Here is a 115,343-nt window from a genome sequence, read left to right as displayed (position 1 = left end):
GAAACCCCGCCCTGGGATTGACCGTTTGCGCCAGCCCGATGCCCCATAACGGCGGGGTGCGCCACTCACGACCATCGGCCTTGAACTCGCTGCGCTTGTCCGCCAGGGCATCGCCCATGTCGTGGAGCAACAGGTCGCTATAAGGCCATATTATCTGATCCGCTAACGCCGGGCGGTCGGCATCCGCTGCGGTACGATGACGGGGCGTATGGCAACTGGCGCAGCCCAGCGCGTTGAACCGTTCAGCCCCTCGCTGAACCGCCGGGTCATCCATATGGCGGCGCATGGGCACTGCCAGACTGGAGGCGTAGAAGGTCACGAAGTCGGCCACGTCGTCGCTGACTTCGGGGTTACCGCCGTTAGGGAAGTTATCGCAGCCCTGGCTTGGCATGCAGTCGGTTTGCGGTACCAGGCTGGACGTCAGCCCCATATCGCCGGCAAAGGCGTGCATGCCTTGCTGCTCGATGCTGGGCTCGCCGGCTTTCCAACCGAAACGCCCGACCACCGTGGTCCCTCGACGCACGTCCCACACCCGGTTGGCACGACCGGAAATGCCGTCGCCATCGGCGTCGTCAGGGTCGGCGGCCGCCAGCAGATCAGCGTCGGGAATCGCCGCCAGCAACCCCAGGCCAATCATCGGCGGTGCCAGCCGCGGCGAGGTCTGCAAATCCCCGGGCAGCTCGCCGTAGGCGGGCTCGGCAATCGAGTAGACCGGTTCCTGCAGGGTAACGCTGGTGCCATCGGCAAACGTCACTTCCCGAGGGCGATAGTCGATCAGCATTTTGGCCTCTGGCTGCGCGCCTGATATCGCCGCCGTTTGTAGCTGTAGGCCGTAGTTGGGTACGGGGAGCGCGCCGCGCTGTTCCAGAACCGCCGGCTCCGCTTGCTGAGGAGGCAGCGAGAGGCGCAGAAACAGCGCGATAGGGTTTTCGTCGCCGGTCGGCGGGTGGCCGCGTCCATCTTTTATGTGACAGCCCTGGCAGCTATTGGTATTGAATAGCGGCCCCAGGCCATCGCGGGCCTCAGTGCTGGCGGGGGCCGCCACCCAGGGGTTACGGAAGAAGCTATTGCCGACGCTGAAATCCAGCCGTTTGGTCATGGACATGTTGCCCAGCGGCAACGAGTAGGCGTTGTGGTCGAACTGCTCCACCGACCCATCACCGCCGCTCATGGGCGTGGTCTGAAGGGGATAATCCTGGTCAGGTGATTCGGCTGCCTGCGCGGACATGGTCATCAGCACCAGCAGAAGACCGGATAGCGAACACCGGCTTGGCGAGACACGGAATAAGCGGCACATGGGAATACCTTGAGACGGATGTCGCGTGACACGAAGCGCAAAAGCCGCACGGTGACGAAGCCACCGGCGGCTCATGGGCATCAACAGGTTGAATTAAAACTGATGGCCAGCGTCATCCGGCTGCAGGGACGTCACGCCCAGTTCGCCGGCGGCCTGCTCGATGGAGCCCGTTTGCGCCACCAGGGTGAGAATCGCGTCGTTGATCAATTCGCTGCCCTGCTCATTGCCGGGGGCGATCATCATATCGAAGGCCATTGGCGAGCTTTCCGCTTCCGCCGCCTGTTTGATCGCATCAAGGCGCGCCATCGTGGCGTCGAGCTGCTGACGAAGCTCACCGGCCAACTCGCTGTCTTCCTGCGCCAGCAGGTCTTCGAGGGACGGCCCCTCGACCACGCTGCCGTCAAGGCGCTGATAGGTGCCGGTGTAGATATTCTGAATACCCTGACCGTTGTAGTAGTGGGAATTATGGGTATTGTCGCTGAAGCAGTCGTGCTCATCCTCGAACGAGTTGGCTTCCAGCGCCACCTTCAAGCGCTCGCCGGCCAGCTCGCCCAGCGACAGCGAGCCCATGCCGAACAGCATGCGCCGCAGGCCTTCCTGATCGCTTTCCGCCAGCAGTTCCTGGCGATAGTTGTCCTCGCTGTCCGGCGCCCACTGGGCGACCATCCACTCAAGATCGTCGACGAGCAGATCGGATACCGCGTCCAGATAGTCCCGGCGGCGGTCGCAGTGACCGTGGGTGCAGTCGTCGCCGGTTTGATAATCGCTCACCGGGCGCTCGCCGTTGCCTGCTTCAAAGCCGTGCAGATCCTGACCCCAGAGCAGAAACTCGATGGCGTGGTAGCCGCTGGCGACGTTGGCTTCCGAACCGCCAATTTCATTCAGGTCGGCGAGTAATTCCGGGGTGATCTCGCTAACGTCCAGGCTTTCGCCCCCCACATTGATTTGCTCGTTGGCAATGATATTGGCGGTGGCACCTTCGTTACCCAGTTCGTGCTGGTAGTCATCGCCTTCGACGTAATCGATCATGCCCTCATCGAGAGGCCAGGCATTCAACTGTCCTTCCCAGTCGTCCACGATGGCATTGCCGAAGCGAAACACTTCACTCTGCTGATAGGGAATACGCGCTTGCAGCCAGGCTTGCTTGGCGGCCTTCAGGTTTTCGTCGGTAGGGTTGGCCAGCAATTCGTCGATACGCTCGTTCAACACCTCGGCGGCGTTGAGCGCATCGGCGTAATTGGCATGCGCCAGGTCGGCATAGTGAGTCACCACCGCATCGGCGCTGACGGTATCGTCAGCGGTGGTGTCGGCAAAAACTGAGGCAAAAGGCAGTAGCGCGCTAAGCGCAACGATGCCTGCAAGAGGGCGACGGAGCATGGTGGCGGGCATGACGGTATCCTTTTAGGTTAAGGCACTACAGAAACGGCTAAAGTAAAATGCTAGGTTGTTATTGAGCCTCAATGTGAAATGTAATCCATTGGCTCATGGGATTCAATCCCATTTGCAGACCTATAACGCGTATTGCTGAATATAATCCCGCTTGTTTGCCTTACGTCATTTTCTTCAGCCCTGGGAACACCACTATGCTCGATTACAAACTGCTCCATGCCCTGGCGACCGTGGTGGAATGTGGCGGTTTTGAACGCGCAGGGGACGTACTGGGGCTCTCGCAGTCGGCCGTGTCACAACGATTGAAAGCCTTGGAAGTGCGTTTAGGACAGCCCGTGTTGATCCGCCACCCCCACCTGGCGCCGACCCCCGCCGGCCAGCGGCTGTTAACGCATTACCAGCAGGTCCAGCTGTTAGAACGCGACCTGCGTGGCTCATTGCCCACGCTGGATGATCCCGCTCCTCGCCTTCGTATTGCGATTAACGCGGATAGCGTCGTGACCTGGTGGGCCGAGGCGATTGCCGACATCTGTCAGACCGAAGGGCTTTTGCTGGATCTTGTTATCGAAGACCAGGACGTCGGCCTGAAGCGCTTGCGCGATGGCGATGTCGCGGCCTGCCTTTGCGCAACACCGCAGCCGATTGCCGGGGCACGCAGCCTGGCGCTGGGCGAGATGCATTACCACCCGCTTGCCTCCCCCGCCTATGCGGCGCGGCACTTCCCTGATGGACCCAGCGATGAGGCTTTTCAAGAGGCCCCGGCCATCGTCTTCGGCCCACATGATCAGTTGCAGCACCAATTTCTCGCCCAGTGCGGCTACCATGGCCGATTTCCCTACCACCTATGCCCTTCGTCGGAGGGGTTTATTCGTTTGGCAGCGGCAGGCATTGGCTACGGCATGATGCCCGAGCTACAAACCCATGCTCTGATCGAAAGCGGCCAGCTGGTCAGCATTGCGCCAGGTCAAACACTTAGCGTCCCACTCCATTGGCACTACTGGCGGCATAGCGGCAACCTGGTGCAGCGTCTCACCGACCGACTTTCGCAAGTTGCGTTGACCTAGATCATCCATTTTTCCTATGCCACCACAAAACCGTTCTACAATGGCGTTAGCCCATTCGAGTTCGGCAGTCCCACGGTGAAAGGCTGAATTATCGTTGACGCAATCCATGTCATCAAAACGACGTAACGGCCAGAGTATCTTAAGCTTCCTTTGTACTTGTATGTACAGCATCGTACTGACGCCATACATAGAGGTTTGGCGATAACGAAGACAATACCCCGGCATCGGTAACAGCTTAAAGGGACATCAGCGCGGGGAGCAGAAGAACATAACCAAAGCGACCTCTTATGTATTCATGTTTTTTGCACCGCAAGGTTTGCGTGGGCTTGCTGCTGCTGATCTGGATAACCTGCTGGCAACCAGCTGTCGCTTCGCTGGTCACCTCTCCTGATCAGTCTCGCTATTCACTTACCGACCACACCCAGTTCTGGCAGAGCAATGAGTCTCTTACGCTTAAGGAGCTGCTTGAACGCAACCCATCATTCACCCAGGCTCAGCACAAAAGCGACTTGAATTTTGGCTATACACCCGACGAGGTGTGGCTGCGCACCCAGGTCGAGAACCCCACGGAACATTCCCAGCGTTGGATCGTTGAGTTTGAATATCCCTTTCTGGATCGCGTCATGCTGCATGTAATGCATGAGCGTTATAATGAACAAAAAATAAGCGGCAGCGCCGTTCCCATAGAGCAACGAGAACTTGCCCATCGCCAGGCTGTATTTCCGCTCAATCTGGCGCCAGGCGAAACGGTCACTCTATATGCCAGGGTCAACGCGGCGGGCAGCAAGATGCTGAACTACAACCTTCTTTCTGAGCAGGCGTTCTACCAGCAGAATGATCGGCACAATTTCTGGCTCGCGACCTATTTCGGCATACTTTTGGGCCTTGGTCTTTATAACCTATTGTTATTTTTTGGTCTCAAAGAGCGCGTCTTTTTATATTACTCGCTATTTACGTTGGGGTTTACCGTCGCGATTTTAACCTTCAACGGCATCGGCACCCTGATGTTCTGGAGCTTCCTGGGCGAAAACACGTCACGGTTGGTCGCGATCGGCTTCATCTTTGCCTCTACCATGGGTACGTTTTTTGCCCAAAGTTTTCTTGAAACGAAAAAATTCACGCCCCGCTGGCATCGCCTGTTGAGCTATTTCCGCGTCTACTGCTTGCTCGCCCTCGTGGCAACTATGCTGCTACCTATTCAGCCAGCCCTGCGACTGATGGACGTGACCGGGTTCATGGCCGCACTGACGATCCTGATATGCGGTATTTACTGCGTCACGCAACGCGTGCCCAGCGCGCGGATATTTGTCTTGGCCTGGTCATTGTTTCTGGTTGGCGCCTGTGTGTTTGCACTGCGCAATTTAGGCATTTTGCCGGCCAATTTTATTACCTTGCACGGCATTCAGATTGGCTCCGCGATGGAAATGCTCTTGTTATCGTTTGCGCTGGCCGCGCGCTTCAACAAGCTGAAGCGACAAAAAGAACGCGCTCAGAACGAAATGCTGACGACGCTGAAACGCCAGGAAGCGGTTCTGGAACAAAAGGTTGCCGATCGCACAAAAGCGCTTGAGTACCTAGCCACCCGCGACATGCTGACCGGGCTACTGAACCGTAAAGGCCTCACTGACTGCGCCGAAAAGGCCCTCCAGCGCAGTCAGCATATCGGGCAACCAGTGGCGCTATTCATGCTCGACCTGGACCGTTTCAAGCCCGTTAACGATCAATATGGGCATGAAGCCGGCGATTTTGTACTTCAGCAAGTCGCCAAGCGTATCGAACACCTGGCCCGCACGCACGACCACTGTGCACGCTTCGGGGGAGACGAATTCATTTTATTGATTGAGGGCATTGACGATGCCACCGTCCTCAACGATATTCGCCAACGCCTCAATGCCGCCATACGCAAGCCCATCAAGCTCCCTTGTGGTGAGCTGGTCAGCATTGACGTCAGCATCGGCATGAGCGTCAGCCAAGGTGATCACTATTGCCTGAAGAAACTTATCTACGAAGCCGATGGAAAAATGTACGACGTTAAAGCCAGCCGAGCCGACAGCGATATACGCTACTACTCAGCAAAGCCGTAAGACGAATAGCTTAGTCAAACAGGCTCATACGCTTCATAACGTTGTCACGCTTGATACGCCAGTGATAAAGCGCGCCCAATACATGCAGGGTTACCAGCACCACAATGGCCCAGCCGAGCCAACCATGCCAGGTAAAGAGCCGCTCGGAAAGCGCCGGATGCTCGCCAATGAGTCCTGGCAGGTGCCAATGAAAGAACTCGACTGGGAACCCCCCGCTGGCGGTGGCCGCCCAACCCAATAGCGGCATCACGACCAAGGCCGCATAGAGCAAATGATGCACGCTGGTACTGACGACACGCTCGAAGCCATTCAAGGGTGGGTCGTGGTCGGGTACCACGAACGCGATCCGGGTGATGATGCGTAGCGTCATCAGCAGCAGTATGGTCACGCCCAGCGTTTTATGGCTGGTATACAGCAGGTTGGTAACCCCCGTGCCGATCAACTCTACCGTCCGCTCAAAGCCCAAAAAACCCAGCGTCAAACCGCTCGCCAGCGAGAGTAGTGCCGCCCCCGCCACCAGCCAGTGGAGCACCCGGTGAGGGTAAATATAGTGGTCTAACTCATGCATGCTGTGCTCCTCTGCAACCGCCCAGAATTCGCTTATGTGTGCTTAGTTTAGCGAGTTCTGGGCAACTTCGCTGCTAAAGCCAACGGTCACCGTCAACGCTTGCTGTCATGGTGCCCAGGCATCAACCGGTGCGGCCAACTGCTCGCGGATCAGCTCGCCCAGTCGGCGGGCTGGTTCTGACGGGCGATGCGGTGCGCGGTGGAGTGCCAGTTCGATCATCGGTAGCGATGGCAGGCCACTGGCTTCGTCAAGTGGCCTTAAAAGCGGCGTCAGCATGCTCCGCGTTACCACTACCACAGCCAACCCGGCCGTCACGATCGGTGCCAGCCCTGCCATGGATTGGCTGGTATAGGCGACGCGCCAGTCACGCCCGGCGTTTTTCAGCGCCTGTTCGGCTATCTCACGAAACACATCCGCGCCGGGTGAATACAACGCTAACGGCAGCGGGTCGGTTAACGATGGCTGCTGGTTAACGCCTACCGCCCATATTAAAGGCTCGCGCCGAATGATCTCGCCGCCTGGTGAGTTACGCTGCCGGGTCACCAGCGCCAGATCCAGCTCGGCACGTTTTACGCGTTCCACCAGGTCACCGCTGGTACCACACCTGACCTGAAGCCCCACGCCTGGGTATAACTGGTGAAAGTAGGCGAACACGGAAGGCAATAGGGAGGCGTAATCTTCCGGGATGCCCAGGGTCAGTTCGCCGCCCACCTGACGCGCCTGCATGTCACTCCAGGCCTCGTCATTGAGTATCAACAGGCGGCGGGCGTGGTTAAGCAACCGCTCCCCATCCGGGGTAAAGCGGAGTTTGCGCCCTTCGCGCTCGTGAAGGGTCAGCGCCAGTTGGGTTTCCAGACGCTGAAGCTGCATGCTGACGGTCGACTGGGTATAGGCCAGGCGTTTTGCAGCCGCCGTCACGCTGCCGGTGTCGGCGATTGCCACGAGCGTGCGTAGTAACGTCAGGTCCAGCGTTGGCGCCCTCATACATCATATTCCTTGATAAAAACGATCAAAAAAGATCGATATTGTGATGTGTTGCCGATGAGTATGCTGTGCAGGTCACCTCAAGGCAAGGTCAGGAGATCGCTATGCATCATGTCAATCCACTCGTTGTGTTTCCACGTAGCTACAGTGTTGGGGCGGCGCTGGTGGCCGTGATGCTTTGGAGTGCCGCCCCCCTTCTGGCTGATTACGCCCGGGCCACGCCGCCTCTCCAGCTCACGGCACTGACGCTGTTAGCAGGCGCATTAGCAACGCTACCGCTCAGTCGACGGGTTAACGTCGCCACTTGCGGCCACGCTTGGCAGCTAAGCATTTGGCTGGGCATTCCGTTGCTGATCATTGGCGCCGTCAGCACGTATTTCATCGGCATGCGGCTGGCCCCCGCAGCTGAGGCGGCATTGATCACCTATACCTGGCCGGTACTGTTCGTGCTGCTCAGCCAGTGGAGCCGGTTTGGCCGTCTGCGGATGGGCGGACTGGTCGGTGCGCTGATCGCCTTTTCCGGTGCCGCCCTGCTGCTGATCCCTCAGGCATCCGGCGGCGGTGGCGACAATGCACTCACCGGTTACGCGCTGGCGCTTTTAGCGGCCTGCTGCTGGGCACTTTATTCCTGGCTTAGCCAGGTGGCACCGGTACCGCTAACACCGCTGCTGCCGCGTTTATTGCTGATTGCCTGTGTTATAGCGGCGGGCGCGAGTGCGATTCTAGAAGGGCAGATCGCATTACCCAGCAACGAAGCGGTGCTGACCGGCATGGCGCTGGGCCTTGGGCCTTACGGCATCGCCATGGTGGCATGGGATAAAGCGTTGCGCTGGGGGCATACCAGCCTGGTCGGCAGCCTCGCCTATGGCGTGCCCATTTTAGCGGCGCTGCTGTTGGTATTAGCGGGAATGAGCACGCTGGACTGGCGCCTGCCGGTCGCAGGCGCCCTGGTGGTCGTGGGCTGTCTGAAAGCTGGCCGTTAATGTCAGGCATCTGGATTGCCAGGCGCCATGGTTAACGCCTTGAACTTAAAAGCCGCCTGGAGGGGCGGCTTTTAAGCTATTAATACTGTCGACATCCCGCTTACAGCTGAGGCTCTCCCTCGCTTGGCTCGGCGCGAGTAGCAAGCTCAAATAAACCACTGGCGGTATGGCTATAGCCCCGGGCGGTGACCGTGTAGGTACCCGGTAGCAGTTGTTCGGTGATTCGCGAATCCGTGCCGCCTGCGCCGTCATCATCGCTTAACGAAACGCCGTTGCCCTCAAGCTCAAGGTACGTATCGAAATCACTTGAACGCATGTCAAGCGTGACGCTGGATGTCTCGTCGAGTGTCAGCTCATAGGTCAACGACTCACCGCTGTACCAGCCATTGAGTGACTCACCCGGCGTCAACTCACCTGCATTACGCAGTTGGGTGTCGCTGGGCAACTCACGGGGCGTCAGCGCCAGCGTAAAGACACCTTCGCCGTCACCGTAGGCTGAACGCGCTGTCACCTGGTATTCGCCGGGCGCAAGAAAATCGGCGATACGCGCATTCAGGTTACCTGCGCTGTCGTCGTCTTCGCGGTAGTAGCCATTGGGCCCTTCCAGCACCAGATAGGTGTCGAATTCATCGGAGCGCATGTCAATGTCGTACATGCCCGCCTCTTCGACCGTGAACGTATAGTCACGCTCATCGCTCTGAAGCCAGCTATCTAGAGGCGTATCCAACGCCAGGGTATCCGTGTCGCTGAGTTCAAGACGACGGCTTTCAAGGGTAAAAGGTCCATAGCTTTGAGCGTCAGCCCCACTGACCACCAGCATGTAGTCACCGCTTTGATCGATGCGCTGGCGCAATACCTCGGCGCTATCCAACAGTTGTAGCTGGTCATCATAGAGAGCCACTACGCCCTGAAGGGCGCCTTCCAGCGATACCTCAACCAAATCGTCTTCGTCCAGCGCGATGACATAGCGCTCGAAACGGCTGCCATCATTGCCGTTGAGCGCACTTTCAGAGGTCACCTCCCCTCTCAAGCGCTCCCCCAGGGTAGCGCGCTCAAGACCTGCCAAACGACTCGATTCAGCAGTGTCCTGGCCGTTTTGGGAATCAGGTGTTAGCTCGGACGGTATATTGAGCGTAATGGCCTGTGCCGCCAAAAAGCCGATAACACCGCCGCCAACGGCGACAAGCAGATAACCAAGCGGAGAAGATTTAGCCATGAGCAATCCTTGATCTTGTGGCAGATAGATATAGTCGAGTTGAAAACGGCATTATAAACGCATAATGGCCGCCATTGGGTTGACAGCCTCATCTGGTTTCGCTTTTTTTCAGCCTCGATGTTTACAACAGCCTTGGATAAGCCGCTGAATTAAAAGGCGCCAAATATCACAGACAAGAGAGACCAATATGAGGCCATAAGCGCCGATCGTCTAAAAGCTTGCCCAGGGTACGGTCCAGCGTTACTATCGAGTAGCCAAATTGGCACCTCATCGATGGATGCGAAACCCGCGACACGACACACTGAGGTACTCCTATGGGAGCTATCAAACATACGTTATTGAATTTTTGCTTTGCCATAGCCGTATTCACCACGGCAGTGAATAGCGCTCTGGCACACGGTACACCCGCCGATACTCAGCGCGGCGTTGCGTCCTTCTACAGCGACCGCTTTCAAGGAGCAACCACTGCCAGTGGTGATGCCTTTGATCAACAGGCACTGACCGCCGCGCACCCAAGCCTTCCCTTTGGAAGCAAGGTGCTGGTAAAGCGCCCGGATACCGGACAAGAAGTCGAAGTCCTGATCAATGACCGCGGTCCTTACGTGCAAGGGCGTATCATTGACCTGTCCAAAAGCGCAGCGCGTGAACTGGGCATGCTGAAGCGTGGCGTTGCACCGGTTATGGTGACGCTGCTGAACTAGCAACACCTAACCACGACCTACTGCATTCGCATCAACGGGCGCTCAAGCGCCCGTTGTTTTTTTGTGCGTCCTTTGCCAGGATTCGCGACGAAACTATCAAGCACGCTAACGGTCTCTGGATAACACGGAACGTTATTCAAAACACCACTGTCACGAACACCGCTGTTAAAAACATCGTCGCTGGAGGCAACATGCAGTCTCGCTTTTTTACGCTAAGCCGTTATCCGGAAGGCCGCCCCGAACGCGAACTTTTTCAACTGGAAACCCAAACGCTCCCGGATCTCGCTCCCGGCGACGTCCGCATACGCAACCATTGGCTTTCAGTAGATCCCTATATGCGTGGCCGCATGACCGGCCTGCACACCTATGTCCCCCCGTTTGAGCTGGGCAAGCCCATGGAAGGCGGCGCTGTTGGCGAAGTCATTGCCTCGCGCGACGAGCGCCTTAAAGAAGGCGACCTGGTCGGCCATATGGGCGGCTGGCGCGATATTGCACAGATTTCCTCTGAGGGTGTTCAAGTGCTGCCGGATTTTGGGGTGGCCGAACAGGCCTACCTGGGCGTGCTGGGAATGCCGGGCATGACCGCCTGGACTGGACTCAACCGGATAGCCAACTGCCAGCCTGGCGATAACGTCCTGGTTAGTGCCGCCAGCGGGGCCGTCGGTTCACTGGCGGTCCAGTTGGCGAAAGCAAAAGGCTGCCATGTGGTAGGTATCGCGGGCGCGGCCAACAAACTGGCCTGGCTGGAATCACTGCATATCGAACCCGTAAGCTACCGCGACCGAAACGCCCAAGAGCTTGGCGATGCCATCCAGTTGGCAAGCCCCAAAGGTATTGATGTGGTGTTTGAAAACGTCGGTGGCACCTGCCTGGAAGCGGCTCTAAGCCAGTTAAACGAGGGCGCACGGATTGCGGTATGCGGCATGATTGACAGCTACAACGCCAAAACACCGGTCCCTGGCCCCAGCAATCTCGCCCAGCTTGTGGTACGCAAAGCGAGAATGCAGGGCTTCATCGTGGCGGATCATTGGCAACATTACCCGGACTTCCTCAAGGAAGTCGCTCCTCAGGTCGTCGCCGGTAAGCTCGACTATAAAGAAACCGTCAAAGAAGGGCTGGAAAACACCCCCGATGCTTTTCTGGCGCTGTTTGATGGCGGCAATACCGGCAAGATGCTGGTCAAGTTGAATTGATGCCGCACTGAACGCCTCTCACTGTTGTGTATTTAAGCCGCGCCTGGTCTTCCAGCGCGGCTTTTTCTTTTACGTGACCCTTCATATCATTGAGAAACACATAAAATCGTTAGACCATTGATGTATTGACTCTTAAAATAGTTAGCGCGTTAAGCATATGGCGCCTGATGATGGTTCGAGAGGATCGCCAAGCGATCCAGAGTTCATAAAAGGGGAACTTCATGGAAGACCGCAAGCGGGCAAAATGGCCCGCTGTTTTACTTGGCCTACTGCTTATCATCGCGGGCCTCGCCCTGGCGATTGGCGGAGGGAAGTTACTTAGCCTGGGGGGCAGCGCGTATTATCTGGTAGCGGGCGTTGCCATTATCACCAGCGGGGTATTGCTCGCCCTACGCAAGGGAGCTGCTTTGTGGCTCTACGCGCTGGTTTTATTCGCCACCCTGGGATGGGCGCTGTGGGAAGTCGGCCTGGACTGGTGGCAGCTTGTTCCCCGGGTGGCCATCCCCTGTTTGATCGGCATTGTATTGCTGCTGCCGTGGTGGCGAAAATCCCTCGACTCGCGGGGCGGCAGCGTGGCGCTTGGCCTGGCCGTCATCGCTTCGATTGGTGTCGCCCTGGCCAGTCAGCTTGACGACCCGGCCACCGTTGAAGGCACCCTCGATACCCAGCGCAGCGACCACCAGGAGACCGTCAACCCGGCTCAGGTGGCCGGTGACGACTGGCCCGCCTATGGCGGCACCAACGCGGGCACGCACTACTCCAGCCTTGATCAGATCACGCCGGACAACATCGGCGAACTGGAAGAAGTCTGGCGCATTCAGACCGGCGACGAGGCAGGCCCCAACGCGCCGCCGGAAATCACCAACCAGAACACACCGCTCAAGGTCAACGACAGCCTGTATATCTGCACCTCGCACAGCCGCGCGATGTCGCTGGACCCGGAAACCGGCGAGACCCACTGGTCCTTCGATCCGGAAATCAGCACCATGGGCGCAGAGAACTTCTCCGGCTGGGCGCATATGACCTGCCGCGGCCTCGCCTATTACGATGCCGGTCGCTATGCCGATAGCGACGACACCCGCGAGACTGACACCAATAAGACGGATGGCACCCGCCAGACGCCTGAACTCTTCGATCGCGATACCTTTGATATTGACCTGGCGTTTCTACTCTTCATGAACCCAGGCAGCGACGCCGGGGATGACGTCACGCCCCGTATGCCAAGTGCCGCTGACGTGATGTGCCCGCGCAGGCTCTACCTGCCTACCGCTGATGCCCGCCTGATTGCGCTAAATGCGGATACCGGCGAGCGCTGCGCAGCGTTTGGCGATGACGGCGAAATCGACCTGACACGTAATATCGGCGACTTTGATCCCGGCGGCTACTATTCCACTTCGCCCCCCACGGTAACCGAGAACCTGATTATCCTTGGCGGCCACGTCACCGATAACAGCTCCACCGATGAGCCCTCCGGCGTCATTCGCGCCTTTGACGTGCACACCGGCGAGCTTGTCTGGAACTGGGACAGCGGCAACCCTCACGATACCGAGCCGCTGGGCGATGGTGAAACCTACACCCGCAACTCGCCCAATGTCTGGGCACCGATCAGCGTCGATGAAGACCTGGGCATGGTCTATCTGCCCATGGGCAATGCCACGCCCGACCAGTACGGTGCCAATCGCAGCGTCAACGACGAGACCTACAGCGCAGGGCTGGTAGCCCTCGACCTTGCATCAGGTCAGGTCGAATGGGTCTACCAGTTTGTCCACCACGACCTCTGGGATATGGACACCCCCGCCCAGCCGGTGCTGATTGATCTCGCCACCGATGATGGTACCCAGCCAGCCGTCATTCAGCCGACCAAGCAGGGCAGCCTTTACGTGTTGAACCGCGAAACCGGCGAGCCGATTGTGCCCATTGAGGAAGTCCCGGCCCCACTGGGCGCCGTTGAAGGTGACTGGACCGCCGAGACGCAGCCGCGTTCTGACCTTAACCTGCTGCCACCGCCGCTCACTGAAAGCGACATGTGGGGTGCCACACCGTTTGACCAGATGATGTGTCGCATTCAGTTCAACGCCTTGCGCTACGAAGGCCAGTACACGCCGCCGTCGCTTGAAGGCAGCATTGTCTATCCGGGCAACGTCGGTGTGATGAACTGGGGTGGTGTCGCGGTCGATCCCGAACGCCAGGCGCTGTTCACCGGCGCCAAGTACCTGGCCTTTGTCTCGACGCTGGTTCCCCGTGAAGAGGTCGAAGACGGCCAGGGCTCGGCCAGCGAACAGGGGCTGCAAGTCAATGCCGGCGCGCCCTACGCCGTCAAGCTGGGGCCGCTACTGTCGGTGCTCGGCCTGCCCTGCCAAGCGCCCTCCTGGGGTGATGTGGCGGGTATCAACCTGCAGGAAGCCGAGGTAGCCTGGAAGCATCGTAATGGCACTACTCGAGACAGCATGCCCTTCGACCTGCCGATTGGCTTTGAGGTAGGCGTGCCAGCCCTTGGCGGCCCGCTGACCACCGGTGGCGGGGTGTCGTTCCTGAGCGGCACGCTGGATCAGTACCTGCGCGGTTACGATATCACCACAGGTGAAGAGCTGTTCAAGGCTCGTCTACCGGCAGGTGGCCAGGCAACCCCCATGACCTACACCGGGGAAGACGGCCGCCAGTACGTGGTGGTAACGGCAGGTGGCCATGGCACCTTTGGTACCCAAATGGGTGACTACGTGATTGGTTACGCGCTACCAGAGTAATATCGCGCATCCACCAACGAAAACGGGCGGCCTCGATGACCGAGGACCGCCCGTTTTTTTGCCTCAATGGCTGACGCTTTAAAAGCTGACTTCTACCCCACCGTAAACACTGCGCCCTGGCGCGGGCTCGTAATAGCGGCCGAACCCTGCATTTAAACGCACGTTGGCGTAGTGCTCTTCGTCAAGCAGGTTGCGTACGCCGACATAAGCGCTGAGTCGGGTATCGTCCCCCAGGCGCCAGCCATTGCCCGCACGCAGGTTCAACAGCCAGTAGTCATCCACCTCTGTCTCGTTGGCGTTATCGGCCACCATGTCGCCTGTATACTGGGTTTCCAGCGTGGCAAAGCGATCATCGCGCCCCTCCCAGGTTAGCTGGTTGACCCAGGTCTGCTCCGGCAAACCGGGGATCCGATTGCCCCCAAAGCGCTCGGCGGGAGTAGAGAAGCGGTCAAACTCGTAGCGTGCCAGCGTCAAGGCGCTATCCAGCCGCCATTGGTCGGCAAATTGCCAGCCCAGCGCCAGTTCAATACCATCGCGGTCGGTATCACCGGCGTTTTGGTAGAAAGTGCGATCCCCTTCGTCATAAGGCACCAATTCATCGCGTACGCGCACCGAAAACAGCGTCAGGTCATAATCCAGCGCCAACGGCCCCACATAGCCACGAGCGCCTACTTCCCGATTCCAGGCTTTTTGTGGCGACACCGATGGATTAAAGCCGCCGCCCGCCGGGTTGGCAAACTCCGAAAACGTTGGTGTTTCAAAGGCGGTGCCGGTATTCACGTAAACCTGATGCTGGGGGCGGTAGCGATAGCTTAGCCCCGCCGAGCCACTCCACTCATCAAAGCGGCGGTCGCCGCTCTGGTCACCGTCGTCCTGATAACGATCGTCTACCTCTAATTCAACGCGGTCAAAGCGCGCGCCGAGGGAAAGGGTCAGTTGCTCGGTCAGCGCCAGGTCGCCCTGAGCGAAAACGCCGGTCGAGGTGGCCGTCTGGGTTTCTTCGGCCAACTGCTCACCGACGACGCCCTGGGGATTCACGTCGTTGCGGAAGCGCTCGTCATCCTGCCGGGCTACCTCGGCGCCTGCGATATAACTCAGCGGCAGATTCCCCAAGGTCACCTCGTGGTGGTACTCGGCGCTCGCCCCCAGGTAATCCCGCTGATAGCCGATGCGGCTATCGCCGACGTACGGCAGCTGCTGCTCAAAATCCCGCTGGGAGATAAATCCTTTAAGGTATAACTCGCCAGGGCCAGCGGCCAGGTCCTCGTACTGTAGTCCCAGCAGTTGCTGATCCACGTTTTGCCCTGCATCCAAGGCCAGCGAATTCGGCGCGGCCTGATCACGACCTTGCGCCACTTCGTCTGCGTTCAACGCACCGGGATCCTCTGAACGCGGGTTATCCAATAAATTGACGATGGCGGTTAACGCCCGCTCACTGCCCAGCTCCCGACGAAGCTTGGCATTCAACAGGTACTTTTCCGTCGAGCTTTGCTCGCGATAGCCATCAACATTGAGCGCCGAGACGCTAACGTGGTGCGACCAATCGCCTTGGCTCCCCCCGGTTTGCAGGGACGTTTTACGGTAGCCATCGCTGCCTGCCTCGGCGCGCACACTCGTACCGGGGTTATCGCGGCCATCGGCGGTGGTCACATCGATCACCCCACCTGCCGCGTTGCCATAGAGCACCGACGACGGGCCGCGAATCACTTCGATGCGCTCGGCGCTGTCCAGGTCAATCGCATCGAGCTGGGCCTGGCCGTCCGGCAGCGTATAAGGGATACCATCGACCATGACCGTGATGCCGCGCACGCCAAACGGCGCGCGGGCGCCAAAGCCACGAATCGAGATGCGTTGACCCTGGGCGAAATTATCGCGGTTTTGCAGGAATACACCGGGCACCCGCACCAGCGACTCATCCAGCCGAACGCGTTGCTGGCCTCGGGCAATGGCGTCCGATTCAAGCGTTGAGACGGCCGCGGGGGTTGCATAAAGCTCGCGGGCCAACCGTGGCGCAGTGACCTCAATCGTTGCCATTTCTGTGTCATTGGGCTGTGCCCAGACTGAAGGGGTTAGCAAGCAGCTGGCCAAGCAAACCGAGGTGGTGGTGAGTCTTTTCACAGGGATCCCTCCCGGGACATCAAAAGAGTGTGTATAACAATGCTGCATGACTGGATGGAACGATTTCTGATGGCACGCGTCATAACCGGCCGTTGGACTCGCTAGAAATGCTGGTGATGTCTACAGTTGAAAAAGCTCTCGTTACATTTCCGTAACCGCACTTGTGTAAAAGTGCTTGATAGAGCTATTACCTTGAAAGCAAAGGAGGCTTCATGGCGTTTACCGCGACTGACCCGATCAAGATGATATTTGCCGTCATTTTACCGCCACTCGGCGTATTCTTTGAGGTGGGATTTAAAGGACATTTCTGGCTTAACATCATTTTAACGCTGTTTGGTTTCGTGCCCGGCATCATCCATGCGTTTTATGTGATATTGAAGCACTAGCTTTTCCCAGGTAACTCAAAACCGCCTGAGCATGCGCTCAGGCGGTTTTTTATGCCTAGCGAACAGTGTCATGTCGCCGCAGATGCAAGGCGTGTACTTTTTCATCCCACCCATCGACCGGCCCTTCCACTGGAAGGCCTGGCACCACCTGTTGAATAGGCAGGGTTGCCACCGGTGGCGGTGCCACGCCTAGCTCGGCTAACCAAGCACCCAACTGCGCCGAAGAGCTGGCGTAGACGATACGCCCGAGTCCAACCCAGCCGTGAGCGGCCGCGCACATCGGGCAATGCTCGCCGGAGGTAAACACCGTGGCCTGTGCTCGCGCTTCTGGCGTCATGTGCTGGGCCGCCCAACGTGCCAGCGCAAACTCAGGGTGCTGGGTAGCATCGCCGCCGGCAATCCGGTTGCGATCTTCAGCCAGCACCTCGCCATCGCCTCCGACCAGCACACTGCCAAAGGGCTCATCCCCCGCTTTCAGGGCCTCTTCGGCAAGCGCCACGGCGCGTGCCAGGTAGCGCTGCTCTCGCTCGTCCAACATGGGCTCTCCTCATCTAGCGTGGTTTTCCAATCTATCCCTTTGCCGCCGCTACGGTCGCTTCGTCAGCGGGTGCTTCACTTAACGACTCGCCTTCGCTACGCGCAATAACAGAGGTGCCCACCAGATCGCCCGTGACGTTGAGCGCCGTACACCCCATGCCGACCAACGCATCGATAGCGGTCAAAAGCGCAACGGTTTCAATCGGCAGGCCAACCTGGGCGAAGACGGTGGCAATCATGATGATGCCAGCCCCCGGCACCCCGGCCGTGCCAATCGACACCAAAGTGCCTATCAGCACAATCTGCACCATGCTGACAAAGTCCAGCGGCGCGCCGATCACATTGGCGGCAAAGACCGCCGAGATGGCGATACGAATCGCCGCGCCATCCATATTCAAGGTAGCCCCCAACGGCAGGCTGAAACCATAAATACTTTTGGGGATTCCCAAGCGACTGGCGGCATTGACCGTGATGGGCAAGGTACCGGAACTACTTTGGGTGGCAAACGCTGTGAGCATCGGTGTGCGCGCTTCGCGGAAGAAACTACGCAGCTTTACCCCGAACAGCCGCATGATGCCGCAGTAAATCAACAGATGCGCCGCCAGCGCGATGTACAGCACAACGACCATATCGCCCAATGACAGCAGCGTCTCCAGGCCTTGGCGGCTCACCGTTTCGGCGACAATCGCAAATACACCGATGGGGACGTAATGCAATACGCCCGCCATCACTTTCAGTGTGACCTCGTTCAGCGATTCAATGACTCCATAAAGCCGCTCGCCCATGGCTTGCTGGCGCGCTGACTGGCGCATTTTCAGCAGTGCAATGCCGAATACCAGGGCAGTAAAAATAATCCCCAGCATATTGAGCTCGGAAAAGGCACCAATAATATTGTTCGGCACGATATTGAGCAGCGTATCGACAACGCCCGGATTGTCCGGCACCGAGAAACTGGCGTCGTCATCCAGCGTCATGCCGCTGCCTGGGCTGAACAGCGTCGCGACGGTTAACCCCACCATAATCGCCAGGGCCGAAGACGCCAGATAATAGCCGAGCACCTTGCCACCGATGCGGCCCGCGCTGCCCTCCCGGGATTGGTTAACGCCCACCATCAGGGTAAACAGCACAATGGGCACAATCAGAAATGTCAGTAGCCGCAGGAGCAGATCGCCCAGTGGCGCCAACCAGGAAGCCACTGTTTCACCACCGACAAGCCCGACTACAACGCCCAGCACCAGCGCGATGGTGACGCGTAAAATCAACGACGCCTGAAAATAGGCTTTCCATATGCGTTTCATTGGGTGTCCTTTACAGGATTGAATATGCTCGCAATGCTAACATTATAAGCACGCTCATTATTATATCAGTGTGGCATAGCGATATTTGCCCTGAATACGTCGGTAACAAGGAGCACCAATGAACACGATCAATCCGAGCAAGCTGCACCATAGCAAATGGACGGCGGTTCACCCACGCAACAAAGAAAAGCACTTCATGGTTACCCAACTGATCCGGGATGAGGATGAGAACGTGGTGGACGTTGTCGTCGAGGCTATCTATTCCCACCGGGAAACGCTCATGCCGTGGCAGCACTTGAAAGATGACAGCGTGTGGAAAATGGGCTGGCAATAACCGATGAGCGCCATGGGGTTTAGAAAAATAAAACCTGAAAGGTTTTGACACCCCAAACGATCCATGGCACTGTGTCGTCAGTGGTTAGCAAGCAGCATGGTTTCAGAAGTGTACGATCTATTTCGGCAGCCTGACATTGTATTCCTTGTTTCACCCGCTACTTAAATCTGGGTAATACCAGGAACTTAATTAAGGCGCAATTGCGCGAAAGGATCTACATCATGGCAACTGGCACAGTTAAATGGTTTAACGACACTAAAGGCTTCGGTTTCATCGCTCCTTCTGACGGCGGCGACGACCTTTTTGCTCACTTCTCTGAGATTCAAGCCGACGGCTTCAAATCTCTGCAAGAAGGCGCTAGCGTCTCTTTTGACGTTACCCAAGGCAAGAAAGGCCTACAAGCTTCAAACATCAAGCAAACTTCCTAACATCCGTTAGCAGTTTGCTCGAACCTTCCAAGGTTCGAACCACAAGGCCCGCTTAAGCGGGCCTTGTTGCGTTTGGCATCGATGAAAATTGCCTTTAAATACGCTCCCACCGCACCAGGCGCACGTCAACCGTCAAGGTCATCTCCCCTAGGGCCGCCGCTTTCTCACGACCTTCAGTAGTCGCACGGTAAAAATGCGGCGTCATCACCAGCAAATCGGCAATGGCTCCTGCATCGTCAAGCGCAAGAGTGTAGCGCACCGTCTCTGAACCCAGTGACGCAAACCCCGCTGGCGGCTCATCATCACTTGCCCGTTCCGGTTTTAACGTCGGGTAGATAATATCGCGTAATTCACGCAGATGATCCGGCCCCGCCTCCACCTGTATCAGCAGGCCGCCTGGTTTGAGTACCCGCGCGAACTCGTCAACGACCGGAAAACCAAACATGCAAAGCACACAATCGAGCGCCCCACTCTGAACCGGCAGGTTGGCATTGCTGCCCACCACCCAGCGGCTTTGCGGTTGCTGTCTATTATCCTGCTTGGCCGCCGCCTGCACGGCCCATTTGGAAATATCCAGCCCCATTAACGCCAACGACGCCTGGTTCGTCGCCGCCTTGGCAAGCTCCCGAAGGTAGTAGCCCTCACCGCAGCCGGCATCCAGGCAGCTGAAAAACGTATTGCGGGGTAACCTCTGTTCTGCGTGGTCGAATACCGCCCGGGTCACCGCCTCGGCAATCGGCTGATAGTGACCGGCCTCCAGAAACCGACGCCGCGCGGCCACCATCGCCTTGCTATCCCCAGGATCGCTGGAGCGCTTTTGCTGAACCGGCAACAGGTTCACATGGCCTTGCTTGGCAATGTCGAAGCTATGTCCCGCCGAACAGCGCCATGCACGATCCGACGGTGTTAGCGGCTTACCGTCTAACGGGCAGGCCAGCGCCTGAAAAGGAGAAGTGTTCATGCCAATAATGCCTATAGAAAAAACGAACCAGGCGCCGCATGGTACCGTATCGCTTCAAGAAAGATAGCGGACCGTGAACCAGAAAACATCAATTGATAACGATTTGTATTAGACTCTGCATCATGCCATCATTCATGGCTTGCTCTCCCCGTACGGACTCCTTGAAAACCGCGGCCATCAGGAAGCTGGAATGACGCGCCATCGATCAAACCACTGCATGCCACTATGGCTGCTAGGCATGCTATTGCTCAGCGTTAATATCTGCGCCGCACAGGGCATTCAGGACGTCCAACTAGCCGTTGATGATACTGGTCCTTCTGCGCCACAACGCATTGTCACGCTTTACCAAGGCGCGACTGACAGCGCCGTGGCGCTCGGCATCACGCCGGTCGGTGTTGTCGAGTCCTGGCTGGAAAAACCCATGTACCGCTACCTGCGCGATGCCCTTTCCGGTGTCGAATACGTGGGCCTGGAAACCCAGCCCAATCTGGAGAAGATTGCCTGGCTTGATCCGGATCTTATCGTCGCTACCCGTTTTCGTCATGAGCGGGTGCTTCCGATACTCGAGAAAACGGCACCCACGGTCGTGGCTGGCCCGGTGTTCGATTTCAAAGCAAGCCTTTCACTGATCGCTGAGGCGACCGGCCGGGAAAACCGTGCCCGCCGCTTACTCAGAGAATGGGATCAGCGTGTGGCGGATTTTCGCCACGCAATGCGTCTTTCGGGCTTAGCCTGGCCTCAAAAAGCCGCCGTGGCACGTTTCAAGAGTGACCACCTGCGCCTTTATTCGTCGGGCTTTGCTGGCTCGATTTTAAGCGAGCTGGGGGTTCAACAGCCTGACGCGCTCACGGCCCAGGGCTGGGGAATGAAGCTGACCAGCGAGGAAAACATTCCCGTCATCAACGCCGACGTCATTTTTGTGATACTGGAGCCCGACGACCCGGCCATCATGGAGAACTACCGCCACTGGAGGTCACATCCCTTATGGCAGCGACTGGACGCGGTACAAAACGACCGTGTTTTTGAAGTCGATACGGTGAACTGGATCATGGGCGGCGGCATTCTGGCCGCCAATGCGATGCTGGATGACCTCTATACCCATTACGCCCTCACGCCTTCATCATCTCAATCATCGCTCTCATGCCGGGCACGTCCGACGGGCAACATGGAGCACGCTCAATGCTGAGCGGGCAAGCTGCCAAAGGCGCGGGGCTATGCACGGGCGGCATACTCATGCTGACCGCCTTTATCGCCAGCCTCATGTCGGGCCCTACCGATATACCGCCAGCCGCCTTGTTGACCTCTCTGAGTGACTACGACCCAACCCAGGTGGCCCACATCGTTCTACGCACCGAACGCTTGCCCCGGGCGGTGATTGCCGCCCTGGTGGGGGCTAGCTTGGCCATTGCCGGGGCACTGATGCAGACCCTGACACGCAATCCACTGGCCTCCCCCGGCATTCTGGGGATTAACGCCGGGGCGATGTTTTTTGTCGTCATCACCGTCTCGTTACTGCCGCTGCATACGCCTGCGAGCTATGTTTGGGCAGCCTTATTAGGCGCACTGGTCGCTGCCGGATTGGTGGTCATCCTCAGCCGCGGCCGTCAGGGGGAACTTCCCCCGCTACGCGTATTGCTTGCCGGTGTAGCCGTCACCGCCATGTTTGTGTCGTTCAGCCAAGGGCTATTGATACTCGACCAGCAAAGCTTCGAAAGCGTCTTGTATTGGTTGGCCGGTTCCGTTGCGGGTCGGGAGCTTTCACTGGTGGCGCCCCTGCTCCCGCTATTCGGTCTTGCCCTGCTGTTGTGTGGTTTTCTGGTAAGGCACGCCAACGCCCTCATGCTGGGAGACGACATGGTCGCGGGGCTCGGGATGCGCGCAGGTACCATCAAGCTGTTACTTGGCCTGGTAGTGATTATGCTGGCGGGAAGCTCGGTGGCACTGGCGGGCATGATCGGCTTTGTAGGGTTGATCGTGCCGCACATGGCGCGCGGCCTGTTTGGCGTCGACCACCGTTGGCTACTGCCAGCCTGCGCACTACTGGGGGCGAGTCTGCTGCTGTTGGCCGATATCGCATCGCGCGTTTTGATACCGCCTCAGGAGATTCCCGTCGGCGTGATGACGGCGCTGATTGGCACGCCCTTCTTTATCTATCTGGCGCGGCGACAGCAGGCCCAATGATGACCTCTTCCAGTGTTTTGAAACAGCAATACAACCTGACGAGTGATGTGCTGCCGACGCGTTTTTGGGCCATCACCGGGCTGCTTGCGCTGCTTCTAGTCGTCAATATGGGGGTATCGCTCAGCCTCGGCAGTTTCCCCACACCGTTTGCAAACGTACTGCACGCACTCGTTTCACCGCAAAAAAGCGATATTAGGTTTATTATCTGGGAGCTGCGTTTGCCACGTATCGTGCTGGCCGTTTTGGTGGGTGCTGCCCTGGCGATTGCTGGCGCGATTCTGCAGGGCATTGTGCGCAACCCGCTCGCCTCGCCTGATGTTATTGGGATAACGAGCGGTGCCTCACTGGCAGCGGTCGTGTTTCTGAGCCTGTTAAGCGCCCATCTAGATAGCCAATGGCTTCCGCTCGCTGCCTTGAGCGGCGCGTTTTTTGCCGCGTTGCTGGTATTCTTTCTGGCCTGGAAAGGCGGCGTTAGCCCTTCGCGGATGGTGCTGGTGGGCATCGGGCTTTCCGCCGCCATGGGCGCGGCAACGACGCTGTTGATCGTGATCAGCGATGACGCGGCCGCCATGGTGGCCTACGTATGGCTCACCGGTAGCCTTTATGCCACCCAGTGGCCGGATGTAGCGGGCATGCTGCCCTGGTTGCTGGTTGCAGTTCCGCTATGCCTTGGCTACGCACGGCAGCTCGATACCATGGCGCTGGGTGATTTAGTCGCCCAAGGACTCGGGATAAACCTGCTCAGAAGCCGCCTGGTACTGATGGCCTGCAGCGTGGCGCTGGCAGGGGCTGCCGTTGCCTTTGCGGGTGGCTTGAGCTTTGTTGGCTTGATGGCCCCACATATAGCCGCCAAGTTGGTGGGCCGTCACTTTGTCAGGTTGGTACCGGCATCCGGCTTGATCGGGGCATTGATCGTGCTCAACGCCGACCTGCTAGGACGGGTGGCCTTTTTACCCCGTGACCTGCCAGCAGGCATTTTCGTTTCCGGTATTGGTGCGCCCTTTTTCGTTTACTTGCTGTATAGAACTCGCCAACGCCGTTATTAAGAAAACCATTCGTGAATAAAAAAACGGCACCCATGGGGTGCCGCCAATCAGCTTGCTAGTTAAGAACACATTTCAGTTCAGAAATCCAACTGGTAGCCCAAGGTGAAGGTGCGCCCACGGCCGGTGAAGTAATACTCGTCGCTGACACGTGCCGACTGGGAGTAATAGGTGAGATAGTCTTCGTCGGTAACATTTTCAACGCCGACGGACATACGTCCCGCAGGCAGTCGATACGTCAGCGAGGCATCCACTAACCCATAGCCGTCAAAATCAAGTTTCGGGTCATCGACGCTTCGATCGAAGTAATAACGGCTCTGCAAGCGGGTCGACACCTTATCGTTCCAGGTAGCGCTCCAGCCCAGCTTGAGCGTATCCGGTGCGATATTGATGCCGGTCAGTTCGGTCTCCACACGGCCATCACCGTCCTGATCCGACTCACCTTCGGCGTGGGTGTAGGAAAGCGACAGGTCATGATTGTCCGTTACCTGCATATCGCCAGTAATCTCGACACCCTGGATCTCGGTCTTCTCGCGGTTGCCTACCCAGGTGCCGTTTTCCTCCGTAAGACGCTGGCCAAAGTCCGCGTTCGACTGGTAGTAACTGACCTCCAAACCGTAGCGATCCCAGTCGAATCGTGCGCCCACCTCGCGGTTATCGGTCACGATAGGCTGAAGCTGGATCAGATCATCGACGTTCTGCCCCGGCGTGCTGATGCCGCGAAGCACCCTGCCCACATCGGGCATACCAAACCCTTCGGAGTAGTTGGCGTAAAGCTGCGCCCAGTCGGTGGCCTGATAAACCAGGCCGGCGTTAAACAGCGTTTCGTCAAAGCTGGGCTTACCGCCCTCAACGGTCACGTTATCCTGGGTGACATTGTCGCGGTCGATACTTTGATAGGTATCCACCTCAAGATCGGCATGCTCGTGGCGAACCCCCGCGTGCAGGGTGAGCGGCTTGGCCAGCTCAAACTCGCCCTGGAGGAAAGGCGCAATATTATCGAATTGACTTTCCGGCACGTAGGTACGCCCGGTTTCCACCAGCATCTGACGCGTCTCATCGCGAAGAATATCCAACCCCGCGGTCAGTCCAAGCCGATCCCCCAGCAAGCCATCGCGGTTGACGGTGAACTTGGCACCTACCTTGTCGGATTCATTGCGCGTTTGGTCATACTGGGTATCACCGGCGCTATCCAGGTAAGGGAAGTAAGGGGTGGTGGCAAAGCGGGCGCGGAAGCGCTGATGATAAATCTGTGCATCGACCTCGTTGCCAAACCAGTCCGCGTGGGCGTAGGAAAGCCGCGCCGTGGTGACCTCATTGAAGCCAGGCTCACCATCACGCGTGCCCTTGCGCGCCGTGGTGGGAATGCCCGCATCGCGATCACCCGGTACCGGCACGTAATCGTTGCTTTCTTCCAAATCAAAATGGTTGAGCGACAGCTCAAGGTTCTGGTTGTCGTCTATCCAGTACCCCAGTTTGCCGAATAGATCGTAGCTTTCAGAGTTCTGCAGCTCACCGGGATAGGCGATACCGACAATGTCGTCGTTGCCATCGTAAAAGACACCACGCTCCTGGCGGGTGGCAGCAGCGACGAAATCCCAGTCACCCTGTTGGCCGCTTATGCGGTAGTCCAGCTTATGACCAAAGCCGTCAGACTCGAAGTCGTCATCAGTGGTGAGGCTAACGCCCGCATGCTGATTTATTCCTCCACCTTCGGCGCGCCGGGTGACAAAGTTAATCAGCCCGCCAGTGGCACCCAGGCCGTGTTCCGCGCTGGCACCGTGAATCACCTCAATGCGCTCGACCATCGACAAGTCAATGGTGTAACTATCACGCGAGCTGTCGCGCAACGGGTTGGACTGCGGCACACCGTCGACCAGAAAAGCCGCATCCCGGCCACGAAATGTCTCACCCGCATTTGATAGTTTCTGGCGGCTGGGGGAGTAAGACGGAATCAGGTTGCTAAGCACCTGGCCAGGGTCACTGCTGATGGCCATCTGCTGCTCAATCTGTTCCCGGCTAATCACCGTGACTTTTTGCGGCGTTTGGCCCGCCTCGCTCTTGCTCCGGGTTGCGGTGACAACCATGGTTTGGCTTTCACCGGTAGCACTGCTCGTTTCGCCGTTGGAGGAATCCTGCTGCGCGTAAACATTGCTGGCAGCCAGTAAACCGATCAACGAAACGGTAGGCCAAAGCACGTGATGCTTGTTGACGTACATCTTCTTTTTATCCCCTTTTTGCATTGAAGAACCCTTGCTAATACAACTCATAATTAAATGAGAATAGTTATATTATGCATATAAGAAAGCATGAGGTCTACCAAACAGCCATAAGCAGTTAGGCTGCTTGCAACGGTGTTAGCCAGCGCTTTTGACTATCAACCCGGTCAAGAGGGCAGCCAAAAAGGAGTAATCGCTAACTTACAATGTTGAAAATGAGAATGTTTTGCCTTACGGTGCAGGCTGTTTTGATAACCCGTGAATGCCCATGCCAATCGCATCAGCCCCGCATGCTCGATTAACAGGCGAAACCCTTTACGCTGGCTATGACACCAAACGCGTACTCAATGGCGTGGACATCGCCGTGGCAGAAGGAAAACTGACCGCCCTGCTAGGACCCAACGGAAGCGGTAAATCAACCCTGCTGAAGACACTCGCCCGAACGCTGACACCCAGTGCCGGGCAAGTTTATCTGGATGGAAAAGACATTCATCGCCGCAAGACCCGCGACGTAGCAAGGCAACTGGGCATCCTTCCTCAAGGCCCTGTTGCCCCGGAAGGGCTGAGCGTGAGGCAACTGGTTGCCATGGGGCGTTTTCCGCATCAAGGCCTATGGCAAAAAGACGCCCAGCAGGATGCCCGCGCGGTTAACGAAGCCATGGCGTATACCCACGTAACGGAATTTGCCGAGCGTAACGTTGATGCGCTTTCCGGCGGCCAACGCCAGCGTTGCTGGATCGCCATGGTACTGGCGCAACAGACCGACCTCTTGCTACTTGATGAGCCCACCACCTTTCTCGACCTGAAAGTACAGGTTGACCTGTTGGAGCTACTGTCACGTCTGGCCCATGAAAAAGGCCGCACCCTGCTACTGGTCCTCCACGACCTGAACCTGGCAGCGGCCTACGCCGACCACCTGGTGATGATGCGAGACGGCCAGATCGTCACCAGCGGCGCGCCTGACGAGGTCTTTACCGCCGCTAACCTCAAGCGTGTTTTTGATCTGGACGCCCAGGTGATCCAGGACCCGGAAACTGGCCGCCCGGTTTGCGTACCCCGCCCAGCAGCGCATAAAAAACCCGGCGGTTAAGCCGGGTTTCTAGCAGCACGTCTGAGATTACCAATTGTACTTCAAGCTGCCGATCACGCTGCGGGATTCGCCGTAGTAGCACCAGAAGTCAGATTCGCAACTCGCCACATATTCTTCATCGGTGAGGTTGTTGACGTTGAGCTGAGCCGTCCAGCTTTCATTGATGTCATAGCTTGCCATGGCATCACCCACCGTATAACTAGGCACATCGATAGTAGCCCCCCCTGCGCTTTCGCCCGCATAGCGAATGCCAGCTCCTACCTTCAAGCCATCCACAGCAGTGCCTTCAAAGTCATAGTCCAACCACGTAGATGCCATGTGGCGTGGAATCAAGGCTGAACGGTTGTCATCTGCGTCGCGCGCATCTGTATAGGTATAGGCCGCCGTCAACTTAAGCGCTTCGGTAAGATACCCAACCCCCTCAAGTTCGAAACCGGTAGAAGTTCTCTTGCCTTCCTGGGTTTGATACCCCGCAGGGGTGGTAGCAAATGAATTCGACTCCTCTATGTCGAATAATGCTGCTGTCACGTAACCATCCCAGTCAAGCGGTGCATATTTGACACCCAACTCCCACTGTTCACCTTTGATTTCCTCAAAGACAGCGCCTGTTAGGTCAGTTTGCGCTTCCGGTTGGAACGACTCGCTGTAGCTTAGATAGGGATTCAGACCATTTTCACCCAGGTACATAACGCCACCAGAAAAGGACGTTGCGGTCTGGGTTTCATCTACTATTGTGTTCTCGCGCTCGGACTCATTTCTGACATCAGCACTATCGTAACGAACACCACCCAATAAAACCCAGCGGTCATCAATACGTAGTTGATTTTGAACGTACAAACCTAGTTGATCCTTGTCGATCTGACGCCCTGTCAACTGATCGCTGGAGATTGGAGCAATATCGCCCCTGGGATTGAAAATATCGACAACATCATAGCCAAAGCTATCAAACTCTTTGCCATCAAGGCTTAGGTCTTGGTAGTCCACCCCGAACAGTAAGGTATTTTCAGTACGATCTGTGTACCACTCGCCCAACATACGGTTATCAATCGTAAAACTGTCAATCTCTCCATCACGCTGCAAATGCCCCCGAGAAGCTGTTTGCCCGTCACCTGTTCCTCCCAGCACATAGGTACTGCGAAGATCCAAATCAAGGTGACTGTAACGAGCATTCTGCTCAAATTTCCAGGTGTCATCGAGTTGATGTTTGAATTCATAACCGATGGCGGCTTGTGTACGTTCGTCTTTGTCGTAGTCTGGCGCGCCATAGTTAGCTTGTGGATCCACCTTTCCAAATGGGGTGTCGTTTACCGTGCCATAGGGAAGTTTGAAGGGGTTGACCGGTACGCCATCATCTTTCTGGAAACTGGACAGCACCGTCAGCTGCGTATCTTCGGATAGATCCCACTCAAGGCTCGGCGCAAAATAGTAACGCTCGTTGTCGGTGCCATTTAAGTCACCATCACGCTCCTTATAAAGCCCCACGAAGCGGTAGCGTACATCACCACTCTCTGTCACCGGTCCTGATGTATCAATGCCCAACTGACGATGATCGCGGTTGCCAGCCTGGATCTCGAACTCACCACGAGGTTCATCGGTTGGACGCTTGCTAACGGCATTGATCATCCCACCTGAGGGCGCTTCACCATAGAGAATCGAAGTCGGCCCCTTAAAGACATCCACACTCTCCAGACCATAAGTTTCTGGTAACCACTGGTAGTAACCGGTGCGATAGAGACGAAGTCCATCCAGATAGGTTGCTTGGTCGAAGCCCCGGATCTTGAACCAGTTCGTGTTGTTGTCCGACCCATAGTGACCAGACAGCACACCAGACCGATAGCGGAAGGTTTCATCCAACTGTTGAACGTTACGGGTTTCCAGTTCTTCACGATCAACGCTAGATACAGGCCGAGGCGTTTCAACCAGCGGCGTATCCACCTTCAACGCCGTGGCAGTAACCACCGTGGTGCCAGTATCCACTGACTCTTCCTGAGCCAGGGCAGCAAGCGGCGCAAAACTCAGCACGCTGCCGAGCGATAGGGTAAGAGAACGTCGCATAGCAACAGCAAGCGGACGTCGCGTGAAAGGGGTAGTGTTCTGGAACATGAAGAGGGCCTTGGGATGTGGAGGAAGCGTATAATTATAGTAAAGCGAATGATACGAATTTTTATTACGCTTCACAATGTCGATCAGCCCACACCGCTGTTCATGTTTTCAACGTTTCATTGAATCGTGTTTAGAACGGAAAAGTTTAAGTTTTAACGGCAGCGGCTAGCTACGCCGAGGCGACAAGGGGCATAACCTTGGATTAGCCTGCTCAGGGTCGAGCAACAAGCGGAAGTGGGTAGCCGATAACGGCCTGCTGAGCCAGAACCCCTGGGCACCATTGCACCCCTGCAAGGCGAGGTAGTTGCGCTGCGCCAGGGTCTCGACACCCTTGGCGTTGACGCGCAGAGATAGATCCTTCAGAAACCCGATCAGCGCCTTGGTGAAAACGTTACTTTGCGGGTTGTAGCACATGCCGCTGGCAAAACAGGGCGCGAGGTTGACGGTGTCGATGGGAAAATGCTGCAGCTGATTCAAGCTGGCCCGCCCGTTTCCGAAGTCATCGATAGCGATGCGTATTCCCATACGGCTCAGCTCGCGCAGCGTCGAAATTGAGGCGTCAGTGTGAAGCTGTATCAGGTCTTCCTCACTTATCTCCAGCTCCAGAAAATGAGCCTCCAGCCCCGTTCTGGCCAATATCTCCGCCACCCTTGCAGGCAGTGATGTGTCGCGCAGCTGCATCGCCGACATGTTCACCGCGATGGGCACGATATCGCCCCCTTCACGCCGCCACGCCTGCAACCGGCGGCAAGCCTCTCCCAGCACCCAGTAACCGATGGGCACCATTAAACCACGGGCTTCCGCCACGGGCAGAAACGCTGAAGGCTGCATGAGGCCCAGCGTCGGGTTGCGCCACCGTACCAACGCTTCAGCACTCACCATATAGCCGGTGGCAAGATCAATCCGGGGCTGAAAATCGAGAAACAGCGCATCCGCTTCGAGCGCCAGATGCAGTTGAGACTCCAGGTTATTGTTTTGTATCTTCACAGCGTTCATATCGGCATTGAACAACTGGTACTTGTTGCGCCCACTTTTCTTGGCGTGATACATGGCCGTATCGGCATTATTGAGCAGAGTGAACTCATCACTGCCGTGGTCAGGGTAGATACTGACACCGATACTGGCGGTCACGTGCAGTTCATGCTGGTTTATCGCGTGCGCCTCAGCGAGCGTTGCGAGGATTTTCTCCGCAATCCTCACCGCATCCTGGGGCTTGTCGATCTCGCTCAAGAGCACCACGAATTCATCGCCGCCCTGACGGCATATCGTGTCCGTGCTTCGAACACAATGTGTAAGACGCCCCGCCACCGACTGCAACAGACAGTCACCGATGGCGTGCCCAAGTGAGTCATTGATGGCCTTGAACGCATCAAGATCCATAAACAACAGCGCGGCCTGATGCTGGTGGCGTTTTGCCAGGCCGATAGCGCGCGTCAGGCGTTCATTAAAGAGCGCACGATTGGGTAATTCCGTGAGGGCATCATGCTGAGCCTGATAAGCCAGCCTGGACGAATGAGCAGGCGAATGGCAGGCATCGTGAAAGACGATGACCGCGCCTTGAAGTAGGCCCGCATGGTCATGGATCGGTGCCGCTGAATCTTCAATCAGCAACTGGCTGCCATCCTTGCGGACCAACACACAATTTATGGCCAGACCGACGGTGCGATTCTCTTCCATGGCCCGCCTCGCCGGGTTAGCGGCAGGCTCCAGGGTCTGACCGTCGATGAGCATCAGTACCTGATCCAGAGGCTTGCCGGAAGCATCTTCGCTTGACCAGCCCGTCAGCGCTTCCGCGACGCGATTCAGATAGGTAACCTGCGATGCCAGATCCGTGGTGATCACCGCATCGCCGATCGAATTCAAGGTTACCTGGGCCCATTCCCTTGCCGCCTGCAAAGCGGTTTCAGCCTCGCGCAAGCGTGCGTCCATGTGCTGCTTCTTTTCCGCGACACGCTCTCCCCCCCGCTTTCGGGCGAGACGACGTTTAACGCGCTGCATCGTCGTGCCTTTTTCCTGCATAACCGAACGCAGTTAAGGCAACAGCGCCTTTCGTGACCGTTTCAAAGATGACATAAACATCCATGAGACACGCTCCTTTTCCCCATCCCCTTACGCCTCGACCCCAAAACCGGTACGTTGGCTTGGGTAATATCAGCGTTTTATTTCGACCATAAAGCAGTCAAGCGATACGCTTCTGTGCGCTACCGAACACAGCAAACGCTATTTTCAATGTGGCAATCAGGACGGGCTAAGCATGGGAGCAAAACCAGGGGGAGGTAACGACTGCCAGGCCGTTGTGATAATGAAGCGTTGAGGGGTGGCGCTGCGTTCCCTGCAGCGCAAAGTGTGACATCCTGTCCAGGCAACTCCGTTGCCACACTCATACGAACACTAGACGGTAAGCCCGCCGCCGACTGTGCGTTAGCACACATGCAAGGCGACTATTTTTCGTATTATCCATAAGGCCGATGACTGTACGGATGGCTTTTTTAATCAGGTCGACCACGCCTATGTGCGCTAGCGTACAGAGCTTGCCTTGCGGCGTTCTATACTAGAAACGTCTACCGCCACGCCTTGGAATACCCGATACAAGCGCCTGACAACATAAGTCAACTGTGAGCATTGCGCTCAGACATTGTGCGTCACACAGGGACAAGGATCGATTTTCAATGCTAGAACCGACAGTTTTACAGCAAAACGCGCTGCTTGGCCTGCTACCGGAAGAAGAGCTTGAAAGGCTGTTACCCTCTTTCGAAAAGGTGACGCTGACCCTGGGCCAGTCGCTAAGCGAATCCGGCCAGCAGATGAGCCATGTCTACTTTCCCATTGATGCCATCGTCTCGCTGCTGTGCGTGATGGAGGATGGCGCCTCGACAGAGATTGCCGTGGTGGGAAACGAAGGTGTCGTCGGCGTATCGCTGTTCATGGGCGGCGAAACCACCCCCAGCCGCGCGATCGTCCAGAGTGCAGGCACGGCCTATCGCCTCAAGGGTCAACTGCTCAAGAACGAATTCTACCGCGCCGGCCCCATGCAGCGATTGCTGTTGCGCTATACCCAAGCCTTGCTGACGCAAATGGCACAGACAGCGGTATGCAACCGCCACCACAGCGTCGACCAGCAGCTATGTCGCTGGCTGCTGCTCAGCCTCGACCGCCTCCCGGGCGACAAACTGATCATGACCCAGGAATTGATTGCCAACATGTTGGGCGTGCGCCGGGAAGGGGTCACCGAGTCGGCGGGTAAACTGCAAAAAGCTGGCTTGATCTCCTACAACCGTGGGCATATCACCGTGACCGACCGGCCCGGGCTCGAAGCCCGCGTCTGCGAATGCTACGCGGTCGTCAAGCGCGAGTACGACCGCCTGCTCAAGCACCCCGAGGTGGTGTGAATAACCTCCCCGCCACCGCCGTCTTAACCAACGCTATTAGGACGGCGTTATGTACGGTAGCGTGCCGACGCGTGATTTACCGGATGTTAATATTCAGGCGTACCGTCAGATAATCTGATGACGGCGTCTCGATCTGCAGCCGACATCGAAATGATAGGTTCCTCATTGTGCCGTTTGCCAGGTTTTGTAACCGGAGAGGCACATGACGTCTGTTTTGCACACTCCAGCTGTCAATCAACTGCTTGCGGGGCTCCCGGACGTCGAGCGAAAGGCCTTTATGGCCGACTGCGAGACCGTCAAGCTCACCTTTGGCGACGTGCTGCTGCAGCCCACCGAGGCCATTACCCACGTCTATTTCCCGATCGACAGCTTCATTTCATTGATTGTGGTGATCGATAACGACAGTCGGCTGGAAGTGGCCATGGCGGGCTGCGAAGGCATGTTAGGAAGCTCCCTGGTGCTGGGCATCCCCGAGGCACCGTTGCTCGCCCTGGTACAAGGCGCGGGCTCGGCGCTCCGCATGAGCGCCTCCAACTTCCAACGCCAGCTATTCGACAGCCCGGTCTTGCATCAGCGGCTGAAGCATTACCTTTACGTCGTCATGAAGCAGCTGGCCCAATCCACCGCCTGCATTCATTTTCATCAGATAGAGGCCCGCCTCGCACGCTGGCTGCTGATGACGCAGGATCGCGCGGGCTCCGATCAACTGAGACTGACCCATGAGTTTCTCGCCATGATGCTCGGCGTTAGACGCGCGGGTATCACCACCGCGGCGATCGCCCTGCAGAAGCGCGGACTGATAGGGTATCACCGCGGCGAAATCAAGGTGCTTGACCGGCCAGGCCTGATCGCCGCCGCCTGCGAGTGCTATACCGGCGACCGAGCGCTGTATGCCACAATGCTGACGTCGGCGTCAGATTGAAAACCTACTTTTAAACCAGGAACTAACACATCACGAACTCGGCTGCGTACCTCTGGCACTCCTCCCTGACAATAACTTAAGAATCAATAGCGCAAACTGCCTACCGGTTTCCTCATCTTCCAGTAGCGGCATGGTGAGCTTTTCATGGTCGTTCATGGCATCCATGACGGCATCCGTCACACGTTTTGGAAACAACCCGTGCATGACTTGGTGGTCATCGTGATGGTTTATCTGGGCCATGACAGCGTCATCACGTTCGATGCGATCCGCAATGCCGTTGGCAAAGTGCAGCTTGTCTTCATCGCTAATATCAGCGCCATACAGGTCGTTGAGCCGTTTGATAATCTCATTGAGCTGCTGGGTTTCCGGATCGTGAGGCTTGCCGGATCCAACCTCTGTAATAGGCTTCAGGCCATAGTCGCCTTCTTTTTCGCCTAGATTCAGCTGCTGTTCGGCGCGTTTGGTTAACCGGTAGCTATCCAGCGATAGCTCACTTACGTCGAGAGGGTCACCTTCCAACAACCGATCGATGCGAAGCAGCGGATGGAGATGCTTGGCAAACACACAGAGCTGCTCAAGCTCCGCGTCATCAAAGGAAATGATTTGACTGAGAAACTCATAAGTCCGCACGAAGCTTTGCAGGTTCTTGCGGAAGAGGTCGAGCTCGTCACGGGTTTTGCCTGCATCCTCCAACTCCTGATCGGCACGCTTGCCTCCTGTTTCATCGCCCTTCTGCTCGGCCTGGCGGCGCTCCTCTTTCCATATTTCCTGCTGTTCGAGGATCACTTCATAGCGCCTTTTAAAGCGTTCTTGAGCAGGTTTGCAGTGATAACTCAGGCGTGACGAGGGTGCTTTGGGGTCGAAAAAGGCGGTAGCGAACGCCTCCACCTCAGGCCAGTGGTAAATGCCAATGGCGTCCAAGCTGCGCTTGATGTCATACACCACCTGAGGATCTGAGACATCGGCCAGCGTTGCCTTGCGGTAATAGGGAGCAAAGGCCTCGAGTATATCCTTCGGCTCGTTGAAAAAGTCGAGAATAAATGTCTGCTTGCCGGGGAAGAGCCGGTTGAGGCGTGAGAGCGTTTGCACGCAATCCACGCCCTGTAGCTTTTTATCTACATACATCGCACACAGCTTGGGCTGATCAAAACCGGTCTGGTACTTGTTGGCGGCAATCATCACATTGAAATCGTCGGTGTCGAAAGCATCCGACAAATCTCGCCCTCGCAAACCTGGGTTGAGAAGCTGGCTAGATTCGCTAACCTCTTCAACGATCACTTCATCAGGCAGCACCGTACCCGAAAAGGCGACCAGCGGGTGCACATCGGTATAGCCTTTTGATTCAACGTACTTCCGCATAGCGAGCTGATAGCGCACTGCTTCCTGGCGGCTGGCAGTGACCACCATGGCTTTCGCTTGACCATCCAGCAGATGACGCACATTGGCGCGGTAATGCTCCACAATGACTTCTACACGCTGGGCAATGTTGTAAGGGTGTAGTCGCACCCACTTAGCCAGAGTGCGCGAGGCCTCTTTGGCGTCCACCTCCTGCGCTTCGGCATCCGGGTGTGCGAGCTTCCAGGCGGTACTGTAGGTAACGTAATTGCGCAGCACATCAAGGATGAAACCTTCTTCGATTGCCTGGCGCATGGAATAGAGATGGAAAGGCTCAGGCTTGTTTTCCGCGCTCGGCGGTAAGGCGGGGTCCGGCGCACGACCAAAAAGCTCCAGCGTTTTGGCTTTGGGTGTTGCCGTAAAGGCATAGTAACTAATGCTTTCGCTTGGGCGGCGCGAGGCCACTGCCGCATCCAGCATCATTTCCGCGCTGATGTCTTCATCATCACCCGCCATTTCATCTGCGGCAGCCAGCAGCGCTTTGAGCTTGGTGGCCGAACTACCGGTCTGCGAAGAATGGGCTTCATCTGCTATCACCGCGTAGTGGCCCTCGGCTAGCTGAGGGCGCTTGTCCAGCGCATCAAACAGCGCCGGAAAGGTCTGGATCGTGACAATGATGATGCGCGTATTATTGGCAAGCGCGTCCGCCAACTGCTCTGATTTGCTCTGGTTACCCACATCGCGGGTAATGGGACACACCACTCCATGGGCGTGCTCGAACTGGTAAATGGTGTCTTGGAGCTGACTATCGAGCACCGTGCGGTCGGTCACCACAATGACCGAATTGAAGCGCTTTTGCTGGCCGCTTTCGTCGTACAAATTAGCAAGCTGATGGGCCAGCCAGGCGATAGAGTTGGACTTACCCGACCCTGCGCTGTGCTGAACCAGGTAGCGCTGACCGGGCGCTTCCTGATGAGTTGTGGCTACCAGCTGATTGACGACTTCCCATTGGTGGTAACGCGGAAAAATAAGCGTTTCTTTTGTTTTTCGACGACCGTAAAAATCTTCACTGGTCTTCTTTTCAAGGTGCAGGAAGCGCCCCAAAACCTTGAGCCAGGCATCCGGTGAAAACACGCGCTCCCACAAATAGGTGGTCGCATAGCGGTTCTCGTCTTCCGGCAGTGGGTTACCCGCGCCGCCACCCTCAGTGCCTTGGTTAAAGGGCAGAAAGAAGGTGTCTTTACCCGCCAGCTTAGTAGCCATCGCCACCTCGGCCTGGCTGACGGCAAAATGCACCAGCGCGCCGCGCTTGAACGCTAGCAGCGGCTCGATCTTGCGGGTGATCGGGTCTTTCAGCGGGCGGTCGTTACGATACTGACGCTTGGCGTTTTCTACCGACTGCTTGAACTCGCTTTTCAGCTCCAAGGTGGCTGTAGGGATGCCGTTGACGAACAGCACCAGATCCAAACGTGGGTTATAGCTTTGGCTGCCCTGGCCTTTTTCTTGCGCATGAGGCGAATAAGACACCTCCGGCACCACGCGCAGGCGATTGGCCCTGTAGCGGGCAAGTGCTTCGGGGTTCATGGCGTGGTCAGGTTTGAAGCTGCACAGATCGAACGCCACCCCCGGCACCTTGAAACCATGGCGCAGCACCTCAAGCGTGCCCGCCCGTTCAAGCTCGCGGACCACCTTCTGGACGAAGACTTGCTCGGACGCTTGCGGGTTGGCCTTGCAGAACTTTTCCCAGCGCTCGGGCCAAGCGTCCTGCACATAGCCCAACAGATCTTCAGTGTAGAGGGCTGATGTGCGGTCGTAGCCAGTGGCCGTGCCAACCCGCCAACCATCAGCGGCCATGGCGTCAATGATGTCCTGCTGGAACCGGCCTTCCCTGCTGTCCGCCACGATAAGCACCCCGAAGTTAAATCAATGTGCACAGACTACAACGAAGCCAGACAGAATGGAAAAACGGGTTCTACTACCCTTTCCCCTAAGGCGTTGATTTTTAATTTCATGTTCATCTGACACCTTTTCCTCAGTGACATTATCTGAATTTTGGTTAATATACGCTTGGCTTCGCTTCGGTTAACTTCGGATAACAAGAAACGGCAGTCATCGTAACGCCCTTATGGCAATTGATTGAAATATGACAGCGGGTGGGAACTCGCTTATGGAGTAAAAAAATGGTAGGGAACATGACGTTTAAAGGGATCGGGAAAATGCTATTGGCGTTTGTTGCGCTGGCACTTATCACTGGCTGTGCTGCCAAAGCTCCCTCTTCAGCGAATATACAGAATGAACTTCAGGGCTTTAAGTTACCGCAACAGCCTAGTGCTGATGAAGGCATGGTCTATGTGGTTCGCCCAGAGATGACAGGCACGTTGGTTCGCTTTAATGTTTTCTTGAATGACCAAGAAGACGCTTCAGAAGTCGGCCATACACGCGGCAGTGAGCACATTTACTTTCCCGTAGAGCCGGGTCAACACACCATTTATTCAAAAGCAGAGAACTGGGCATCCGTTGACGTAGACGTATCACCGGGCGAAACGGTCTTTATTCGCCAGCACGCGAAGATGGGACTTATCATGGCGCGCAACTCATTGTCATTGCTGGAAGCGATGGAAGGTGAGTATTTTGTTAAAGAGACCAGCCCCGGCACGATGATCAATCGCTAATCCTCGTGACGACTCGGAGCCCCGCTATATAGCGGGGTTTCTTATTTGGTTTCAGATACCTAGCGCATTAAGCTCATCACGGCTATAAACCCGCCCATAGCGACTAATGAGCCCCTTGGGGCCAAGCATCGTTAAACTAACAATCGGCGTGGCGATTTTAGCAAAGCCATCCTCCATTGCTCGCTCCTGCTGCACCAATGTAAGTACACCAATCCGCTCCGGCGTATAATGCTCGCCTAGTTCCATAAGCAAAAACTGAGTCCAACCGGGAGTGAGACGCACACTTCGGCCGCGACGGTTTTCGTGGGTGATGGCTTTAACCTGGGTTCGCTGGCCACCCTCTTCCAAATCAAAACCGGGGTTTGAGCTACCTGACATCATTGAGGGCTGTTGGCCAAGCGCTTCTAAAAAGCGGAGCCCAATAAACTCACCAATACGGCCAATGATGTTGTCGTTACCGCCAATGCGCTCAGGCACTTCGCGCCCTAATGCCAAAATGGCTTGGCGTGCCTGGAGATAATGGTCAATCGCCTGCTGGATCTCGGCATCGCGGTGCTGCTGGGGCTTATCCATCATCGCCCTCATTCGGCATTGATGCCGCAGCATTGACCTGCTGGTCTTGCCAATCGGCATAGGACTGTCCCGTGGCCTCTACCTTCCAATCAACACGACCGTTAGCGGCACGCCCTGCGACAATGGCGGCGGCCGGGCTGGGACTCGTGAAGCCATAGTCACGCGTGAATATCTTGAACCCGTTACCATCGTCCATCAGCACACCTTCATCACAAAGCTGCTTATAGAGATGCCGATAGTTGTGCTTCAGGTCTATCCACTCACCCCTGGCGATAGAGCCTTCAAGAACGACAAACTCACCTTCAACCTCTTGAGCGAAGGCGACAATATTTTGTCTTTTAACTTCCATCTTCAGCCTAGGGCTTGCTGAAACGCTTTGGTTTAGCTCTGGCTGGGTGGGTACTGGACGCTCAAGGCCAGAACTTGGAGTTATCTTTGTAGTGCTGCGTAAAAAATCCAGACCAAGAACAGGAAGTACCGTGCGAACCTGCTCGATAAAAAAGGCCATATCGGCGCGATCAGATTCCGGAAGTCCCACATATTCATGTGCCGTACCGTTGGCTAGTTTACAACGCCCTACAGCACCCGCTTTCTGTATCAGCAAGCTCTCCAGGTATTTCACATGAGCCTTGGTCAGGTTCTGGTCTTTACTCGTTATAAGACATACCTTCTCCCAAAAATCCTTGCCTCCTTTATCCTCAGGTCGATTGTGCTGTTTAAGCCGTGTAGCAACATCATCACTTTCACCGATATATACCAAAGGGCGTAAATCACCCTCTGGATCAGTACCGACCAAGAAGTATATTCCGGTTCTCCCACACTCGGGGCGCTGAACTAACTCGCTGAGTCTGCTGCGCGGACCTGTCAGCACATGCCCTGTCCAGTTCATAATCTCGGCGGTAAGCAGGCCATTAGGCGTGCCATCCACTAGAAACAGCCGAATGCTGCGTCCCTGTGTCATATCAACTCCGTTAGTGCTAGCCGTTTTCGCCATTTTGCGATTTAGCTATACACACTTATTGGAATACTCAGAATTGATCAATGGCGAGTCTTGGCCTGCTGTTGATCATCGGAGGCTGTGTCGTCATTGTGCGGCGCATCCTCACCAATGAAAACAGGTTTGCCGTTCTCCCAAAACACCGCGTACTGACCAAGGCGACGCTTGCGTTCCAGCGTTTCAGCCACGGCCGTTTGAAGACTATCGAGCATTTCCTGGGTATCGGGTGAAAGTTGGGTCATACCGCCTCCATCTGAGTGACCTCACCAGTCGCCACCGCAGAATCCGCTGGCGGCTGCCAGCCGCGAACATCAATCTTGCCGGTAACAGCGGCGGAAATTAGAGCGGAGCGGCGTTCTTGGAGCAATTTAATGGCCACTTCAGCATCTGTTGATAAACCATCAAGGTGGTTAAGCTGAGTATCAATCTGTTGAGCAATTTCGCTTTGCTCGGTTAACGAAGGTAACGTAGTTGGCGCTTCTGCAAGGTTTGTAAGACTAAGCCCTTCTTTTAATCCGTACTGCTCCACATTGAAATAAGTCTGCCCACCAATTGAAGCTAATGAATAACCTAAGAAACGAGAGCAGAATAATGATGCATGAGGGCGAATCAACCCAAGGTGTTGATTAACATAAGCTCTTTCTTTCACCTCATTAATAACTGCTACTCGGCCTGTATTTGCTCCGGTAATACAAACAACTACGTCATTATTTTGTAAGCGTGTTCTAACCCCTTCCGCCCCTTGTGGCGTAGTGATACGTTTTGCCTTGTCAAAAAGTATATTTAAATGATTATCTAGATCTCCGCTTTGCAAGAATATGTCTTCCCCCTCATCGTTTATAAAGTCTGACCATCCACGGGGCCCTGACGTTAAGAAAGACGAAACGTTCTTGATACGGACTACATCCCAATGCTCAGGCACCTCCCCCAGCCACTCCACCCCGGAGTCTCTCATCGGCACATCGGGGTCGAGTCCTTTGGTGACAGCATGCGAAATTACCGCTTGTCGCTTTTCCTTGAGCAGCTCGATCAGGCGCTGCTGCTCTTCCACCAAGGCGTCGATGCGGGCAGTTTCGTGGTCGAGGAAGTCCTGAATTTCAGCCTGCTCCTTAAAAGGAGGCCAGGCGATGGTGAAATTCCGAACAAACTCATCCGGCACCCGCTTCTGCCCCCCTGCACCGTACATCGATGACTCACCGAGCACTCGAAACGGCTCGGAAGAAACGACTCGATAAAGGTAATTGCTTGTAGTCAACTCAGCCTTGGGCCGCATGACAGTGAGCTCGGTCGTGCCAAAACCAACGTGATTCTTAAGGCCGCGCATGACAGCCCCTTTTCCATTTTCGAAGCAGGGTGTGATCTTTGCTATGGTGACATCTCCCTCCCGAACATAGGTATACCCTGCCAAGACCTCATTTATTGGTCGGGTTTGGTCCAGTGACAGCGACCCATCATCTCCCACGGCCTCCATGGGAATAAAACTGGCGTAGCTCTCGGCTGGCAGAGAGCGCACTTCAGACTTTGAAGGGTTAAGCTCAGCAACGTATCTAAGGCGTTTTACCTTCCAGTGCGCTGGCACTTCCCCCAACCACTCAACGCCGGAGTCCTTGTATTCAGGGTAGGCGGGGTAACTCATGCCGATAGCTCCTGAATCATCTGTTTGATCTTGTCGGTGCAGGCTTTGAGGTCGGCGTCGATTTCTTCCAGCGGGCGCGGGGGCGTGAATTGGTAGAAGTGGCGGTTAAAGGGTATCTCGAAGCCGACAATGCCAATGCGGCCATCCAGTTCGTCGCGCTTGTTTTCATCGATCCAAGCATCGGGAACGTGGGGTTTGACCTCACGCTCGAAGTAATCAAACACTGACTCGTCGTAGGGCACATTTTCATTATCGCGTAGGCCGGTATCGGGCTCCGGATTGCCTTGCTTGTCTAGGCAAATATCGGCGTCTGAGTCGCGCTCGGATAGGGCATTGAGAACTGCCTTCTGCACCGGGGCACCAATCTTCAACCCCTCGGCCTTGAGGGCGTTTTTCAGCGCTTTGGTGAAGACGTCACGGTTGGTATAGCGCTGTTCACCAAGCTGTTTGCAGGCGGCCTTGAGAGCGGCTTGCTCGGCATCATCCAGCTTCAGAATGGCTTTTTCGTCGTCCAGCTTTGCTAGGCGTTCTGCGCTGGCTTCGAAGTTCAGGCGCAGCGGCCGCTCGACGGTAATCCGCCGATAGCCAAAGGCCTCCACCGGGAAAACCTTACTTTCGTCGTTTTCTTCAAAGGCGCCGTAGAGCCGGACTATATCGTCAATGTCCCGATCAGTAATGTACTGCCGTTTGCTGCCCAGCGACTTGCGCATCTTGCTGGCCCGGCCGGTGGTGTTAATCAGTTGCACCTTGCCCTTGCGCTCGGCAGGCTTGTCGTTGGAGAGCAACCACACGTAGGTGGCAATACCGGTGTTGTAGAACATATCGGTGGGCAGGCCGATAATGGATTCCACAAGATCATGCTGCAGCAGGTAGCGGCGAATTTCGGACTCCCCACTGCCCGCGCCGCCGGTAAACAGCGGCGAGCCGTTAAGGATGATGCCTATACGCGAGCCGCCGTCCTGGCGAGTTCGCATCTTGGCCACCAGGTGCATCAAAAACAGCAGCGAGCCATCCGATACGCGTGGTAGTCCGGGCCCAAAACGACCATCGTAGCCGCGATGCTTGTGCTCGTCAGTGACCTGCTTCTGCACCTTCTTCCACTCGACGCCAAACGGCGGATTGGAAAGCATGTAATCAAAGCGCTCGCCCGCTAGCTGGTCGCCTGAGAGCGTGTTGCCCAGCTTTATCTGCTCGACCGCCTGCCCCTTCACAAGCATATCGCCCTTACAAATTGCGTAAGACTCGGGGTTAAGCTCTTGCCCATGCAGCGAGACGGTCACGTTCTGGCTGACCTGCTGAATGTACTCGTCGCTTTCGGAAAGAAAGCCGCCGGTACCCGCCGTTGGGTCATACACGGTGACGATGCTATTGGGCTTGAGCTTGGCTTCCTGGCCGGTGAGCACCAGAGACGTCGTTAAATGGACGATATCGCGGGGCGTAAAGTGCTCCCCGGCGGTTTCGTTGGAGCTTTCAGCAAACTTGCGGATCAGCTCCTCGAAAATTCCGCCCATACCGTGGTTGCTTACCCGCGCCGGGCTTAGGTCTATCGCCGCGAACTGCTGCACCACTTTGAAGAGCAGATCATTGGCGCTGAGCTGCTGAACGAAGCTTTCGAACTCGAAATGCTCGAATATCTCCCGCGCGCTCTGACTGAACGACTGCACATAGCTCATCAGGTCGTCGGCGGTCTGGGTGTCGGAGAGCGTGCCCAGGGATAGCGGCGAGGCATTGAAGAATGGCTGGTCCGCCGCGCGCAACAACAGCTTCTCGCGCACCGCTTCCGGCTTGTTTTGGTGCTGCTCGGCGGCCTGCAACACCTCGGCTTTGGTGGGCGCGAGAACACACTCCAAGCGGCGCAGCAGGGTAAACGGCAAAATGATGCGCCCATACTGCGACTGCTTGAAATCGCCGCGTAGCAGGTCTGCTACGGACCAGATGAAAGCGGCTAATTGAGAGTGACTTTCCGTGTTCAAGGTACTTCCCCACGCTAAGTAAATATTCGTTAATTGGCGAATATCATACACGCCAACCTGTGGCGTAACAGCCAGGAAGCGCGAGCGAAAATCAAGGAAGTAAGATGGGGCTCAAACGAGCGTCAAGGAAATACAGACCAAGGGACTCATAATCCCCCTGCTTTTAGAATAAGCATATAAAATGGTGGGCCCAGTCCGACTTGAACGGACGACCAAGGGATTATGAGTCCCCTGCTCTAACCAACTGAGCTATGGGCCCGAAAGGCGTGCATATCATAGCGAATGTGGTGGGACGAGGCCAGCCCCCGTTGGAGCTATCTTGTCATTTAGGCGGCACTTTTTGACGCTTAGCGGGTCTTGAGGGAAGCCCTTTTAATAAAGGCCCTTGATAAGGAGATACGCTTTGAAAGCATTGATGGCGCTTTTTTCGCTGCTGTTGGCGGTGCCAGCGCATGCGGACTGGCAGTTGGACCCTGACCGCTCGAACGTGCAGGCCTCCATTACCCAACTGAATGGCGATGAACCGCAAACCCATCACCATCAGGTACGCGACCTGCAGGGCGATATTTCCGAGGATGGCACGCTGCGCCTGCCGCTCAAGCTCAGCCAGACGGATATGCTGACGCGGTTTGGCGAACTGCCCACCTGGGCCGAGATGCTGGCCAATACCACCCTGGTCACGCTGGTGGCGCAAATGCCACCGGAACGCTTGGACGCGCTGGACATTGGCGAGTCGCTGGTTGAAACGCTGACATTCCGGTTGCAAAGCGACATGGTCAACCAGGAAGAAGCCGTCCCGCTGCGCTTCACCCGCGAGGGCTTGAATGAAGTACGCGTCACCCACGCCGAACCCATGGTCTTGGATGGCCGCGCACTGATGGCCAACGCGACGCTGCGCAGCGTACTCTCGCTGCTGGGCTATCAGGAGATCGACGAGCACGTGCCGGTCACGCTCGATGCGCGGCTAGTTAACCGTTAAGCGCTTATAGTGTCGGCGTCTCCCATCTCGGCCTCGCCGGTTTGCACCCGCCACTGGGCGGCGTAGTGGCCGTTGGCCGCCAGCAGGCTTTGATGGTTGCCGCGCTCGGCCACACGACCCTTTTCGATCACCACGATTTCATCGGCGTGCACGATGGTGGATAGCCGGTGGGCAATCATGATCACCGTGCGCCCGTGGGCGATGCGTTTCAGCGAGCGCTGAATGGCCGCCTCAGTCTCGTTGTCCACCGCGCTGGTGGCCTCATCCAGCACCAAAATCGGCGGATCCTTGAGCAGCGCCCGGGCCAGCGAGAGCCGCTGACGCTGGCCGCCGGAAAGCCGCACGCCCCGCTCGCCTACCGGCGTGTCCAGCCCCTGGGGCAAGGTTTCGATAAAGCTCCACGCCTCGGCGGTTTTGGCCGCATCGATAATCGCATTGTCATCAGCGTCCGGCTTGCCGTAGGCGATATTGTCGCGAATGCTGCCTTCAAACAGATAAACGTCCTGGCTGACCAGGCCAATCGCCTGGCGCAGTGAGTGCATACTCACGTCCATGACCGGCTGGCCGTCGATCAGCACCCGCCCGCTTTCGGGGTCGTAAAAGCGGAGTAACAGCTTCACCAGCGTTGATTTGCCGGAACCCGTAGCGCCGACCAGCGCCAGGGTATGCCCGGCAGGCGCGTGGAGATCAATCCCGTCAACACCGACTTCGCTTGCCGAGTAATGAAAGCTCACCGATTCGAAGCGCACTTCGCCCTGGACGGGTTGGGCCAGCGGCGTGGCGCTGTCGTCCTTCACGGTAATCGGCTCTTCCAGGAGGTCGAGAATCCGCTTGGTGCTGGCCATGGCGCGTTCGAACAGGTCGATCACCTGGGCGAGGCCGGTCAGCGGCCACAGCAGGCGCTGGGTCAAAAACACCAGCACGCCGTAGGCACCCACGTTGAGCGAGCCGTTCAGCGCCATCATGCCGCCGACGGTAAAGGTGGCCAGAAAGCCTGCCAGAATCGCCATGCGGATGACGGGAATAAACGCGGAACTCACCTGGATCGCCCGGCGGTTGGCATCAACGTAGGCTTCGCTCGCGTCGCGCAGGCGCTCGGCTTCGCGGTCTTCGCTGGTAAAGCTCTTGATGGTGGCAATGCCGCTCAGGTTATTGGAAAGTCGGCTTCCCAGGTCCCCGACCTTTTCGCGCACGTCGCTGTAGAGCGGCCCGGCTTTGCGCTGGAAGTAAAACGCGCCCCAGATGATCAGCGGAATGGGCGTAAACGCCAGCAGCGCGATCAGCGGCGAGAGCACGAAGAACACTGCGCCCACGGCCACCACGGTGACACCCACTTGAATCAGCGCGTTGGCGCCGCCGTCGAGAAACCGCTCCAACTGGTTGACGTCGTCGTTCATGGTGGCGACCAGCTGGCCGGAGCTTTTCGATTCGAAGAAGGCCATATCCAGCCGCTGGGCATGCTCGTAGGCGTCCTGGCGCATATCCGCCTGGAGTCGCTGGGCCAGATTGCGCCAGAGGATCTGGAACAGGTACTCGAATAGCGACTCCCCCGCCCAGATAAAGAACGTCAGCACGGCGAGAATGGTGATCTGCTCTTGGGGCGTCTCAAAGCCTAACCGCGCCACAAAGCTCTGTTCCTGGTTGACCACCACGTCGATCGCCACGCCGATGAGGATCTCGGGGGCGATGTCGAACAGCTTGTTGATGATGGAGCAAACGGTGGCGGCGATAATCCGCCGCCGGTAGCCCTTGGCGTAGCGCAAAAGGCGCATTAGCGCCTGAAAGCTCTGATTCGGGGAACCATTAGCTTGAGATCGAGGCGTGGAAGAAGCCACAAGTATTCCTTACTGAGCGGTTAGGGGTCGAGGTATGCGACCTATCGTAGCATTTTCCAATCATTGTCATGGGGCTGGGGCTTGTAGACAACGCTTGGAAATCGGGCTCAGGAACAGGCGCGGCGCACGTTGGCAAGCAAAGGGCTACCGGTATCGGGGTCGATAATCAGCGTGCAGTCCACCTGGTAAAGCGCACGTACCAGTTCCGGTGTAACGACCTCTGCCGGCGCTCCCTGGGCGACAATCTGCCCGTCATTCAGGGCGATGAGATGATCCGCGTAGCGGCAGGCGCTGGCCAGATCGTGAAGTACCATGACCACCGTACGTCCCTGGCTGGCGAGATGGCGTACCAGTTCGAACACCTCGATCTGATGGCCCAGGTCCAGTGCTGAGGTTGGCTCATCGAGAAGCAACAGCGGTGTTTGCTGGGCGATGGTCATGGCGATCCATGCCCGCTGGCGCTGCCCGCCGGAAAGCGCTTCCAGTGGCCGTTCGGCCAATGCCTCAAGCCCCGCAGCGTGTAAGGCGTGTTCCACCACGCGCTGGTCTTCCGCCGACCACTGGCGCAGCCAGCCCTGGTGCGGTTGGCGACCGAAACGAATCAGTTCACTGACCGTAAGCCCTTCCGGCGCGACGGCCTCCTGCGGCAGCAAGGCGAGCTTTCTGGCCAGTTCGCGGCCGGGCAGGCGCTGAATGTCCTCGCCGCTCAACAACACCGTGCCATTGTCGGGTTTATGCAAACGGGCAAGGCCCGACAGCAGCGTGGACTTGCCGCACCCATTGGGGCCCACAATCGCGGTCACCCGGCCGCTGGGCAGGCTGACGCCTAACGACGCGATAACCCGTCGCGGGCCATAGCTCAGGTCGAGCGCGTTGGTGGTCAGCGTGGGCGATGGTTCAACCTGCGTCATGCGTGGCTCCGTTGCGGGCGCATTAATATCCATAACAGCCAAGGGCCGCCGGTCACCGCGGTGACAATGCCGACGGGAATTTCAATCGGGGCAAGCAGGGTACGCCCGGCGAGATCCGCAAGGACCATCACCAACGCCCCCGCAAGCGTCGACGCCAGTAGGGGCACCTGGCGTGAGCTGGAGAGCGAACGGGCGATTTCCGGGCCGATCAGCCCGACCATGCCGACGGGGCCAGCCACCGCAACTGCCAGCGCGGTCAATACGACCGAGAGCATCAGCACCTGAAAGCGGCGGGCTTTGACATTGACGCCTAGCCCATAGGCGGTGGCGTCCTTGAAGCGCATCAGCGATAGCGGACGCGCGACGACGCAAGCGGCGATCACGCCCGCGCCCAACCCAACGGCAAGCAAGCCAACCGCGTCACCGGGGCGGGCATTCAGCGACCCGACGGTCCAGGGGTAAGCGGCGTTGGCGGTATCGATCGCCACCCGCGCCAGCATAAGTTGCGTCACCGCACCAAACACCGCGCCCACGCCAATCCCCGCGACGATAAACCGATAGCCCTGGGTGCCGCCGCCCGCCACCAGACCAAAGGTCAACGCGGCGGCCGTGGCGGCCCCCGCCAGCGCCATGGCAGGTGGCGCCAGCGAGACACCCATGCCCACCACCGAGGCCACAGCAAACGCGGTCGCACCGTTATCAATACCGACAATCCCCGGCGTGGCGAGCCGGTTGCGCGCCAGGGTTTGCATCAACACACCGGCGAGCGCGAAAGCCGCCCCGGTCAAACAGGCCGCCACCAACCGGGGAAGACGCAGTTCCTGGACGGTAAACACGCTGATCATTTCGCCCCGGCCGAATAGCGCTGGCAGTACGGCGCTAACCGGCAGCGCCATGCTCCCCAGGCTCAAATAAAGCACACCGGCGCACAGCAGGGCGACGCACAACCCCGTGCTGACGACCAGCGCACGTTGCTCAATCAGCACGCTGCAGACGCTCCCCCATGGGGAACGCCATGCAACACGCCAGTAGCCCGACGGCGCGGTCACCGCCTGTGGAAGGCGTTCAGGCACAAAGGTCGATGTGGAAAAGTCACTTGTTTTCGAGTTCATGACAAGCCAACGCCAGAGGTTATAAAGACGGTAGCCGCCTGGCGCGGACCACCGAGACCAGCACCGGCGCGCCGCACAGCGCGGTGAGCACACCAATCGGTAGTTCCGACGGCGCCACCGCCACGCGGGCAATCATATCTGCCGCCAACACCATCAACGGCCCAATCGGCAAGCAAAACCATAGCGTACGGCGAATGTCCGGACCGGCCATCGCCCGGGCGGCAAACGGCACCACCAAGCCGACAAAGGCAATGGGCCCAGCCATTGCCGTGGCGCCCCCTACCAGCAAGGCCACACAGGCCACGACGCACCAACGAATCAGCCCGGGGTGATGGCCCAGCCCTGAGGCCGCCCGCTCGCCCAGCGCCAACGCCGCCAGCGGGCGTGCCATTAACACCACCGCGACGGCGGCGACCAGCATGCTGGGCAGCATTGCGGCGAGGTCGTCCAGGCGTCGCCCGGAGAGGCTGCCGATGACCCAAAAGCGGATTTCATCCGCCGCGCGCTGGTCATACAGCAGCATCAGCGAGGTCAACGAGCTCAACAGCCCCGAAAACGCCGCCCCGGCCAGCACCAGCCGTACAGGATCACTGCCAACCCCACGCACCCGCGTCACGCTGAGCACACACAGACAGCCCACCAAAGCCCCCAACTGGGCAACCGAAATACGCAGCGTTGCGGCGCTGGCCCCCATCACCAATGTCAGCGCAACGGCAAACGCCGCCCCGGCGCTGACGCCCAGCAGGCCGGGTTCGGCCAGCGGATTACGCGACACCGCCTGCAACAGCGCCCCCGCGACACCCAGCGCCATGCCCACGACAATGCCAATCAAGGTGCGCGGCGCCCGCAGTTGCCACACCACAAAGCTCGCGTCGCTATCCTGGCTACCGGCCAGCACCGCCAGCGCACGCAGCGGCCCAATTTCACCGGCGCCAATCAGAAGGCTCACGAGACTCACCGCCACAAGGGCGGTGAGGAGTAACGTCATCTGCGTTCGTTGACGGGCGACGCGAAGCGGCATCACGGCAACAAGGCAGCTTCAATGTCGTCAAGGATCGCCTGGGCCGCCAGTGGGCCGTTGGCGCTCGACCATAGCTGGCCATTCACCGGCACGACCTGGTCGCGCTGTACCACGTCCAGCCGCGTAAAGGCGCTGCTTTGCTTGGCAGCTTCCAACGCTTCCCGTCCGTCTTTATTCAGCGTGGCCAAAAACAGCCAGTCGCCATCTACCCGGGAGAGGTTTTCAAGGCTCAGCACATCGCTGTGCACGCCCCGCTCGCCCACCAGCCCGGCGTCTTCCACCGTCAGGCCCACTTGATCAAGCAGCCCGGCGGCAAACAGGTTTTTCGACATGACCATCGGCCCGCCCGGCATCCAGCGCACCACAAAGGCCGTGCCGCCGACGCCCGCGTTTTCCAGAGCGCTCGCTAATTCCGCGGCGCGCTGGTCAACGGCGCTGATGGCGTCTTCGATGGCGTCCTGGCGATTAAGGGCGTTGCCGTACAGGCGCGCTTCGTCCTTCCAGTTATCCGGAGCAATCGGCTGAGTGGGCGGCACCACGGTGGGGGCAATGCGCGAAAGCAGCTGATACTGCTCTTCAGTGAGCCGAGCGGGCGCCAGGATCAAATCCGGGCGCTGCTCAAGCACGGCCTCAATGTTGATTTCGCGCACCACCCCCATGATGGCGGGTCGCTCATCGCCCAAATGCGCTTCCACATACTCGGCGACGTTATCACCACCGCGGGTGGTCACCGCGCCCAGTGGGGTTACCCCCGCCGCCAGCGAGGCATCCAGCGCGCCTTCGTACAGCGTCACCACACGCTCGGGAGTGCCGGTGACTTCCACATCGCCAAAAGCGGTATCCAGGGTGCGTGCCTGGGCGGCGCCTCCCCATAAGCCACTCAACAGTAGTCCCACAATGCCGACGCGCAGTATGTTAGCTCGCATACGTTATGCCTCGCTGGTTAGAAAGGCATGGATAGTAACGATTATCAAAAGCACTTTCATCAAGATTCAGGCGAATGGTGTGTTCCTTTCCACGCAACGCCCCGCCGCTACTATTTTCAGCCTGGAGATAACCGCCATGGCAGTCATAAGGCAATATCTGCTAGGTTATGGGGCCTTGGTAACGGGAGCATGCGGGTACTGATCAAGGAGTTAGTTCACTGGAACATTTACTTAATGGCTTATCGCCCTTCGTATTGAGTCTGTTGATAGGGACATCCTTCCTGACCTCACTGCTCACCGCCTGCCTGGGCGCCGGCGGCGGTGTCTTGCTGCTGGGCATCATGGCCCAGGTCGTTCCACCCCAGGCCATTATCCCGCTGCATGGCATGGTGCAACTAGGCTCCAACGCCAACCGGGCGGCGATGCTTTGGCGTGATATTGACCGTCAGATGGTTGTCACTTTTTTACCCGGTGCCGCGGTGGGTGCGTTGCTTGGTAGCCTGGTGCTGATTTCCCTGCCCCCTGATCTCCTCTATTTGAGCATTGCCAGCTTTATTGTGTATTTATGCTGGGGCCCGTCACTCCCCAGAATCGTCATGGGCCGGAGAGGAACCCTCTTGATGGCTACCCTCACAACGTTTTTGACGCTCTTTGTCGGGGCGACCGGCCCGTTGATCGGTGCCTATCTCAAGCAGCTCTATCATCAACGCTTCACGATCGTCGCGACGCTGGCGGCGGTCATGAGCTTGCAGCACGTCATTAAAATCGCGGTCTTTCAGCAGGCGGGCTTTTCCCTTGCCCCCTGGCTGCCGCTAGCGGCCGCCATGATCGCAAGCGGTGCCATCGGCACCTGGGCGGGCCTGCGCATTTTGAAGTACATGCCGGAGCGCCATTTTGCCCATATCTTCAATTGGGTTCTGACACTGCTGGCCGTTCGCCTGGCTTGGCAGGCGATGACCGGTTAACCCTCGACGCCATACACAAAAGCAGGGAGCCACTTTATATCGTGGCTCCCCGCTTTGCTTATGGCGTTAGCACTGTGATTATCTCACCAAAGGTTAGAAGGCCACGTTCAACCCCAACCAAACCCGGCGACCGTCTTCGACGTAGCCGTACTCATCGTAGTCGATGTCTTCGTCGAACAGGTTGTAGATCCCGGCGTTCACCTTGGTATTGTCGGTCAGCTGGTAGCCGATCCCCGTGTCCACAAAGGTATAGGACGGGGCCACCGTTGCATCCTGCGACGGCCCGGTGTTGGGCTGGGTCTCCTCACCGCGATAAGTCACCTTCGTCCACTGGCTGAGCTTGCTGGAGACTTGCCAATCAAGCGTGGCCGATACCTGGTGGCTTGGAAGCTGGGTCAGCGGTTCGCCTTTATACTCGCCGCTTTTCTGCTCTGAGTCGGTATAGGTATAACTGCCAGTGAGTTCGAGCACCTCGCTTAGCGGCGCCGCCAGGCTTACTTCGACCCCCTGGGTCACCGCTTCATCGACGTTGACACGGTAAGTCGGGTCGCTGCCAAACTGGTTGGGTTCATCAGCACAGACCCCTTCCGGGCAGGCGATGCGGGTAATTTTATCTTCAAAGTCGTTATGGAACAGCGTCACGCTGCTGCTTAAACCAGCTGCAGATGCATAATGAAGCCCAATTTCTTTATTGAGCGAGGTCTCGGGTTCCAGATCCGGATTGCCGTAGACATCACCACCGCGGCTGACTTGCCCCCAGTCAGGGGTAATTTCACGCAGGTTGGGCGAGCGAAAGCCGGTGGAGACACCGCCTTTCAGGGTCCACTCCGGGGTCATGTTCCACACACTGTAGAGCCGTGGACTCAGGTGGCTGCCGTAGTTTTCATCGTCGTCCATGCGCAAGCCGCCGGTCAGCGCGACATCGTCGGTCAGCATCCACTCGTCTTCGACAAACAGCGCCCACTGACGTTGCTCAATCGTCGTACGGTCGGAAATCTGATTGGTGGTGCCATCGTCAAGCGACTCTTCTTCATAGCTCGCCCCCACCGTCAGCATATGCATGCCCAGCGGCACCACCGCACTGGTTTTCGCTGTGGTGTTGGTGATTTCGATATCTCGCGACGTATTTTCACTACGTTCACGCTGCACAAAGGTTTCACTGGTGCCCCACTCAAAACGCCCGTCATGGGTCAACGCTACGTGCTCATTGGTGTAATCGTTGAAGCTGTCTTCACAGCCACCGCGGCAGCCCTCCGACGGAGCTGAGTTGCCCATCAGTGAGGTGCGATCCTGCTCGGTGATGCCCGCCTCGGCAGTGACGTCATGGTTGTCACTCGCGGCCAGACTCAAACGCGCGGTGACGCTTTGCAGGTTTTTCTCCTCGTAGCCGTTAACGATATTGTCCTCGTCGCGTTGCGAGGTGCGCCCAAACAGTTGCAGGCCCAAACGGTCTTCGATCAGCGGCCCGCTCAGGTGGACGTTAGCCTGGCGGCTATCGCCGGAATCGTTATCTTCCTGTAGCACCGTGTCGAGCTGCACATTGCCGTGCCAGGCATCAGCCACCTTGCGGGTAATCACATTGATGACCCCGCCAATGGCATCGGAACCATACAGCGTCGACATCGGCCCACGAACCACTTCAATGCGCTCGATCGCTTGCAGTGGCGGCAGCCAGTCCTGCTCGAACCCGGCGCTGCCGTTGGGGCGAGACTCGCGTGAGTTCTGTGGACGGCCATCCACCAGGATCAATGTGTATTGCGCTGGCATGCCCCGCATGGTGATATCTTTTCCGTTATCGCCTGCCCCGCCGCCGGTCACGATCACCCCAGGTACATCGCGTAGGGCATCGGTGACGTCTTGATAGTGGCCGTCCTCCAGCTGTTCACGGCTTAACACACTGATAGAAGCTGGCGCATTAACGACCTGCTGTTCAAAACCTGACGCCGTAACGACCATATTCTCCAACGAATCGGCTTCCTGGGCGAGTAGTGGTGGTGTTACCAAACCGGCAATGGCGGTGGTCAGATAGGTTTTGTATAAATGTTTCGACATGCGGGGTCCCCAGTGGCGTGCTATGTAATCAATTAACCAAAAACAAAAACTAATAAGAACCATTAGCATCTGAATTCTTGCACAATTTAGCCCCTCTCGGGTTGGAACAGCATGTTCAAATAACCGCAACACAAATCACAATAATTTTTATTCTCTGTGAATGCTGGCACAATACGTCCGTTTCCCCCCGTTCCTGCGGTGTACCCCATGCATGATTTCGACGAACTAAAAGCCTTTGCAGAGGTAATGGAATCCGGCAGCCTAACGCGCAGCGCTCGCAAGTTGGGGTTGGCCAAATCCACCCTGAGCCGGCGTATCAGCCATCTGGAAGCGCGTCTGGAACAACCGCTGCTGCGTCGCCAGGCCAATCGGCTGCTGCCTACCGAGGCCGGGCTTGTCTTCCATCGCTATTGCCAGGACATGCTGAAACTGGCGGCAAGCAGCCATGAAGCACTGGCAGAGCTGCGTGAAGATATCAGCGGGACGGTCACCCTGGAGGTTCACAGCGCGCTGGCAAGAGGCTGGATGGGTCAGGCCCTGGAAACCTTCATGGCCCGCTACCCTAAAATCGAGCTAACGATGCGTACCCGGGAAGCACCGCCCAGTTCGCTCAATAGCCACTGTGTCCACGTCTGCCTCGGGCCAGTGCCGGAAAATGGCCTCCACCAGGAGCCCCTGGGTCGTCTGACACGAGGCCTCTATGCCAGTCCTTCGTACCTCAGCCAGCAACCATTGCTTGAACACCCTCGCGATCTCGCCGACCACCCCTGGATCGACCTGCTGAGCACGACTCCGGATGGCTTGCTGTTGCATCATGAAAGCCTCGGCAATTACCACTTTTATCCGCCCCGCTCACGTTTGCGGGTGGATATGACAGCACTTCACCTGGATGCCATCGCCCACGGCAAGGGGATCGGCCTGCTGCCTCACTGGCTGGCCGACAAACGCGAGGCCCACCATCCCGGTGAACTGACGCCCTGCCTGCCCAATTGGCAGCCAGCGCCGCTGCCTATCACGCTGCTCTACGCCTATGGCTACCAGCCCAGGCGCGTAAAGGCGCTGCTGGCATTTTTGCGCCAGACACTGCCCCGCCAATGGCAGCACAACGAGGCCGCGGCTTAGGTTTTGCTTTAACGACTTGCCAGTTAGTCCGCTACCTATTCACAATAGTCGGCCATTCATTGCCAAGGACGCGCCATGCTGGCGGAACTATTTGCGGTAATGGCCCCTGTGCTGGCGGGCGCTGGCCTGGGGTTTACCTGGGTACGACTGGGCCACCCCTATCCGGTCGATTTTGTGACCCGACTGGTTTTCAATATCGGGACCCCCTCGCTGGTGCTTGCATCGCTCGCCGGGGCGGAAATAGATGCCAGTACCTTTGGCCGCACCATGCTCTCAACCGCGCTGGTCATCATCTGCATGGCCGGGGCAACGTTTTTTGTCGCCAAATTATTGCGCCGCGACTGGCGTGTATTGTTGTCCCCCATGATGTACCCCAATACCGGCAACATGGGGCTACCGGTAGTGCTTTACGCCTTTGGCAGTGCCGGTTTTGTGTACGGTATTACCGTGATGGTCACGGTGTCCCTGTTTCAATTTACCGTGGGTACCATGCTGGCCAGCCGGGGGAATCCGCTTAAATCACTCGCCAAGACGCCAACGGTCTACGCGATCGCCATTGCCATGGCGCTATTGCTGACGGACTCCGAACTGCCGCTCTGGTTGGCGAACAGCGTGGATTTGATGTCGGGCTTTACCGTGCCGCTGATGCTGATCACCCTTGGCGTGTCACTGGCCAGCATTAAGGTCAAAAACCTACGTTCGGGCCTCGGTTTCAGTCTGGTCCGCATTCCGCTCGCCGCAACGGCAGCCTGGCTGATTGCCGACCTGATGGGGCTTCCCCCATTGGCCCAGGGGATTTTGGTGCTGCAAATGAGCATGCCGGTCGCGGTATTTAACTACCTGTTTGCCCAACGTTCTCAGCGTGAACCCGCCTATGTGGCAAGCCTGGTGTTTTGTTCCACCCTGCTGGCATTGATTTATCTCCCGCTGTTACTCATCTGGCTGATGCCGTGAGCTGAGGACGTCAACAGGGAACCTCTCGGCCCCAAAAGCGTCTCTGCTAAACGCGCCTAATATCTGCCACCTTTTGGGAGAGCCCCAATGCGCCGCTTATCTGCCTATGTATTCCGTCAGCGCTGGTTGACCGCTGTTCTTTTTGGGTTATTCGCCAGTGCCCCTGTCAGCGCCGCCGAAATGATTGAGGAACGCGTTGAGACTGACCAATTGGCTTTTTCGATCGAAAAGGTCGCCGGTGGTCTAGAAAACCCGTGGTCGGTAGCCGTACTCCCGGACGGTCGTTTTCTGGTCAGCGAGCGGTCGGGACAACTTAATGTCATTGATGCCGACGGTGGCGAACCACGTGCCCTCGATGGATTACCCGAGGTAAGCCAGCGCGGCCAGGGTGGCCTGCTGGATATTGCTCTGCATCCACAATTTGGCGATGACGATCACGATTGGATCTACTTCACCTGGAGCGAACCCGCAGAGGGCGGCAGTCGCAGCGCGCTTTCCCGTGTCAAGTGGCAAGGTGATCAGCTCGGTGATGTCGAACATCTGTTTGCTCAAGATCGCGCTTCCTCACCAGGGCGCCATTACGGCTCACGCATTGCCTGGCTGCCGGACGGCACCCTGCTGATGAGCATTGGCGATCGCGGTCAAGAGCCGACCCGTGCCCAGGCTGATGACGATCACGCAGGCTCTACACTGCGCCTGACCGACACCGGCGACGCACCCGACGACAACCCCTTTGTGGGCGATGCGTCCACGCTTGATGAAATTTACACCCAGGGCAACCGCAACATTCAAGGCATGGTGGTCCGACAGGATGGCGAGGCCTGGGCCACGGAACATGGTCCCAGAACCGGCGATGAGCTGAATCGTCTGATGGCGGGTGAAAACTACGGCTGGCCCGAGGTCAGCCGGGGCAATGACTATGCAACCAACGAACCGATCGGCGAAACATCCAAACCCGGTATGGTTGACCCGGTGTACGTATTTGAAGGCCGGTTTGCGCCGTCGGGGCTGGCAGAAGTCACCAGTCGTGCCTTTGGCGATTGGCAAGGCCAGCTATTGGCGGGCGGTCTGAGCAGTGAACAGCTGGTCAGGCTGCATATCGAAGATAATCAAGTCGCTAGCCACGAAATTATTCTTGATGGCGAGATTGGTCGCATCCGCGACGTGCATCAGGGGCCTGACGAGGCTATTTACCTGCTGACAGATGCCGCCAATGGTGGGCTTTATCGCTTACGCCCCGCCGACTAACGGCCAATCACCTATTGACGTTTCATAACCCCGGTTAACGCATGCGTTTACGAAATCTGATCATTCTGACCGTCATCGTCCCGCTATTCATTGTCTTAGTGGTATTCAGCCTGGTGGCGATCAAATCCATGGAAGATAACGTTCGCTCAAAGCTGCAGAATGAAGTCGACATGATCACCCATGCGCTAAGTACAACGCTTGGCTACGCCGTTGCCCGGGAAAGTGACGCGTCGCTTGAGGAAGCCCTGGAGGCCGCTTTCTCTTTTCATCGCATCTACGGGGCCTATGTGTTCGATACCGATGGACGGGAAGTCTACGGCCTGGGGCTCGGCCGCGAGTTGTTTAGCCGCGAGGAGATCCAGCAGGTGATCGCGGACGACGAACTTTACGGTGACTACCGACAGTTTGAAGGCTGGACCTACTACTCGGCCCTCAAGCCGCTGCGCACACCCGATGGTGAGATAAGTGGCGTACTGCAGGTCAACCGTTTAAATACCGGCATCGAAAACTATACCGGGTTTCTCAGCATCGTGGCCGGTCTGGTCTTTGTGTTCGGTGCCGCGGGCATTGTGCTGAGTATCTGGTGGGGTTTTCGTCAGTATATCGAACGGCCCTTGAATCGTTTGCTGATGGTCATGCAGCGCGTCGAGGAAGGTGACCGTAGTCAGCGCGCCAACATTGAAGGGCCAGCGGAATACCGACGGCTGGCGTCAGGGCTTAACGGCATGCTGGATGCCATGGCCGAGAAAGATCACGACATCGAAGATCGACAACAGCGCGAAATCGAGCTCGAAAAACGACTGCGTAAATCGAAGAAACTTGCCGAGTTGGGCGTCCTGGCGGCAGGCGTTGCTCATGAAATCGGCGCACCACTGACCGTGATCAACGGTCAGGCCCAGCGGCTGGCTCGGCGTGACGTCATCGGCGACGACGAGCGTGCCCGGTTGAGCCGTATTCGTGGCGAGGTGGAGCGGATCGTCGAGATTGTCCGTCAGTTGATGGAACTGGGCCGCCAGCATAACGTTGAAAAAGACCAACAGCCCCTCGACGAATTGATGCACAATGCCAGCGCCCTCGTGGAAGACGAACTGGAGCCGCGCGGGGTGCATCTGGAAACCCACCTGCCCCGCCCAACGCCCACATTGCTGGCCAACGGGCAGCAAATTATTCAGGTAATTACCAACCTGTTGCGCAATGCGGCCCAGGCCAAAGGCGTTCGCCACATCCGTGTCCGTGCCGAGCAGCAGCAACACGAACTTCATTTATGGGTTGAGGATGACGGCCCTGGTATCCCCACCTCACACCATCAGCAAGTATTTGATCCTTTCTTTACCACTAAACCCGTTGGCCAGGGCAGTGGGTTAGGCCTTTCGATGGTACACCGAATTATCAATGACCATGGCGGCACAATCGGCGTATTCAACAGCCCCTTAGGCGGCGCCGGTTTTGAAATCACGCTGCCTCTTTACGACACCACACCTGCATGAGGGCCATGTCTGTGAAGCATCCGGAACATTTTTTACCTTTGTTGGTAGTGGAAGATGACAGCGCCATACGCGAGCTGCTGGAAGAAGAGCTACAGGACGCGGGTTACACTACCCACGGCGTTTCCAGCGCCGAGGATGCCCTCGCCCTGCTAAGCCATACGGCCGTATCCCTGATTATTACCGATGTCCGCCTGCCCGGTATGAGCGGCATTCAATTGCTTCAACAGCTACGTCACCAGGGCAGTGAGCTGGGCATTATTGTGATTACGGCCTTTGGAACTATCGATCAGGCCGTTGAAGCGCTCAAGCTCGGGGCCGACGATTTCCTGACCAAGCCGCTGGATCTTGACGCCATACGTGAATCGGTATTTCGCGTGCTGGAACGCCAGCGCCTGGCGGTGTCCCACGCCACTGATACTAGCCATTTTCATGGCATTGTGGGCCAAAGCGACGCGATGCGGGCGCTTTTTAATGATGCCTCACGCTTGGCAAAAAGCGATGCCCCCATCCTACTGCTCGGAGAAAGCGGCACCGGCAAGGAACTTTTGGCCCAGGCGATTCACCAGGAAAGCTGGCGTCACGATGCGCCTTTTGTGGCGGTCAATTGCGCCAGCATTCCCGCTGAACTGATGGAAAGTGAGTTTTTTGGTCACGTTAAAGGGGCCTTTACCGGTGCCAACGAGGCGCGACAGGGCCTGTTTCACAGTGCTCAGGGAGGCAGTCTCTTCCTGGATGAAATCGGTGAAATGCCGATCAATCTCCAGGCAAAACTGCTCCGCGCGCTGCAGGAAAAAACCGTCCGCCCCGTTGGCGGCGAGCGCGAAGAACCGGTCGATGTACGGATCATTGCCGCCACACACCGGCATCTGGAAAAGGAAATCGAGCAGGCCAACTTTCGAAGCGATCTATTCTACCGGTTGGAAACCTTCTCGTTACGCATTCCCCCTCTGCGGGAACGTGGTCCCGACATTGAACATCTGGTATTCACGCTGATCGACAAGCATGCCGATGCGCAGCAAAAACAGATTGAGCAAATCGAACCCAATGCGCTCCATTGCCTGCTCCACTACCCTTACCCAGGTAACGTACGCGAGCTTGAAAATGCGATTATGCGCGCCGTTACGCTCAGTGAAGATGGCACGCTACACCATCAGCATCTGCCTGAACGACTGCGCGAACACATCTCTCAGGATGCAGCCCAGACGACCGCGACGGTTACCGGTGAAGTGCTACCCACACCCAGAATGCCAACGGCAACAGCGGCTCCCTGGCCCAGCCTGGAAGAAGTGGAGAAGCGTTATATCCGAAAGGTATTGGAAGCGACAGGCGGCAACAAACGGCGCACCGCAGAAGTACTGGGCATCGCCCGCCGCACGCTTTACCGTCGCCTGGAAGATAGCGAAGAGTCATGAATAACAACAGACAGCTAAAAAAAACCCCCGCGGGCGCGGGGGCTGAAAGGATGATAAACCGTGAAGACAACCGCAGGGAACAAACAGTTGGACGGTTTACCATCGTAGGGACTTGATAACTAAACTGGTTTACTGACTGCTGCTATCCTCTTCCTCGCTATCCGCGTTTTCTGACTGATCGCCACCGTTACTATCATCGCTGGCCGAGTCATTTGCTGACAGATCGCTTGCATCCTCGCCGTCACCTGGCATGGGATCCGTCCCATCGCCAAAGCCTGGCTCTTCAGTGGCGTCACCTGCCAATGGCTCGCCTTCTTGTGCGGGCTCAGTGCCAGCGGATTCGCCTTCCATTCCCGATTCACCTTGCATGCTTGCTTCGCTTTCCATCGCCGGATCATTTTCCTGCTCAGAAACGAATTGATCATCTTGGGTGGAAGCTCCGTCGGCTGCTTCGCTACTCTGCTGATCCTGGGTTGTTTCCTCTGGCACTGCTGTGCCATCTGCCTCTTCTTCCTGACCGCAGCCTGCCAGTAACACGCCGCTCAAAAGCAAAGCTGTCAGGACACTTGACTGGCCATTAAAACGATAGAATTTCACGCGCTTACTCCATTCCAGCTTGGGACGTTACTGCCTTGTGACGTCGACGTCGGCATTGAGCAACAAGTTCACAGACAGCGATGTTCAATCTGCACCTGTGCCGGCTGCTTACTGCTCATGCGTTTACGTTGCGTTTAATTAAACGTTTACCACTCGTTTAGTTTTTGAATAATGTCTAGATTGATCAGGTTTAGAGAATGAATTACAGATTTTATGCCAAGATTACCCTATAAAAACAAAATATATAAAAATCAATTACTTAATATTTAAAATGATATATTTTTCCAGTCTGATTAATCGCTGAGCGGTGGGTAAAAAATGACACATGAGACACTATGCAGCCGCTCAAGACGAGGCGTTGTGACACACCCAAAGCACTTATGTATAATAATTGGTAATCCTTTAGTACTTCATCCCCTATTTCTACTTATGGGTGAGGGTGTTCGCTGGCCTTATGGGTCATTTTTTGTGCCCAAACAGGCATCAACACCTAGCCCAATTAACAAAAGGCATCGCCGATGGACGAGACACGAAACGTCAAAATTCAGGTGCGAGGCGTAAGCAAGGTCTTTGGTAAAAACCCAAAAAGCGCGCTTAAGCTTCGCGATCAGGGTTTAAAACGCCCTGAAATTCTTGAAAAGACAGGCCAAACACTGGGGCTTTCCGACATCTCTTTCGATGTTTATGAAGGCGAGCTACTGGTCATCATGGGGCTTTCAGGGTCGGGCAAATCCACCCTGATTCGCTGCCTTAACCGGCTCATCGACACCAGCGAAGGGGACATTGTCATCGACGATGAACACATCCCTACGCTGAGCGAGAAAGCGTTGCTTGAGTGCCGTCGTCGGCACTTTTCAATGGTGTTCCAGAATTTCGCCCTCTTTCCCCACAAAACGGTGTTGCAAAACGCTCAGTTTGGCTTGGAAATTCGCGGCATCGCGCCCGCTGAACGCGATCAAAAGGCGCGCGAGTCACTCACCCAGGTAGGCCTGGATGGTTGGGAAGATGCGTATCCCAACCAGCTATCCGGCGGTATGCAGCAGCGGGTTGGTCTTGCCCGGGCCCTGGCAAACGATGCCAGCGTCCTGTTGATGGACGAAGCTTTCTCGGCGTTGGACCCCTTGATTCGTAAGGATATGCAGCAGGAACTCCTGCAGTTGCAGTCCAGAATGCAAAAAACCACCGTCTTCATTACTCACGACCTGGACGAAGCGCTGAATATCGGCGACCGCATCGTGCTGCTGAAGGACGGTGAAGTTGTGCAGATCGGTACTCCTGAAGACATCCTGACCAAGCCGGCCGACGACTATGTGCGCCGCTTTATCGAGGGTGTAGATCGCTCGCGCATCCTGACGGCCGAGAGTGCCATGCGCCCGGTGCGCACGACCGCCCGGGAAAGCGATGGACCTCGCACCGCATTACACCGCATGCGTGAAAACAGCGTCGACTCGATTTACGTGACCGACAGGGACCGTAAACTGCTCGGGCTTCTGGAAGCCGAGGAGGCAAGCCGCGCTATCGAGGCAGGTGCCGATACCATTACCGATTACTTGACCCAGGACTTTCGAAAAGTCACCACTGACGAACCGCTTCATAACCTGTTCGCCATGTTCAACGACAAGAGCTTCCCAATCGCCGTCATAGACGAACAGCAACGGCTGCTCGGCGTCGTGGTGAAAGGGGCAGTACTCGATGAACTCGCTCGGGCAGGAGAATAATCATGGATATTCCAAGCATTCCGTTAGGTTACTGGATTGAAAGCAGCCTGACCTGGCTGACCAGCGAATACTCGCTGATCACACGCGCTATTTCTCGCGTTACGCAAACCGGTATCGGCGGCCTCAATGATGGTCTTATGTGGCTCCCACCATGGGCATTACTGGCCATTATCGCGCTGCTGTGCTGGAAAGCCGCATCACCTCGCCTCGCCATCGGCGCGGCCGCTGGGATGGCCTTGATATGGAACCTTGGCCTCTGGGATCCAATGATCGAAACCTTGACGCTGGTGGTGATTGCCACGCTGGTGGCCGTGGTCATGGCGATTCCGGTTGGCATTGCCGCCGCGCTATCCCAACGCCTGTACCGCGTCATCATGCCAATCCTCGATTTCATGCAGACCATGCCGGCGTTTGTTTACTTGATTCCGGCCATCCCGTTTTTCGGGATCGGTTCAGTCTCGGCCATCTTTGCTACCGTGATTTTCTCGATGCCACCAGCGATTCGCTTCACCACCCTCGGTATTCGCCAGGTGCCAGTGGAGCTGATTGAGGCCGCCGACGCCTACGGGGCAACTCGCAGCCAGAAGCTTTTCAAAGTACAGCTACCGTTGTCACTTCCAACCGTCATGGCGGGTATTAACCAAACGATCATGCTGGCGCTCTCCATGGTGGTCATTGCCGCCATGATCGGTGCGGACGGTTTGGGCAGCGAAGTATGGCGTGCCATCCAACGTCTTCGTCCGGGTGACGGCTTTGAAGCCGGTATTGCGGTTGTTATTCTCGCCATGGTGCTTGATCGCTTGACCCAATCGTTCAGTAAGGCGCGCCGTTAAAAGCGCCTACTGGCCTTTTACGACACCGGCGTTAAGCTGGTAGGACTTGCACAGCATGGGATACATGCCCATGCTGTGAGTGATACGAAGTAACCACGACGTTGTCTGAGGTAGCTAATTACTACCTCTCCATCTAAGGGAGCAAGTGAATGAAAACTCGTATGTTGAATCGCCGTATCCGTCTCGCCTCTTTGGCACTCATCTCAGGCGCTGGCCTTGCCGCTGGTGGCATGGTTCAGGCTCAGGATAAAGGCACTATCAACCTGGCTTATGTCGAGTGGTCGTCTGAAGTCGCGTCAACCAACGTGGTACGCGCTGTACTTGAGCAAGAAGGCTACGACGTCGAGATGACATCTCTCTCGGCGGCTGCCATGTTCCAGGCACTGTCTACCGGGGATGCCGACGCTATTGTGGCTGCCTGGTTGCCTTCGACCCATGAGAACTATATGGAACGCGTTGGCGACAACGTTGAAGACCTCGGTCAAAACCTGAATGGCACCAAGCTGGGCCTGGTGGTTCCTGAGTACACCGATGTCGATTCCATCGCTGAACTGAACGACAACGCCGATGACTTTAACGGCGAGATTATCGGTATTGATCCTGGTGCGGGCCTGATGTCCCTCACCGAAGAGGTTGTGGATACCTATGATCTTGATCTTCAATTGCGCAGCGGCAGCGGCGCCACCATGACCGCCGCACTCTCAAGCGCTATTGAAAACGAGGAAGACATCGTCGTTACAGGCTGGACACCGCACTGGATGTTCGCCCGCTTTGACGTGAAATACCTGGAAGACCCGGAAAACGTCTATGGTGGCGCCGAGCAGATTCACACTGTCGTGCGCGATGGCCTGAAAGACGACATGCCGGAAGCCTATGCCATTCTCGATGCTTTCGAGTGGACACCTGAACAGATGGGCGAGGTCATGCTCATGAACCAGGAAGAAGACAGCAACCCATACGAAAATGCCAAACAGTGGGTTGAAGATAACCAGGACGTAGTAGAGGAATGGATTAACAACTAATCCCCTGCCTGGTAGATAGAAGAGATGAACTGGTGCGTACCTTGCGCACCAGTTCAGTTGTTTACATCTCGTCTAAACCATAGCGATGACCGGCATATATTTGACTAATGTTGATCATTACAAAAGTATAGTGAGGAGATTGACGTGTTTAAGAACATTATGGTGCCCGTGGATCTTGCCCACCTGGAAACGCTGGAGCCCGCTTTAAGCGTTGTCGCGGACATGGCCAAACAGTATGACGCGAAAATTACCTACGTCGGCGTTACGGCCAACACCCCTACCAGCATCGCCCGCACACCCCAAGAGTACGAACAAAAGCTGGACGCCTTCGCTCAGGACCGTCATAAGGTTCATGGGCAGCCCGTCAGCATCAAGGTCTATAGCTCGACCGACCCGGTTGCCAATGTTGACGACTTGTTGGTGAAAGCGATCGATGAAACGGGCGCGGATCTGGTCATGATGGCGACCCATTTGCCACGCCATCTGGATATTGTCATGCCCTCTCATGGCGGCAAGGTAGCCACACACACCGACGCCTCCGTCTTCCTGCTTCGCCCGAGCAAATAAAGCGACGTATTGTTGTAAATAAATAAGGGAGCAACTTTGTGGATAACAAATCGCAAGACCAATCGCCAGATGAGAACGCTCCTTCGGAAGGGATTCCTGCTCCGGAGGGGCCAGCCAACCTGATCGATACCGATTACGTTATCGGCCAGGACAACATCACGACCAAAACGATGGGGGTTAACCTTGACCTGCACGGCAAGGTTTTCACCATTTCTTCCATCGTCGTACTGCTTTTCGTCATACTCACGTTGGCCCTTCAAGACACCATCGCGCCAATTTATGACTCAGTCTTCAGCTTCCTGACAGGCAATCTCGCCTGGTTCTTTATCCTGGCGGCCAACATATTCGTCATCCTGTGTATCGGCCTGATCATTTCCCCATTAGGCAAAATCCGGATTGGCGGTGCCAATGCCAAACCTGATTTTACTTATATGGGCTGGTTCTCGATGCTGTTTGCCGCTGGCATGGGCATTGGTCTGATGTTCTACGGCGTCAATGAGCCATTGACCCACTTTGGCACGTCTTTTGACGGTGGCAGTTGGGCACCGCTGGGCGGTGCCGAAGGCGACGAAGCAGGCGCAGCCGCCTTGGGCATGGCAGCGACGATTTTCCACTGGGGCCTCCACCCGTGGGCGATCTACGCCGTGGTAGCATTGTCCCTTGCGCTGTTTGCGTTCAATAAAGGGCTTCCGCTGTCCATGCGCTCGGTATTTTACCCCCTTCTGGGCGAACGCGTATGGGGCTGGCCGGGTCACCTTATCGATATTCTGGCTGTTTTTGCCACACTGTTTGGCCTAACTACCTCGCTAGGCCTGGGCGCCACGCAGGCCGCTGCCGGTTTGACCTACCTGTTTGGTGCACCTGAATCCGATATCACCATGATTCTGCTGATTATCGGTATCACGATCATCGCGATCGGCTCGATACTGGCCGGTGTAGATAAAGGTGTACAGCTGCTATCCAAGATCAACATCGCCATGGCCGCCGCCTTGCTGTTCTTCGTCATTGCGGTCGGACCGACGCTGCTGATTGCCACAGGCTTCTTTGAAAACCTGCTTAACTACGTGGTGCACCTGCCTGCGCTGTCTAATCCGTTTGGCCGCGAAGATGCCAACTTCAGCCAAGGCTGGACGGCCTTCTACTGGGCATGGTGGATTTCCTGGTCTCCGTACGTCGGCATGTTCATCGCCCGCGTATCGCGGGGCCGTACCGTGCGCGAATTCATGGTATCAGTCCTCCTCGTGCCTTCCATCGTGTCAGTCCTGTGGATGACCACCTTTGGCGGTACGGCGATCAACCAATACCTCAGCCAGGGCATTGACGCCGTTCGCGATGCAGGTATCGATCTGCAGCTGTTCATCATGCTGGAGCAACTGCCGCTGTCGCAGATCACGTCGTTCGTGGCCATTGTGCTGGTCATCGTGTTCTTCGTGACCTCGTCGGATTCAGGCTCGCTGGTGATTGACTCAATTACCGCTGGCGGCAAGGTCGATGCTCCCAAACCGCAACGCGTGTTCTGGGCGATTATCGAAGGCGCCCTCGCCATTGCGCTGTTACTGGGTGGTGGCCTGACCGCGCTGCAGACCATGGCCGTCTCGACCGGCTTCCCGTTCACGATCATCCTGCTGGTGGCCTGCTATGCCATTATCAAAGGGTTGATGAGCGAGCCAAAAGCCGTCTAAAAGATCCTTGCATCAAACTTGAACGGGCAGCCTTGGGCTGCCCGTTTTTTTATGCTCAGAAAGATGTTGGTGACGCTTGGGGCATCAAGTCCAGAGCGCTCTCAAGGGTGTACTGGGCTCATAGTGCGTTGCAATCTGTGCCTGCAACAGCTCCGCTGTCGCCATGGCATCAATCAGCGCATGATGGCCTTGGTAACTCGGCAACCCGTAGCGACGGCGGCTGGCATCAAGACGAATAGAGACCGGCGGGCGCCCTAGCCAACGACGAAAGCGCGCCCATAGCTTCTGGCGGTGAAGCCGCGCTTCAAGCGACATCGTATCAATCATCGGAAACATGACGCCCTCACCTCGCCGTGACTTGATCGCCGCATCCAAAAAGGGGCGTTCAATATGGCGAAAGTGCACCACCACGATCCGCCCTGCCAAGGCTTCCAGCAGGGGATCGATAATCGCATCCAGATCCGGGGCATTGGCTATCTCGGAGTGGGTGATGTGGTGGAAGGTAATTGAGGCTTCATTAAGCGGGCGCGGCGGTTTCACCACCCAGTAGCGACGCTCGGCAAGCTTGATGCGCCCTAACGTAAACGGCACCAGCCCGATACTCACAATGGCATGGCGACGCTCATCTAGCCCCGTGGTTTCCATATCCAGCGCGACCATCGGCACCTCGGCAATGGGCATATCGAGGCTTGGGGGTGGCGTCTCGAAAAAACGCCGAATGGCCGGATCCTGCGCCAGCGGCGCACGCTTTTGCATGTACAGTGCCCAGTCTGCCTGGGTGATTTTCCGGCGCGGGCGAATCAACGTCATGTTAGCGACCCGCCCGGTTTGATGGCACGGGATAGCGGAACTTCAGAAATTTTTGCGCATTGCTGAGCACCTGGAAGGCATCTTTCAAGTTGTGCCGTTCACTATCGGCCACGTTCTCCGGCTCGATATTATTGTCGGGTACGCGCTCTTCCTGCAGATCGATCACTTGATGGCGAATGCGCGACATGCACATGAACTCAAAGGCATAGCTCAACTTGTCGCTCATGCCGGTGGCCAGGAGTTGCGTATTGGCAATGTCGTCCAGCCGTTGGAAAGTGTTCTGGGCTTTTGAGCCGCAGGCCAATGCATGTACGCGAATCAGATCGACCATCGGTGCTGTTCCACGGCGCTTCAAGTTGATGGAGTTATTATGCTTGCCGTCTTTTTCCATCACAAAGGTCCGGAAAAAACCCAGCGGTGGCGTTCGATTCAGGGCGTTGCGCGCCATGGCGGCTAAGAAGAGCGGTGACTGCGGGGCCTTTTCAGCAATCAGATCCTGGAGCGCTTCTACAAAAACATCCTCGCCGTAGAGGCTATCAAGATCGAAAAAGATCGAGCTGTGCAACAGCCTTTCCGGGGTCGGGTTATTGATCCAGTCGGTAAAGTAGCTTTTCCAGACACTCAACGGCTGGCGCCACTGTGAATTGGTCGCCATCACGTCGCCCTTGCAGTAGGTATAACCACAGGCATCCAGGCCCTCACTCACAAAATCCGCCAGCGCCTTGAAATAGTCGTCGTGCTCTTCGGGAACAAAGTCATCCGACAGAATCAGCGCATTATCCTGGTCGGTGACAATACTCTGCTCATTGCGTGCCATCGACCCGTTGACCATGAAACAGTAGGCCACCGGCGGCGGTCCCAGTTTTTCTTCGGCAAGCTCCAACAGACGGCGCGAAAAACTGCGTCCTATGGTCGAGAGTGCACTGCCCACCATGTGGGAGTTGGCTCCCTCCTGCACCATCCGGACAAAGGAGGCACTCACGTCAGGTGCCAGACGCGCCAGTCCCTCAATGCTCGACTGGTGAAAAATATTGCTCACCAGGTAAAGTCCGCTGTGGGTTTCATAGCGAATGATATCGGAGAGGTGCACCACCCCCATGGGTCGCTGACGATAAAGCACCGGCAGGTGATGAACGTTGTTACGCAGCATGGTAAGCATCGCTTCGTAGATAGAAACGTCCGACTGAACCGTGATAAGCCGTGAAGAGACCACCTCCCCTACCGCCGTTTGAGGCGAAAGCCCTTCAGCCACGACCCGGGTGCGAAAGTCGCTATCGGTCAAGATACCGCACACCTGCCACGTTTGCCCTTCGCTATCGTTGAAGCTGTAACGCGGGTTGGTACTGCCTTCTTTGAGCACCAGAACGGCTGAGGCTTGTGCATGGCTGACCTGTTGAGCCGCTTGCTGCACTGTGGTCGATGCTTCCACCATAACCGGGTAACGCGCCACCAGCTTGCGAATCCGCGTGACCATCATGTCGTTGGATTTCTTTTGCTGCTCTGCGGCGGTTTCCAGTCGCGGACGTTCCACTTCAACAAAGTCAGCGAAGTCCTCGTCTTCTTCGCACAACTGCTGAAATACAGTTTTGGGGATAAAGTAAAGCAGCGTGTCTTCAATAGCTTTGGCAGGAAAGCGCACCTTTTGGTTACGCAATAAGCTGAAGTGACCAAAGATATCGCCTTCCCCCAGCCGGTTATAGAGATCACCCTGCCTTCGATACACCTCGACTGCACCGCTACGGATATAGCACAGGTCGGACATCGTCTCGTTCAGCGCCAGAATATCGCTGCCAGTCTTGAAGTAACTGACTTCGACGCTACTGGCGATTTCATCCAGCAAGCTGTCCGAAAGCCTATCGAAAGGGGGGTGCTGCCCCATATGCTGACGTATTTCTAGTAGTTCGACATCCATGCTCTCTCCCCAGACCGTATAACCGGACTTCAACGTGACCTCGTATCCACGTTGATACGGGCATTTATACAAGTGTGGCGCGAAGCAAAAGATGCGTAAACCCTAACCATGAAAAAGCCCGGCGCTTTCGCGCCGGGCTTTGCAACCGCTACATAGCGATGCCATGGAATGACGTTACAAGCGGGTGCAACGCTCAAAGACTGCTTACGATTCCGCCATTTCCTGAACACGCTGCATCATTTCAGGATCTTGCTGGATTGTTTGACCAATGGCGTTGAACGTATCAACATCTAGGCCACTGTCTTCGACGACTTCGATCATGCGGTCATTGGCTTCGGTGCGGACTTCCTGCTGAGCGGCTTCATCATCGGCTTCCTGCAGACGCTCAGTGTATTCCTGAGAGATGACCGCGATTTCTTGTGACGCATCGGCAAACTGTTGCAGCTGTTCATCAGAAAAATCTTGAGTCGGTGCTGCTTCTTGGGTGGCCATTGAGTCCTGCGTAGACTCTTGATCCTGCTGGGCATGAGCCGTTGCCGTCATCAGGCCAGTGGCGAGCAGTGCGGCAGAAAACAGGGCAGTCATACGTTGCATAAAAAAACCTCGGTTAACACGTTATGGATGTGGTTTATGTGACGCGGACATAGCGTCGAGGTTCAACCTTTTAAGTAAAGTAATGTAACAAAAAGAATATCAAGTCACTCACCCCCAGCCAAATTAGACATTGAGAGCCTTATGAAAGGTGTTATATCGCTCGTACGCCAACGGGATGCCGCGTCACTCGGATTACTCGCCATGCCTGTACTGTTTGTGCTGCTTTGGAGCACCGGCTTTATTGGCGCCAAGTTCGGCCTTCCCTACGCAGAGCCCTTCACGCTTCTATTTATTCGCTTTGTGATGACGGTGCTACTGCTGACGCCGCTGGTATGGATACTTAAAATATCCTGGCCTTCATCACCCAGGTTATGGACGCATATCGCCATTTCAGGTCTCCTTGTTCACGGCACCTACTTAGGTGGCGTTTTCTATGGGATTTCCCTTGGCATGCCTGCCGGCCTGGCTTCGCTGTTGGTCGGCCTGCAACCCCTGCTGACGGCGGCCTGCGCCGGCCCGCTGTTGGGCGAGCGCCTGGCAAAACAACAATGGCTGGGGCTGGGTTTGGGTTTGCTCGGCATCAGTGCCGTGTTGGGCAGCCAAATTGATCTGGGGCAATCGCTATTCAGCGGCTTTGGCCTGGGTGCCTTGTTGAGTGTCCTGGCCGCTTTAATGGGCATTTCGCTGGGTACGCTTTACCAGAAACGCTTTTGCACGCGTATGCCGCTGCTTTCTGGGGCCGTCATTCAATACCTGGCTGCGGGCGGGGTATTGGGCATTGGGGCGCTGTTATTCGAGACCCGGGACGTCACCTGGTCACTCACTTTTATCTTGACGCTGGGCTGGTTAGTACTGATTCTATCGATAGCCGCTATCCTGCTGTTGATGGCGTTAATCAAGCGCGGCGAGGCATCTCGGGTAGCAAGCCTGTTTTACCTGGTGCCACCCGTTACCGCACTACAAGCGTGGTGGCTATTCGATGAACGGCTTTCCTGGATAGGGCTTGGCGGGATGTTCATTGCCATTGTCGGCGTCGTACTGACGGTGCGCAAACCCGCTGCCAAAGTGTCACCAACATAACGATATAGAAATTCTCAGGGCTAGTATGAAGACGTCTGAATATCACCATTGCGCGCGAGTGGATGGCCGCTGTAACCGGTGCGATACCCCGGTGCCTTTTGCCTTCACCATGGCCTTTCAACCCATTGTCGATGTCGCTGCGCGGCAGGTGATTTATTACGAAGCGCTAGTGCGGGGACCCGATGGCGAGTCGGCGGGATCGATTCTGGGAAAGGTCACCGACGATTTGCTCTATCGGTTTGATCAAGCCTGTCGCATTAAAGCGATTGAATTAGCCAGCGCGCTAGGGATGCAGGCACGCTTATCGATCAACTTCTTGCCTAATGCTGTTTACGAGCCGGAGGCGTGTATCCAGGCGACCCTGGAAACCTCTCAGCGAGTGGGATGGCCTACCGAGCGACTGAACTTCGAGATCACCGAGACCGAGCGCGTTCAGGACCGGCAGCACATGCGTAACATTATCGAAAGCTACCGCGCGATGGGCTTTACCACCTCCCTTGATGACTTCGGCAACGGTTACGCAAACCTGGATCTGCTCACCGACCTGCGCCCGGACACTTTGAAAGTTGACCGTGAGATTGTCATGGACTGCAACAGCAACAAGCGCCGTCAGGCGATTCTGCGCAGTCTGGTGGCCCTGGCGGATACGCTGGGCACTCAATTAGTAGCGGAAGGCGTGGAAACCCGTGAGGAATCGCGCTGCTTAATGGCGTTGGGCATCCCGGTACAGCAAGGTTACTACTTTGCCCGCCCGCAACTGGAAGCGCTTGCGGTTATCGACGACACCCTTTACGACTGATTTAGCCAGGCGGTCCAGGCAGGCGGCGCTTTGCCGCCGCCTGTGCTGACCCCACAATGTCATCAATCGACGATGTGTCGTAAATAGTCGGCACCACCCAGGTTACGCATCTGTTGGCGCACCCATTGGCTTCGCTGCTCCACCTGAGGGCTTGGACGCGAGGCACTGCGTGTTCGCGGGCTAGGTAATATGGCTGCCAGCAGACTGGCCTGGCGATCTGTCAGCGCGTCGGCCGGGACACCAAAGTAGTGCTGCGCGGCCGCTTCCAACCCAAACACCCCGGCGTCCCACTCGGCGACATTAAGGTAGACTTCGAGAATTCGCTGTTTGCCCCAGATCAGCTCAATAAGCACGGTAAACCAGGCTTCGAGTCCTTTACGCGCCCAGCTTCTGCCCGTCCATAGAAAAACGTTCTTGGCGGTTTGCTGACTGATGGTACTGGCTCCCCTCAAGCGCCCACCCTCCATGCTGGCCCGCAAGGCGCGGCGTAGCTCAGTGATATCGAAACCGTAATGATGAGGAAACCGCTGGTCTTCTGCCGCCATGACCGCCACTTTTGCAGAATCGGCAAGTTGTGGCCAGCTCCGCCATTCCCGCTGCAGCTGTATCGGCTCGCTGTGAATCCAGCTCTGGATTTTACGCTCCACCATGACCATTGATCCCGGTGGGTGCACCACTCGAAACAGCATCACCAGGCTCACTGACAGCACCACAAACAGAAATACGCCACGCCATACCCACCACCATAGCCAACTGAATGAGCGACGTAGCGTACGTTTCAACATGAAAGCTTCCTCACCGTTTCAACAAGTGGTCGGCATGGTAGCGAAGATGGTCATCGATAAAGGTCGCAATAAAGAAGTAGCTATGGTCATAGCCAGGTTGCCGACGCAGAGTCAGAGGATGGTCGTGCGCTTCGCACACGGTCTCAAGGCGTTCGGGCTTGAGCTGCTCTTCAAGGAATTGATCGGCTTCTCCCTGGTCGATAAACAGCCGCTGCCGCGAAGCACCGTTAGCCACCAGTTCGCAGGCATCGTACTGGCGCCATTGTGCCAGATCGTCACCCAGGTAGTTGGAAAACGCCTTTTCTCCCCACGGACAATTCATCGGGTTAACGATCGGGGCAAATGCCGATACGGAACGAAAGCGCCCTGGATGGCGCAATGCCATGATGAGTGCGCCATGGCCGCCCATCGAATGCCCGCTGATAGATTCGCGACCGTTCACCGGAAAATGCTGACGAACGACCGATGGCAGCTCCTCAATCACATAATCGTACATACGGTATTGCGGCTTCCACGGTGCCTGGGTGGCATTGACGTAAAAGCCCGCGCCGGAACCCAGGTCATAGCTATCGTGTTCGCCGGGCAGGTCAGTACCACGCGGGCTGGTATCGGGACAGACGATCGCGATACCCAGTTCTGCCGCCAGGCGATGCGCACCCGCTTTTTGCATAAAGTTTTCGTCGGTGCAGGTTAGTCCCGAAAGCCACCATAACAGCGGCACCCGCTCTTCCTCCGCTTGAGGTGGCAAATAAACCGCGAACACCATGTCGCAGTCCAAGGCGCGAGAGTAATGCCGATAACGTTTATGCCAGCCACCGTGGCTGCGGTTGGCCGACACTAATTCCAGGGTTTCACTCATGCTCATGAGCAGGCTCCTTTAAAGCAGTAAGCGCGGCGGGTCTCCCCGCCGCGCCCCTTGTTGTAGGCACTATCATACTCAGTAATGCAGGACGGTACGAATACTCTGGCCTGCGTGCAGTAAATCGAAGGCCTCATTGATCTTCTCAAACGGCATATCATGAGTAATAAAGTCGTCGATATTGATCTCACCGTTCATATAACGCTCTACATAGCCCGGCAGTTCGGTACGGCCTTTTACACCGCCAAAGGCGGAGCCTTTCCAGACCCGACCGGTCACCAGTTGGAAAGGCCGTGTGGAGATTTCCTCACCCGCACCGGCGACCCCAATGATGATCGATTCGCCCCAACCTTTATGGCAGCACTCCAGCGCAGAACGCATGACATTGACGTTGCCGATGCACTCAAAGGAGTAATCCACCCCGCCATCGGTCATGTCCACCACAACCTGCTGAATCGGATCGCTGTAATCTTTCGGGTTCACGAAGTCCGTGGCACCAAACTGCTTGGCCAATTCGAATTTGTCCGGATTGACATCGATCGCAATGATTTTCGACGCCTTGGCCATGGCCGCGCCCTGAATGACCGCGAGGCCAATCGCGCCCAGGCCAAATACGGCAATCGTCGCGCCAGGTTCCACCTTGGCCGTGTTCATGACGGCGCCAATGCCGGTGGTCACGCCACAACCCAGCAGGCAGATTTTATCCATCGGCGCCTCTTTGGACACCGCTGCCAGGGATACTTCGGGCAGCACGGTATATTCGCTGAACGTGGACGTCCCCATGTAATGGTGAAGCATCTTGCCATCCAGCGAAAAGCGCGAGGTGCCATCGGGCATGACCCCCTTGCCCTGGGTGGCGCGTACGCTACCGCACAGATTCGTCTTGCCCGACAGACAGAACTTGCACTGTCCACATTCGGCCGTATAAAGCGGAATGACGTGATCACCGGGCTTGAGACTGGTGACACCCTCGCCAACTTCCTGCACCACACCGGCACCTTCGTGGCCCAGCACAGAAGGAAAATTCCCCTCTGGATCAGCGCCTGAAAGCGTATAGGCATCCGTGTGGCAAACGCTTGTCGCCGCCATCTTGACCAGCACTTCACCCGCTTTGGGCCCTTCTACATCAATCTCGACAAGCTCTAAAGGCTTGCCCGCTTCCAGTGCTACCGCCGCACGTGACTTCATTACTATTGCTCCTCTAACAGCCTATCTGTTCACGCCACTCAGTCCGGGCGCATGGTTCACTCTTCGTCGGACGTGACCGGTTGATACTCAATGGGTAGCCACTGATAACCCTCTTCATCCTGAATAATATGGCCTATGCCAGGAAACGGCATATGCGCCCCGGCCACCCAGTGCTTGCCTTCGACCGCCTCTTCAAGCACGGCTTGGCGGGTTTTAATGGCCTGCTCGGGGTCAGAGTCAAATTCGATGGCGACCGTGGGATCATCAAACTGTACGCCGTAACTATGCACCACATCGCCCCACACCAGCATGGCATCATCGTCTCCACTCAGCATAAAGCTGGTGTGACCGGGGGTATGCCCATGGGTATCCTCGGCCACGATCCCCATCAGCATCTCATCACCCGGCTCAAACGGTGTGAACCGGTCATCCTCTATATAAGGCGCAACAGCGTCCTGAGCCATCTCGAAAAAGGCACGCTGGCCTTCATCGGCCGCTTCTGCACGCGACTCGCTCAACCAGAAATCGGCGTCCTGCTGGCTGGCCCGCAACTCGGCGTTGGGATAAACAGCTTCGCCGTCACGGGTCAACCCGCAAACATGGTCGGGGTGAAGATGGGTCATCAGGATAGTATCCACATCTTCTGGCTGGTAACCGGACGCACGCATGTTGTCTTCGACATGCCCAAGTGTCGGGCCAAAACACGTAGATGAACCCGCATCCACCAGAACAAGGTTCTCCCCAGTATTGATCAGAAAAGCATTAACAGCGGTTTGAACGCCATCTTCGGAGTCGATGAACAACGCATTCAGGTGCTCACGTATCTCCGCTTGCTCCATGCCTTTTAGCAGTTGTGTTTCAATCGCCGTATAGCCGTCGTACAGCGCCGTGACTTCATGGTCATCAACCATCATCCTGAACCAGCCTGATACCTGCTCCGGCCGTTGGTCAGGGGCCGCCACCGCGCTTAGCGAGGTTCCCATGGCCAGCAACAGTGATGCCTTGCCTACTCGTGGAATCCATACATGATGAGACACTCGTCATCTCCTTAGCCTACGAAAAAATCCGCCACGGCCGATAAACCTGCCCGCAGCGATTGCGCATTTACTTTACAACGCTGGTACGCAATGCCCTAACTAGTCACAGTGTAGGTCAGCTAGTCGGCAGGGATAAACCGGGATACACTCATAAGATTATTGCCACTGTGCAACAATCCATTTAACAGCAGGTAAGTTCCTTATGCAGCGCTGGGATCGAATTGAAGCTTTCATTGAGGTAGTCCGCCTGGAAAGCTTCTCGGCGGCAGCGCGCCACCTCAAGGTATCAACCTCTCACACCAGCCGCCTGGTCAGCCAGCTCGAAAATCAGTTGGGCGTTCAGTTGCTGTACCGCACTACCCGCCAGATCCGCTTGACCGATGCCGGCTCTATCTATGTGGAACACTGTCGGCACCTGTTCGACGGATTGCGTGATGCCGAACAGGTGTTGAGCGAACAACAGGGCAAACCTCACGGCGTGTTGAAACTCACCTCAGCGACGACGTTTGGAGAGCGCTATATCGCGCCGCTGGTCAACGACTTCCAGTGCCTGCACCCGCAGTTGGACGTGCAGATGCACTTTACCAACCGTCCGGTCGAGCTGATTGACGAAGGCTTTGATATAGCGATTCGCATGGGGGTGCTCAAGGATTCGAGCATGATTGCGCGTCGCCTATGCAAACGCCGCGAATATATTGTCGGCTCGCAAGCCTACTTTCGCCAGGCGACCCGGCCGCATACGCTGGGCGAGCTGAGCCAGCACCGCTGCCTGGTGGGTTCGCGACCCAACTGGCTGTTTGAGGTCAATGGCCAGCGACGTGAAGTCAAGGTCAACGGTTGCTGGCAGGCCAATTCCGGGCCCGCGCTTCTCGATGCGACGCTCAAGGGCCTGGGTATCGCCCAGTTGCCCGACTACTATGTGGCGCCCTACCTTGCCAGCGGCGAGCTGGTAGCGGTGCTCGAACCCTTCCAGCATCACGATACCGGCGTCTGGGCCGTCTATCCCCGTCATCGCCACCTCTCGCCCAAGATACGCCAACTGGTGGATTATCTTGTCGAGCATATTGATCAGGTGTTAACTGATACGCAATGGCGCTAGCGCCCCATAGGTATCTGCTCATTCAAGCAATCGCGGCGTGCTAACACAAAACAGTGGCGATATAATGACATCCTTGATGACCAACCGCTTGCTTACCTCCGCCTTACCCGGCGCTAGACAATATAAGGATGTTGTATGTCTGATGCTCCCCGTGCCTGGCCACTTGGGTTCCGCACTACTTTGATCAAGGGCATTCTCTACGCCCTGGGAATCGGCGCCATTGCCCAGGGCGCTTTCCTGGAAGCGCTCTACCTCCCCGAGGTGCGTTTCAGCGAGCTTGGCTTTACCGAGCTGACGCAAACCCTGACGCTTGCCGTGAGCTGCGGCCTGTTGCTGTACGTTCGCCATATCCTCAAGGTGTGGCCAACGGTGACGCTGCTGCTGCTGGCGTTTATCGGCGCGTCGCTGGTTCGCGAGCAGGATGCCTTTCTTGATCAGTATATCGCTGATGACACCTGGCAAATCATTGTCGCCCTCATCGTGGTGCCCTCGCTGGCCTGGGTCGTCATGCAGCGCCGCCGCTTTCTGGACGAGTTCGCGCACTACAGCAACTCGTTTTCGTTCGGCCTGTTTACCGCCGGGGTACTGACCACCTATATCTTTTCGCGGCTTTACGGTCGTCAGGACTTCTGGAGAGCTGTTCTCCAGGATCATTTCGTGCGGGAATTCAAAGACGTCGCCGAGGAAGTGGTCGAACTGCTGGGCTATTCCCTGATGCTCATCGCCATGATCGAGCTGGTACTGCTCGCCCGTCGCGTGCACAAGGCGCGCCTCGAACACGCCTAGCCCCACGACGGATCCATAAAAAAGCCCGCCGTTGCAAAAACGGCGGGCTTTTTTGACGCATGACGCCAAGCGCTATTCGTCGAGAAACGAGCGCAGTGGCTCAGAACGACTCGGGTGACGCAGCTTGCGAAGCGCCTTGGCTTCAATCTGGCGAATTCGCTCACGGGTCACATCGAACTGCTTGCCCACCTCTTCAAGCGTGTGGTCGGTGTTCATATCGATACCAAACCGCATGCGTAGCACTTTGGCTTCACGCGCCGTCAAGCCGCCCAACACATTACGTGTGGCTTCGACCAAACCTTCACCGGTGGCCAGGTCGATTGGCAGCAACATGGTGCCGTCTTCGATAAAGTCACCCAGGTGCGAGTCGTCGTCATCGCCAATGGGCGTCTCCATGGAGATGGGCTCTTTGGCAATCTTGAGCACCTTGCGGACTTTATCCTCCGGCATCTCCAAGCGTTCACCCAACTCTTCCGGTGTCGGCTCGCGGCCCATTTCCTGCAGCATCTGACGCGATACGCGGTTGAGCTTGTTGATCGTTTCGATCATGTGCACCGGAATACGAATAGTGCGCGCCTGGTCGGCAATCGACCGGGTAATCGCTTGGCGAATCCACCAGGTGGCATAGGTCGAAAACTTGTAGCCACGGCGATATTCGAACTTGTCGACCGCTTTCATCAGGCCAATATTACCTTCCTGAATCAGATCCAGGAACTGCAAACCGCGATTGGTATACTTCTTGGCAATCGAGATCACCAAGCGCAGGTTGGCTTCCACCATTTCTTTCTTGGCGCGACGGGCTTTCGCTTCGCCAATCGACAGCTTGCGGTTGACCTCTTTCAGGTCAGACACTTTAAGCTGCACCATGTCCTCTTCAAAGGCAATCTTGCGCTGGGAGCGGGCAATATCGGCGCGCAGCGGCTCCAGGCGATCCGCGTACTTGGGCTGTTCGGACTGAAACGCATCCAGCCATTTCGGGTTTGACTCACTGCCCGGAAACGACTTGATAAAGGTTTTACGCGGCACCTTGGCTTTCTTCACGCACATCTGCATGATAGCTTTTTCCTGAGCACGCACCTGCTCAATGCTAATGCGCACCTGCCCCACCAGCCGCTCGAAATGCTTGGGCACCAGCTTGATCGGCGAGAACAGCACCGCCAGACGTGCCTGCTCTGCTTTCAGCTCGGCACTTCCTCGACCGTACTTGGCAAAGGCCGCTTCTACCGCCGCGTTCTGCTCACGAATCTGCTCGAAGCGCGCACGCGCCTCTTCGGGATCCGGGCCACCTTCGCTCGCAGTGGAGTCATCATCTTCGTCGTCGCCTTCAACGTCTTCATCGACCTCTGTCACGGGCTCAGGCTCGGGCACTTCTGCTTCCGCCACGCCGGGGATACCTTCATCCGGGTCGATAAAACCAGAGAAGAGATCGGATAACCGACCGGGAGCCTCTTCGTCCTGAGTCGCGTCGTAGGCGTCCAGAATAGAGGCCACGGCACCAGGCAAATAGGCCAGCGCCGACATGACTTCGCGTGTCCCCTCTTCAATCCGCTTGGCGATTTCGATCTCGCCTTCACGGGTCAAGAGTTCAACCGTGCCCATCTCACGCATGTACATGCGGACAGGGTCGGTGGTGCGACCGACGTCGCTTTCCACGGCGGCAAGGGCCGCAACGGCCTCCTCCGCAGCGGACTCGTCCGTGGAGTGATCCGACATCATCAAAGTGTCTTCATCTGGCGCTTCTTCAACGACACTAATTCCCATGTCGTTGATCATGCCAATGATGTCTTCCACTTGATCCGGGTCGGCGATATCCTCGGGTAGATGGTCGTTGACCTCGGCATAGGTCAGGTAACCCTGTTCCTTACCGCGCGCGATCAACTCCTTCAGACGCGACTGCTGCTGTGCATTTCCAGCCATAGAAACCCTATCTCGACGAAGAAGAATGAAGCACCTGAAGCACTGATGCAAAACCTGACAAGCCTAACAGTATAGCGTGATTGGCCTGAGTTTTTCCAGTTTGTGTATTTGCGCTGTCATTCAGGTGTGTTAGTTTGATTGGTTAGCCGCTTTTTTATCCGTGGGACTTGATCTGGAGGCGGCACGTTGATAATTCAACCCGCTTCTTTAACATGTAGCGTCAATGTGGTCGCTGAGACAGCTCCATTAGCAATTCTTGAATCCGTCGCTTCTGGGCTTTATCAAGCTTTTGACCCTCGCGCTCCCGAGCAAGCAAGGCATCGTATTCCTCCTGCGGAGATTGCTGACGCCGCACATAATCCAAGTGCGCCACCAACCCAGCTAGCTCTGTCTCGCGAGACGCTTTTGAAATCAACAATTCTTGCTGAGCAAAAAAGGCTAACCGCGCCCCTTCCGAACTGCCCTGAAAATGCGCCAAAACCACCTGGGGACTGCGATAACGCCCAGCCCGCAGGAGCGCCAGCAGCTCTCGACAGAGACGCACATCAGCGCCTTCCGGCCCGTCACTATCCGGCAACCAGGCGTCACTCTCTGGCAGGCTCGCCACCAGGCCGGGTTCGTGAAGCAGTAGCTGTACAATTCGCCCAACCGGCGACAGCGCTTGTTCACGAACCGTCCGACGCGCTGGTGCGACTTCCTTCCCAGAGCCTGCAGTACCGGAGGGCTCCACCGACTCCCCGCGAGTCTGTTGCTGGCGCGCTGCCGCCTCGACACGCTTTTCAAGCAGTTCTTTCAACTGCTCCTGGGCCAAACCACTACGCTTGGCAAGCGCCTCGAGCAGCAATGATTTGAGCATGCCATCCGGCACTTTGTTCAACGCCTCAAGCACCCCACTGGCAAACCGTTCGCGCCCCTCCACGGTATTCAGGTCACGGCCCTGGGCTGCCCGCTCGAAGAGAAACTCAGACAGCGGCATTGCACAGGTGACACGGTCCTGAAAAGCCTCGGTCCCCTCGCGGCGCACCAGCGTATCCGGGTCATCGCCTTCCGGCAGAAACAAGAACCGCGCCTCTCGGCCGTCGATCATCATCGGCAGCGCGGTTTCGAGTGCCCGACTTGCCGCCTCGCGGCCAGCCCGGTCGCCGTCAAAGCAAAAAACAACGCGCCCGACGAGCCGGAAGAGGCGACTCAAGTGATCTTCCGTGGTGGCCGTACCAAGAGTGGCCACGGCATTATGAATGCCATATTGCGCCAGGGCGACAACGTCCATATAGCCCTCGACCATCACCAGTTGCTCAAGCCTGCTGGAGGCTTGGCGGGCTTCATAAAGGCCATAGAGCTCCCGCCCTTTATGAAACACGGGCGTTTCCGGAGAGTTAAGGTACTTGGGCTGACCGTCACCCATTACCCGACCACCGAAAGCGATTGTACGACCGCGCAGATCACGGATCGGGAACATTACCCGGTCACGAAAGCGGTCGTAAGTGCGCCCTGTGTCTTCACGGTGAATCAACAGACCATATTCAATCTGCACCGACTCACTGATACCCCGCTCGCTCAGGTGTTGCTTGAGCGCTTCCCAGCCCCCTGGTGCATAGCCAATGCCGTAGTCACTGATGACATCACTGGAAAGACCGCGTTCGTGCAAATACTGCTTGGCGTCCTGCCCTTCCTGCATTTTCAGCCGCTCGCGGTAAAAGCTGGCGGCAAGCTCAAGCAGATTAACGCCTTCTTTACGCTTTTTTTCGCGTTGCTGGGCGCGCGGATCGTCAGCCCCTTCTCGGGGCACTTCAACCCCCAAGCGCCCAGCCAACTGCTCAACCGCCTCGGGAAACGGCAGTTTGTAGTATTCCATCAAAAAACGCAGCGCATTGCCGTGTGCCCCACAGCCAAAGCAGTGATAGAACTGCTTGTCAGCGCTCACCGTAAACGAAGGGGTTTTTTCTTGATGGAAAGGACATAGGCCCGAGTAGTTGCGACCTGCTTTTTTTAGCTGTACACGCTCACCAACCACTTCCACCACATCAACGCGGCCGAGAAGATCGTCGATAAAACGCTGTGGAATTTGGCCAGCCATGGATGCAGGCATCCTCGCGCGGGGCGCTGATTCGCGAACCTAATGTCATCAGACACTATCGTCATGAGGGACGATGCCTGATCACCTTAGACACGCTTGGATAAACGCAAAACAAGCGGCCACCTAGATGGCGGCCGCTCGACATCCCTCTAGAAACACACCATGAGTGACATAGCGTGTTTCGGTACGGATCAATAGAGCCGTTCGAAACGCTTTTGTTCACGCTGAACTTTCTTGGCGTGACGTTTTACGGCCGCAGCCGCTTTGCGCTTGCGCTCAGCAGTCGGCTTCTCATAGTGCTCGCGACGACGTACTTCAGAGAGAACGCCGGCTTTTTCGCAAGAACGCTTGAAGCGACGCAGGGCGACGTCAAACGGCTCGTTATCACGTACTTTTACAGAAGGCATTAAGCACTCACCTACCTTAAGGAGTCTTGAGTTCGGATAGTACGCACACCGTTACGCATGTATGCGAGCACAGTGCACGACTCAGTTTTACAGCGCACAATATTCTAATCCTGCTGGGCACGCTTTGCAAATGCTAACACCCACTCGCCATTAGGAATGCTAGAATAGGCCACCTATTTTTTCACAGAGTTATTGTCCTATGCGCGTACTGGGCATTGAAACGTCCTGCGATGAAACCGGCGTCGCCATTTACGATACGTCGCTGACCGGCGGCCAAGGTCTGCTCGCCGATGCGCTTTACAGCCAAATTGCCATGCACACCGATTACGGTGGCGTTGTGCCAGAACTGGCCTCACGCGACCATACCCGCAAACTGCTACCACTTATTGAGCAAGTTCTTGCCGACGCCGGGCTCGAGCGCCACGACCTTGATGGTATCGCCTATACCGCTGGACCTGGCCTGGTCGGCGCGTTAATGGTGGGCGCCAGCACCGCCCATGGCATGGCCCGCGGACTGGGCATTCCCGTGCTTGGGGTGCATCACATGGAAGGCCACTTACTGGCTCCCATGCTCGAGGACGACGCCCCCGACTTCCCGTTTGTGGCGCTGCTGGTGTCCGGCGGCCACACCCAACTGGTAAACGTGCAGGGGCTAGGCCACTACCAGCTTCTCGGCGAGTCGGTGGACGATGCCGCTGGCGAAGCCTTCGACAAAGCCGCCAAAATGCTCGGACTGGCCTACCCGGGCGGCCCCCACGTGGCGGCGCTGGCCGAACAAGGGAACCCTGAGCGTTTTCGCTTTCCCCGCCCAATGACCGACCGCCCGGGACTGGACTTCAGCTTTTCCGGGCTGAAGACCCACACCCTCACCGCTATTCGCCAGCTGGAAACGGCAGACAAGCTGGACGACCAGGCCCGGGCTGACGTTGCCCGCGCCTTTGAAGAAGCAGTTGTCGACACCCTGGTCATCAAGTGCCGTCGGGCGCTGGATCAAACCGGCCTTAAGCGGCTGGTCGTGGCGGGCGGTGTAAGCGCCAATCATCGTCTCCGCGAACGGCTCGCCCAGGCCTGTGAAAAACGCCAGGCAAAGGCCTACTATCCGCGCGGACGTTTTTGTACTGATAACGGTGCCATGATCGCCTATGTGGGTGCCCAGCGACTCGTCGCTGGCGAGCAGGACGCAAGCGGCATCATGCAGGCCACACCGCGCTGGCCGCTCGCCGACCTGGCGGCACCGACCACGCCTTAGCCGCCGCCTCTCAGGCGCCGCCAAATGGCGGCTCCTCACCGCGCTTCAGCCGACGAATATTCAACGCATGACGGGTCAGCACCAGCAAGCTGAACCCGCCAACCACCAGCACATAAGATGGTGCCAGCCAGCTGCATACCAGCGGCGCCAGCATAGCGCTCCAAAGCGATGCCAGCGCGGCTGTTTTCAGCCGCCAGGCAAGCAGGGCCCAGACCAGGGCACTGATTAGCGCCACAGCGGGCACCAATACCAGTAGCACGCCGAACGCACTGGCGACTGCCTTGCCACCGCGAAACCCATGCCATAACGGGTAGCTGTGGCCCAGCAAGACGGCCAACCCCACCATCCCCTGAAGCCAGACGGGAAAGCCCAGCAGCTTGGCGGCGAGCACCGCCGGCATGCCTTTCAGCGCATCCAGCAGCAGCGTGGCTGCCGCCAGACGGGCGCCGTACAGGCGCAGCACGTTGGAAAAGCCTGGGTTGTGCGAGCCGTGCTGCCGGGGGTCGGGCACCCCTGCCCAGCGGCAGACGCTAAGTGCCGCCAGCCAGCTACCGCTCGCATATCCCACTAGTATCCATATCATGCCATTGTGCTCGCGTTGGCTACTGTTGCTGAGCGCTCTGCTCACGTACAATCGCTCGCTCGTTGTGTTGGGGAAGGCTCATGGACCGCATTTTCATCGAAGCGCTTGAGGTAGATACCATTATTGGCGTCTACGAATGGGAGCGCACCATTCATCAGTCACTGCGTCTGGATTTAACGCTGGCGACCGATATTCGCTCGGCGGCGGCCACCGATGACCTTCGGCTCACGCTGGATTACGCTGCCATTTGCCAGCGTATTCAACAGTTTGCTGATACTCATCAGTTTGCTCTGGTGGAAACCTTCGCCGAGCGCCTGGCCGCCTGCCTGCGCAATGATTTCCCGATCAGTTGGCTGCGACTTATCGTCCACAAGCCCGGCGCCATCCCCAATGCACGCAGTGTCGGCCTGGAAATCACCCGCGGCACGCTCCCCGACGAAACCGGAGCAACCACCCAATGAGCTTAGTGACCGTGAGCCTGGGCAGCAATATCGAGCCCGCCAGACACATTCGCTTATGCCTTGATGCGCTCGCCGACACCTTCGGTTCGCTTGAGGTATCCCGGGTGTTCGAGAGCGAACCCGTTGGCTTCAGTGATCGGCGCAATTTTTTCAACCTGGTGGTGGCGTTTCATAGCGACTGGACACCCGGTGAGCTACAGGCCTGGGCCAAACAACTGGAGGCCAACCATGGCCGAACGCCCGACACGGCAAAATACAGCCCCCGCGCGCTAGATATCGACCTGCTGACGGTGGGTGACGCCTGCGGCATCGTTGACGGGATCACGCTTCCCCGCGCCGAAATCAACTACAATGCCTTTGTCTTGCAGCCCTTGGCCGAACTCCTGCCCACACACTGCCATCCCCACTGTCGCACCCCTTATGCAACGCTCTGGGCAGCCTTTGAACTGGGCGCTCAGCGCTTATGGGCAATTGATTTCGAATGGCAAGGCACATGGATTTCCCAGGCCGACCCACCACTGCGTCAGGCGCTGGCCCGCTAAGCCCGGCCACACGTCAATTGAGCGTCTTGTCGATCGCCATGTGACGGCGCTCTTTTAGCGCAGCGCCCAGTTCGGCTCCCTGGAAACCTTCTGCCATCAACGACTGAGGACTTACCTGTTGCGCGGCCTGCCAAGCGGCGTTCAATGCGTCAACATGCTCCGGCGCCAACGCCGCCACCAGCGTCAACTGGGTATATACCTGAGAGGGCTTCCGCCAGGCATCGAGGCGCTCGAGCCAGTGAGACACCGCTGCGGCATCCAGCGTTCCTCCCACCAGGTGACGACTCAGGGCGGCATGCCGCGCTAGCTGCGCTACCGCATTCGGCAACCGTAACCGCCTGGCCAGCGACTCGCGCGCGGCATCGTCCAGCGGCGAAACCAACAACGCATAGCGCCATTCGGCACCGGCCAGCGCATCATCATTCACCCCCAGCGACATAGCGTTGAGACAATCACCCAAGCTGCCCCGCGTTAATTCAGGCCACCAGGTCGTCAGCGCACCACACTGGTCAAGTGTGGTGAAGTAGCTCGCCGGCCGCGCTTCGGCCAAGGCTTTTTCGGTTTCCCGCCATACCCGCTCAGCGGCCAAATAGGCCAGCTCACCGCTGCGGCTGACCTCCCCCATCAACGCCATCGTCTCCGGCGCAATCGCAAAGCCCAGCGTTCTATAGCGTGCTAGAAAGCGCGCCGTACGTAACACACGCAGCGGATCTTCGCGAAACGCTGGGGAGACATGCCGTAGCTGTCGCTGTTCAATGTCCTGCTGGCCGTCAAAAGGATCGATCAGCGTACCATCAGGTGCTTCCGCGATCGCATTGACGGTCAGATCGCGACGCAGCAAGTCGTCCTCAAGGCTGACGTCAGGGCTGGCGATCACTTTAAAACCTGCATAGCCGTGCCCCGCTTTTCGCTCAGTGCGTGCCAGAGCGTATTCTTCAGCGCTCTCAGGATGGAGAAACACCGGAAAGTCGCGCCCCACTGGCTTGAACCCTCGCTTGAGCATCTCATCGGGCGTAGTGCCCACGACTACCCAGTCGTTGTCATAGACCGGCCAGCCCAATAGCCTGTCGCGCACCGCCCCACCCACTCGGTAAACATCAAGTCCGGCGATACGCGGATCGCTGCCGCCCGTCATCGCGGCGAGCCCTGTAATTTATGGCTTGGCACACTGGTACGCGCGCCGGTCTCCAGGTCAAGAGCGGTCAGCTTCCCGCCCCAGGCGCAGCCGGTATCCAGGGCGTCAACTCGCACACGGGCACCAGGCGTCTCTCCACCGAGTGCCGCCCAGTGACCAAACAGCAATTGAGGATCGTCGTCGCGGGGGAATTGGAACCACGGCGCAAACCCTGCGGGTGCCGTTTCAAGCCCCTGATTGGCTTCGAAATCCAGGCACCCCTCTGCATCGATAAAGCGCATGCGGGTGAGCACATTGACAATGCAACGCAGACGATCCATGCCGTCAAGCGCGTTGTCCCAACGAGCCGGGTGGTTACCGTAGAGCTGGTTTAAAAAGCGCCCTGAGGTCTCGCTGACTAATGCCGCCTGCACCTCATCAGAAAGTGATATCACCTGAGCAAGGTCCCATTGGGGCAACAGACCTGCATGGGTCATCAGCCGGCTCCCTTCACTCACCGCCAATGGCTGACCCTGAAGCCAATCGAGCAAACGCTCGCGGTCAGGCGCATTCAACACGGCCTCCAGACTGGCATTCTTCTTGACCTTGCCGCCGCCGCGCGCGGCTACCAGCAGGTGAAAGTCATGATTACCCAGTACACAGCGAACGCGACTGCCCAATCTTTCAGCTTCGCGCAGGCAGGCCAGAGAGTCAGGCCCCCGGTTGACCAGGTCGCCGACCAGCCAGAGGGTATCCTGCTCCGGGTTGAAACCGAGCGTGTCTAGCAAGGCCATCCATTCGCCATAACAGCCGTGCAGATCGCCAATCGCATAGGTGCTCATTGTTGAAGGCCTTTCAGGTCATGAGTCATTAGTGCAGTTGATAAGGTACCGCAAGTCGAAAGGTAGGAATCGACACTTCAAAGACCCGCTGGGTTGAGGTATCCAGCAAGGTGTAGACGCCTTCCATGACCCCTACGGGCGTCTGCAACATGGCACGGCTGGTATAACGAAACTGCTGGCCCGGGCCGATCAGCGGTTGCTGCCCCACCACGCCCTTGCCGCGCACTTCCTGGTGTTCGCCACTGCCATGCGTGATTTTCCAGTAGCGTGCCATCAGTTGAACACTGTGTGGACTGCCGTTGTGCACGCTGACGGTATAACTGAATACGAAGCGTGATTCTGCCTCGCTCGACTCTTCAGCGCGGTATTCGGGGGTCACCGTGACATTGATCGCCAAGTCGCTCATTGCGTGACACCCCCTTCTTTCGCTGCCACACAGTTGGCGATCGCCACGAATTCAGCCACCGTCAGCGTTTGCGGGCGGCGTACCGGGTCGATGCCAAGCGTTTCCAATACATCGGCACCCACCCGCCCTTTCAGGTTATTGCGCAGGGTTTTGCGGCGCTGACCGAAGGCAAGCTTGACCAGCTCAAACAGCAACTCGGGGTCATCGGCCGTATGGGGCAGCGTCGCGTGGGGGGTGAGGCGGACTATAGCTGAGTCGACACTTGGACGTGGCACAAAGGCCTCAGGCGGGACAATAAAAAGCTGCTCGATCTGACAGTAATACTGAGCCATGACCGATAAGCGCCCCCAGTCAGGGCCGCCAGGCTCAGCCGCCAGACGCTCCACCACCTCTTTTTGCAGCATGAAATGCATATCGGCAATGGCACTGCCCATGGTCAGCAAATGCACAATCAGCGGCGTCGAGATGTTGTAGGGCAGGTTGCCCACCACACGTAGCCCGGGGCCATCGCCTTTGAGGGCGGCAAAATCGAATTTCAGCGCGTCGCCTTCATGGATGACAAAATCTGGATAGTTGAAAAACTGCACGCGCAGGCCTGGAATCAGGTCACGGTCGAGCTCGATAACCTCCAGCGCACCGGCGGCTTCTATCAGCGGCTCGGTGAGCGCGCCCTGACCCGGGCCAATTTCAATCAGTCGATCACCTTCGCGCGGGCCAATGGCACGCACGATGCGCGAAATGATCCCCAGGTCACGGAGAAAGTTCTGACCAAAACGTTTGCGGGCGCGGTGCTGCTGGGGCGCGTGAGACATCTAACACGATTCCTTGGGGGTCGGTCGTTGGCCAAAAAGCCTGGATAACTAGATTGTTGCGTCGCGCGGTACTAGCCCGACGAGACGGCGCGCTGGTCGGCGAGGCGGCGCGCCAACGATAGCGCCACTTGCAGGCTACCGGGATCGGCAATGCCCTTGCCTGCCAGCGTTAACGCCGTGCCATGATCAACAGAGGTACGCACCAGCGGCAAGCCCAGTGTGATATTGGCGGCCTGCCCAAAGCCTGCATATTTAAGCACCGCCAACCCCTGATCATGATACATGGCCAGGACAGCATCGACACCAGCCAGATGGCGCGGCGTAAACAGCGTATCGGCGGGGAAAGGGCCGGTAATCGCCATGCCTTCCTGACACAGCGCATCAAGGGCCGGAATGATAATATCCAATTCCTCGCGCCCCAGGTGACCACCTTCACCGGCATGGGGATTCAAGCCACATACCGCTATTCGCGGCGCGGCCAAGCCAAACTGCTGGCGCAGATCGGCATCCAGCAAACGACTGATACGCACAATACGCTCAAAGGTAATGGCATCCGCCACCTCACGCAGCGGTAAGTGCGTGGTAGCGAGCGCCACGCGCATGTCACCGCTGCCCTGCCAACCAGGCGCTTGAGCGTGCAGGGCTCGATCGGTGGCTAACATCATGACCACCTCGTCAACGCCGCAGGCGTCGCGTAGCCACTCGGTGTGTCCGGTAAACCCCGAGAAACCTGCATCGATAATCACGCCTTTATGCAACGGCGCGGTGACCATCGCCGCCGCTTGCCCAGCCTGACAAGCCGTCACGGCAAGCGCCAATGTCTCAAGCACGTAGCGACTATTCGCGGTGTTGAGCTCGCCGGGCACCGCAGATTCGGCAAGTTCAACCGGCCAGACCGGCAGCGTTGTCGACCGCTGCGCTGGCAGCGTTTGCGACGGCGACACCTCAATGATATCGACCTCAAGCGACAAGGCCGAGGCGCGTTGCCGCAGCATCCGCGGGTCACCTATCGCGACACTACCGGCGGGCAAGGCCCCCTGGGCTGCCAACATCAGCGTCAGTTCAGGCCCGATACCGGCAGGTTCACCGGTGGTGATCGCCAATGGCGCTGGGCAACGAGCTTTCATCAAAGACGAATGTCAACGAAGGCTTGCGAACGGATTTGCTGCTGCCAGGTTTCCAGCTCCTGATTGGCGCGGCGCTGAAAAATCGATTGGCGCACTTCTTCGCGCTGGGCTTCCTGGGTCACGTTTTGCTGGCGGCGATCCAGCACCTGGATAACGTGATAGCCGAACTGCGAGCGGACAGGTTCAGAGAGCTGGTTAATCGACAGCCCGCTCATGGCTTCTTCAAACGCGGGTACTGTCTGCCCAGGGCGTAACCAGCCAAGGTTACCCCCATTAAGCGCACTGCCATCGTCGTCGCTCATTTCTCGGGCCACCGTGGCGAAATCTTCGCCCTGCGCAATTCTTTCGCGCACGTTCTCGGCTTGCGCCCGCGCCTGGTTCTCACCGCGGGTGGGGGTTAGCTCGATGAGCACATGACGAGCTCGGGTCTCCTGAATAACGGCTTCTTCGCCTACCTGTCCCATCTGCTGGCTCAAATAGCGGTCAACCTCGCTGTCGCTGACATTGACCCGGTTGGCGACTTGTCTCTGTTGAACTCGGCGTATCAACATTTCCCTACGCACGTCCTCACGGACACTGGCCAGCGTCATGCCATCGGCTTCCACCGCATCGGCAAACTCGTCAAGGCTCATGTTGTTGGATTCGGCGATGGCGCGAACTTGCCGATTCAGCTCGGTATCATCGATGGTGATGTTGGCATCGCGGGCCATCTGCAACTGAATTTCCTCAACCACCATGCGTTCCAGCACCTGTGATTCCAGCTGTTGGCGAGAGGGAAGTGATTCCCCCCGGGACTGCGCCTGGCTCTCGATCTGCGCCAGTCGGTTATCCAGCTCACTGCGCATAATAACGCCGTCGTTGACCACAGCGACCACACGGTCCAGCGACTGGCGCTCAGTGGGCGCAGAGGCCTGGGCCTGAGCACTCAGCGGCACGGCTGCTGCCAGGCAAAAGGCCAACGCGGCTCCCAGCGAAAGCAGAGGGGCGCGGGCGAACAAGGTCTTTCTCAATTTCATAACATCAGTCTCTATATCAGTCGCCATTCTAACGGCTAAATTTATAAAGGCGTCGGGCGGTAACCCGGGATGGCTTGTTCAAAGAATCCATCGGCATTCTGGCCCACGCCGCCTAAACCACGGAACACAAAGCGCAGGAAAATCCCGCGGTCATTGAAGTCGTCATCGATACGGGCCGTGTCACTGTCATCGATCCACTCACGCCATACCAACTGCAGGCCGTAACAACAGTCGTTCCACTGAACGCCCGCCAGTTGCTCGAGCGAGCGGTCATTGGTTTGATCGTGAAGATACCGGCCGATCAGATCAATCTGTGGACTGGCCTTCCAGGCAAAGGACAAATCCCATTCTTCACGATTGTAGTTGCGGAAGTTGTCATCGCTGGGCTCTACGCCAGGGTCAAAATCTTCGATTTCCCAACGGTAGCCAAGGTTCACTACGTGGCCCTGAGGGTGACGATAGCGGAGGTCGACGGTAGAGCTTTCAGTACGTTCTCGATTATCGTCGTAGAGCCACTCGTAACCGGTACTCCAGCGATCATTAATCTGCCAGTCAACCCGGGTAACCAACGGCGAGCGATCACGGGTGGCCTGGTAATATCGCTCATCGTCGGTGCGTGGCGGTAGCGTATCAGCGTTGCCTTCGATATCAATCCGCCGCTCGTCGAAGTAGATGCTCTGACCTACGCCAACGGATAGCCGGTTGCGGCCGGTCTCATCTTCAAGCACCCGTGACTCAACCCCCAACGACAGTCGGTTCAAATCACCTACCCGATCGGCGCCGGAAAACCGTTGGGCGGACCAAAGCTGGTTCCAGGAAAAGGGTCTCTCACTGCTATCAAAGTCAGGCAACTCACTCTGGTCTGTGCGGGGCACATAGGCGTAGTTCAGGCGCGGCTCCAGGGTCTGGCGGTAGTCACGCCCCCCGAGGGCCAGTTCACGTTCAAACACCAGGCCACTGTCCACGGACGTCACCAGGATACTGCGGCTCGGCGATTCGCTGTTCTCGGTCATCCGGTTACCGTAGTCCAACTGATAATTGGTGTGCCACAGTTCCGTGCGCGGTTCCACATACCCCCAAGGGCGATCGAAACGCCAGCCCACAGCGGGGGTAAGGTGCAGGCGGCTACCTATCGCTGACTCGCGCTCAATGACTTGTTGTTCGTTAACATCACGCCAGAAATAGGTCGCGTTGGATCGCCACTGGCTGTAAAAACCACTACCCAATTGCCAACGGGCGTTAGCCGTCAAGCTCGGCAGGCGGTAGAAAGGCTTGTCGCGCTCATTAAGCGGGTCATCCAGACGCTGGAAGCCCTGAGCCCGGGCATCCAGCTGCCAGCGTTCACCACGGTAATCGACCTGCGCCAGACGCTCCATACTGGCACGATCGCTGCTGCCAAACTCGCCGCCAAAGTCGTCGAAATAACGCCCGTCGCTGGCGGCACCGTAGCGCAAGCGGTAATCGCTACGCGGATTGACACGTCCGGCATGCTGAGCTTCAAGGTACCAGCGGTCATCGCCCTTAAAGCGGTTTTCGGCGCCGCCCGACCCACCGTTATCGCTGTTTAGATAGCCAGCCTCCAGCGTACCAGCGCTCTCTTCCAGCAGATAGCGGAACTCACCGTTCAGCAGCAGGCCATGATCACTCATCCAGCGTGGCGTGATCGTCGCATCACGGTTGGGCGCGATGTTCCAGTAAAACGGCTGGGTATAGTCGATACCGTCGCCAGATACGCTAATCGCGGGGGTCAGCAGTCCGGTATGGCGACGGTCGTCGATCGGAAAGCGCACCCATGGAACGTACATAACAGGCACGTCCTTGATTTCCAGACGTGCGTTACGCGCGGTACCAAACCCTTTGGCTTGGTCCAGACGGATATCACTGCTGACGAGGTGCCAGGTATTTTCACCGGGGTCGCATGTCGTAAAGCGGGCATCCACCAGGCGGTACTGGTCTTCCTCCAGCTGTTCCAACTGAACGGCCTGACCGCGCAAGTGCTGGTCGTACAGCACGAACTGGCTATCGTCCAACTGCGTGCGATCTTCGTTAAGCATTATCTCAGCGGTATGTCCACGCACCAGGGAAGTGCCATCTCGCAGCGCAATATTGCCCTCGGCGTTCACCCGTTCACGGTCAGCGGGCATGCTGACACGCTCCGCTTCCACCTCCTGGTCGGCACGCCGCAATACCACGTCACCACGCAGAATCGTCTGACCGTCGATGTCGTAATCCGCTTCGGTGGCTTCGGCCGCCAGGGTTTCGGGGTTGTCCTGTTCCGCCAGGCGGTAGCCGGGCATCACGTAACGTCCACGGCATAGTTGGGTTGCGGCTTCTTCTCGTCCCCATGGCTGCCAGTCCAGCGCCTCCGCCGAGAGCGGCTCGCTCTGCGCGACAACGGAAAAAGAGGCGCTTGCCAACAAACTGCCCATCAATGTTTGCGCCACTGGCACCGCGCGCGAAAATCGCTTGCCCATGTTCGTTATCCTTGGCATCGAGAATCGGTATTATACAGTCCGCATCATGCCCGACCAGCTAGGAGCTTGCATGTCTTCATCGCGGATTAACGCCCTTATTTCATGGGCCGCGCAACAACACGGTCTTTCCATAGACACTATTTCCCTTGCCCCGGCCGGGGGTGACGCCAGTTTTCGGCGCTATTTCCGGCTCACGCTACCCGACAGCACGACCCGGGTGGTCATGGATGCCCCGCCCCAGCAGGAAGATAGTCAACCGTTCGTGACCATCGCCCGACGCTGGCGCAGCGCAGGATTACCTGTCCCTCGGATACACGCGGCCGACCTGGAGCAGGGTTTCTTACTGCTGGACGATCTGGGTAGCACACCCTTACAAGAGCTGTTTACTGATGATGCGCGTATTAGAGGCTATCATAATCAGGCCCTATCGCTGATTGCCGATTTGCAAAATCGTGTTTCCCCCGAGGCGTTGCCCGTTTATGACGCCGCACTATTGGGCCGGGAACTCGACCTGTTTCCCGAGTGGTGTCTCAATGCATGGCTGGGCATCCCGACGCCCGAGAACTGGACGGCGTTGCGGGCCGAGCTAATTGAACAGTCCCTGGCCCAACCCGTGGTCTGCGTGCACCGCGACTTCGACGCCATGAATTTGATGGTGTTGGATCAACGCCTCTACATGATCGACTTCCAGGACGCCGTCGCCGGTCCGATCAGCTACGATGCCATCTCGCTGCTGCGGGGACGCTACCAGCGTTTCAGCAAACAGCAATTTACGACGTTCATTCGCAACTTTCACTCACAGGCTCAACAGGATGGTCGCCTGTCGCAGCACCTTGATGCTGACACTTTTCTCGCCCAGAGCCAGGCAATGGCCGCCCAGCGCACCCTTAAAGTGCTTGGCATTTTCTGCCGTCTTACCCTGCGCGACCAAAAAGCAGGTTATCTGGCGCGCCTGCCACACTTCCTGGACCACCTGGACGACAGCCTGGCCGGGCTGCCTGCCCATGCCGAGTTCGCCCAATGGGCGTCCAACACCTTACGCCCCGCCATCACTGCACGTTTAAGCGAGGTAGGCCAATGAAGGCAATGATTCTGGCCGCCGGTCTCGGCAAGCGCATGCGTCCACTCACCGACCACTGCCCCAAACCCTTACTGACCGTCGCCGGTAAGCCGCTCATTGTGCACCACCTTGAACGGCTCAAACGCGTCGGCATTGACCAGGTCGTGATCAACGTCAGCTACCGCGGGGAGCAGATTATCGAGGCGTTGGGCGACGGCCACGCCCATGGGGTCCAGATTCAGTGGAGCCGAGAAGCCACGCCGCTTGAGACCGGCGGCGGTATTCGTCAGGCATTGCCTCTACTCGGCGAGAACCCGTTTTTACTCATCAATGGCGATGTCTGGTGCGATCACCTGCCCGATGCGAAGGCGCTAGCCAAGGAGGACCTGGCGCACTTGGTGCTGGTGGATAACCCCGGGCATCACCTCGACGGGGATTTTGCCTTGCGTGACGGTCGGGTGCATCAAGGCCCTCCCCCGTTCCTCACCTTCGCGGGTATCAGCCTGATCCGCCCGGCGCTGGTGGCGAATCACCCGGCAGGCGCCTTTGCCCTGGCGCCGCTGCTGAAACACGCCATCGACAGCCAGCGCGTCAGCGGCGAATACACCGCACAGCACTGGGTCGATGTGGGCACCCCGGAACGCCTTGCCGAGCTGGACACTCACCTGCAAGACCGACGAGGTGTGCGATGACCGCCAGACACCTGGAAGCCGCAGTGACCACTACATCCCTGGTAGCGGTATACGGTACGCTTAAGAAAGGCTTGAATAACGCTCACTGGCTGTCGACAGCGACTCGGCTGGGTGGCGATACCTGCACGGCACTGACCCTCTACGATATAGGACCCTACCCCGGCGCAAAATGGCAGACATCGCGCGGCATTAGCCTTGAGATTTATCGCGTGACGGCCAGCCAGCTCGCCCGGCTCGACGAGCTGGAAGATCACCGCCACGGGGCGCCTGAACAGGGCGAGTATCAGCGCCAGCTGCTCACGACCCGTTTCGGCAAGGCCTGGGTATATATTTATAACCCTAGCGTGGATGGTTGCATGATGATTGCCGAAGGTGGCTGGCCGTCACAATGAGGCCACAATAAGACAGTGCAGTGCGAACCAGGTAAGAGATGTTATGCTGCGCGACTTACTTTTTGTCAGCCAGCCGCCTGAATAAGGAGAGCAACGTGAAAGCACGCGTAAAATGGACAGATGGCCGCCAGTTCGTCGCTGAATCGGGCAGCGGCCACAGCGTGGTGATTGATGGCCCGCCCGACCATGGCGGCCGCAATACCGGCCCGAGGCCCATGGAAATGCTGCTAATGGGCATGGGCAGTTGCACGGCGTTTGATATTCTGAATATTCTCGACAAGGCCCGCGCCGACGTCACCGACTGCGTGGCGGAGCTTGACGCTGAGCGGGCCGATAGCGTGCCTTCGGTGTTCACGCGCATTCATGTGCACTTCGTGGTCACCGGCCGCGCACTGAAAGAAAAACAGGTCCAGCGTGCCGTCGAGCTATCTGCGGAGAAATACTGCAGTGCATCGATCATGCTGACCAACGGCGGCGTCGAGATCACCCATTCCTACGAGATCGTCGACGCCTGAGCGCCTTTGCATTGAAAAGCGTTCAAGCTTCGGTAAGCAGGCCAAAAAACTTGCCCTGCTGGATGCATCCCGCGCCTGGGGCGGGCATAATACGCCCGCTTGTTGAGCGCCTGGGATTATCAGGTGTTGAATTGAGTGCTCATCATCATGCGTCGCTAACGCATGACCGGTTCCGGCGTTGGCTCGTCGGGGTGTTTTCATCTGCCAAAGGGAGGCTCGGACGTGTCAGACAATCTCCGACTCCACGGGTTTAACAACCTGACCAGCTCGCTAAGCTTCAACATTTACGACATCTGTTACGCCAAGACAGAAGAGCAGCGTGCGGCTTATATCGATTACATCGATGAGCTCTACAATGCCGAACGGCTGACACAGATTCTTAAAGACGTGACCAACATCATTGGCGCCCATGTACTGAACATTTCACGCCAGGATTATGAGCCCCACGGCGCCAGCGTGACGATTCTGATTGCTGAACATGAGCTGGATGAGACGGATCCCGAGCAAACAGAACCCGGGCCGGGGCCGCTCCCCGAAACCGTGGTCGCTCACCTGGATAAAAGCCATGTCACGGTGCACAGCTACCCTGAGTCCCACCCGGATAACGGCATCAGCACTTTCCGCCTGGATATCGATGTCTCGACCTGTGGCCATATCAGTCCCCTCAAGGCGCTGAACTATCTGATCCACAGCTTTGACTCCGATATCGTGACGATGGATTACCGTGTTCGCGGCTTTACCCGTGACGTAGATGGCAAAAAGCTGTTTATCGACCACGACATCACCTCGATCCAGGATTACCTGGCCGAAGACACCAAGCACGCCTATCAAATGATCGACGTGAACGTGTATCAGGAAAACATGTTCCACACCAAGATGCTGCTCAAGGACTTCGAACTGGATAACTACCTGTTCGGCACCTCGAGCCGGGATATCACCTTTGAAGAAGCGCGCGATATAGAAGACCGTCTGCGCAAGGAAATGCTCGAGATCTTCTACTCGCGCAACCTCGACTGAGAGCGCTCTGCTAGTAAAGTCCCGGCTCACCCTCAGGCCGGGTCTTGAAGCGCCGATGCAACCAGAGATACTGCTCGGGGTGCTGCCGAATCGCCTGCTCGATAAACGCATTGACCCGCGTGGCATCGACCACTTCATCGTTGCTGGGATATCCCTCGAGCGCGGGTAGCCACTCGTAGGTGTAGGTACGGTCATCGGGGTTGCGGTAGAAAATCAACGGCACGACTTGCGCCCCGGTCATCCGCGCAATTTTGGCGGTTAACCGCACCGTCGCAGCCTGCTGACCAAAAAACGGGGCAAATACGCTGGCATCACGACCAAAGTCCTGGTCGGGTGAATACCATACCGAATGCCCGGCTTTCAGCCGCCGTATGACGCTGCGCAGGTCATGACGATGAATCATCTGATCGAACACCCTCAGGCGAGCGCGGGTCATGAAGCGGTCGAAAAGCGGGTTATTATGCGGGCGGTAGACCGCGTCCGAATGAAAAAACAGCGAATGCAGCGCGCCCCCCAAATCCAGCGGCGAAAAATGCACGCCAATAATCAGAACGCCCTTACCCTGCGCCTGGGCCCTGGCAAGGTTTTCTTCGCCGATGCACGCGACTCGATGTCGAAAATCCTCGGGGCTGCGGCACCACGCAACGGCGGTTTCCATCAGCCCGATGCCATTGGCGATAAAGGTTTGCTTTACCAGTCTACGCTGTTCGTCAGGGCTTTTTTCGGGAAAACATAGCGCTATGTTGACATCGGTAATATGACGACGGCGCTTGGCAAACCGCCAGGCCAAGCGCCCGATACCCGAACCGAGGGCAATGTTCAGCCGCCAGGGTAGCCATGCCGCAATGTGCATGCCAGCAATGGCCATCCAGGTGAACCAAAAGCGCGGGTGCGCGAAAGAACGGGGATAGGTTGATCGTGACATGCGCCTCGCCATTTAACCAAAAGCGCCATGATAACGGCGCGGTACACGGGGCAACACCCCAGTCAGCAGGGTATAGCTGATGGTATCGCAGTGACGGGCGACGTCATCGATCGACAGCACTGCGCCATTGCTTGCGCGCCCCCACAGTACCACTTCACTGCCAATGACGGCATCCGCCACCCCGCTGACATCCACCGTGAACATATCCATCGAGACCTTGCCGACCAGCGGACAATGCTGGCCATTGACCAGCACCGGTGTGCCATCCTGGGCGTGGCGGTCATAGCCATCGCCATAGCCTCCGGCGACTACCGCGATGCGGGAGCGTCGCGGTGCCCGCCAGCGCCCGCCGTAGCCCACCGGCTCACCCGCCTCAACGTCACGCAGGGCAATGATTTCAGAGCGCAGCGTCATTACCGGACGCAACGAGTCCGTGGCAGGCGTAGCGGTTTCCAACGGATTGCTGCCATACAGCATAATACCGGGGCGATTCCAGGCCCCGTGGGACACCGGCCAGGCAAGGGTCGCGGGGGAGTTCGCCAGACACAGCGGCGCATCGAGTGTCGTGGCAAGCGCTTGCAACCGCGTCATCTGCTGTTGAAAATAGCGACTGTCAGCGGCATCCGCCGTGGCAAAGTGGCTCATCAAGTGCAGCGACGATGCCTGCGGCGCCTCGCTCAGCTGCGCCCAGACATTGCTGACGTCCTCCGGGGCAAACCCCAGCCGGTGCATGCCGGAGTCTACCTTGACCCAGACAGGAATCGGCTCACGCGGCGAAAAGGCTAGCAGCGCCTCAACCTGCCATGCACTGTGCACCGCCATCCATAGCCGGTGTTCATCCACCCACGCCAACTCGTCGGTGCTGAAGATACCTTCCAGCAGGATAATGGGTGTGGTGATCCCGCCTTCCCGCAGTGTCACTGCTTCTTCCAGGCACGCCACGGCGAACGCGGAAGCATCCGCGGCCAGGGCACGCGCGCACTCAAGCGCGCCGTGGCCATAGGCGTTTGCCTTGATGACGGCGACCGATCGGCTATGTGGCGCGCACTGACACGCCAGCTGATAGTTATGACGCAACGCGTCTAGATCAATATGGGCCACCAGCGGGCGCATTGGGCTTTCTCGCTTGTTGCTTCTAATCAGGGTTCATCATTATGACTAAATAAAGTCACCGGGCACATGGCCCGGTGTTGGGAAAATTAACGGGAGTTGAAGGAAGGCCGTTAACTTTCAAAAATCGACGACAGCGACAGCCCCTGTTTCTCCAGCGACCGACGTAATTTCTTCAGCGCCTCTACCTGAATCTGACGTACCCTTTCTCGGGTCAAGCCGATCTCGGCACCCACTTCCTCGAGAGTGGCCGCTTCATGGCCGCGCAAACCAAAACGCCGCACCACCACCTCGCGCTGTTTCTCATTGAGCTCGTCGAGCCAGTGGTCAACATGCTCCTTGACATCACCATCTACCAGGGAAGCCTCGGGGCCATGGTCTTCCTCATCAGAGAGCGTGTCGATGAGGGGTTTGTCGCTTTCGCCGCCCATGGGGTAATCAACCGACGAGACCCTTTCGTTAAGCCCCAGCATCTTTTTCACCGTGCCTACCGGCTTGTCGAGATGCTCGGCGATTTCTTCCGCCGTGGCTTCGTGGTCGAGCTTTTGCGTCAACTCACGGGCTGCCCGCAAGTAGATGTTAAGCTCCTTGACCACATGGATCGGCAAGCGAATGGTACGTGTCTGGTTCATCAGCGCCCGTTCGATGGTTTGCCGGATCCACCAGGTAGCGTAGGTCGAAAAGCGGAAGCCACGTTCGGGGTCGAATTTTTCGACGGCTCGAATCAGCCCCAGATTACCTTCCTCAATCAGGTCCAGCAGGGTCAAGCCACGATTAAGATAGCGACGGGCAATCTTCACCACCAGGCGAAGGTTCGACTCAATCATCCGCGAACGCCCCAGCGGATCGCCCTTGCGGGCCAGTCGCCCGTAATAGACTTCCTCTTCAGGCGTCAGCAGTGGCGAAAAGCCAATTTCATTGAGGTAAATTTGTGTGGCATCAAGACTTTGATGCTGACGGTCCTCGCGCCCTAACGCTTTTTCGAAGGCCTCCTCGGCGGCAACGACATCCTCACCGTCGTCAAGTGCTTCTTCCACAGCGTTCAGGTCTACTTCCTGTAGATCTTTTTCCAGCATACTCATGCGTCTTACCCCCGTTATATCGCCTATCCGCCCTTAAAAAACCAAATGGGTCGCTTGGGCTTCCCATCGTTATTGTTATACAAAGCGTTCACGCCGTTACCTGTCGAATGAGTCGTGGCAACGCACGTTGCAAATGGCTGATACCGGTTAGCGTGACGGTAGAAACTCCAGGGGATCTTGTGGTTGCCCTTCGCGGCGTACCTCGAAATGCAGTCTCACGTCTTCCGCGTCACTATCGCCCATAGTGGCAATGACCTCACCGGCTTCCACAACGTCGTTCTCGCTGACATTAAGGCTGTCGTTATGCGCATAAGCGCTGAGAAATTCATCGTTGTGTTTGAGCAGGATGAGATTACCGTAACCGCGCACACCGCTGCCTGCATATACCACAATGCCAGAACCGGCGGCTCTTACAGGTTGCCCCTTTTCACCAGCGATATCAATACCGGCGGTGATGCTATCGCCCTGGCCAAACTCGCCCACCACATTGCCATCGCTCGGCCACTGCCAATCAATGGTTTCGGCTGGTGTATAAGTGCGGCCGTCGCGGTCAGGTGTCGAATCCTCAGGAGCGGCCGTCGCCTGCTCTGGGGCCGTTTCGGCTTCAGGTTCCGGCGCTGTTTGCGCTTCAGCCTGCTCGGGCTGAGTTTGCTCAGCCCGAGGTTGATCGGGGGCTGAATCAGAAGCCGCCTGAGTCTCAGATGCCTCAGCCGTAGTGACATTTTCCTCGGCGTCATCAGCATCACGCTCAGCCGTCAACCGCTGATTGCGCTCAATGGCTGACTCATCGGGCAGCAACCAGTCCATTTGCTGATCATCACTCGAAGCGGGGGTAGACGCCTCGGGCGAAAGACCTCTTGCCACCGCACCACTGGCGCTTTCATTCGCTCCCGCTGAGGCGTTCGCCGACGTTGAAGACGTGCCCTCACGCAGGGCAATGATCTGCCCAGGCTGGATACGGTAAGGGGGCTCGATGTTATTGAGTTCAGCCACTTCGCGATAATCGAGATTATGCTGCCAGGCGATGCCGTAAAGGGTATCGCCTTCCTTGACCCGATACTCGGGGAAGCGCTCGACCGCGTCGCGGGCATCGCTTATATCACGCACCTGCGGGCCGCCGCTCTGCTGGTTGGCACAGCCGGCAACGGCTAACGCCAGCGCGGACATCATTACTATCTTACGCATGCAAAGCCTACTCCTTTTCAGCAGCGGAGGCGGTTTGGGGAGACGTTGGCGGCGTGCGACCAAGGGCACGCCGATGCAACAGTACAACGACCAGTGCGCCAAACGTCATCAACGCTATTACACCAATGAGTTGCGCGGATTCGCCCGTTAGCTGTGCATAATCACCGGGCATTAAATATCGATAATCCAACGGAATCATTTCACCATCACTACCCAGTTGGTATCGCACCAGTTCTCGCCACGGCCAGAGCACGGGCAGTGAACCCATAATGAAACCTAACAATAATTGAAGCGTTGAGCCACGATGGCGGCGCAGCAACCAGGAGAGCACCCGTGAGAAAAGCGCCAGACCAATGAGGCAGCCGCCCCCAAACAGCAGGATGGTCACCCAATCAAAGCCGCGCACAGCTTCCATCACCGTACCGTAAAGCCCCATGGTGAGCAGTAAAAAACTTCCTGATACGCCGGGCAACAACATGGCACTGATGGCAATACTCCCCGCCACTATCAATATCAGTGACTCATTACCCAATGTTGACACCAGGGGCATCAATCCGGGTAGCCATTGAGCCAGCAGCAGGCCAACCCCTAGCGGGAACAGGTAGCGCAACTTGAAACGCGTTCCTGAATCACTCACAACAAAGGCCGAAGCAGCCACCAAACCAAAGAAAAAACCATCCAGCAACAGTGGATGTGCTTCCATCAACCACAGCGCCAGGTGCGCCACACTGAAAACGCTGATGACAATACCGACGAGCAGCGGCACCAGGAACGCCAGGTTAAGGTGCTGACTCAGCCCTCCCAGCCCGCCACGACGCCATGCACCAATGGCGCTTGGGCCGAACTGTTTGATGGTTAAGATCAATTCTTCATAAATGCCGCTGATAAACGCAATGGTCCCACCCGAAACCCCCGGCACTGCATCGGCAGCGCCCATCCCGGCTCCGGTTAATAACAATCGTACGGGTTGACGCTTCAATCGACCACTCCTTGCAATAATGGAACAAAACGAACCGGTTCCAGGCGGCGTTTTTCAAACGCATTACCGACGCGTTTGATCTGGGTAAGCCACTGGCTGCCGTCTGATGCCTCTAGAGGGGCAATCAAGACGCCATCAGGGCTTAACTGCTCAAGCAGTGGTTCTGGTAGCGTTTGGGCGCAAGCGGTCAACAGAATGACGTCAAATGGCGCGGCGGCGGGCCAGCCTTCACCGCCGTCAGCAACGGCCAGCGACGCCCGGGCACCCAGGCGGCTAAGCCGGAAGGCGGCGCGCCGGTGCAGAGCCTCGATACGCTCAAGGGAAAACAGCTTATCGACCAATCGGGCCAGAATAAGTGTTTGATAGCCAGAACCAGTGCCCAGTTCCAGAACGCGCTTGGGTTCAGCACGCAGCACCAGCTCGGTCATGCGCGCAACGATAAGCGGTTGAGACAACGTCTGGCCAAACCCGATGGGTAACGAGGTATCTTCGTAGGCGCGGTGGGCCAGCGCTTCATCCACAAAAAGATGGCGCGGCTCGCTGGCCATGACTTCAAGCACCCGTGCGTCACCAATTCCTTGGCGAATCAGGCGTTGGACCATGCGGTCACGGGTACGCTGCGAGGTCATTCCGGTACCGCGCAGCTCTTCCGGTGACAGTTTAGGCGAATGCATCCAGCCAGTCTCGAACGTCGTTGAGCGCCTGATGGCGCGTTAAATCCGTTTGCAAGGGGGTAATCGATACAAAGCCCGCCTCGACGGCGGCAAAATCAGTGTCGTCACCATCGTCGGCATTGGCAGCCACCGGGGCAATCCAGTAACGGGTGCGCCCACGCGGGTCTTTAACGGCCAGCGGCTGCTCCGCGGGGCCGCGATAGCCAAGTCGCGTCACTTTAACCCCCTTGACGTCCCCCCAGGGCACATCGGGCACGTTAACGTTCAGCAGTGTGCGCGGCGGCAGCGACAGCTGGTCCACGGCCCCCACCAGGCTCGCCGCCAGGTGGCCGGCCGTAGCAAAGTGGCGATGGCCGCAGAGCGACATGGCAATCGCCGACATGCCCAGATTACGTCCTTCCATGGCAGCGGCAACCGTACCCGAATACAGCACGTCGTCCCCCAGGTTGGCGCCATGGTTAATGCCGGAAATCACCAGGTCGGGTTTTTCATCCCACACGCCGTTGACCCCCAGGTAGACACAGTCCGCCGGCGTGCCGTCGACACTGTAGAACCCGCTGTCCAGTGCGGTCATCGCCAGCGGTCGCGAGAGCGTCAGCGAGTTGCTCGCCCCGCTGCGGTCACGGTCCGGGGCAACGACACGCAGATTGGCGTGCTTGGTCAATGCATCGTAAAGCGCCTTGAGCCCCGGCGCATGAACTCCATCGTCGTTGGATAGCAGCAAACGCCGCATGGAAAACTCCTTAATTGGTTGCCCGAGTCCCGGCACGCGCCCCTTCAGTCCGGTGACGCGATCAATTCGCTGACCACCGCGGTGGCGAAACTGCCGCGAGGCAGAGCGAATGAGAGTACCACGCTCTGGGCTTCGCGGTTTAGCTGTGGCTCGCTCAAACGAACGCGTAATGCCCGCTGGCCGCGCCTGACTCCGCTGCGCAGCAGGCCCTCGCACAGCGACGGATGACGATCCAACAGCGCAGCCTCGTAGTCACCCGCTGCCTGCTGACTGATATTGCCGACGCCCCACAAGGGACCTGTCGGATGCACATCCAATGCATCGGCACGCGCGCAAAGCGTGGTGTCTACCTGGTCAACATTGAACACGCTCTGGGTACCGTCAAGCATTAGCGTATCGCCGTTAACTGGTTGCTGCCACTGGTTTTTCTCAATTCTTTCGCTAAGCAACTCGTTGAACAGAAAGCTGCGGGCGGTGGACAGCAAAATACCGTGACGATCGTCACGCTTGCGCCATCCGCGCGCCAACAATGCTTCTGCGCGCTGTAGATTGCGCCCCGCTGGCCCGAAGCGTTGCGACCCAAAGTAGTTGGGCACGCCCTGCTCGCATAGCAACTGCCAACGCTGGCTAACGTCATCTGTCTCTATCGCTTCCCCGCTCAACCGCAGTTGAAATCGGTTATAACGATGCACGCCACGCTTCAGCTTGCGCGGGTGTCGGGCATGCTGCAAAACGCTGATGCCGCCATCGGCGAGGGCCTGCATCAACCCCTCAGGGGCTTCCTTGCCGGGTAAATGCACGCTCAACCATTGGCGAGTCACCGCGACACGGTCCTTCATCCCCGAATAGCCAACGTCACGGGGTGCAACGTCACAGCGCTGACTGAGTATTTTAACGACCTCCAGGGTCGTCAGGTTGCGCTTTTCAATGTTCAGCCAAAGATGTTCGCCGTGCCCCTCCGGGGTAAAATCCAGCACCTCGTCGACCAAAAAGTCATCCGGCGCCAGACGAAACCTGCCAGGTTTTGGCGGACCGAGTGCCGCTTCCAGGCTGCGCTTCCAGCGGGGTAATTCAGGCATGGGGCCTCTCATTCAGGCCGAGCAGCACCACCGCTTCGGCAGCGATGCCTTCACCGCGCCCGGTAAAGCCCAACCGCTCGGTAGTGGTGGCTTTAACATTCACCTGGCCCTGGCTCACACCCAGATCGGCCGCGATCACCTCGCGCATGGCGCCCACGAAGGGGGCCAGTTTTGGCGCCTGGGCCATCACCGTGGCATCGATATTGACGACGTTATACCCTTCAGCACGCACCAACGCGATAACCTGGCGCAAGAGATCGCGGCTGTCCGCCCCTTTCCATGCCGGGTCGGTGTCCGGGAAATGATGACCAATGTCGCCCAGCGCACAGGCCCCCAGCAAGGCATCGCTTACCGCATGCAGCAGTACATCGCCGTCGGAGTGAGCAATAAACCCTTTATCAAACGCTACCTTTACCCCGCCCAACATCAGATGATCGCCGGGACCAAACCGGTGGACATCAAATCCATGACCAATGCGCATTAGTGGCTCCTCTCGGTGGTATCACGCTGTGACGTAAGAATCGCGGCCGCCAGTGCCAGATCATCGGGGTGTGTCACTTTAAGGTTATCCCGTCGCCCGGACACCAGTTGGGGAGCATCGCCCAGCGCTTCCACGGCGGAGGCTTCATCGGTCACCAGCGTATGCCGGTTTCGTGCATCGTTTATCGCTCGGTAAAGCTGGCCGTAACGGAAACCCTGGGGCGTCAGCGCATGCCAGAGTGCGTCACGGGGCTCACTATGCAGGCTGGCACCGGCAGGACTGGCACGTTTCATGGTGTCAGCCACCGGCATCGCCAGGAGCGCACCCGCGGCATGGTGCTGCACGGCCTGGTAAAGCGCCAGCAGATCTTCACGGGTCACGCAGGGGCGGGCGACATCATGGACAAGCACCAGATCGTTATCCCCGGCGTCGATGGCCGTGAGCGCGTTGAACACACTGTCCATGCGCTCTTCGCCACCAGTGACACGCTGCCAATCGGCAAACGGCACCCACTTTTCGGCGAACCAGTGGTCGTCGTCGTCAAGGCAGAGTACCAGACGCGCATTTGGGAAAGCGCTGTGCAAGCGTTCCAGGGTATGGGCAAGCAGCGGGCGGCCCAGCAATGTCAGGTACTGTTTGGGCCTGTCCGCCTCCATGCGGCGTCCTTGACCGGCAGCGGGCACCACCAACCACAAAGGATCACTCATCGGGCAACTCCGGCCTGATCACCGAGCGGGCGTTGATGCCGACCAACTCCTCCTCGATGGCAACGCCTGGCACCCAGAAAAACTGCTCGTCGGTACGCACCATGCCCATATCGCTGCGCGCTCGCTCTTCAATCGCGTCCAGGCCGTCCTTGAGATCGGTCACTTCGGCCGCCATTCTGGCATTGCGCTCGCGCAGGGGCACATTTTCTGCCTCCTGAGCGGCAACGCGCTGCTCGAGTTGCTGCAAGTCGCGCCAGCCGCCATCGCCAAGCCAAAGTTGGTATTGCAGCATGCCCAACACCAGCAGCAGCGCGATTAATAGCCATCTGCGCATGACCGCTCTCCTATAAATGCCGCTCAAATACGTTTTGCCTAAATTGGCGCGCCATTATGCCATCAAGCCGCCCGACCAGCGAGTTGCTTTCATTTATACGGTAGCGCGGCAAAGGCCGCATCACGGTAGGCAGCCACTTGTTGCCCTTCTTCACGGCAAAAGGTCGCGACAGCGTTCGCGAGGCCGGGATGGGCCAGGTAATGCAATGAGCGCACACGCTGCGGTGCAAAGCCGCGCAGTAGCTTGTGCTCGCCCTGCGTACCCGGATCAAACAGCGTCAGGCCCTGCTCGAGACAGAACTCGATGCCCTGGTAATAGCAAGCTTCAAAATGCAGGCAGTCGGCCACCACCTCACTGCCCCAGTAGCGCCCATAAAGCGTCTGAGCGCCTCTAAAGTAAAGCGCTGCCGCAACAGGTCTACCGTCAAGGCGTGCCTGTACCAAGAGCAGCGACTCGGGCATGGCATTGTAAATACGGGTAAAAAAATCCTGGGCCAGATAAGGCGGCCGCCCGCGCTCCTGGTAAGTAATGGCGTAACACCGGTAAAAATGCGTCAGGTCAGCAGGCGTGATCTGTTCGCCGACCAAGCGCACCACCTCCAGCCCCTGATCGGCCACCAGACGGCGTTCACGCTTGATCATTTTACGCCGCTTGGACGTCAGCGCAGCGAGAAACCCGTCGAAGTCGCCGAAGTCTCGATCACGCCACTGAAACTGCACGCCCTCGCGGCTGATGAGCTCGGGGCACTGGGCCTGCCACACTTCCACTTCTGACGTGCCCGCAAACAGCAAATGCCAGCTTGAAAGGTCATGGCGCTGGCACTGCTCCCGCCAACCCTGGGACAGGGCCGCGTAGACGACGTCTGTATCAGCGTCTTGGGCTACCAAGGCACGCGCGCCGGGTACCGGAGTAAACGGTACGGCACTCAGCGCTTTAGGATAATAATGCCCCCCGGCGCGCTCAAAAGCATCAGCCCACCCCCAATCAAACACATATTCGCCGTAGGAATGGTGCTTCTCGTAAAGCGGCATTGCGCCCACCAGTTGCGCGCCTTTCCAAACGGTTAAATGGCAGGGCTGCCAGCCGGTCGCTGGGCCTACCGAACCGCTCGCCTCCAGCGCATGCAGGAAGGCGTGACGTAAAAACGGCTGATCGGCATCTACCAGAGCATCCCACTGACTGGCCGACACAGCCTCCATGGCAGATAACACTGCAACCGATAGCGACACTGGCATAGCCTCTCCCAGACCTAGGGTTGGTTTCAATTAAGCTACTCTACACTATGCGGGTTCATTACCCTTACGGTACAAGCTCGTGATTTAACGCAACGAATTGCCTCGCGCCTGACATCAGGATCCATCAAGGAGACGCCATGACCTGCCACCTCAACGCCTGCCTGGAGACTCAGCGTCTCGCCTGCCGCCAGTCGCCTTACCCCACCCGGGCGGAACGACGTGAGCTTTTGGCTCGGCTGGCGCTGATGACCAGGCGCCACCGACACGCCATCATCGAGGCCATCCAGACCGATTTCGGCCAGCGCAGCGAGGTCGAGATTCAGCTTGCCGACATTCAACCGGTACTTGATGCTGTGAGCCATGCGCGTCGTCATCTATGGCACTGGATGCGCCCCTGGCGAGTCAGCGTCCCCTGGCGGCTACTGCCTGCACGTGCGCGTATTGCGCCCCAACCTCTTGGCGTTGTAGGTATTATCGCCCCCTGGAACTACCCCTGGAGCCTTGCGTTGATGCCGGTCGTTGATGCACTCGCGGCGGGAAACCGCGTCATGCTCAAGCCCAGCGAGCTCACGCCACACACCAGCGCCCTGCTTGGCCGACTGGTAACGCAGTATTTCAGCCCCCGAACACTGTGCGTGATTGAGGGCGACGCCACCACCGGCCAGGCGTTCAGCGCTTTGCCATTCGACCATTTGCTGTTTACCGGCTCGCCCCAGGTCGGCCGGAAAGTTGCATTGGCCGCTGCCAACAACCTGACCCCAACGACGCTGGAATTGGGCGGCAAAAGCCCGGCGTTTGTAGCAGGGGATGCCGACTTTACGCGTGCTGCCGACGCGATTATTTTCGGCAAGGGCATGAATGCCGGGCAAACCTGCATTGCCCCCGATTACGTGCTGGTTGAAAGCCGCCATATCGATGCTCTGACCAACGCTCTGAGCCGCGCGATTTTAAAACAGCGCCCCTCGGCACGGGAGGCCACCCAGCCAATAAACGAGGCTCAGCGTGCACGCAGTGAAGCGATGCTCGCCGAGGCGCGTAACCACGGATGCCGAATCATTGACCACGGCGCCCACGCGCCCGCGCTGGTGATAGATCCCCACCAGAGGCTTGCCGTGATGCGCGAGGAAATTTTCGGCCGCTGCCTGCCAGTTATCAGCGTCAAGGACAGCAATAAGGCGCTTGACTTTGTCGCTGCGCGACCACACCCGCTGGCGATTTATGTATTCACCCAGCAACGCGATCAACAACGCCATTGGCAACACGCCAGCCAGTCTGGCGCCCTGGTATTCAATACCACACTGTTGCATCACGCCGTGCCGGGGCTGCCGTTTGGCGGCGTCGGGGCCAGCGGCCACGGGGCCTATCACGGCCGTCACGGCTTTCACCGTTTCAGCCACCTGCGCGGGATGTTTTATCTGGCCAGCCGCTCTCCTGCCACGCAGCTATACCCACCTTACCGTCGCTGGCTACTAAAGTTACTTCGTCTCATTTAAGCCGGGGAGCAAACGGCCGATAATGTTAATATAAGGTTTTATTGACACCTTCCCACGGAGCAAGGATGCCAGCACCACCAACCCTCGATAACGAGCCTCAGCGCCTGGACGCGGTGCATGCGCTTCGTGTCCTCGACACCCCCAGTGACAGGGCGTTTGAACGCTTGACACAACTGACCCGCGACCTATTCGATGTGCCTGTTGCCTTGGTATCGCTCATCGATCAAGAACGGCAGTGGTTTAAATCGCACCAAGGAATTGAGATGTCTGAAACGGACCGGAGCATTTCTTTCTGCGACCACGCCATCGCCCAAGATGGACCGCTCATCATTGAAGACACCCTTGAAGACGAGCGCTTTGCCGGCAATCCATTGGTCACAAGCCCGCCGCATTTCCGCTTTTACGCAGGCTTCCCGATACGGCCCCTCAATGGCATGGCCGTTGGCACTTTATGCATTATCGACTACCAACCGCGCCCATTCAGCGAACGTGACTTGAAGCTACTGGGTCGTTTAGCGGGTCAGGTTGAAGAACTGTTTCGCCACCACAAGCTGCAGGTTGAACTCACCCAGACAGCCAACCGGATGCATAAAGAGCAGCAACTGCTCAAAGTTCTCCACCACGGCATCACCGACTATCAGGCGCTCATGTCCGGCGAGCAGCTGTGGACCTTTTTAACGGAAGCCCTGAGCGAGCTCACCGACAGCGAATACACCTTGATTGGCGAGGTACTACCCGGCGATATCAGCAATGCGCTGAAGCTTAATGCCATTAAAGGCCCTTTGTGGAGTTCCGAATCACGTCATCACATAGAGCAACTGCTCAGCGGCGATAGGGTGCTCAAGAACCCCAACTCGCTGTTGGGTAGGGTCTTTGCCCGGGGTGAGGTGGTCATCGACAACGATGTTAATGAGCATACCCAGCGCAGCGAGTTCCCGCTGGGCCAGGTGCAGTTTGATAACTACCTGGGCGTGCCTATTTTCAATAGCGGCCAACTCATCGGCATGTTTGCCATCGCCAACAGCCGTCAGCAGCTGGACCAGCATCTGCTGGACTGGCTTCAGCCCTTCACCGACACCTGCGTACTACTGATCAACCTTTACCGCCAGATGGCTGAGCGCGAGCAGGTCATGCAGGATTTAGCCAATACCCGCGATCAAGCCGAGCGTGCCAACCAGGCCAAGAGCGAATTTTTATCATCGATGAGCCATGAACTGCGCACGCCGCTCAACGCGATTATCGGCTTTGCCCAAGTACTCGGCCACAACCCCCGCGCACCTCTGAATGACAAACAAAAACGCCAAGTCAACCAGATCGAAAAGAGCGGCCACCATCTGCTTAGTTTGATAAACGACGTACTGGACTTGGCCAAAGTCGAAGCGGGCCAACTGTCGCTTTCCATTGAAGCCATTTCGTTGAACAGCATCCTCGAGGATGCCTGTAGCACCCTCGAGGCTAACGCCGAGGCCGCTGGTATCACCTTAACCTTTTCATTACCTGATACCGACTTGAAGATCAGTGCCGACTACACACGTACCAAGCAAATACTTCTCAACCTGCTGTCCAACGCGATCAAGTACAACGTGGCCAACGGGCGTATCGATATCCTTGCGCAGCATCAGAAAGATGTCGCCAAGCTCAGCATCAGCGACACGGGCCCCGGCATCCAGACCGACCGGTTGAACGAGCTGTTCGAACCGTTTAACCGCCTTGATGCTGAAGAAAGCCATGTGGAAGGAACCGGTATAGGATTGTCCATTACCCGGAAGCTAGTGGAACGCATGCATGGAGAGATTGGCGTCGACAGCCAGCCAGGCCATGGGACGACGTTCTGGTTTACGTTGCCAGTGTCGACCTCCCCCGCCACTGAGCGCCCCGGAGGCGCTGACCGACAACACCTGCCAGAGACTGCAAACCAGCAAACACTGCTGTACATCGAAGACAATCCTGCCAACCAACACCTGATGGAAGATATTGTCGACGCCATGGAGGGCGTGACGCTTCGCACCGCATCAAGTGCTGAGATCGGCCTGGAAATGATGCGTTACGACATTCCCGCTGTGGTGATAATGGACTTGCACCTACCCGGCATGAGTGGCTATGACGCGTTGACCAAGCTGCGTACGACTCCCCTCTATCGCGATGTGCGCGTCATTGCCCTTTCGGCCAATGCGCTGCCCAGCGACATAAAAAAGGGCCTCAGAGCAGGGTTTGATGCCTATTTAACCAAACCAATCGACATTAAACAGTTTACTGACACGCTTAACCCGTTGCTGGGAGCGCCCATCAGGCAGGAGCCATGACATTCTATTCCAAACACGTATTGGTCGTTGACGATAACACTGTCAACATTGAGCTAATGCTCGACTTGCTCGAAAACCAGGGTTTTCACAACACTCATGGCATCAGCGATTCCCGCCATGTGCTCGCCTATTGCCAGCGGTCACTACCTGATCTGTTATTGCTGGACATTCGCATGCCTTACCTGGATGGCTACGCGGTTATCGAGCAGCTCAACGCGCACCTTGGCGAGCAGACGCCGCCGATTGTCATCCTCACGGCCCAGATTGACGACGAAACCAGACAGCGCGCGCTGGCGCTTGGCGTGCGCGACTTTGTTACCAAGCCTTTCAAGCATGACGAGGTGCTGCAACGCATTCTCAACGTGCTGAACGTCGAGCATCGCTACCACGTCCGCGACCGACAGGCCGACACTCTGGAACGCATAGTCAATGAACGCACTCAGGCGCTTTACCTTCAATCATGCACCGACCCCATTACGCGTTTACCCAATCGGCGCGGCCTTACTCAAGCCCTCAGCGAAGCGGCAACGCACAACGATGCCACTGGGCTATTGTTTATTGCCTTAGACCGCTTTGATGATGTCATTCGATTGCATGGGTACCGGATTGCCGAAAGGCTAATGAGCCATATTGTACAGCGCCTGGGTGAGCGCCTGAGCGACTCCCACACACTCGGCTTATGGGGTGGCAGCGAGCTGTTGGTGATTAGCGCCACCGATGACAAGCGTAAGCTTCTGTCGCTGGCCCATCACCTGATGGAAACGTTCGAAACCGACCAGCAGGTTGACGATTTGCTGCTGCCACTAGGAGCAAGAGTCGGCATTAGCCAAGCCCGCGGTGCATTTGATATTGAGCGGTTAGTCCATATGGCGACCTTGGCGCTACCACAGAAGAACGGCAGAGCCGTTCAGTGCTATAGCGAAACGCTCGAGGCCCAGCAGCGCCATCGGCTACACGTTCTGCAAGCCTTGCGTGGCGCCACCGAACGCGGTGAAATGTCGCTTGTCTTCCAGCCCAAGCTGCGCCTGAGTGATCAGCGTATTATCGGTGCCGAAGCATTATTACGTTGGCACCATCCCGACCTGGGACACATATCACCAGGCATGTTCATTCCTCTGGCTGAAGCCAGCGGAGATATCTTTTCGATTGGCGAGTGGGTTCTGGAAGAGGCCATGAGGACGATCGCCGACTGGCGACAGAAAAACGTGTTCAGCAATGACTTTCACATTGCGGTGAACGTAGCCGCCCGGCAGCTGGCGCGCAAGGATTTCGCCGAAAGCGTCTTGCGTCAGTTGGAAGACCACCAAATCCCCGCGCACTTCTTCGCCATTGAGGTCACTGAATCCGGTTTAATGAGCGATATGCAGAACGCACGGCAACAGCTTGAGCAGTTTACCCAGGCCAATATCGCCGTGGCCATCGATGATTTTGGCACCGGCCACTCTTCGTTGGCGTATATCAAGACGCTGCCTTTTTCAACGCTGAAGATTGACCGCGCCTTTGTTATGGACTTGGAGGAAAGCGACGTAGAACGCCAACTGGCGCGCACCATTGCCCAACTGGCGCATAGCGTGGGCAGTGATGTTGTCGCGGAAGGCATTGAAACCGCGTATCAGGCCATGTACTTACGGGGCATTGGCTGTGAAACTGCTCAAGGCTATTATTTCTCGCGGCCATTACCGGCCGGCGAGTTCCTCGCCTGGTGCGATAATTGGCAGCCGCACTTGCCACCAACCTCCACGGAGACCGTTTAATGGCTCACGACTTGCTCGACCGGATACGCCAACGCCTGGAAGATCTCAACCGCTCGGAGCGTAAGGTCGCCAACGTGATTATCGATGATCCTGCGGCCGCCACCAGCCTGAGCATTGCCAGCCTGGCACAGGCGGCAAGCGTCAGCGAGCCGACGGTGAACCGCTTCTGCCGCAACTTTGGCGCCAAGGGCTATCCCGATTTCAAGATCAAACTTGCCCAGAGCCTCGCGGGCGGCACCCCCTACGTGACCCGGGCAGTCGAGCCTGGCGATTCCGCCACCCAGTACACCCAGAAAATCTTTGGCGCCACCATTGCCGCACTGGATGAAGCCCAACGTGAAGTCGACATGGGCGCCGTGGAACGCATGGTGGATTACCTGACCCAGGCCAAGCAGATCCACTTTTTCGGCCTTGGGGCCTCCGGTGCGGTGGCGCAGGATGCCCAGCACAAGTTCTTCCGCTTCAACCTGCCGGTCATGGTGCACATCGATGTACTGATGCAACGCATGGTTGCCGCTGCCTGCCATACAGGCGATGTGGTAGTGATCATTTCCTATACCGGGCGCACCCGTGAACTGGTCGACATTGCTCGCGTCGCCCGCGAAGCGGGCGCTGTGGTGCTGGGCATCACAGCGCCGGATTCACCGCTTTCCCAGGAATGCACCGCCACCCTTGAAGTCGCGACGCCGGAAGACACTGACCATTACATGCCCATGACGTCACGCGTGATTCAACTGACGCTGATCGATGCGCTGGCCACCGGTGTGACGCTCAGGCGCGGCGAGGATTTCCTGCCGCACCTCAAAAAGATCAAGGACAGCCTACGGGAAACACGCTTCCCTGTTCCCAAAAACACCTAGGGCGTTTAATCGGTCACAGCAGCGCAAACGGTAATCTCGACCCTCAGCTCGTCGGCAGGCATCGGTGCACATACACAGGTGCGTGCCGGCGCATGGCCTTCCGGCACCCAGGCATCCCAAACGGCATTCATCGCCGCGAAATCGCTACCGTCCTTGAGGTAGATCGTGGCGGTCAGCAGCTGCTCTCGAGACGAGCCAATCTCGCTCAACAGGTCATCCACCCGCGCCAGCATGCTTTCGGTTTGTGCCGTGATATCGTCGTAACGCGCCTCTGGCCCGGCAACCTGGCCACACAGGTGGGCCACACCCTGATGGATGACCGCACGGCTCATGCGGGCTTTGGTGTCGTGGCGTTCAATTGTCATGGGGTTCCTCGTTATCGTTGAATCCGTTGTCATTCGGCCTATTCGGCACAGCCGATGCACTTGAGCACCAGCGGGTCGCTTTCCAGACGCTTAATGTTAATCCACTCGCCGCATTTGATACATTCACCGAAGACACCCTGTTCGAGGCGCTGTAGTGAGCCCGCGATACGCGTCAAGTTTTGCTGGCGACGCTGCTCTTCGGCCTTGGCCATGGCCTGCCCCTGAAGGGCGTCCATACGCGACAGCCGACCTACCGAGGTTTGATCCAGCGTCACCGTATCCCGAGCCCCGGCACTGCCAGCACTTTCGTCGATCAGCGTTTCGCGCAGGGTGATTAAACGGGCCTTCATGGCCTCCACGTCTACATCGGGATGGTTCATCGCCGCCTCCTTAGGATCTGCTGTTATACTTGGAGAATTAACCTTTTACGAGCGCCCCTTCGCCCGCTTGTTTCGCAAAGGATACTGCATCATGGGCTATCGTACCCTGCTGCGCGACCACCGTAGTGTGTTAAGTATCGCCTTTTTGGCAATGTTCAGTTCAAGCCTTGGGCAAAGTTTTTTTGTCGGGCTTTTTCAGGCACCGCTGGCTGACCATTGGCAGTTCAGCGCGGGCCAGTTCGGTACCGCCTACACCGTCGTGACGCTCGTTTCAGGGTTTGTAATGCTGTATTACGGTCCTTCCATCGACTGGATATCCCCACGCCGATTCGCGATTACCGTGCTGTTCGCCCTGGTGACGGGCGTTGCCCTGCTCACCCTTTCCCCCTGGTGGTGGCTTGGCGTTCTCGGCCTGGGCCTGGTGCGATTATGCGGGCAGGGCATGTTGACCCACCTGGGCAACACCCTCGCTGCCCGGGAGTTCACCACCCAGCGGGGCCGCGCAATGGGGCTTGCAAGCTTGGGCATTCCACTTGGCGAAGCGCTGCTTCCACCGCTCGTCGCGGCGACACTGCTATGGCTAAGCTGGCAGTCCTTCTGGTGGTTGCTTTGTGCCCTGCTGGCCCTGCCTTGGCTATGGCTGCTGCAGCGTGCCCCCTGGTCCAACGCCCCGGGCCAAAAACCCCAGAAACGTGACACCACCGGGCCGCGACCCTTTTACGAGCCTCGCTTCTGGGCGTTATTGCCGCTGCTCATGTCGCTGCCGATCACCATGACAGGGCTATTCATTTACCAGGCGCAGCTGACCGATGCCCTGGACAGCTCGCTGAGCGTCTATGCGCTGGCCCTTACCGGCATGGGGGTCGCCAAGCTTCCTGGCGCACTGTTGGGCGGCCGCTGGATCGACAAAATTGGCCCGGTGCGTCTAGCCCGCGTGTACTTGATTCCTTATGCGGCGGCGATGCTATTCGCCACACTGGCCGGAGGGAACGCAAGCGTTTGGGCGTTGATGGTGGGAGGCGGTTTGGCCATGGGCGCTCAAGAGCTGATTGCCTCGGGCCTGCTGATCAAGCTGTGGGGCATCGAGCACCTGGGACGCGTACGCTCCGCGCTCAGCGCCGCCATGGTATTTTCCACGGGTATCGCCCCAGCCGCCATCGGACTCGCGCTCAGCGCTGGCATGGCGTTTCCGGCCATCCTTGCCACGATGCTGGCGTTTATCGTCGCCGCCTGGTGTCTTGCCCAACGCGTTTTGCAAATAGCCAACCAAGCGGCCAGCCCCTAGCGCAGAATCAGCACCGGCAATTGGGCCTTCCTCAGCATCGCGGTGGTGGTGCTGCCAACCAGCAAATGGCGAATGCGCGAATGGCCGTAGGCGCCCATGACCAGCATATCGATGCCATGTTCCTCTTTGTAGGCGCGCAGCGTCTCTTCGACATCACCCGCTCGAATCGCGCCTTCGGCCGTATGTCCCGCACTCGTCAGGCTCGTCAGCGCCCACTCCAGCTGTGAACGGTGCTCGGCGGTTTCCGCGCCGACGATGACAACGTGGCAGGTCGCACCGTTAAACAACGGGCTCTTGGCCAGCATTTCAACGCCTTTGCGCGCTGTGTTGCTGCCATCGAAGGCCATCATGACGTTTTCGGGATGGGTAAATGTTCTGGGCACCATCAGGATAGGGCGGTGCACTTCGCGCACCACGCGCTCCAGGTTTGAACCTATATGGCCGCTGGCCTGGTGAGCGGTTTCACCACGCTTACCCACCACCAGTAGGCGTACACTCTTTTCCTGCTCGACCAGGGTTTCCACCAAGGTACCGTTGCGCTGCATGGCATCTAGCGCTTCGACACCCGCTTTCAAGGCTCGCTGCCTGGCATCCTCCAGCACCAGCCTGCCTTGCTCACGCGCCAGCTTGGCACGCTGTTCTTCGACGTCGGATAGCTTTTCCAGTAGATGCTCGCGGGTGCCCAGCCCCAGATTGCCGGTCAGGTCAGGCTCGGAGATTTGTGGGTGGTTATCCACTACATGAATAAACGCGAGAGGCGCATCAAGCGCCTTGGCAGCCCAGGCAGCGTAGTCGCATACCCCTTCGGAAAACTGGGAACTGTCGATAGCCGCCAATACTCGATCAGACATTGATCAACCTCACTCAAGCAGGTGCAATAAACATTATTGTTGTGGCCTACCTTTTTACACGAACTTATTGACCGGCAACAGCGCCTGCCCCGACATCTCAACATGATAAGCTTGATGACCGCTGGGGCGAATTGGCAAGGGGACGTATCTTGGGTATTAGCTGGGGTAGCATTATGCTGGTGGCAGTTGGCGGGGCTTTCGGTGGCATGGCCCGCGTGGCCACCTCGAACCTGTTTGCCAAATGGCTGGGCATCGCATTTCCTTGGGGCACCCTGGCCGTTAACCTGCTGGGCGCTTTTGCCCTTGGCTGGGTGGCGAGCACCCTCAATCAGGGCAGCCCACCATTCGGTGATGCGTGGCTGTTTGTCGCCGTTGGGCTACTGGGCGGCTTCACGACGGTCTCATCCTTCAGCTTGCAGACCCTGGGCCTGTGGGAAAGCGGCATGGGAGGCAAGGCACTCGCCAATATCACCAGCACGCTGACACTCGGCGTTGCGGCGCTGGGGTTAGGTGCATGGTTAGCGGGAGGGGGCCTATGAAGACGCTTGCCACCTATGCCGCGGTTGGCATCGGCAGCGGGCTGGGCAGCGCGCTGCGTTACGTCATCTCGTTGTCGATGACAGGCACCCTGGGTAGCTCCTTTCCCTGGGGGACGCTTCTGGTCAATGTTGTCGGCTCAGGGCTGATCGGCTGGCTTGCCGGGCGCATTGCCCGGGCACCCGATGCACAACGCAAACGCTGGCAGCCCTTTTGGGTGGCGGGCTTTTGCGGCGGATTCACCACCTTTTCTCTATTCAGCTTGGAAGTCGTTTCACTTGCCCAGACCCAACCCATCCTGGCGTTGGCTTATATCGCTGTCAGCCTGCCTTTATGGTTGGCGGCAGTCTGGGCAGGACAACGCTGGGCCAATAGCGGTTAAGCCACCCACTCCTGACACCTACCTAATATTCTCTCGTATCGGCCGGTGAGTGTTTTACCAGCCGCGGCACCCAGGCGAGATACGTCACCATGCCCA

Annotated in this window: 106 protein-coding genes and 1 tRNA gene (2 of these 107 only partly in view); 47 read left to right on the top strand and 60 right to left on the bottom strand. The window is 57.5% G+C overall.

Annotated elements, in window-relative coordinates:
• Together QC816_RS01600 and QC816_RS01595 are read right to left on the bottom strand one after the other, a co-directional pair.
• A protein-coding gene (locus QC816_RS01600) for a di-heme oxidoreductase family protein (RefSeq protein WP_309780644.1) crosses the window boundary here: on the bottom strand, positions 1-1,297 show its 5' portion. The gene continues 137 nt to the left of window position 1, outside the view; 1,297 of the gene's 1,434 nt are visible here — the first part of the coding sequence; the start codon lies at positions 1,295-1,297; its stop codon lies beyond the left edge, outside the window.
• A gap of 93 nt (positions 1,298-1,390) precedes the next feature.
• A complete protein-coding gene (locus QC816_RS01595) occupies positions 1,391-2,686 on the bottom strand; it encodes an imelysin family protein (RefSeq protein ID WP_268902027.1) in 1,296 nt (431 codons plus the stop codon).
• A 194-nt stretch (positions 2,687-2,880) separates the two neighbouring features.
• Here QC816_RS01595 and QC816_RS01590 point away from each other — a divergent pair, with 194 nt between their 5' ends.
• Positions 2,881-3,750, top strand: coding sequence for a LysR family transcriptional regulator ArgP (locus tag QC816_RS01590; protein ID WP_309780643.1), 870 nt, complete (start codon positions 2,881-2,883; stop codon positions 3,748-3,750).
• Between the two features lie 287 nt (positions 3,751-4,037).
• Positions 4,038-5,834, top strand: a complete 1,797-nt coding sequence (locus tag QC816_RS01585) for a sensor domain-containing diguanylate cyclase (RefSeq protein WP_309780642.1) — start codon at positions 4,038-4,040, stop codon at positions 5,832-5,834.
• 10 nt (positions 5,835-5,844) lie between these two features.
• Here QC816_RS01585 and QC816_RS01580 read toward each other — a convergent pair whose 3' ends face one another.
• On the bottom strand, positions 5,845-6,402 hold the full coding sequence (locus tag QC816_RS01580; protein WP_085918241.1) for a cytochrome b: 558 nt from the start codon (positions 6,400-6,402) through the stop codon (positions 5,845-5,847).
• A 105-nt stretch (positions 6,403-6,507) separates the two neighbouring features.
• Positions 6,508-7,386, bottom strand: a complete 879-nt coding sequence (locus QC816_RS01575) for a LysR substrate-binding domain-containing protein (RefSeq protein WP_085918242.1) — start codon at positions 7,384-7,386, stop codon at positions 6,508-6,510.
• A gap of 104 nt (positions 7,387-7,490) precedes the next feature.
• Between QC816_RS01575 and QC816_RS01570 the strand changes: the two genes are divergently transcribed.
• On the top strand, positions 7,491-8,369 hold the full coding sequence (locus tag QC816_RS01570; RefSeq protein WP_268902024.1) for a DMT family transporter: 879 nt from the start codon (positions 7,491-7,493) through the stop codon (positions 8,367-8,369).
• Positions 8,370-8,469: 100 nt separating this feature from the next.
• On the opposite strand, the gene QC816_RS01565 is transcribed toward QC816_RS01570, so the two are convergent.
• The gene (locus tag QC816_RS01565) at positions 8,470-9,585 is read right to left on the bottom strand and encodes a hypothetical protein (protein WP_264823539.1); all 1,116 of its coding nucleotides are present in this window, start codon (positions 9,583-9,585) and stop codon (positions 8,470-8,472) included.
• 314 nt (positions 9,586-9,899) lie between these two features.
• On the opposite strand from QC816_RS01565, the gene QC816_RS01560 reads away from it, so the two are divergent.
• The 3 genes from QC816_RS01560 (at position 9,900) to QC816_RS01550 (ending at position 14,223) form a co-directional block, all read left to right on the top strand.
• A complete protein-coding gene (locus QC816_RS01560; RefSeq protein ID WP_085918245.1) occupies positions 9,900-10,286 on the top strand; it encodes a septal ring lytic transglycosylase RlpA family protein in 387 nt (128 codons plus the stop codon).
• Positions 10,287-10,477: 191 nt separating this feature from the next.
• The gene (locus QC816_RS01555; RefSeq protein ID WP_085918246.1) at positions 10,478-11,479 is read left to right on the top strand and encodes an NADP-dependent oxidoreductase; all 1,002 of its coding nucleotides are present in this window, start codon (positions 10,478-10,480) and stop codon (positions 11,477-11,479) included.
• Between the two features lie 221 nt (positions 11,480-11,700).
• On the top strand, positions 11,701-14,223 hold the full coding sequence (locus tag QC816_RS01550; protein WP_309780641.1) for a glucose/quinate/shikimate family membrane-bound PQQ-dependent dehydrogenase: 2,523 nt from the start codon (positions 11,701-11,703) through the stop codon (positions 14,221-14,223).
• Between the two features lie 78 nt (positions 14,224-14,301).
• Here QC816_RS01550 and QC816_RS01545 read toward each other — a convergent pair whose 3' ends face one another.
• A complete protein-coding gene (locus QC816_RS01545; RefSeq protein WP_309780640.1) occupies positions 14,302-16,257 on the bottom strand; it encodes a TonB-dependent receptor family protein in 1,956 nt (651 codons plus the stop codon).
• A 296-nt stretch (positions 16,258-16,553) separates the two neighbouring features.
• Here QC816_RS01545 and QC816_RS01540 point away from each other — a divergent pair, with 296 nt between their 5' ends.
• A complete protein-coding gene (locus tag QC816_RS01540) occupies positions 16,554-16,727 on the top strand; it encodes a YqaE/Pmp3 family membrane protein (protein WP_009722289.1) in 174 nt (57 codons plus the stop codon).
• A 55-nt stretch (positions 16,728-16,782) separates the two neighbouring features.
• Here the strand turns inward: QC816_RS01540 and QC816_RS01535 are convergent, their stop codons facing one another.
• Positions 16,783-17,265 carry a nucleoside deaminase gene (locus tag QC816_RS01535; RefSeq protein WP_085918249.1) on the bottom strand — a complete coding sequence of 161 codons (483 nt, stop codon included), beginning with the start codon at positions 17,263-17,265 and terminating at the stop codon, positions 16,783-16,785.
• Between the two features lie 31 nt (positions 17,266-17,296).
• The gene (locus tag QC816_RS01530; RefSeq protein WP_085918250.1) at positions 17,297-18,562 is read right to left on the bottom strand and encodes a dicarboxylate/amino acid:cation symporter; all 1,266 of its coding nucleotides are present in this window, start codon (positions 18,560-18,562) and stop codon (positions 17,297-17,299) included.
• 118 nt (positions 18,563-18,680) lie between these two features.
• Between QC816_RS01530 and QC816_RS01525 the strand changes: the two genes are divergently transcribed.
• Both QC816_RS01525 and QC816_RS01520 read left to right on the top strand, forming a co-directional pair.
• Positions 18,681-18,896 carry a TIGR02450 family Trp-rich protein gene (locus QC816_RS01525; protein WP_092826803.1) on the top strand — a complete coding sequence of 72 codons (216 nt, stop codon included), beginning with the start codon at positions 18,681-18,683 and terminating at the stop codon, positions 18,894-18,896.
• Between the two features lie 221 nt (positions 18,897-19,117).
• Complete coding sequence (locus QC816_RS01520) at positions 19,118-19,324, top strand: cold-shock protein (RefSeq protein WP_027336479.1); 207 nt, start codon at positions 19,118-19,120, stop codon at positions 19,322-19,324.
• 94 nt (positions 19,325-19,418) lie between these two features.
• On the opposite strand, the gene QC816_RS01515 is transcribed toward QC816_RS01520, so the two are convergent.
• Positions 19,419-20,285 carry a putative RNA methyltransferase gene (locus QC816_RS01515; protein WP_309780639.1) on the bottom strand — a complete coding sequence of 289 codons (867 nt, stop codon included), beginning with the start codon at positions 20,283-20,285 and terminating at the stop codon, positions 19,419-19,421.
• 190 nt (positions 20,286-20,475) lie between these two features.
• Between QC816_RS01515 and QC816_RS01510 the strand changes: the two genes are divergently transcribed.
• From QC816_RS01510 to QC816_RS01500, 3 genes are read left to right on the top strand one after another with little or no spacing between them, the layout of a single operon-like run.
• Complete coding sequence (locus tag QC816_RS01510; RefSeq protein ID WP_309780638.1) at positions 20,476-21,471, top strand: ABC transporter substrate-binding protein; 996 nt, start codon at positions 20,476-20,478, stop codon at positions 21,469-21,471.
• Entirely contained in the window at positions 21,465-22,466 is a 1,002-nt protein-coding gene (locus tag QC816_RS01505; RefSeq protein WP_264823545.1) for a FecCD family ABC transporter permease, read from the top strand. Before QC816_RS01510 ends, QC816_RS01505 begins: the two co-directional genes overlap by 7 nt.
• A complete protein-coding gene (locus QC816_RS01500; protein ID WP_309781417.1) occupies positions 22,466-23,512 on the top strand; it encodes a FecCD family ABC transporter permease in 1,047 nt (348 codons plus the stop codon). The genes QC816_RS01505 and QC816_RS01500 overlap by 1 nt, the downstream gene beginning before the upstream one ends.
• Before the next feature lie 77 nt (positions 23,513-23,589).
• Here the strand turns inward: QC816_RS01500 and QC816_RS01495 are convergent, their stop codons facing one another.
• Positions 23,590-25,752 carry a TonB-dependent receptor gene (locus QC816_RS01495; protein ID WP_309780637.1) on the bottom strand — a complete coding sequence of 721 codons (2,163 nt, stop codon included), beginning with the start codon at positions 25,750-25,752 and terminating at the stop codon, positions 23,590-23,592.
• Between the two features lie 244 nt (positions 25,753-25,996).
• Here QC816_RS01495 and QC816_RS01490 point away from each other — a divergent pair, with 244 nt between their 5' ends.
• A complete protein-coding gene (locus QC816_RS01490; protein WP_264823547.1) occupies positions 25,997-26,818 on the top strand; it encodes an ABC transporter ATP-binding protein in 822 nt (273 codons plus the stop codon).
• Positions 26,819-26,845: 27 nt separating this feature from the next.
• Here QC816_RS01490 and QC816_RS01485 read toward each other — a convergent pair whose 3' ends face one another.
• Both QC816_RS01485 and QC816_RS01480 read right to left on the bottom strand, forming a co-directional pair.
• Positions 26,846-28,921: a TonB-dependent siderophore receptor gene (locus QC816_RS01485; RefSeq protein WP_309780636.1), complete on the bottom strand. Its 2,076-nt coding sequence runs from the start codon at positions 28,919-28,921 to the stop codon at positions 26,846-26,848.
• Between the two features lie 165 nt (positions 28,922-29,086).
• A complete protein-coding gene (locus QC816_RS01480) occupies positions 29,087-30,919 on the bottom strand; it encodes a putative bifunctional diguanylate cyclase/phosphodiesterase (RefSeq protein WP_309780635.1) in 1,833 nt (610 codons plus the stop codon).
• Positions 30,920-31,590: 671 nt separating this feature from the next.
• Between QC816_RS01480 and QC816_RS01475 the strand changes: the two genes are divergently transcribed.
• The gene (locus QC816_RS01475) at positions 31,591-32,310 is read left to right on the top strand and encodes a Crp/Fnr family transcriptional regulator (protein ID WP_230446124.1); all 720 of its coding nucleotides are present in this window, start codon (positions 31,591-31,593) and stop codon (positions 32,308-32,310) included.
• Positions 32,311-32,512: 202 nt separating this feature from the next.
• Positions 32,513-33,232, top strand: a complete 720-nt coding sequence (locus tag QC816_RS01470; RefSeq protein ID WP_309780634.1) for a Crp/Fnr family transcriptional regulator — start codon at positions 32,513-32,515, stop codon at positions 33,230-33,232.
• Between the two features lie 30 nt (positions 33,233-33,262).
• Here QC816_RS01470 and QC816_RS01465 read toward each other — a convergent pair whose 3' ends face one another.
• Complete coding sequence (locus QC816_RS01465; RefSeq protein ID WP_309780633.1) at positions 33,263-36,469, bottom strand: type I restriction endonuclease subunit R; 3,207 nt, start codon at positions 36,467-36,469, stop codon at positions 33,263-33,265.
• Positions 36,470-36,747: 278 nt separating this feature from the next.
• On the opposite strand from QC816_RS01465, the gene QC816_RS01460 reads away from it, so the two are divergent.
• Complete coding sequence (locus QC816_RS01460) at positions 36,748-37,239, top strand: hypothetical protein (RefSeq protein WP_309780632.1); 492 nt, start codon at positions 36,748-36,750, stop codon at positions 37,237-37,239.
• 51 nt (positions 37,240-37,290) lie between these two features.
• Here QC816_RS01460 and QC816_RS01455 read toward each other — a convergent pair whose 3' ends face one another.
• The 6 genes from QC816_RS01455 to QC816_RS01430 form a co-directional block, all read right to left on the bottom strand.
• Positions 37,291-37,812 carry a hypothetical protein gene (locus tag QC816_RS01455; protein WP_309780631.1) on the bottom strand — a complete coding sequence of 174 codons (522 nt, stop codon included), beginning with the start codon at positions 37,810-37,812 and terminating at the stop codon, positions 37,291-37,293.
• Positions 37,805-38,773: a GIY-YIG nuclease family protein gene (locus tag QC816_RS01450; protein ID WP_309780630.1), complete on the bottom strand. Its 969-nt coding sequence runs from the start codon at positions 38,771-38,773 to the stop codon at positions 37,805-37,807. Before QC816_RS01450 ends, QC816_RS01455 begins: the two co-directional genes overlap by 8 nt.
• A gap of 77 nt (positions 38,774-38,850) precedes the next feature.
• Positions 38,851-39,051, bottom strand: a complete 201-nt coding sequence (locus tag QC816_RS01445; protein WP_309780629.1) for a hypothetical protein — start codon at positions 39,049-39,051, stop codon at positions 38,851-38,853.
• Positions 39,048-40,445 carry a restriction endonuclease subunit S gene (locus tag QC816_RS01440; protein ID WP_309780628.1) on the bottom strand — a complete coding sequence of 466 codons (1,398 nt, stop codon included), beginning with the start codon at positions 40,443-40,445 and terminating at the stop codon, positions 39,048-39,050. The genes QC816_RS01445 and QC816_RS01440 overlap by 4 nt, the downstream gene beginning before the upstream one ends.
• Complete coding sequence (locus QC816_RS01435) at positions 40,442-42,418, bottom strand: type I restriction-modification system subunit M (RefSeq protein ID WP_309780627.1); 1,977 nt, start codon at positions 42,416-42,418, stop codon at positions 40,442-40,444. Before QC816_RS01435 ends, QC816_RS01440 begins: the two co-directional genes overlap by 4 nt.
• A 182-nt stretch (positions 42,419-42,600) precedes the next feature.
• Positions 42,601-42,677, bottom strand: a tRNA-Ile gene (locus tag QC816_RS01430).
• Positions 42,678-42,821: 144 nt separating this feature from the next.
• Between QC816_RS01430 and QC816_RS01425 the strand changes: the two genes are divergently transcribed.
• Complete coding sequence (locus tag QC816_RS01425; protein WP_199283867.1) at positions 42,822-43,397, top strand: hypothetical protein; 576 nt, start codon at positions 42,822-42,824, stop codon at positions 43,395-43,397.
• Here the strand turns inward: QC816_RS01425 and QC816_RS01420 are convergent.
• The 5 genes from QC816_RS01420 to QC816_RS01400 form a co-directional block, all read right to left on the bottom strand.
• Entirely contained in the window at positions 43,394-45,169 is a 1,776-nt protein-coding gene (locus QC816_RS01420; RefSeq protein ID WP_309780626.1) for an ABC transporter ATP-binding protein, read from the bottom strand. The genes QC816_RS01425 and QC816_RS01420 overlap by 4 nt on opposite strands.
• Before the next feature lie 170 nt (positions 45,170-45,339).
• The gene (locus tag QC816_RS01415; RefSeq protein ID WP_309780625.1) at positions 45,340-46,143 is read right to left on the bottom strand and encodes an ABC transporter ATP-binding protein; all 804 of its coding nucleotides are present in this window, start codon (positions 46,141-46,143) and stop codon (positions 45,340-45,342) included.
• The gene (locus tag QC816_RS01410) at positions 46,140-47,255 is read right to left on the bottom strand and encodes a FecCD family ABC transporter permease (RefSeq protein ID WP_309780624.1); all 1,116 of its coding nucleotides are present in this window, start codon (positions 47,253-47,255) and stop codon (positions 46,140-46,142) included. Before QC816_RS01410 ends, QC816_RS01415 begins: the two co-directional genes overlap by 4 nt.
• Before the next feature lie 19 nt (positions 47,256-47,274).
• On the bottom strand, positions 47,275-48,243 hold the full coding sequence (locus QC816_RS01405; protein WP_085917258.1) for a FecCD family ABC transporter permease: 969 nt from the start codon (positions 48,241-48,243) through the stop codon (positions 47,275-47,277).
• A gap of 32 nt (positions 48,244-48,275) precedes the next feature.
• Complete coding sequence (locus tag QC816_RS01400; protein WP_264823563.1) at positions 48,276-49,202, bottom strand: ABC transporter substrate-binding protein; 927 nt, start codon at positions 49,200-49,202, stop codon at positions 48,276-48,278.
• Between the two features lie 263 nt (positions 49,203-49,465).
• Here QC816_RS01400 and QC816_RS01395 point away from each other — a divergent pair, with 263 nt between their 5' ends.
• Positions 49,466-50,167: a sulfite exporter TauE/SafE family protein gene (locus QC816_RS01395; protein WP_264823565.1), complete on the top strand. Its 702-nt coding sequence runs from the start codon at positions 49,466-49,468 to the stop codon at positions 50,165-50,167.
• A 93-nt stretch (positions 50,168-50,260) separates the two neighbouring features.
• On the opposite strand, the gene QC816_RS01390 is transcribed toward QC816_RS01395, so the two are convergent.
• The gene (locus tag QC816_RS01390; RefSeq protein WP_309780623.1) at positions 50,261-52,219 is read right to left on the bottom strand and encodes a ligand-gated channel protein; all 1,959 of its coding nucleotides are present in this window, start codon (positions 52,217-52,219) and stop codon (positions 50,261-50,263) included.
• Between the two features lie 207 nt (positions 52,220-52,426).
• On the opposite strand from QC816_RS01390, the gene QC816_RS01385 reads away from it, so the two are divergent.
• The 5 genes from QC816_RS01385 (at position 52,427) to QC816_RS01365 (ending at position 58,442) form a co-directional block, all read left to right on the top strand.
• Positions 52,427-53,341: a LysR family transcriptional regulator gene (locus QC816_RS01385; RefSeq protein ID WP_264823567.1), complete on the top strand. Its 915-nt coding sequence runs from the start codon at positions 52,427-52,429 to the stop codon at positions 53,339-53,341.
• A gap of 75 nt (positions 53,342-53,416) precedes the next feature.
• Positions 53,417-54,295, top strand: a complete 879-nt coding sequence (locus QC816_RS01380) for an AEC family transporter (protein WP_085917253.1) — start codon at positions 53,417-53,419, stop codon at positions 54,293-54,295.
• Between the two features lie 87 nt (positions 54,296-54,382).
• The gene (locus QC816_RS01375) at positions 54,383-55,543 is read left to right on the top strand and encodes a PQQ-dependent sugar dehydrogenase (protein ID WP_199283879.1); all 1,161 of its coding nucleotides are present in this window, start codon (positions 54,383-54,385) and stop codon (positions 55,541-55,543) included.
• A gap of 41 nt (positions 55,544-55,584) precedes the next feature.
• On the top strand, positions 55,585-57,030 hold the full coding sequence (locus tag QC816_RS01370; protein ID WP_085917251.1) for a sensor histidine kinase: 1,446 nt from the start codon (positions 55,585-55,587) through the stop codon (positions 57,028-57,030).
• 5 nt (positions 57,031-57,035) lie between these two features.
• A complete protein-coding gene (locus tag QC816_RS01365; protein WP_309780622.1) occupies positions 57,036-58,442 on the top strand; it encodes a sigma-54-dependent transcriptional regulator in 1,407 nt (468 codons plus the stop codon).
• A 129-nt stretch (positions 58,443-58,571) separates the two neighbouring features.
• Here QC816_RS01365 and QC816_RS01360 read toward each other — a convergent pair whose 3' ends face one another.
• Positions 58,572-59,039 carry a hypothetical protein gene (locus QC816_RS01360; protein WP_309780621.1) on the bottom strand — a complete coding sequence of 156 codons (468 nt, stop codon included), beginning with the start codon at positions 59,037-59,039 and terminating at the stop codon, positions 58,572-58,574.
• A 518-nt stretch (positions 59,040-59,557) separates the two neighbouring features.
• Here QC816_RS01360 and QC816_RS01355 point away from each other — a divergent pair.
• From QC816_RS01355 to QC816_RS01335, 5 genes are all read left to right on the top strand, one after another.
• Positions 59,558-60,757, top strand: coding sequence for a quaternary amine ABC transporter ATP-binding protein (locus QC816_RS01355; protein ID WP_085917248.1), 1,200 nt, complete (start codon positions 59,558-59,560; stop codon positions 60,755-60,757).
• Positions 60,758-60,759: 2 nt separating this feature from the next.
• Entirely contained in the window at positions 60,760-61,590 is an 831-nt protein-coding gene (locus tag QC816_RS01350) for an ABC transporter permease (protein WP_199283882.1), read from the top strand.
• Between the two features lie 149 nt (positions 61,591-61,739).
• Complete coding sequence (locus QC816_RS01345) at positions 61,740-62,612, top strand: glycine betaine ABC transporter substrate-binding protein (protein ID WP_309780620.1); 873 nt, start codon at positions 61,740-61,742, stop codon at positions 62,610-62,612.
• 144 nt (positions 62,613-62,756) lie between these two features.
• Positions 62,757-63,179 (top strand): universal stress protein, encoded by a 423-nt coding sequence (locus QC816_RS01340; protein WP_085917245.1) that lies wholly within the window; start codon positions 62,757-62,759, stop codon positions 63,177-63,179.
• Between the two features lie 38 nt (positions 63,180-63,217).
• Complete coding sequence (locus QC816_RS01335; RefSeq protein ID WP_199283884.1) at positions 63,218-64,861, top strand: BCCT family transporter; 1,644 nt, start codon at positions 63,218-63,220, stop codon at positions 64,859-64,861.
• Between the two features lie 84 nt (positions 64,862-64,945).
• On the opposite strand, the gene QC816_RS01330 is transcribed toward QC816_RS01335, so the two are convergent.
• The 3 genes from QC816_RS01330 to QC816_RS01320 all read right to left on the bottom strand — a co-directional run bounded on the left by QC816_RS01330 (position 64,946) and on the right by QC816_RS01320 (position 68,177).
• Positions 64,946-65,671, bottom strand: coding sequence for a 3'-5' exonuclease (locus QC816_RS01330; RefSeq protein ID WP_264823569.1), 726 nt, complete (start codon positions 65,669-65,671; stop codon positions 64,946-64,948).
• 1 nt (position 65,672) lies between these two features.
• The gene (locus tag QC816_RS01325) at positions 65,673-67,583 is read right to left on the bottom strand and encodes a DUF294 nucleotidyltransferase-like domain-containing protein (RefSeq protein ID WP_268901981.1); all 1,911 of its coding nucleotides are present in this window, start codon (positions 67,581-67,583) and stop codon (positions 65,673-65,675) included.
• 204 nt (positions 67,584-67,787) lie between these two features.
• Positions 67,788-68,177, bottom strand: a complete 390-nt coding sequence (locus tag QC816_RS01320; RefSeq protein ID WP_085917241.1) for a DUF4168 domain-containing protein — start codon at positions 68,175-68,177, stop codon at positions 67,788-67,790.
• A gap of 141 nt (positions 68,178-68,318) precedes the next feature.
• Here QC816_RS01320 and QC816_RS01315 point away from each other — a divergent pair, with 141 nt between their 5' ends.
• Positions 68,319-69,257 (top strand): DMT family transporter, encoded by a 939-nt coding sequence (locus tag QC816_RS01315; RefSeq protein WP_309780619.1) that lies wholly within the window; start codon positions 68,319-68,321, stop codon positions 69,255-69,257.
• 25 nt (positions 69,258-69,282) lie between these two features.
• Complete coding sequence (locus QC816_RS01310; protein WP_441316940.1) at positions 69,283-70,056, top strand: EAL domain-containing protein; 774 nt, start codon at positions 69,283-69,285, stop codon at positions 70,054-70,056.
• A gap of 62 nt (positions 70,057-70,118) precedes the next feature.
• Here the strand turns inward: QC816_RS01310 and mtgA are convergent, their stop codons facing one another.
• From mtgA to QC816_RS01290, 4 genes are all read right to left on the bottom strand, one after another.
• A complete protein-coding gene (mtgA, locus tag QC816_RS01305) occupies positions 70,119-70,841 on the bottom strand; it encodes a monofunctional biosynthetic peptidoglycan transglycosylase (RefSeq protein ID WP_199283887.1) in 723 nt (240 codons plus the stop codon).
• Positions 70,842-70,851: 10 nt separating this feature from the next.
• On the bottom strand, positions 70,852-71,706 hold the full coding sequence (fghA, locus tag QC816_RS01300; RefSeq protein ID WP_085917238.1) for an S-formylglutathione hydrolase: 855 nt from the start codon (positions 71,704-71,706) through the stop codon (positions 70,852-70,854).
• A gap of 72 nt (positions 71,707-71,778) precedes the next feature.
• Positions 71,779-72,888, bottom strand: a complete 1,110-nt coding sequence (locus QC816_RS01295) for an S-(hydroxymethyl)glutathione dehydrogenase/class III alcohol dehydrogenase (protein ID WP_085917237.1) — start codon at positions 72,886-72,888, stop codon at positions 71,779-71,781.
• 56 nt (positions 72,889-72,944) lie between these two features.
• Positions 72,945-73,925, bottom strand: a complete 981-nt coding sequence (locus QC816_RS01290) for an MBL fold metallo-hydrolase (RefSeq protein WP_309780618.1) — start codon at positions 73,923-73,925, stop codon at positions 72,945-72,947.
• A gap of 202 nt (positions 73,926-74,127) precedes the next feature.
• On the opposite strand from QC816_RS01290, the gene QC816_RS01285 reads away from it, so the two are divergent.
• Together QC816_RS01285 and QC816_RS01280 are read left to right on the top strand one after the other, a co-directional pair.
• The gene (locus QC816_RS01285) at positions 74,128-75,024 is read left to right on the top strand and encodes a LysR substrate-binding domain-containing protein (protein ID WP_309780617.1); all 897 of its coding nucleotides are present in this window, start codon (positions 74,128-74,130) and stop codon (positions 75,022-75,024) included.
• A gap of 135 nt (positions 75,025-75,159) precedes the next feature.
• Positions 75,160-75,810: a hypothetical protein gene (locus QC816_RS01280; RefSeq protein ID WP_309780616.1), complete on the top strand. Its 651-nt coding sequence runs from the start codon at positions 75,160-75,162 to the stop codon at positions 75,808-75,810.
• Positions 75,811-75,882: 72 nt separating this feature from the next.
• Here QC816_RS01280 and rpoD read toward each other — a convergent pair whose 3' ends face one another.
• The 3 genes from rpoD to rpsU form a co-directional block, all read right to left on the bottom strand.
• Positions 75,883-77,727 (bottom strand): RNA polymerase sigma factor RpoD, encoded by a 1,845-nt coding sequence (gene rpoD / locus QC816_RS01275; RefSeq protein ID WP_309780615.1) that lies wholly within the window; start codon positions 77,725-77,727, stop codon positions 75,883-75,885.
• 220 nt (positions 77,728-77,947) lie between these two features.
• The gene (dnaG, locus tag QC816_RS01270; RefSeq protein WP_309780614.1) at positions 77,948-79,804 is read right to left on the bottom strand and encodes a DNA primase; all 1,857 of its coding nucleotides are present in this window, start codon (positions 79,802-79,804) and stop codon (positions 77,948-77,950) included.
• A gap of 191 nt (positions 79,805-79,995) precedes the next feature.
• Complete coding sequence (gene rpsU, locus QC816_RS01265) at positions 79,996-80,211, bottom strand: 30S ribosomal protein S21 (RefSeq protein WP_008956349.1); 216 nt, start codon at positions 80,209-80,211, stop codon at positions 79,996-79,998.
• A 199-nt stretch (positions 80,212-80,410) separates the two neighbouring features.
• Here rpsU and tsaD point away from each other — a divergent pair, with 199 nt between their 5' ends.
• A complete protein-coding gene (tsaD, locus tag QC816_RS01260) occupies positions 80,411-81,460 on the top strand; it encodes a tRNA (adenosine(37)-N6)-threonylcarbamoyltransferase complex transferase subunit TsaD (RefSeq protein WP_085917232.1) in 1,050 nt (349 codons plus the stop codon).
• A gap of 10 nt (positions 81,461-81,470) precedes the next feature.
• Here tsaD and plsY read toward each other — a convergent pair whose 3' ends face one another.
• Entirely contained in the window at positions 81,471-82,043 is a 573-nt protein-coding gene (gene plsY, locus QC816_RS01255) for a glycerol-3-phosphate 1-O-acyltransferase PlsY (RefSeq protein ID WP_309780613.1), read from the bottom strand.
• An 80-nt stretch (positions 82,044-82,123) separates the two neighbouring features.
• On the opposite strand from plsY, the gene folB reads away from it, so the two are divergent.
• The gene (gene folB / locus QC816_RS01250; RefSeq protein WP_085917231.1) at positions 82,124-82,504 is read left to right on the top strand and encodes a dihydroneopterin aldolase; all 381 of its coding nucleotides are present in this window, start codon (positions 82,124-82,126) and stop codon (positions 82,502-82,504) included.
• The gene (gene folK / locus QC816_RS01245) at positions 82,501-83,046 is read left to right on the top strand and encodes a 2-amino-4-hydroxy-6-hydroxymethyldihydropteridine diphosphokinase (protein WP_309780612.1); all 546 of its coding nucleotides are present in this window, start codon (positions 82,501-82,503) and stop codon (positions 83,044-83,046) included. Before folB ends, folK begins: the two co-directional genes overlap by 4 nt.
• 13 nt (positions 83,047-83,059) lie before the next feature.
• Here folK and QC816_RS01240 read toward each other — a convergent pair whose 3' ends face one another.
• The 7 genes from QC816_RS01240 to QC816_RS01210 all read right to left on the bottom strand — a co-directional run bounded on the left by QC816_RS01240 (position 83,060) and on the right by QC816_RS01210 (position 90,837).
• Positions 83,060-84,181: a tRNA nucleotidyltransferase/poly(A) polymerase-related protein gene (locus tag QC816_RS01240; RefSeq protein ID WP_309780611.1), complete on the bottom strand. Its 1,122-nt coding sequence runs from the start codon at positions 84,179-84,181 to the stop codon at positions 83,060-83,062.
• Positions 84,178-85,002: a symmetrical bis(5'-nucleosyl)-tetraphosphatase gene (locus QC816_RS01235; RefSeq protein ID WP_309780610.1), complete on the bottom strand. Its 825-nt coding sequence runs from the start codon at positions 85,000-85,002 to the stop codon at positions 84,178-84,180. The genes QC816_RS01240 and QC816_RS01235 overlap by 4 nt, the downstream gene beginning before the upstream one ends.
• Positions 85,003-85,030: 28 nt before the next feature.
• Entirely contained in the window at positions 85,031-85,408 is a 378-nt protein-coding gene (apaG, locus tag QC816_RS01230; protein ID WP_309780609.1) for a Co2+/Mg2+ efflux protein ApaG, read from the bottom strand.
• Positions 85,405-86,220: a 16S rRNA (adenine(1518)-N(6)/adenine(1519)-N(6))-dimethyltransferase RsmA gene (rsmA, locus tag QC816_RS01225; RefSeq protein WP_309780608.1), complete on the bottom strand. Its 816-nt coding sequence runs from the start codon at positions 86,218-86,220 to the stop codon at positions 85,405-85,407. Before rsmA ends, apaG begins: the two co-directional genes overlap by 4 nt.
• A 71-nt stretch (positions 86,221-86,291) precedes the next feature.
• Positions 86,292-87,347 (bottom strand): 4-hydroxythreonine-4-phosphate dehydrogenase PdxA, encoded by a 1,056-nt coding sequence (gene pdxA, locus QC816_RS01220; RefSeq protein WP_309780607.1) that lies wholly within the window; start codon positions 87,345-87,347, stop codon positions 86,292-86,294.
• Entirely contained in the window at positions 87,347-88,363 is a 1,017-nt protein-coding gene (locus QC816_RS01215; RefSeq protein ID WP_309780606.1) for a peptidylprolyl isomerase, read from the bottom strand. The genes pdxA and QC816_RS01215 overlap by 1 nt, the downstream gene beginning before the upstream one ends.
• A gap of 41 nt (positions 88,364-88,404) precedes the next feature.
• On the bottom strand, positions 88,405-90,837 hold the full coding sequence (locus QC816_RS01210; protein ID WP_309780605.1) for an LPS-assembly protein LptD: 2,433 nt from the start codon (positions 90,835-90,837) through the stop codon (positions 88,405-88,407).
• 70 nt (positions 90,838-90,907) lie between these two features.
• Here QC816_RS01210 and QC816_RS01205 point away from each other — a divergent pair, with 70 nt between their 5' ends.
• The 5 genes from QC816_RS01205 (at position 90,908) to speD (ending at position 94,513) form a co-directional block, all read left to right on the top strand.
• Positions 90,908-91,918: an aminoglycoside phosphotransferase family protein gene (locus tag QC816_RS01205; RefSeq protein ID WP_309780604.1), complete on the top strand. Its 1,011-nt coding sequence runs from the start codon at positions 90,908-90,910 to the stop codon at positions 91,916-91,918.
• On the top strand, positions 91,915-92,589 hold the full coding sequence (murU, locus tag QC816_RS01200) for an N-acetylmuramate alpha-1-phosphate uridylyltransferase MurU (protein ID WP_309780603.1): 675 nt from the start codon (positions 91,915-91,917) through the stop codon (positions 92,587-92,589). Before QC816_RS01205 ends, murU begins: the two co-directional genes overlap by 4 nt.
• Complete coding sequence (locus QC816_RS01195; RefSeq protein WP_309780602.1) at positions 92,586-92,981, top strand: gamma-glutamylcyclotransferase family protein; 396 nt, start codon at positions 92,586-92,588, stop codon at positions 92,979-92,981. Before murU ends, QC816_RS01195 begins: the two co-directional genes overlap by 4 nt.
• Positions 92,982-93,076: 95 nt before the next feature.
• On the top strand, positions 93,077-93,496 hold the full coding sequence (locus QC816_RS01190) for an OsmC family protein (RefSeq protein WP_066319734.1): 420 nt from the start codon (positions 93,077-93,079) through the stop codon (positions 93,494-93,496).
• A 222-nt stretch (positions 93,497-93,718) separates the two neighbouring features.
• Positions 93,719-94,513, top strand: a complete 795-nt coding sequence (gene speD / locus QC816_RS01185) for an adenosylmethionine decarboxylase (protein WP_085917218.1) — start codon at positions 93,719-93,721, stop codon at positions 94,511-94,513.
• 10 nt (positions 94,514-94,523) lie between these two features.
• On the opposite strand, the gene lpxL is transcribed toward speD, so the two are convergent.
• From lpxL to QC816_RS01125, 12 genes are all read right to left on the bottom strand, one after another.
• Positions 94,524-95,438 carry an LpxL/LpxP family Kdo(2)-lipid IV(A) lauroyl/palmitoleoyl acyltransferase gene (gene lpxL, locus QC816_RS01180; protein ID WP_085917217.1) on the bottom strand — a complete coding sequence of 305 codons (915 nt, stop codon included), beginning with the start codon at positions 95,436-95,438 and terminating at the stop codon, positions 94,524-94,526.
• Between the two features lie 12 nt (positions 95,439-95,450).
• A complete protein-coding gene (gene alr, locus QC816_RS01175) occupies positions 95,451-96,551 on the bottom strand; it encodes an alanine racemase (protein WP_199283898.1) in 1,101 nt (366 codons plus the stop codon).
• Between the two features lie 110 nt (positions 96,552-96,661).
• A complete protein-coding gene (gene rpoS, locus QC816_RS01170) occupies positions 96,662-97,630 on the bottom strand; it encodes an RNA polymerase sigma factor RpoS (protein ID WP_085917215.1) in 969 nt (322 codons plus the stop codon).
• A 147-nt stretch (positions 97,631-97,777) separates the two neighbouring features.
• On the bottom strand, positions 97,778-98,815 hold the full coding sequence (locus tag QC816_RS01165; RefSeq protein WP_309780601.1) for a peptidoglycan DD-metalloendopeptidase family protein: 1,038 nt from the start codon (positions 98,813-98,815) through the stop codon (positions 97,778-97,780).
• 7 nt (positions 98,816-98,822) lie between these two features.
• Positions 98,823-99,794, bottom strand: a complete 972-nt coding sequence (locus tag QC816_RS01160) for a DUF368 domain-containing protein (RefSeq protein ID WP_199283900.1) — start codon at positions 99,792-99,794, stop codon at positions 98,823-98,825.
• The gene (locus tag QC816_RS01155) at positions 99,791-100,468 is read right to left on the bottom strand and encodes a protein-L-isoaspartate(D-aspartate) O-methyltransferase (RefSeq protein WP_199283901.1); all 678 of its coding nucleotides are present in this window, start codon (positions 100,466-100,468) and stop codon (positions 99,791-99,793) included. The genes QC816_RS01160 and QC816_RS01155 overlap by 4 nt, the downstream gene beginning before the upstream one ends.
• Positions 100,455-101,201: a 5'/3'-nucleotidase SurE gene (gene surE / locus QC816_RS01150; RefSeq protein ID WP_085917211.1), complete on the bottom strand. Its 747-nt coding sequence runs from the start codon at positions 101,199-101,201 to the stop codon at positions 100,455-100,457. Before surE ends, QC816_RS01155 begins: the two co-directional genes overlap by 14 nt.
• 44 nt (positions 101,202-101,245) lie before the next feature.
• Positions 101,246-102,280: a tRNA pseudouridine(13) synthase TruD gene (truD, locus tag QC816_RS01145; protein ID WP_309780600.1), complete on the bottom strand. Its 1,035-nt coding sequence runs from the start codon at positions 102,278-102,280 to the stop codon at positions 101,246-101,248.
• Positions 102,273-102,761, bottom strand: a complete 489-nt coding sequence (gene ispF / locus QC816_RS01140; protein ID WP_085917209.1) for a 2-C-methyl-D-erythritol 2,4-cyclodiphosphate synthase — start codon at positions 102,759-102,761, stop codon at positions 102,273-102,275. The genes truD and ispF overlap by 8 nt, the downstream gene beginning before the upstream one ends.
• Entirely contained in the window at positions 102,761-103,468 is a 708-nt protein-coding gene (gene ispD, locus QC816_RS01135; RefSeq protein ID WP_309780599.1) for a 2-C-methyl-D-erythritol 4-phosphate cytidylyltransferase, read from the bottom strand. Before ispD ends, ispF begins: the two co-directional genes overlap by 1 nt.
• Positions 103,461-103,802, bottom strand: coding sequence for a cell division protein FtsB (gene ftsB / locus QC816_RS01130; RefSeq protein WP_085917207.1), 342 nt, complete (start codon positions 103,800-103,802; stop codon positions 103,461-103,463). Before ftsB ends, ispD begins: the two co-directional genes overlap by 8 nt.
• Before the next feature lie 89 nt (positions 103,803-103,891).
• Entirely contained in the window at positions 103,892-105,037 is a 1,146-nt protein-coding gene (locus tag QC816_RS01125) for a GNAT family N-acetyltransferase (RefSeq protein WP_309780598.1), read from the bottom strand.
• A gap of 137 nt (positions 105,038-105,174) precedes the next feature.
• Between QC816_RS01125 and QC816_RS01120 the strand changes: the two genes are divergently transcribed.
• The 4 genes from QC816_RS01120 (at position 105,175) to QC816_RS01105 (ending at position 111,447) form a co-directional block, all read left to right on the top strand.
• On the top strand, positions 105,175-106,530 hold the full coding sequence (locus QC816_RS01120; protein ID WP_309780597.1) for an aldehyde dehydrogenase family protein: 1,356 nt from the start codon (positions 105,175-105,177) through the stop codon (positions 106,528-106,530).
• A 65-nt stretch (positions 106,531-106,595) separates the two neighbouring features.
• Entirely contained in the window at positions 106,596-108,833 is a 2,238-nt protein-coding gene (locus tag QC816_RS01115) for a GAF domain-containing protein (protein WP_309780596.1), read from the top strand.
• Positions 108,830-110,587, top strand: a complete 1,758-nt coding sequence (locus tag QC816_RS01110) for a putative bifunctional diguanylate cyclase/phosphodiesterase (RefSeq protein WP_309780595.1) — start codon at positions 108,830-108,832, stop codon at positions 110,585-110,587. The genes QC816_RS01115 and QC816_RS01110 overlap by 4 nt, the downstream gene beginning before the upstream one ends.
• Entirely contained in the window at positions 110,587-111,447 is an 861-nt protein-coding gene (locus QC816_RS01105; RefSeq protein ID WP_085917202.1) for a MurR/RpiR family transcriptional regulator, read from the top strand. Before QC816_RS01110 ends, QC816_RS01105 begins: the two co-directional genes overlap by 1 nt.
• 5 nt (positions 111,448-111,452) lie before the next feature.
• Here the strand turns inward: QC816_RS01105 and QC816_RS01100 are convergent, their stop codons facing one another.
• Together QC816_RS01100 and QC816_RS01095 are read right to left on the bottom strand one after the other, a co-directional pair.
• Positions 111,453-111,812, bottom strand: coding sequence for a RidA family protein (locus tag QC816_RS01100; RefSeq protein ID WP_085917201.1), 360 nt, complete (start codon positions 111,810-111,812; stop codon positions 111,453-111,455).
• A 38-nt stretch (positions 111,813-111,850) separates the two neighbouring features.
• Entirely contained in the window at positions 111,851-112,192 is a 342-nt protein-coding gene (locus QC816_RS01095; RefSeq protein ID WP_309780594.1) for a TraR/DksA family transcriptional regulator, read from the bottom strand.
• Between the two features lie 91 nt (positions 112,193-112,283).
• Here QC816_RS01095 and QC816_RS01090 point away from each other — a divergent pair, with 91 nt between their 5' ends.
• On the top strand, positions 112,284-113,477 hold the full coding sequence (locus QC816_RS01090) for an MFS transporter (protein WP_199283911.1): 1,194 nt from the start codon (positions 112,284-112,286) through the stop codon (positions 113,475-113,477).
• Here QC816_RS01090 and QC816_RS01085 read toward each other — a convergent pair.
• The gene (locus QC816_RS01085; RefSeq protein ID WP_085917198.1) at positions 113,474-114,328 is read right to left on the bottom strand and encodes a universal stress protein; all 855 of its coding nucleotides are present in this window, start codon (positions 114,326-114,328) and stop codon (positions 113,474-113,476) included. The genes QC816_RS01090 and QC816_RS01085 overlap by 4 nt on opposite strands.
• A 149-nt stretch (positions 114,329-114,477) precedes the next feature.
• Here QC816_RS01085 and QC816_RS01080 point away from each other — a divergent pair, with 149 nt between their 5' ends.
• Together QC816_RS01080 and crcB are read left to right on the top strand one after the other, a co-directional pair.
• Positions 114,478-114,867 carry a fluoride efflux transporter FluC gene (locus QC816_RS01080; RefSeq protein WP_233337267.1) on the top strand — a complete coding sequence of 130 codons (390 nt, stop codon included), beginning with the start codon at positions 114,478-114,480 and terminating at the stop codon, positions 114,865-114,867.
• Positions 114,864-115,247 (top strand): fluoride efflux transporter CrcB, encoded by a 384-nt coding sequence (gene crcB, locus QC816_RS01075; protein WP_199283912.1) that lies wholly within the window; start codon positions 114,864-114,866, stop codon positions 115,245-115,247. Before QC816_RS01080 ends, crcB begins: the two co-directional genes overlap by 4 nt.
• Before the next feature lie 22 nt (positions 115,248-115,269).
• Here crcB and QC816_RS01070 read toward each other — a convergent pair whose 3' ends face one another.
• Positions 115,270-115,343: the final stretch of an arsenic resistance protein gene (locus QC816_RS01070; protein ID WP_085917196.1), read on the bottom strand. It continues 898 nt past the right edge of the window; the window shows 74 of its 972 coding nt (coding positions 899-972); the start codon falls outside the window, past its right edge; the stop codon is at positions 115,270-115,272.

This window comes from Vreelandella janggokensis, assembly GCF_031451615.1.
In the GTDB taxonomy this organism is placed as follows: domain Bacteria; phylum Pseudomonadota; class Gammaproteobacteria; order Pseudomonadales; family Halomonadaceae; genus Vreelandella; species Vreelandella janggokensis.
The sequence above is the reverse complement of the archived record's forward strand: the minus strand, read 5'-3'. Positions and strand labels throughout refer to the sequence as shown.

Bases quoted from the DNA above. Each gene is read 5' to 3' on its own strand.
- QC816_RS01595 (WP_268902027.1), bottom strand. From the start codon at position 2,686: ATGCCCGCCACCATGCTCCGTCGCCCTCTTGCAGGCATCGTTGCGCTT.
- QC816_RS01590 (WP_309780643.1), top strand. From the start codon at position 2,881: ATGCTCGATTACAAACTGCTCCATGCCCTGGCGACCGTGGTGGAATGT.
- QC816_RS01585 (WP_309780642.1), top strand. From the start codon at position 4,038: ATGTATTCATGTTTTTTGCACCGCAAGGTTTGCGTGGGCTTGCTGCTG.
- QC816_RS01580 (WP_085918241.1), bottom strand. From the start codon at position 6,402: ATGCATGAGTTAGACCACTATATTTACCCTCACCGGGTGCTCCACTGG.
- QC816_RS01575 (WP_085918242.1), bottom strand. From the start codon at position 7,386: ATGAGGGCGCCAACGCTGGACCTGACGTTACTACGCACGCTCGTGGCA.
- QC816_RS01570 (WP_268902024.1), top strand. From the start codon at position 7,491: ATGCATCATGTCAATCCACTCGTTGTGTTTCCACGTAGCTACAGTGTT.
- QC816_RS01565 (WP_264823539.1), bottom strand. From the start codon at position 9,585: ATGGCTAAATCTTCTCCGCTTGGTTATCTGCTTGTCGCCGTTGGCGGC.
- QC816_RS01560 (WP_085918245.1), top strand. From the start codon at position 9,900: ATGGGAGCTATCAAACATACGTTATTGAATTTTTGCTTTGCCATAGCC.
- QC816_RS01555 (WP_085918246.1), top strand. From the start codon at position 10,478: ATGCAGTCTCGCTTTTTTACGCTAAGCCGTTATCCGGAAGGCCGCCCC.
- QC816_RS01550 (WP_309780641.1), top strand. From the start codon at position 11,701: ATGGAAGACCGCAAGCGGGCAAAATGGCCCGCTGTTTTACTTGGCCTA.
- QC816_RS01545 (WP_309780640.1), bottom strand. From the start codon at position 16,257: ATGGCAACGATTGAGGTCACTGCGCCACGGTTGGCCCGCGAGCTTTAT.
- QC816_RS01540 (WP_009722289.1), top strand. From the start codon at position 16,554: ATGGCGTTTACCGCGACTGACCCGATCAAGATGATATTTGCCGTCATT.
- QC816_RS01535 (WP_085918249.1), bottom strand. From the start codon at position 17,265: ATGTTGGACGAGCGAGAGCAGCGCTACCTGGCACGCGCCGTGGCGCTT.
- QC816_RS01530 (WP_085918250.1), bottom strand. From the start codon at position 18,562: ATGAAACGCATATGGAAAGCCTATTTTCAGGCGTCGTTGATTTTACGC.
- QC816_RS01525 (WP_092826803.1), top strand. From the start codon at position 18,681: ATGAACACGATCAATCCGAGCAAGCTGCACCATAGCAAATGGACGGCG.
- QC816_RS01520 (WP_027336479.1), top strand. From the start codon at position 19,118: ATGGCAACTGGCACAGTTAAATGGTTTAACGACACTAAAGGCTTCGGT.
- QC816_RS01515 (WP_309780639.1), bottom strand. From the start codon at position 20,285: ATGAACACTTCTCCTTTTCAGGCGCTGGCCTGCCCGTTAGACGGTAAG.
- QC816_RS01510 (WP_309780638.1), top strand. From the start codon at position 20,476: ATGACGCGCCATCGATCAAACCACTGCATGCCACTATGGCTGCTAGGC.
- QC816_RS01505 (WP_264823545.1), top strand. From the start codon at position 21,465: ATGCTGAGCGGGCAAGCTGCCAAAGGCGCGGGGCTATGCACGGGCGGC.
- QC816_RS01500 (WP_309781417.1), top strand. From the start codon at position 22,466: ATGACCTCTTCCAGTGTTTTGAAACAGCAATACAACCTGACGAGTGAT.
- QC816_RS01495 (WP_309780637.1), bottom strand. From the start codon at position 25,752: ATGCAAAAAGGGGATAAAAAGAAGATGTACGTCAACAAGCATCACGTG.
- QC816_RS01490 (WP_264823547.1), top strand. From the start codon at position 25,997: ATGCCAATCGCATCAGCCCCGCATGCTCGATTAACAGGCGAAACCCTT.
- QC816_RS01485 (WP_309780636.1), bottom strand. From the start codon at position 28,921: ATGTTCCAGAACACTACCCCTTTCACGCGACGTCCGCTTGCTGTTGCT.
- QC816_RS01480 (WP_309780635.1), bottom strand. From the start codon at position 30,919: ATGCAGCGCGTTAAACGTCGTCTCGCCCGAAAGCGGGGGGGAGAGCGT.
- QC816_RS01475 (WP_230446124.1), top strand. From the start codon at position 31,591: ATGCTAGAACCGACAGTTTTACAGCAAAACGCGCTGCTTGGCCTGCTA.
- QC816_RS01470 (WP_309780634.1), top strand. From the start codon at position 32,513: ATGACGTCTGTTTTGCACACTCCAGCTGTCAATCAACTGCTTGCGGGG.
- QC816_RS01460 (WP_309780632.1), top strand. From the start codon at position 36,748: ATGGTAGGGAACATGACGTTTAAAGGGATCGGGAAAATGCTATTGGCG.
- QC816_RS01455 (WP_309780631.1), bottom strand. From the start codon at position 37,812: ATGGATAAGCCCCAGCAGCACCGCGATGCCGAGATCCAGCAGGCGATT.
- QC816_RS01450 (WP_309780630.1), bottom strand. From the start codon at position 38,773: ATGACACAGGGACGCAGCATTCGGCTGTTTCTAGTGGATGGCACGCCT.
- QC816_RS01445 (WP_309780629.1), bottom strand. From the start codon at position 39,051: ATGACCCAACTTTCACCCGATACCCAGGAAATGCTCGATAGTCTTCAA.
- QC816_RS01440 (WP_309780628.1), bottom strand. From the start codon at position 40,445: ATGAGTTACCCCGCCTACCCTGAATACAAGGACTCCGGCGTTGAGTGG.
- QC816_RS01420 (WP_309780626.1), bottom strand. From the start codon at position 45,169: ATGCGCCTTTTGCGCTACGCCAAGGGCTACCGGCGGCGGATTATCGCC.
- QC816_RS01415 (WP_309780625.1), bottom strand. From the start codon at position 46,143: ATGACGCAGGTTGAACCATCGCCCACGCTGACCACCAACGCGCTCGAC.
- QC816_RS01410 (WP_309780624.1), bottom strand. From the start codon at position 47,255: ATGAACTCGAAAACAAGTGACTTTTCCACATCGACCTTTGTGCCTGAA.
- QC816_RS01405 (WP_085917258.1), bottom strand. From the start codon at position 48,243: ATGACGTTACTCCTCACCGCCCTTGTGGCGGTGAGTCTCGTGAGCCTT.
- QC816_RS01400 (WP_264823563.1), bottom strand. From the start codon at position 49,202: ATGCGAGCTAACATACTGCGCGTCGGCATTGTGGGACTACTGTTGAGT.
- QC816_RS01390 (WP_309780623.1), bottom strand. From the start codon at position 52,219: ATGTCGAAACATTTATACAAAACCTATCTGACCACCGCCATTGCCGGT.
- QC816_RS01385 (WP_264823567.1), top strand. From the start codon at position 52,427: ATGCATGATTTCGACGAACTAAAAGCCTTTGCAGAGGTAATGGAATCC.
- QC816_RS01380 (WP_085917253.1), top strand. From the start codon at position 53,417: ATGCTGGCGGAACTATTTGCGGTAATGGCCCCTGTGCTGGCGGGCGCT.
- QC816_RS01375 (WP_199283879.1), top strand. From the start codon at position 54,383: ATGCGCCGCTTATCTGCCTATGTATTCCGTCAGCGCTGGTTGACCGCT.
- QC816_RS01370 (WP_085917251.1), top strand. From the start codon at position 55,585: ATGCGTTTACGAAATCTGATCATTCTGACCGTCATCGTCCCGCTATTC.
- QC816_RS01365 (WP_309780622.1), top strand. From the start codon at position 57,036: ATGTCTGTGAAGCATCCGGAACATTTTTTACCTTTGTTGGTAGTGGAA.
- QC816_RS01355 (WP_085917248.1), top strand. From the start codon at position 59,558: ATGGACGAGACACGAAACGTCAAAATTCAGGTGCGAGGCGTAAGCAAG.
- QC816_RS01350 (WP_199283882.1), top strand. From the start codon at position 60,760: ATGGATATTCCAAGCATTCCGTTAGGTTACTGGATTGAAAGCAGCCTG.
- QC816_RS01345 (WP_309780620.1), top strand. From the start codon at position 61,740: ATGAAAACTCGTATGTTGAATCGCCGTATCCGTCTCGCCTCTTTGGCA.
- QC816_RS01330 (WP_264823569.1), bottom strand. From the start codon at position 65,671: ATGACGTTGATTCGCCCGCGCCGGAAAATCACCCAGGCAGACTGGGCA.
- QC816_RS01325 (WP_268901981.1), bottom strand. From the start codon at position 67,583: ATGGATGTCGAACTACTAGAAATACGTCAGCATATGGGGCAGCACCCC.
- QC816_RS01320 (WP_085917241.1), bottom strand. From the start codon at position 68,177: ATGCAACGTATGACTGCCCTGTTTTCTGCCGCACTGCTCGCCACTGGC.
- QC816_RS01315 (WP_309780619.1), top strand. From the start codon at position 68,319: ATGAAAGGTGTTATATCGCTCGTACGCCAACGGGATGCCGCGTCACTC.
- QC816_RS01310 (WP_441316940.1), top strand. From the start codon at position 69,283: ATGAAGACGTCTGAATATCACCATTGCGCGCGAGTGGATGGCCGCTGT.
- mtgA (WP_199283887.1), bottom strand. From the start codon at position 70,841: ATGTTGAAACGTACGCTACGTCGCTCATTCAGTTGGCTATGGTGGTGG.
- fghA (WP_085917238.1), bottom strand. From the start codon at position 71,706: ATGAGCATGAGTGAAACCCTGGAATTAGTGTCGGCCAACCGCAGCCAC.
- QC816_RS01295 (WP_085917237.1), bottom strand. From the start codon at position 72,888: ATGAAGTCACGTGCGGCGGTAGCACTGGAAGCGGGCAAGCCTTTAGAG.
- QC816_RS01285 (WP_309780617.1), top strand. From the start codon at position 74,128: ATGCAGCGCTGGGATCGAATTGAAGCTTTCATTGAGGTAGTCCGCCTG.
- QC816_RS01280 (WP_309780616.1), top strand. From the start codon at position 75,160: ATGTCTGATGCTCCCCGTGCCTGGCCACTTGGGTTCCGCACTACTTTG.
- rpoD (WP_309780615.1), bottom strand. From the start codon at position 77,727: ATGGCTGGAAATGCACAGCAGCAGTCGCGTCTGAAGGAGTTGATCGCG.
- dnaG (WP_309780614.1), bottom strand. From the start codon at position 79,804: ATGGCTGGCCAAATTCCACAGCGTTTTATCGACGATCTTCTCGGCCGC.
- rpsU (WP_008956349.1), bottom strand. From the start codon at position 80,211: ATGCCTTCTGTAAAAGTACGTGATAACGAGCCGTTTGACGTCGCCCTG.
- tsaD (WP_085917232.1), top strand. From the start codon at position 80,411: ATGCGCGTACTGGGCATTGAAACGTCCTGCGATGAAACCGGCGTCGCC.
- plsY (WP_309780613.1), bottom strand. From the start codon at position 82,043: ATGATATGGATACTAGTGGGATATGCGAGCGGTAGCTGGCTGGCGGCA.
- folB (WP_085917231.1), top strand. From the start codon at position 82,124: ATGGACCGCATTTTCATCGAAGCGCTTGAGGTAGATACCATTATTGGC.
- folK (WP_309780612.1), top strand. From the start codon at position 82,501: ATGAGCTTAGTGACCGTGAGCCTGGGCAGCAATATCGAGCCCGCCAGA.
- QC816_RS01240 (WP_309780611.1), bottom strand. From the start codon at position 84,181: ATGACGGGCGGCAGCGATCCGCGTATCGCCGGACTTGATGTTTACCGA.
- QC816_RS01235 (WP_309780610.1), bottom strand. From the start codon at position 85,002: ATGAGCACCTATGCGATTGGCGATCTGCACGGCTGTTATGGCGAATGG.
- apaG (WP_309780609.1), bottom strand. From the start codon at position 85,408: ATGAGCGACTTGGCGATCAATGTCACGGTGACCCCCGAATACCGCGCT.
- rsmA (WP_309780608.1), bottom strand. From the start codon at position 86,220: ATGTCTCACGCGCCCCAGCAGCACCGCGCCCGCAAACGTTTTGGTCAG.
- pdxA (WP_309780607.1), bottom strand. From the start codon at position 87,347: ATGAAAGCTCGTTGCCCAGCGCCATTGGCGATCACCACCGGTGAACCT.
- QC816_RS01215 (WP_309780606.1), bottom strand. From the start codon at position 88,363: ATGAAATTGAGAAAGACCTTGTTCGCCCGCGCCCCTCTGCTTTCGCTG.
- QC816_RS01210 (WP_309780605.1), bottom strand. From the start codon at position 90,837: ATGGGCAAGCGATTTTCGCGCGCGGTGCCAGTGGCGCAAACATTGATG.
- QC816_RS01205 (WP_309780604.1), top strand. From the start codon at position 90,908: ATGTCTTCATCGCGGATTAACGCCCTTATTTCATGGGCCGCGCAACAA.
- murU (WP_309780603.1), top strand. From the start codon at position 91,915: ATGAAGGCAATGATTCTGGCCGCCGGTCTCGGCAAGCGCATGCGTCCA.
- QC816_RS01195 (WP_309780602.1), top strand. From the start codon at position 92,586: ATGACCGCCAGACACCTGGAAGCCGCAGTGACCACTACATCCCTGGTA.
- lpxL (WP_085917217.1), bottom strand. From the start codon at position 95,438: ATGTCACGATCAACCTATCCCCGTTCTTTCGCGCACCCGCGCTTTTGG.
- alr (WP_199283898.1), bottom strand. From the start codon at position 96,551: ATGCGCCCGCTGGTGGCCCATATTGATCTAGACGCGTTGCGTCATAAC.
- rpoS (WP_085917215.1), bottom strand. From the start codon at position 97,630: ATGAGTATGCTGGAAAAAGATCTACAGGAAGTAGACCTGAACGCTGTG.
- QC816_RS01165 (WP_309780601.1), bottom strand. From the start codon at position 98,815: ATGCGTAAGATAGTAATGATGTCCGCGCTGGCGTTAGCCGTTGCCGGC.
- QC816_RS01155 (WP_199283901.1), bottom strand. From the start codon at position 100,468: ATGCATTCGCCTAAACTGTCACCGGAAGAGCTGCGCGGTACCGGAATG.
- surE (WP_085917211.1), bottom strand. From the start codon at position 101,201: ATGCGGCGTTTGCTGCTATCCAACGACGATGGAGTTCATGCGCCGGGG.
- truD (WP_309780600.1), bottom strand. From the start codon at position 102,280: ATGCCTGAATTACCCCGCTGGAAGCGCAGCCTGGAAGCGGCACTCGGT.
- ispF (WP_085917209.1), bottom strand. From the start codon at position 102,761: ATGCGCATTGGTCATGGATTTGATGTCCACCGGTTTGGTCCCGGCGAT.
- ispD (WP_309780599.1), bottom strand. From the start codon at position 103,468: ATGAGTGATCCTTTGTGGTTGGTGGTGCCCGCTGCCGGTCAAGGACGC.
- ftsB (WP_085917207.1), bottom strand. From the start codon at position 103,802: ATGCGCAGATGGCTATTAATCGCGCTGCTGCTGGTGTTGGGCATGCTG.
- QC816_RS01125 (WP_309780598.1), bottom strand. From the start codon at position 105,037: ATGCCAGTGTCGCTATCGGTTGCAGTGTTATCTGCCATGGAGGCTGTG.
- QC816_RS01120 (WP_309780597.1), top strand. From the start codon at position 105,175: ATGACCTGCCACCTCAACGCCTGCCTGGAGACTCAGCGTCTCGCCTGC.
- QC816_RS01115 (WP_309780596.1), top strand. From the start codon at position 106,596: ATGCCAGCACCACCAACCCTCGATAACGAGCCTCAGCGCCTGGACGCG.
- QC816_RS01110 (WP_309780595.1), top strand. From the start codon at position 108,830: ATGACATTCTATTCCAAACACGTATTGGTCGTTGACGATAACACTGTC.
- QC816_RS01105 (WP_085917202.1), top strand. From the start codon at position 110,587: ATGGCTCACGACTTGCTCGACCGGATACGCCAACGCCTGGAAGATCTC.
- QC816_RS01100 (WP_085917201.1), bottom strand. From the start codon at position 111,812: ATGACAATTGAACGCCACGACACCAAAGCCCGCATGAGCCGTGCGGTC.
- QC816_RS01095 (WP_309780594.1), bottom strand. From the start codon at position 112,192: ATGAACCATCCCGATGTAGACGTGGAGGCCATGAAGGCCCGTTTAATC.
- QC816_RS01090 (WP_199283911.1), top strand. From the start codon at position 112,284: ATGGGCTATCGTACCCTGCTGCGCGACCACCGTAGTGTGTTAAGTATC.
- QC816_RS01085 (WP_085917198.1), bottom strand. From the start codon at position 114,328: ATGTCTGATCGAGTATTGGCGGCTATCGACAGTTCCCAGTTTTCCGAA.
- crcB (WP_199283912.1), top strand. From the start codon at position 114,864: ATGAAGACGCTTGCCACCTATGCCGCGGTTGGCATCGGCAGCGGGCTG.